Source organism: Paraburkholderia bryophila, from assembly GCF_003269035.1.
Taxonomy (GTDB): Bacteria; Pseudomonadota; Gammaproteobacteria; order Burkholderiales; family Burkholderiaceae; genus Paraburkholderia; species Paraburkholderia bryophila.
The window spans coordinates 57,672-172,350 of sequence record NZ_QLTK01000002.1 but is presented as its reverse complement, the minus strand read 5'-3'; the positions used below and the strand labels follow the sequence as shown (position 1 = coordinate 172,350).

Sequence of the window (114,679 nt, the reverse complement as noted above, 5' to 3'; positions counted from 1 at the left end):
TTCCTCGAGCTGGCTCTTCGACAGCACCGCGCCGGGGCGCGCGAGCAACGCTTCCAGCAGCGCGAATTCGCGCGCCGACAAGGCGACCGGCGAGCCGTCGAGCGTGACCTGATGCGAGGCGGGATCGAGCGTCAGATTGCCATGGCGAATCGTCGAATCGCTGCGGCCCGATTGACGGCGGATCAGCGCGCGCATGCGGGCGCCGAGTTCGTCGAGATCGAACGGTTTGACAAGGTAATCGTCGGCGCCGGCGTCGAGGCCTTTGACGCGATCGGCCACCGCGTCGCGCGCGGTGACGATCAGCACCGGCAGCGCATGACCGCGCGCGCGCAGTGTGCGTAACACGTCGAGACCGTCGCGTTTGGGCAGGCCGAGATCGAGCAGCAGCAGATCGTAAGGTTGCGAGCCCGCCGCGCTGAGCGCCGCTTCGCCGTCTTCCACCCAGTCGACCGCGAAGCCTTCGCCGCGCAGCGCCTTGCGCACGCCTTCGGCGATCATCCGGTCGTCTTCGACTAGCAAGATGCGCATGGTTATCCGTTCCGAAACGTTGATCGATGCCGCATTCTAGCGCCCGCCATCGCCGCGCACGCCCGTTGACGCTTTTTTCACCGCAGCCTCACGGCATGTCTCTACAATGGGCGCTTTGCGTCGCGCGGCGCCGGATGGCGCGCGCAACGCGCCGTGTATGCGGAACGCGTCGATCGTTCGCAAACGCGTGGGGCCTTTCGATGCTTTCGCCTCTTACAGAGTGGCAACACGATCGGAACGGACACGCTATGCGCTGCGTCGACGCATTCCCGGATTGCCGCGTCTCCACGCCCTGACCTCCTGCTTTTTCGCCCGTCCATGACGCACGCTTTTCTGTCTTCTCTCGCACGCCGCCTGCACCGGGTCGCGCCGCGTTCGCGCTTCTTGTCCTCCCCGGTTTTCGCTACTGCTTCCGCCTCTTCGATGCCGCGCCGCTTCGTGCAGCGGCCAGCGGCCGGCTGGTTGCTCGCCTGCGCCGTGCTCGGCAGCGGCGCCGCTGCCGCGCTGCCGCTCGCCGCGCAGGCGCGTGTCAAGGCGACGCATCCGAGCGTCAACGTCACCACCGTGCTGCCGCAGCCGGTCATGCTCGGCTTGCAGCGCGCGCACGTGCCTTTGTCGTCGATCAGCGTGGTCGTCGAAAAGGTCGGCGACCGCACGCCGATCGTCGCGCTAAATGCCGGCAAACCGATGATGCCCGCCTCGACGATGAAGCTCGTCACCACCTATTCCGGCCTGTCGATTCTCGGCCCCGACTATCGCTGGCGCACCAGTGCGTACGCGGACGGCAACGTCGACGCCAACGGCGTGCTGCACGGCAATCTTTACATTCAGGGCACGGGCGACCCGAAGCTTGTGCCGGAAGAATTGATCGACCTCGTGCAGAAGATCCACAAGGCCGGCATCAACGGAATCGACGGCGCGCTGGTGCTCGACAAGCGCTACTTCGATCCGTCCACGCGCGACCTGCCGCCGTTCGACGACGACGCCACCGCGCCGTACAACGTCGGCCCCGATCCGTTGCTGTATGCCTTCAAATCGCTGTCGTTCACGCTGACGCCGTCGCCCGACGGTAGCGTCGCGATCGACGTGCTGCCCGCCCTCGCGCAATTGCAGATCGACAATCAGATGCATGCGGTCAACGGCCCGTGCCGGGGCGATGCGTCGACGGTCTCGCCGAGCGTCGCGCCGCAGCCGAACGGCACGGTCGTCGCATCGTTCAGCGGCGACTATTCGGTGCGCTGCGGTCCGCGCACGATCAACGTCGCCGTGCTCGATCATTCGACATTTTTCGCGGGCGGCTTTCTCGCGCTGTGGCAACAGACCGGCGGCACCTTCAACGGTGCGACCCGCGAAGGCGCGGTGCCGGTCGGCGCCAAACTGGTCGCCACGCACGAAGGGCCGATGCTGGCCGACATCGTGCGCGACATCAACAAGTTCAGCAACAACACGATGGCGCGCAATCTGTTCCTGACCATCGGCGCCACCGAGGAAAAGCCCCCCGCGACGCCCGCCAAATCCGCGCGCGCGATCCAGGCGTTCCTGCGCCGCGACGCCGTCGACATGGAATACCTGACGCTCGACAACGGCTCGGGCCTGTCGCGCGACGAGCACGTCACCGCGCTCTCGCTTGCCGATCTGTTGCAGCGGGCCAATGCGAGTCCGGTCGCCCAGGTGTTCGTGGAGTCGCTGCCCATCGCGGGCGTGGACGGCACCATGCGCAACCGCCTCACCAACCAGGGCGCGGGCGGCAACGCGCACATCAAGACCGGCACCTTGCGCGACGTGCGGGCGATCGCGGGCTACGTGGCGTCGGCGGACGGCAACAGCTACGTGGTCGTCAGCCTGATCAACGATCCGCATTCGGAAGCCGCGCGCGCGGCTCACGACGCCTTGCTCGAATGGGTCTATCAGGGTCCGTCCCAGGGCTTCACGAAAGTGTCCGATCCGGTCGTGGAACCACGCGGCAGCCGCGCCAGCAAGCCCAGGAAAAACCCGCACCAGCGCGCGGCCCACTGAGGTTTTCTTCTAGCGAAGCCGCGCGCCGCAATGCTCCCAAGCGTGTACGCTGTCGGGCAGTGTTTGAGGTGCGCGTAAAACGCTCCGCGTGGCGCGCAAGCCATGCATCCGTAGCGGTCGCGTGGCCTAATCAAACGATAACGACACGACCCGCTGCGTGCAGCGCAGCGGCCAGGGACCACGGAGGAAGACACCATGCAATTCGATGCGGAATTGCTGCTGCTCGCCATGGCGCCCGTCTTTCTCGCATGCATCGGCTGGGAGGCGTGGCACCTGCGGCGTACACGCCCGGACGCGCAGCTTTATAGCTGGCGCGACACGCTCTGCAACGCCGCACTCGCGCTGATGCAGCAAGCCGCCGACAAGCTCGCGTGGCTCGCCATCATTCCCGTCTACGCGTTCTTCTACGATCACTATCGCGTCACCACCTGGCAGGCCAACTGGGTCTCGTTCGTGGTGCTGTTCATCGCGCAGGATCTGCTCTACTACGTGTTCCATCGCTGCAGCCATCGCGTGCGCTGGTTGTGGGCCGCGCATGTGGTGCATCACTCGTCGGAGCGGATGAATTTTTCGACCGCCTTCCGGCAAAGCCTGATGTATCCGGTCGCCGGCATGTGGCTGTTCTGGATACCGCTCGCCGTATTCGGCTTTCCGCCGAAGCAGATCGTCGCCATCGTGCTGATCAATCTCGGCTTCCAGTTTTTCGTGCACACGCAAGCGATCGGCAAGCTCGGCTGGCTCGAATACGTGTTCAACACACCGTCGATTCATCGCGTGCATCACGCGCGCAACGAGCGCTACATCGACCGCAACTATGCCGGCGTGCTGGTGATCTGGGATCGCCTGTTCGGCAGCTACGTGGAAGAAGATCCGCACGACGCGCCGGTGTACGGCATCGTCGAACCGCTGCACACCTACAACCCGCTGAAGGCGACGTTTCACGAATGGACGTCGATGGCCGCCGACTTTGCGAGCTTGCGCGGCTGGCGCAACAAGTGGCGCGCGCTGTTTGCGCCGCCCGCGTGGGCCGCGGATTATCATGCGCGTCGTGCCGCCGGTTCAAACGCGTCGAGCCGCATGGCGGACGTAGAGGAAAACCATACGACTGCGTTTGAAACGCCGCGCAGGCCGTAGAAGATTCTGTAAGCTGTCGTCACGCCGCCGACGCGGTGGGCGCTGCCTGCAACACATGGCGCAAGGGCCACACATACGAGGAGATGTAGTCAACATGAAACAAACAGCATCGAAAAAACAAGCCTGGTTGCGCGTCACGCAGATCGCCATGGCCAGCACGGCGTTTGCCATGCTCGTCGCTTGCGGCGGCGGCAGCGACAATAACAACAACGCCAGCGCAACCCCGGCGGGCGGCGTGAAACTGCAGGTCGTGTCGTTCGGCGACAGCCTGTCGGACGTCGGCACCTATGCACCGGTGATCCAGTCGAGCTTCGGCGGCGGCCGCTTTACGACCAACCCGGGCGAAGTGTGGACGCAGAAGGTCGCGGAATACTACGGCGGCACGTTGAGCGCCGCGTATCTGGGCGGCTTCGGCAAACCGCTGGTGGCAACCGGCGGCCTCGGCTACGCGCAAGGCGGCTCGGACGTCGTCAACCCGCAAGGCGAAGGCTGGGCGCCGAACAACATGGCGGCCACGACGGTGCCGGTCGTGACCCAGGTGGCCAACTACCTGAGCGCGAACGGAAGCTTCAACGCGAACCAGCTCGTGCTGATCAACGGCGGCGCGAACGACATCTTCCAATTCGCCGGCACCACGGCGAATCTGACGGCGCTCGCCACCGCGCTCGCTACGCAATATCCGCAACTCGTCGCGGCCGGCCAACTGCCGAACACGCCGGCAGGCCAGGTGACGTTCATCGCCGGCTACCTGCAACAGTTGCCGAACCCGCAGATCGCGCAGGCGGCCGCGCAACTCGCCGCGCAGATTCAAACTATCGTCGCCTCGGGCGCGACGCACGTGGTGGTCTCGACCGTGCCGGACATCGGCAATACGCCGCAGGGCGTGCAGGCCAATGCGGCCTCGCCGGGCGCTGCCGCGCTGCTGACGGGCATCACCGCCGCGTATAACGGCATCCTGCTGCAGAACCTGCAGGCGCGCGGTCTGGTGGGTAATGGCAAGGTCATCGTGGCGGACGCGTTCACGTGGCTGGATCAGCAATTGCCGAACTACCAGGCGCTGGGCTTCACGGTGTCCAACACGGGCACGGCATGTAACCTGACGTCGATGGTGGCGAATGCAACCGCGTACGCAACCGCGAACCCGAGCGCCACGAACGGCCTGACGCCGGCTCAATACGGCGCGCAGTTCGGCTCGTCGCTGTTCTGCTCGCCGCAGACTTATACGGTGGCCGGCGCCGACCAGACCTACATGTTCGCGGATCTGGTGCACCCGAGCACGCACCTGCATGCACTGTTCGCGCAGTACGTGACGCAACAGATCGCGGCGACGGGTCTGGGTAAGTAAGGTGGAGGTCGCCGTGTAGCGGCGATGCAGGCAAATGTGAAAACGCCCGGCTTGGTGATCGAGCCGGGCGTTTTTGTTGGTGCGGGTGCGGGCGCTGGGTGCTGGGCGTGGCGTTGGTGTCGCGGTTCGGCCGCCGTTAAGCGGACCACGTTAGGCGCGAAATCTGCAAAATCGCCACGCGCCGCACGCGATCGACACGCATGAACAAGCGGATCGCAACTCGCCGCCGGTTAACCCTGCGCTTCAAACGCCGCGGCGGCTCTTCCCAGCCTGTCATTGACCGCGATCCACTCGATCGTGTCGGGCAGCTTCTCGATCAGAATGCGCGTCACGTTCGCGCGATCCAGCGCTCTGAGCAAGCCATACAACTCACGCGCATAGAGATGCGGATCTTCAGGCGCGGCGATGAAATGCACACCGTCGGTGTCCGCCCAGTGACCGGCGCGCGATGCCCGCGCCACCAGCGCGACCCGCTCGCCCGCCTCGCGGGCAGCCAGCAGGGGTTCGAGCGCGCCGAACGGCAACAACGCCAACGGCGTGCGCGGCGCGTAATGCGCCTTCAACGTACCGGAAGCGCGCGGCGCGGTGGCGTCCGATCCATCCGGCAGACGGGGCGCTTCGCCGAGCACGTCGGCGATATCTTGCGGGGTGACGCGGCCCGGTCTCAACAGCGCCGGAAACCCGCGCGACAGATCGACGATCGTCGATTCGATTCCGACGTCCGACGCGCCGCCGTCCAGCACGTGAATCGCACCGCCGAACTCGTCGCGCACATGCTGCGCGGTGGTCGGGCTGACGTGCCCGAAGCGGTTCGCCGACGGTGCGGCCACGCCGCCATGTCCGCCACGCAATGCGCTGAACGCTTGCAGTAACGCCTGCGCGACCGGATGCGACGGGCAACGCAAGCCCACCGAATCCTGCCCCCCGCTGACCGCTGCGTCGATGTGCGCGGCACGCTTCAGAATCAGCGTGAGCGGGCCCGGCCAGAACGCGTCGATCAGACGTTGCGCGTCGGCGGGTAAATGCTCGACCCAGTAGTTCGGATCGCCATTCGGCGCGAGGTGCACGATCACCGGATGATTCGCCGGCCGGCCCTTCGCCGCGTAAATCCGGCCGACCGCGGCCGGACTCTCGGCGTCGCCGCCGAGGCCGTACACGGTCTCGGTGGGAAACGCGACCAGCCCACCCGCGTCGAGCAACGCGGCCGCGTGCTCGATCTGCGCGGCGCTCACGGGCAAGGCGCTCGCGACGCCTTCGGCTTGAGCGGGTTTCGGTTGATCCGGCATGGTGCGCGCGTCAGCTCGTGAGGATGTGCAGAAGTCGCGCGCAATCGCGCCCGGCGGTGCGGGCTTCTTCAAGCGTCGCCGCGGTGAAGTTCACATGGCCCATCTTGCGGCCGCAGCGCGCTTCTTCCTTGCCGTACAGATGCAGACGCGCCGCCGGCATGGCGGCCACGTCGTGCCACGGCGGCGTGACCGCCGCGCCCTTCGGGCCGTCCGGAAACCACACGTCGCCGAGAATATTCAGCATCACCGCCGGCGAGTGCTGGCGCGTGTCGCCGAGCGGCATGCCGGTCATGGTGCGCACCTGCTGTTCGAACTGGCTGGTCGCGCAGGCGTCCACCGTGTAATGGCCGGAATTGTGCGGGCGCGGCGCCATTTCGTTGGCTACCAGCGAGCCGTCTTCGAGAATGAAGAACTCGACGCACAGCACGCCCACATAGCCGAGCTTGTCGGCGATTTGCAGCGCGGCCTGCTGCGCCTGTTCGACGAGCGTCGGGCTCGCGTCCGGCGCGGGCACGATGGTGTGCGACAGCACGCCGTCGCGATGGGTGTTCTGGGCGAGCGGATAGACCACCGACGCGCCGCTCGCCGCCCGCGCGATCAGCGCGGAGACTTCGAACTTCAGCGGCAAACGCTTCTCGAGCACGCACGGCACGCCGGCGAGCGACGCATACGCCTCGCGCACTTCCTCCGCGTTGCGCACGCGAATCTGGCCCTTGCCGTCGTAGCCCATGCGGGCGGTTTTGAGGATGCCGGGCAGCACGGCTTCGAGCGCGGCGTCGTCGAGCGCGGCGAGCGCGTCCGACGACTCGATCACCACGTGCGGCGCCACCGTCACGCCCGACGACGCGATAAAGCGCTTCTCGGCAATGCGATCTTGCGCCACGGCGACGCAACGGCCGGCCGGGCTGACGAAGGTGGTCTTCGCGAGGAAATCGAGGCTTGCCGCCGGCACGTTCTCGAATTCGGTCGACACGGCCGCGCACAGTCGCGCGAGTTCGGTCAGCGACGCTTCGTCGTCGTAAGCCGCGCGCAGATGGCGGTCGGCGACGGCGCCCGCCGGACTGCTTTCGTCCGGATCGAGCACGGCGACGCGATAGCCCATGGCCTGAGCGGCAAAGCAGAACATGCGGCCGAGCTGGCCGCCACCGACCATGCCAAGCCATGCGCCGGGCAGAATCGGTGAAACCGGTGTGTTGTCTGGGTTCATCTTAGTGGTCGGTCGCGGCCGGGTGGGCTTGCCTTAGGACAGACAGGCAGACACCCGGCCGGGGGTCGGACAGCAACATCGTGTATGGACCAGCGTAAGCGCTACCGCTGGTCGGACAGGGGACGTCTTTTTGGATCAATCCCGGCGCTTACAGCGCCGGCAATACCATCGCATGAGCGGCTTCATTCTGGCGCACGCGGAACGCCGCCAGTTTCTCCGCATACTCGGCGCTCGTGCCGCTCAGAATCGACACCGCGAACAGCGCCGCATTCGCCGCGCCCGCCTCGCCGATCGCGAACGTGGCGACGGGCACGCCCTTGGGCATCTGCACGATCGAATGCAGCGAATCGACGCCTTTCAGGTACTTGCTCGCCACCGGCACGCCGAGCACCGGCACCGTGGTCTTGGCCGCCAGCATGCCCGGCAGATGCGCCGCGCCGCCCGCACCCGCGATGATCGCGCGGATCCCGCGCTCGCGCGCGCTTTCAGCATAGGCGAACATTTCGTCGGGCATGCGGTGCGCGGAGACCACCTTCGCTTCGTACGGTACGCCGAATTCCTGCAGAATCGCCACGGCGTTTTTCATCACTTCCCAGTCGGAACTGGAGCCCATCAGCACGCCGACAACCGGCGCGCCATGCGTATGGGCGGTTTGAACGTCACTCATGTTACGGCTTCCTTGTGTCTCGATCGGTGCAACCCGTAATCAGGCGAGCTTCCGGCCGGTCAGGCGTTCGAGCGCTTCCTGGTATTTTTCGCCCGTCTTCGTGACCACTTCGTCCGGCAGCTTCGGCGCCGGCGGTTCTTTCTTCCACGTTTGCGTTTCGAGCCAGTCGCGCACGAACTGCTTGTCGAACGACGGCGGGTTCGTGCCGACCTGATACTGATCCGCCGGCCAGAAGCGCGACGAGTCTGCGGTCAACGCTTCGTCCATTAGATACAGCTTGCCGTGGTTGTCCAGACCGAACTCGAACTTGGTGTCCGCGATGATGATGCCGCGGGTCGCCGCGTAGTCCGCCGCTTCCTTGTAGAGCTTGATCGAGATGTCGCGGATCGTGGCCGACAGTTCGGTGCCGATGCGGCGTTCCATCTCGTTGTACGTGATGTTTTCGTCGTGATGACCCATTTCGGCCTTGGCGGCCGGCGTGAAGATCGGCTCGGGCAGCTTCTGCGCGTTTTGCAGACCCGCCGGCAGTTCCACGCCGCACACCGAACCGGTGGCCTGGTAGTCTTTCCAGCCGCTGCCGGCCAGATAGCCGCGCACCACCGCTTCGACGAGGATCGGCTCGAGGCGCTTCACCACCACGGCGCGGCCCTTGACCTGCTCGACTTCGTCGGCCGCCACCACGGATTCGGGCGCCACGCCCGTCAGGTGATTCGGCACCACATGCTGGAGTTTGTCGAACCAGAAGTTCGCCATTTCGTTGAGCACGCGTCCCTTATTCGGAATCGGCTCGCCCATGATGACGTCGAACGCCGACAGACGGTCGGTCGTGACGATCAGCAACTGGTCGTTGCCCACCGCATAGTTGTCGCGGACTTTACCGCGGCCGAGCAACGGCAGCGAGCGGAGCGTGGATTCGTAGAGGGTAGACATCGTCGTGGTTCGCTAAAAGTGGGGCAAAAAGTGTGACCGGAACAAAAGGGAAACGCCGTTCCCCGGATGATGCGGGAACGGCGGTCTAACCACAACCTGGCCGGATAGCCAGGCATCAAGCCTGGGCGTCGGGCCAGATATCAGCTTAGCGGACTCAAGGGGCTTAGCGCACCAGTTGCGCGAGCTCGCCCGACTTGTACTTCTCCGCGATTTTATCAAGCGAAACCGGCTTGATCTTGCTCGCCTGGCCTTCGCAGCCGAATTGCGTGTAACGCTCGATACAGATCTTCATGGCGGCGTCGCGCGCCGGCTTCAGGTAATCGCGCGGATCGAACTTGCCCGGATTGGTCGCCATGTAGCGGCGGATCGCGCCGGTGATCGCCAGACGCAGGTCGGTGTCGATGTTGACCTTGCGCACGCCGTTCTTGATACCTTCCTGAATTTCCTCGACCGGCACGCCGTAGGTTTCCTTCATGTCGCCGCCGAATTCGCGGATTTCCGCGAGCAGTTCCTGCGGCACCGACGACGAACCGTGCATCACCAGATGGGTGTTCGGAATGCGCTGGTGGATTTCCTTGATGCGCTGGATCGACAGAATGTCGCCCGTGGGCTTCTTGCTGAACTTGTACGCGCCGTGCGACGTACCGATCGCGATCGCCAAAGCGTCGCATTGCGTCAGCTTGACGAAGTCGGCGGCCTGCTCAGGATCGGTCAGCAGTTGCTCGCGGGTCATCAGGCCTTCGGCGCCGTGACCGTCTTCCTTGTCGCCCTTCATGGTTTCCAGCGAACCGAGCACGCCCAGTTCCGCTTCCACCGTGATGCCGATCGAGTGCGCGGCATCCACCACGCGGCGCGACACTTCGACGTTGTACTCGTACGACGCGACGCTCTTGCCGTCGGCTTCGAGCGAGCCGTCCATCATCACGCTGGTGAAACCGCTGCGGATCGCGGCCATGCAAACCGCCGGCGACTGGCCGTGGTCCTGGTGCATCACGACCGGAATGTGCGGATACGACTCGACCGCGGCTTCGATCAGATGGCGCAGAAACGGCTCGCCCGCGTACTTACGCGCACCGGCGGAAGCCTGCATGATGACCGGCGCGTTGACCTTGTCGGCCGCCATCATGATCGCCTGCACCTGCTCCAGATTGTTCACGTTGAATGCCGGCAGGCCGTAGCCGTTTTCAGCGGCATGGTCCAGCAGTTGACGCATTGATACGAGAGGCATGCTTAACTCCTTAGATTGAAACGAATTCTTGTGCCGTCGGCATCTTTTGGGCGATTTTATCGCGAAGCAAACCGCATACCCGCTGTACACCTGATCACGCCTGCCCTAAAGCGCCGGGCGTTCCTTCACGCCGCCATGCGCGATTGGCGCCTGCGCGCCGCCTCTCGCGGGGCATGCAGTCGCTTCGCTTGAATCATCTCCGTGCCGATCGGGCAGTCTGTCTGCTGTCGACGAGAGTTAGCGCCCCTGGCGCCTGCTCCCGCCCCATGCCGGACAGTGCTGCCAAATCAATTCAATACGGCTCGCCGACTCGCACGATTTTCAGCGTATTCGTGCCGCCGGCCTGACCCATCGGCTCGCCGACGGTCAGCACGACCATATCGCCGTGCGACGCGTAACCCTTGCTCACCACGGTTTCCAGCGCCTGTTGCAACGCGGTGTCGCGGTCGGTGTTGGTGTCCAGGTGCAGCGAGGTCACGTTGCGGTACAGCGCCATGGCGCGTTCGCTGCCGACCCGCGGCGTGAGCGCGAAAATCGGCACGTGGGTCCAGTGACGCGACATCCACAGCGCGGTCGAACCGGATTCGGTCAGCGCCACGATCGCCTTCGCGCCCAGGTGATAGGCGGTGAAGAGCGCGCCCATCGCGATCGACTGGTCGATGCGGGTGAACGTGCGGTCGAGGAAATCCTTATCCAGCTCCGACTGCTCCGACTTCTCGGCTTCGACGCAGATCGCCGCCATCGTTTCGATGGTCTGGACCGGGTACTTGCCCGCCGCCGATTCGGCCGACAGCATGACCGCGTCGGTGCCGTCCAGCACCGCGTTGGCGACGTCCGAGACTTCCGCGCGGGTCGGCACCGGTGCGTAGATCATCGACTCCATCATCTGGGTCGCGGTGATCACGAACTTGTTCGATTCGCGCGCCATCCGGATCATGCGCTTTTGCAGCGCCGGGACTGCGGCATTGCCCACTTCCACGGCCAGATCGCCACGCGCGACCATGATGCCGTCCGACGCGTCGAGAATGCCCTGCAGCGCCGGAATCGCTTCCGCGCGCTCGATCTTGGCGATCATCTTCGGCTTGATGCCGAACGGCGCACCGGCGATGTTCGCCAGCTGGCGAGCCATTTCCATGTCGGTGGCGTTCTTCGGGAACGAGACCGCGACATAGTCGACGCCGAGCGACATGGCCGTGCGGATGTCTTCCATGTCTTTCGCGGTCAGCGCGGGCGCCGACAGGCCGCCGCCCTGGCGGTTGATACCCTTGTTGTTCGACAGCTCGCCGCCGATCTTGACGATCGTATGGATCTCGCTGCCGATCACGCGCGCGACGTCCAGCACGATCAGACCGTCGTTGAGCAACAGCACGTCGCCCGGTTTCAGGTCGCGCGGCAGGTCTTTGTAGTCGAGACCGGCGCGCTGCTCGTTGCCGAGTTCGCATTCGGCGTCGAGGATGAACGGCTCGCCGGCGACCAGCATGATCTTGCCGTTTTCAAACTTACCGACCCGAATCTTCGGGCCTTGCAGGTCGGCCATGATGGCGACTTCACGGCCGGCCTGGCGGGCCGCCTCGCGCACGAATTCGGCGCGCTGGCGGTGGTCGTCGGCGGTGCCGTGCGAGAAATTGAGCCGCACCACGTCCAGTCCTGCCTGAATCATTTTCAGCAGAATTTCGGGCGTGCTGGAAGCCGGTCCGATGGTGGCGACAATCTTGGTGGCGCGATGCATGAGTCTCCTCGTCTGGGTGAGATCGCTGGGAATAGCGCTGCGAGTCGGATGCGGAGGCTGCGCACCGAAAGATGCTGCCGGGGGCTGCGCGCCGGTTGAAACCAGCGTCGCTTTATGGGGTGAAGCGGTGTTCGACACCAGCACGGGGCGTGCTGGCGGTTCGGCGAGCGCGACCTCGTCGTCCGGGAGTTCTGCCTGCGATTGCGCGGCTTGTCCGATGGACAATTCCGCTGCTTCGCCGGTAGTGGTCAACTCCGCGTGCGCGAGGGGCGAGCCGGATTTTTCGGGTTGCGGCGTTTCCGTGGTGTTCACCGCGGTCGGGTCCGCCGCAGCCTGGGTGGCCGCGGAGCGCGTTGCGCGCTCCCCTGCCTGTGCTGCTTCGGTGTTGCGCGGCGACCTGGCGCCACGCGTTTTTGCAGACTTTGTCATGGGGGAGCGCGCCGTCACGTTAAGCCCGCGATTCCAGAATTTCGACAGCGGGCAGTTTCTTGCCCTCGAGGAACTCGAGGAAGGCGCCGCCACCGGTCGAGATATAGCTGATCTTGTCGTGGATGCCGTACTTGGCGATCGCCGCGAGCGTATCGCCGCCGCCTGCGATCGAGAACGCCGACGACTTGGCGATAGCGTCCGCTAGGGTCTTCGTGCCGTTGCCGAACTGGTCGAATTCGAACACGCCGACCGGGCCGTTCCACACGATCGTGCCGGCCTTTTCCAGTTGCAAGGCCAGCACCTTGGCGGTTTCCGGTCCGATGTCGAGGATCAGGTCGTCGTCTTGCACGTCGGCGACGGCTTTCACTTCGGCCCTGGCGGTCGGCGAAAACTCCTTGGCCGTGACCACGTCCATCGGGATCGGCACCGACGCGCCGCGGGCCTTGGCGGCTTCGATGATCACTTTGGCTTCGTCCACCAGATCGGCTTCGGCGAGCGACTTGCCGATCTTCAGGCCGGCGGCCAGCATGAACGTGTTGGCGATACCGCCGCCGACGATCAGTTGATCGACCTTGTCGGCGAGCGATTTCAGAATGGTCAGCTTGGTCGATACCTTCGAACCGGCGACGATCGCCACCAGCGGGCGTTTCGGCGCGCCAAGCGCCTTGCCGAGCGCCTCGAGTTCAGCCGCCAGCAGCGGGCCGGCGCACGCGATGGGCGCGTATCTGGCGATACCGTGGGTGGTCGCTTCGGCGCGGTGTGCGGTGCCGAACGCGTCGTTCACGTAGATGTCGCAGAGCTTCGCCATTTTCTGCGCGAGCTCGTCGGAATCTTTCTTTTCGCCCTTGTTGACGCGGCAGTTTTCCAGCAGCACGACCGAACCCGGCGCGACGTTCACGCCGTTTTCGACCCAGTTGGCGACCAGCGGCACGTCGCGGCCGAGCAGGTCGGCCAGACGCTTCGCGACCGGCGCGAGCGAGTCTTCCGGCTTGAAAGCGCCCTCGGTCGGGCGGCCCAGGTGCGACGTGACCATCACGGCGGCGCCGGCGTCGAGCGCGGCCTTGATAGCCGGCACGGAGGCGCGGATGCGGGTGTCTTCGGTGATGTTGCCTTGATCGTCCTGCGGCACGTTCAGATCGGCGCGGATGAACACGCGTTTGCCGGAAAGCTTGCCTTCGGCGATCAGATCAGAGAGACGCAATACCTTGTTCATGGGCGTTTGTGTGCGAGTTGAGAAGAAGGCGGTGGCGGATGGCGCGCTGTCATTTCCCAGCGCGGCGAACTCCAGCGCTAAGGCACGGCAGCGGCTCCACAGAATCGGGCGCCGGCGGCAAAACCGCGGCTCGCGCGCCTTGCACCAGCGCGGTTATCCCGGAAAAAAGCATTTTAACTGATCCACACTGCCTTCTGACCCGCAAGCGGGCGAATGTCCCGTATTTGGAGAATGCGCGCTGAATGCCGATTGAATGTGGCAATGCAGCATTTTCTTGGTCGCCTGCTACAGCACAAGGCGTAGCAACGTGAACACGAGCATGCCGACGACAATCGTGCCGAGCATGCTGCGCCGCCACAAAAACCAGCCGAGACCCGCCAGCGTCGCGTAGAACTCATGGTTGGAGGGCGCGAACGACAGGCCGGCGGGCATGGCCAGCACGTCGGGCAACACCACTGCCGCCAGCGCCGCGGCGGGCGCGTAGCGCAGCATCTTCTGCACGCGCGGCGGCAACACCGTACGCTCGCCGCCGATTAGAAACATGGCGCGTGTCACCGCGGTGACGAAGGTCATGCCGAAGATGGCGAGCCAGATCTGCGTGGAGGTCATCGGGAATCTCCAGCGCTGCTGCGAATGCGGCGCAAGTCGGCGCGCTCGACCATCAGGTCGGCGGCGCTGCCGGCCACGATCGCGGCGATCACGGCGAGCGGCAGTGCGAGCCGGTAAGGCAGGTCGAACGCGAGCAGCGACACCACGCCGGCAATGCTGACCGCCACCAGCGTGGAACGGCTCGCGATCGCCGACACCATGATCGGCAGCAAGGCGAGCGTGCCCGCCAGTGCGAGCCCCCAGTTGTCCGGAATCAGGCTCGCCAGCAGAATTCCCGCGATCGACGACACCTGCCACGACAGCCAGCTGCACAACGCCATGCCCCAGTAGTAGGCCTCCTTGCCGGGCAGAAAGCCGGCCGGGAAGCTCTTCTTCTGAAACAGCAGGTAGATCACGTCGCCGTTGAAGTAGCCGAGCACGATGCGGCGCCACATGGGCAGATAGGAAAAGTGCGGCGCGAGACCGACGCTGAAGATCACGAAACGCGTATTGACCATGGCCGCGGTGAGCAGCACGGTCCAGATCGGCAGTTTGGCGGCCAGCAGCGGCAGCACCGCCAGTTGCGACGAACCGGCGTAGCACAGTAGCGACATGGTGAGCGCCTGCGGCAGCGTGAGCACCGATTTGCTCATGGCGATACCGGTGACGAGACCCCACGAGAAAATCGCCATCAAGGTCGGCGAATAGTCGCGCGCGCCCTCACGGAAGGCACGGCGATCGGTGTCGGACAGACGAGCGAGCATGAGGCGATACGACGGCGCCAAACAACGCCGCTGTGATGGGAAGTCGGCGCCAGGTCGTCAAGCACCCGCTGGCGCATCCGGATATGAATTATGCGTGCGCTGGATTATAGCGTCCGACATCGGCCCGAATGCCCGTTTCGTGTGCAAAAGACGCTAAAATGACGCTCTTCGCCCCACCCCACGACAAACCGCCGGGCCAACCGCCGGTTGTCTTGCGCCTTCGTGGACCTGCCGCCCGGCGGCGGGTTTGGGGACTCACAACGCACCCGCTGGAGAATCGTATGTCAATGGCCGACCGCGACGGCAAGATCTGGATGGATGGCAAGCTCATCGATTGGCGCGACGCCAAGATCCACGTGCTCACCCACACGCTGCATTACGGCATGGGCGTTTTTGAAGGCGTCCGCGCCTACAAAACGGCGGACGGCGGCACGGCGATTTTCCGCCTGCAGGAACACACCAAGCGTTTGCTGAACTCGGCCAAGATCTTCCAGATGGACGTGCCGTTCGACCACGAAACGCTCGCCGCCGCGCAATGCGAGGTGGTCCGCGAAAACAAACTCGAATCCTGCTATCTGCGCCCGATCATCTGGGTCGGTTCGGAAAAGCTCGGCGTGTCGGCCAAGGGCAACACGATCCACGTGGCGATCGCGGCGTGGCCGTGGGGCGCTTACCTCGGCGAAGACGGCATTGCCAAGGGCATCCGCGTTAAAACCTCGTCGTTCACGCGCCATCACGTGAACGTGTCCATGGTGCGCGCCAAGGCGTCGGGCTGGTACGTCAACTCGATCCTCGCCAACCAGGAAGCGATCGCCGACGGTTACGACGAAGCACTGCTGCTCGACGTGGACGGCTACGTGTCGGAAGGCTCGGGCGAGAACTTCTTCCTCGTGAACAACGGCAAGCTGTACACGCCTGATCTGTCGTCGTGCCTCGACGGCATCACGCGCGACACCGTCATTACGCTGGCGCGCGACGCGGGCATCCAGGTGATCGAAAAGCGCATTACGCGCGACGAGGTCTACACTTGCGACGAAGCGTTCTTCACCGGTACCGCCGCCGAAGTCACGCCGATCCGCGAGCTCGACAACCGCACCATCGGCTCGGGCACGCGCGGCCCGATCACGGAAAAGCTGCAATCGGGCTTCTTCGACATCGTGAACGGCAAGAGCGACAAGTACGCGCACTGGCTCACCAAGATCTAACGCGCGCTGCGCCCGCCTGAGGCGCAACGCACGAACCCTGCATACAACGAGAACGTCCCATGAGCGAAATCAAGGAAATGCCGCTGGTCGAACTGTCGGCGAAAGACCTGCCGGCGTACTGTCCGAACCCGGCCATGCCGCGCTGGAGCGCGCATCCGCGCGTCTTTATCGACGTCACGCACGGCGAAGCGCGCTGCCCGTACTGCAGCACGCGTTACAAGCTGCGCGACGGCGAAGTGGTTCGGGGTCATTGATCCCGCTCTGCTAAGCACGCTCCGCTTGCGGCGCTGCCTGCCGGGTCTGATCGGGCTGCTAGTCGGACTGCGGGTCGGACTGCGGGTCGGACTGGTTAAGCGACAGTCGCAGCGGGTCGCGATTACGCGAACGTACCAGCAGGCACACCGCAACACGGCCGCCACCGCGGCGCGTCCGGCCACGCCGGCAGCGCGCCATGCGGCGAGCGGCCCTTCCCTTTTGACATATCCGAACGCCACGCGCACACCGCGCGCGGCGCTTCGTTTCGACACCGGACACCCACTCTGATGCGTCGCGCGTTGGTTATCGCACCGAACTGGATCGGTGACGCATTGATGGCGCAGCCGCTGTTTGCGCGCCTCGTGAAATTGCATCCGCGCATCGTGATCGATGCGGTCGCGCCCTCGTGGGTTGCGCCCGTACTCGAACGCATGCCGGAAATCCGCGACGTCTACGCCACGGATCTCGCGCACGGCAAGCTGCAAATGCTGCGCCGCTGGCAACTGGCGAGCGATTTGCGCGACGTCGGCTACGACGCGGCCTACGTGCTGCCGAATTCGCTCAAATCCGCGCTGATTCCCTGGCTGGCCGGCGTGCCGCTGCGCATCGGCTATACCGGCGAAAGCCGCTATGGCCTGCTCAACGTGCGTCACGCGAATCCGCGCAAGGACGAGCGTCCGCCGATGGTCGGCCAGTACGCCGCGCTCGCCTACGCGCCCGGCGCCAAGGTACCCGACGACCTGCCCATGCCGCGCCTCGACGCCGACCTGAACGAAGCGTCGCGGGTCTCGGCGCGCTTCAATCTGGATACGCGCGTGCCGCTGCTGGTGTTCTGCCCCGGCGCCGAGTACGGTCCCGCCAAACGCTGGCCGCCCGAGCATTTCGCCGCGCTCGCGCAAATGGTCGGCCAGTCGTTCCCGTACACGCAGATCGTCGCGCTCGGTTCGCCGAAAGACGCGCCGCTCGCCCAGGCCATTGCCGAACGCGCGCCGAACGTGCGCAACCTGTGCGGCCAGACCGCGCTGGGCGAGGCTTGCGCGCTGATCTCGCGGGCCAACGCGGTCGTCACCAACGATTCCGGCCTGATGCACGTGGCCGCCGCGCTGCGTCGGCCGCTGGTGGCCGTGTACGGTTCGACCGATCCGCGCCATACGCCGCCCTTGTCCGAGCTCGCGAAGGTACAATGGCTTCATCTCGAATGCAGCCCCTGTTTTGAGCGCGAGTGTCCGCTCGGTCATCTGAACTGCCTGAAGCAGTTGAGCGCCGAGCAGGTCTTCAGCGATTTGCGCGGCATGCTGCTCACGCAGCGCTGAGGCGATTGACACTTGCACGCAACACCGCACGCCCCTGAGCGCGTCGCGTCATGTTCGCGCCTTGCAGCGCGGGCAATCTGGCGCTCGGGTGAGACGGTCCGGTGCCCCGGACCGTCCCGCTGACCGCTGCCCCGCAACCGCGCGCCGCGCACAAGAGACTGACGAGCCATGCCACGTTTTGCCCATATCTTCGAAGCCGCCGCCGATACCCTCAACGCCTACTATCAGGCCATTTCCGAGGTCAATATCGACAGCTTGATGGGCCTGTGGATCGATGAGGAGTTCGTCAGTTGCATCTGTGCCGACGGCTCCCACCTGCACGGCCTCGACAGTATTCGCGCCGGCTTGCAGATCCAGCTCGAAACCACGCGCGTAACGATCGAACCGCTCGACATTCGCGTGTACGACAGCCTCGGCACCGTCGTCTACGCAATTGCCGAAGCGCACCGTCCCGCCGACCCGAAGGCGACGCCCGCCATGGTGTTCACGACCTACGTGATGGTTCACGAACGCGGGGAGTGGCGCATCGCGCACATTCATGCGAGCCCCATGCCGAACGAAGCCGCCAGCCAGTTCGCCACCAAGATGCGGCACGGCCACCAGGGGTCGCTGCACTGAGGTGCGGCTCGGCTTGACTCTCTTGTCTTCGCAGCCGGTATGAGCACGCTCCGCAAGCATTCTCCCGATCCCGAGCCGGCGGAAGCCCTGGTTAATTCAGCGCCCGCGTCCTCCGGTGCGGCGCGTGCCGTGGCGGCCGCCGTCGAATCGTTGTATCGCGCGCCGCTCTGGCTGCCGAACCGGCATGCGCAAACCATCGTGCCGTCGCTGTTCGCGCGCCGCCCCGCGGTGGCGTTGCGACGCGAGCGCTGGGATACGCCCGACGGCGATTTCATCGACCTCGATTGGGTGGCGCACGACTCGCCGACGGCGCTGTCGGCCGACACCCCGCTCCTCGTGCTATTCCACGGCCTCGAAGGCAGTTCCGCCTCGCACTACGCGATGTCGCTCATGGCGGCGGCGCGCGAGGCCGGCTGGCATGGCGTGGTGCCGCACTTCCGCAGTTGCGGAGGCGAATTGAACCGCTTGCCGCGCTTCTATCATCTCGCCGACAGCAACGAAGTCGATTGGGTGCTGCGCCGTCTGCGCGCCGCGCACGACGGGCCGATCGTGGTGGCGGGCGTGTCGCTCGGCGGCAATGTGCTGCTGCGCTGGCTCGGCGAGCGGCGCGAAGAGGCCGCCGCCATCATCAGCGCGGCCGCGGCGGTGTCGACACCGATCGACGTCCACGCCGGCGGCCGTGCGTTGTCGCAGGGCTTCGGCCTTGTCTACGCCCGCAGCTTTCTGAAAACGCTCAAGCAGAAGGCCACGCAGAAGCTGGTGCAGTATCCCGGCCTGTTCGATCGCGACACGATGCTCGCGAGCCGCAACATGTACGAGTTCGACAACGTCGTCACCGCGCCGCTGCACGGCTTTCGCAATACCGAAGACTACTGGAGCCAGGCGACCACCCGTCCGCTGCTGCCGCATATTCAGGTGCCGACGCTGGTGCTGAATGCGCGCAACGACCCGTTCCTGCCGGCGGAGGCGTTGCCGTCGCGGCACGACGTGTCGGCGGCGGTGGAACTTGAACAACCGAAGCACGGCGGCCACGCCGGCTTCATGACCGGACCGTTCCCAGGCCGCATCGACTGGCTGTCGCGGCGCGTGTTCGGCTACCTGGAGCGGCACGTCGACCATGGATGAGATCGTCAAACAGGCCTTGGCGAAATGGCCGAACGTGCCGAGTTGCACCGGCTGGCTGATGCTCGACCGGCGCGGCACCTGGCGCATGCGCGACGAGGCCGCCCAGGCGAGCGGCTCGCCCGGTACGCCGATCCGGCATGACGCGCTGCTTGGTTTCATCAACCGCAACTACGCCGCCGATGAGCACGGGCAGTGGTTTTTCCAGAACGGTCCGCAGCGGGTTTATGTGGAGCTGGGCTATACGCCGTGGGTGGTCAGATTCGCGGCCGATGCCTCTGCCGATGCCGACCACGACGCGCTCGCGCTCAGGGACCAGGCCGGAGAGAGCTTCGATCCCGCCGCGGTGTTGATCGACGAAGAAGGCGGCATTCTGTTTGCCGATCGCTCGACGCCGCCCAGAGTGGCGGTTCTGCACGATCACGATCTGGACGTGTTCTCCGATCACGCCGAACTCGCCGACGATGCAATGAGCGGTGAATTCCGCTGGAATGACGGTGTGGTGTTGCCGCTGCAAGCGGTGCGTCGTGCCGAAGTCGCCGCGCGGTTCGGGTTCGTGGCGAGTCCCGCGGCAACGGTTTAGGCGTCTGACTTCTTCGAGGCGCTTCTAGCTCTTCTCGTCCAGCCGCTCCTCTTTGTAGCGGCTTTCCATCTCGTGCAATCGAGCGTCGACGGTCGCCAGATCGTAGTAGCCGATCGTCTTCATGTCGCGCGCGTCTTTCAACTGCCGGATCGCCGAAGGCCATGCGCCTTCGAGCGCGAACTTCTCCGCCATCGCCCGATGCTGCGTCAACGCGTCGCCACTACCGGCGCTCGCCTGGGCGAGATACAGCCACCACGCCGGCTGGTCCGGATGCGCGACGGTTTCCCTCTGCGCCAGCGCCTGCGCTTCGGCAAAACGCCGCAATGTCAGCAAGGTGCGGATATGCATGTCGATCGCGGCGTTCGACTGCGGCCAACGCTGCTGCGCGAACCCGGCGAGACGGACGGCTTCGTCGTCGCGGCCGGCGCGCCGCGCGATGTCGGCGGCCAGCACGTCGAGACTCGGTGAACTCCGCGCCGGCTCACCCTCGGTCTGCTCGCCCGTGATAAACGCCGCGCGGCATTGCGCTAACGACGCCGCCGCGTCGTCGTAACGTTCCAGCAGCATTTGCCCATAGGCGATGCCGTACCAGTTCGCCGCCACGTTGACCGCAGTCCGGTCCTCGATTTCGGAACGCAGGCGCGAAATCTCGTCCGTGTACTCGCTGCTCGAATGCTCCTGCAACAAGCGCGAACGCGCGCGCACGAAGCCATATTCGGACGCCTGATGCGGTTGCCGGTACGGCGCGCGACGCGCCCGGTCTTCCATGTCGGCGATCCGTTCGCCGGTCAGCGGATGCGTGCGCGCGTAGGCCGGCACGCCCGCGTCGCTCATCGACGCCCGATCGAGGCGGCCGAAGAAGGTGGTCATCGCGTACGGATCGTAGCCCGCGCCGGCCAGCAGCAGAAAGCCGACCCGGTCCGCCTCGTGCTCGGCCGAACGCGAGAAGCGCAACTGGTTGTCGACCGCATAGGCCTCGCCGCCGATCGCGATCGCACTGCCGAGGTCGCCGCTGTGCGCCAGCACGCCCGCCAGCACGCCGAACAACACGGCGGCGAGCGCCGCATAGCCGCTACGCTCGCCGGTCGTGATCATCCGCGAAATGTGGCGTTGCAGGACGTGGCCCATTTCGTGACCGAGCACGGATGCGAGTTCCGACTCGGTTTGCGTCGTCACGATCAACCCGGTGTTCACGCCAATGAAGCCGCCCGGCAGCGAGAATGCGTTGATCTGCGCGTCACGCACCGCGAACAGATCGAAGTCGGGACGATAGCCGCCAAGGTAGAGCGCGTTGGCCGCCGCGGCGAGTTTCGCGGCAACCGAATTCAGGTAGTCGCGCACCAGCCAGTCGTCGAGATAGTCAGGGTCGCGGCGCAATTCGCGCATGACGCGCTCGCCGAGCTTGCGCTCGGCTTGCGGCGTCAGAGAACCGGCGCCGCCGTTGCCGAGATCGGGCAACTGCTGCGTGACGAGCGGCGCGCGCCAGCTGGTGTTCGCACCGGCCTGGCCGGAAAAGCGGCTCTGCGCGCCGCCGTACACGCCGAATACGCCCTGCGCGATGTCGGGTGGCACGATCGGGTCGACGTAGATGTCGGTTGGGCCGCTGACCAGGGGCGGTTCGGTGGTCTGCGTATTCAGCGACAACAGGCTCGAATCGCCAGGCGATTGCCGGGATTGCGCGAACGCGCCTGGCGGCGCAATCAGCGCAACGGATAACAAGGCAGCGAGAAACCGTTTCGGGCGCATCGCAAGGTCGGTAAGACGGGGTCGAAAGGCAACGCCCGCTGCGCGGAATAAGATAGCGGACAAGTACAGGGTAATTGTAATCATTGAACGCCCGGAACCGGGTGTATCAAGCGTTCGTGTTTCGAACGGTCGCCGCGCCGCTGCTATGATAGGCGCCCTCTGAAGGAGCCCAACCATGCCTGAACTCACTCATTTCGACGCTGCCGGCCAGGCGCATATGGTGGACGTCGGCGGCAAGCAGGAGACCAAGCGCATCGCGGTGGCGCGCGGCTCGATTCGCATGCTGCCGGACACGTTCGCGCTAATCCGCGACGGCAACGCGAAAAAAGGCGACGTGATCGGCATCGCGCGTATTGCCGCCATTCAAGGTGCGAAGCGCACCGCCGATCTGATCCCGCTGTGTCATCCGCTCGCGCTGACGCGCGTAAAGGTGGACCTCGAACTCGATGAAGCGCTGCCGGGCGTGCATTGCACGGTTCAGGTGGAAACGCTCGGGCGCACGGGGGTGGAGATGGAAGCGCTGACCGCCGTGCAGGTGGGACTGCTGACGGTGTACGACATGTGCAAGGCGGTGGATCGGGGGATGACCATCACCGATGTGCGCGTGCTGGAAAAGCACGGCGGGAAGTCAGGGGACTGGGTGGCGGAGTGACGACAGCGCTGCAGTGCGCACGTCGCCCCCCTCTAAAAAGTTAAGACCAACGAACGCGGCGACTCAATCGTCGTCGCTGTCGTCGTCCTGATTGATGTTGCTCGGCGGCACGCCATAGCGCTTCATCAGTTCCGCCTTGAAGCCCGTCAGCGTCTTCTGCTCATCGCACAGTTCGTACAGATAGCCCAACTGCGACGGCCAGTCGTTCAGTTCCAGCGCGAAAATCTTCAGGCGCTCAACCGTGTCGAACGCCGCGACCGTATCGCCGCTCAACGCCTGCAACACCGCATAACGGCGCAGCACCGTTTCACCCGGCAGCAACGCCAACGCCTGACGATGCATCGCCAGTTTGTGCTGCAGATCCATTGCGTTCATCGGCAGCAGCGTCGCGAGACCATATTCGCCCCACGCCTGAAACAGGAACGACGGGTCCGCACGATACTGCTCGGCCGGACGCGAGCCGTAATACAGCACCTCGGCGCGCGCATAGTCGCGATACACCGGATACAGCGCGGCCAGCCCGCCGAACACCACCACGGCAAACGCACCGAACGACAGGCGCGCGGGTACGAACCTCAGCGAGCGGGTTTCCAGCAAGCCGAAGACGAACATGGCCGGCAGCAGGAAGAACATGTACTGCTGCGGATACTCGACCAGCGCGTGCATCACCAGCACGCCGATCAGCGCGATGCCGAACACGCGCGCCGCGCTGTGCGGCGCGCGCACCACACGCACCAGCCAGGTGACCAGGCCGAACAGCACGATCGCGAAACCGATCAAACCGGTTTTCGCCAGCAGGTCGACGAAGATGTCGTGCGAGTTATTGGCGATTTCAACGCCGCCGAGATTCTTCGCCAGTGCGAACTGATAACTCGGGAATTCGCCCCAGCCGACACCCAGCAGCGGATGCGTCTTGAACATCGTCCAGCCGTACTTCCACAGCGCGAGGCGCGGCGCGATCTGGCCGGCGTCCTTGAACCGCTCCGCCGCGGACTGCCCCAGCTCCAGGTGATAGCGCACATTGGCCCAGCGGATCAGCGCATTGACCACGACGAACAACAGCGCCAGCACGATCGGCACGAGCCATTGACGGTTGCTGCGACGAAGCAGCGGTTCGCTGCGCGTCTGCGCGAACGCCATCCAGAAACCCGCGACCACGATCACGCCCATTTGCAGCCACGGCCCGCGCGATACGGTCAGCGCGAGGCCCACGGCGAAAATCGTCGAGACGAGAAACCAGATGCCGACGGCGATTCGCCGCGTCTGCACGAGAAACAGCGCGCCCGCCATCGCGAACGCAATGTACGTGGCGAGGTGGTTCGCCTGCGCCATATTGCCGAACGGCCGACGCTCGACGGTAATGTTGTATGCCACCACGAACGGCGACACGCGCGTCTCGAGGTGAAACAACTGGATCACCTGACAGAACACCGCGAACAGCCCACCGAGAATCAACGCGCCCGCCGCCCAGCGCAGCGCGGTTTCGTCGAGCTTGACGCGCGCGAAGCCGTAGCCGGCATGCACCGCCATGAAGGCCGCCAGCAGGAAGCCGCCGCCGAGCCAGTTCATCGACGGTTGCGTGACCGGCAGCAGCACCGATTGCGCCACGACGACCAGGCCGAACAGCAACGGCACCAGCGCCACGACCGGCGACGCGAACGTGACGCGCGGCCTGGCGCTCGCCACCATCAGCACGACACCCGCACCGGTCAGCAGGTGCAACGCCAGCGCCGTGAATTCGGCATAGAAAGTGGGAATCGGATACGTGTGGTTGACGACTGCATAAGGCAGCATCAACGCAAGGGACAACAATATGAGTGAAAGGTAGCGCGCGAATGGGGTGGGCATCGAGTAACCGGTGGGCGTCAGCAACCGGCGCACTATACAAAAAAATCCTTCTGCTGTGCGCCGGCCGGGCTGAAATATCCCAAAAGTCAGCCTTTTACGTGCGATCGGCGACTCGCCCGACTACTCGCGCCGTCGGTCATGAACGGCACTCGGGCGGTGCAAGATTCGCCGACAAGGTGGACGCTTCTGTCGGGGCCGGTCCCGCGCCCGGTGCGGGCAGCGACGAGGCCGTTTTGCCGCCGGCGAAACATTCCCACGTGAGCGCGCCCGCCTGCATCGAACCCTTGCTCAACCCGATGCGCGCGGTCGGTGCGTCGGCGTTGTCCGGAACCGACGGCACGAGCGTGAGCGTGTTCGATCCTGCCGGCGCCACGCGTGTGGTGAAGGCGACCGTGATCTGACCGGTGTCGCCGTCGACGCGAACCGACTCGACGTTGCGGGTAGCGGGCGGCGATGCATACCCGCCACTGAACGTCGTGCCGCTCGCCGCGTTTTCAGCGACGGCGAGACGCGCGGAAGTGGCCAACGACAAGCCTTCGCCGACGCGACTGCGCGCCAGATAGTCCTGATACGCGGGAATCGCATACGCGGCGATCACACCGACAATCGCCAGCACGATCATCAGTTCGATCAGCGTGAAGCCGAGCCCGAGGCGGCGGCAAGCACGCGCGAGACGCGCGGACCAGCGCGCCCGCTCGAGCGTAAAACGCGGCGGTAGCGAGGATTGGGAATAAGGGGAACACGGCAAGGTAAGGTTCATGGGCAGACTCCTGAAACGAAAAACGCCTGCCCCACGGATCGGGGACAGGCGTTTCCATCGTAGCGAGAGGCGCCCGCGGCTCACAGTCAGCCGAATGGCTAACGTTGCGTGCCGCGCGCTGACGTTATGCGCTATGCACTGGCGCGGTTGGCGTTCCGCCGCCTGAGCAGGTACCCCAGAATCACGACGAACAACGCGCCCGCGATGCTCATGCCGTATTCGGCCGCCGGCGTATCGAGAATCGGCCAACGGTCGCCGGCCGGGTCGTTGACGATCAACCCGCCCGCGATCCACCCGAGCAAAGCCGCGCCGAGCGTGATAACGATCGGAAAACGGTCGAGCAGCTTCAACACTAGCTGGCTGCCCCACACGATCAGCGGAATGCTTACGATCAGGCCGAAGATCACCAGCGCGAGCCGGTGTTCCGGATCGGCCGCTTCCGCCGCGCCGGCAATCGCGATCACGTTGTCGAGGCTCATCACCGCGTCCGCGACGATGATCGTTTTGATCGCCGACAACAGCTTGTCCGCCGGTTTGACGTTCTCGTGCGCGTCGTGCGCGGGCGCCATCAGACGCACGCCGATCCACAACAGCAGCAGCCCGCCCGCGAACTTCAGCAGCGGCACGTCGAGCAGCGCGACCGCGAACGCGATCAACGCAACGCGCAGCACGATCGCGCCGGCCGTGCCCCATAGCACGCCCCTCGTACGCTGGGACGCCGGTAGGTTACGGCAAGCCAATGCGATCACGACCGCGTTATCGCCACCTAGCAGGATGTCGATCACGATGATCTGGATGACGGCGCCCCAATGGAGCGTGGCGAAAAACTCGAGCATGGGCGAAAGGCCGGGAAGTCTGGCGCACGGGCAATAAAAAAGCGGAGGAGTTTGCACTCCCCCGCTTTTTTTGAAACCGTACGCTCACGAAAGGATCCCGTAAGCGTATCAAAAAACGCGCGCTCACAGCGCGCGAATTTTGGTATTACAGCATCGCCTTCAGAAGACGCGCCATTTCCGACGGGTTCTTCGTGACCTTGATACCGCAGGCTTCCATGATTTCCAGCTTCGCTTCGGCCGTATCCGCACCGCCCGAGATCAGCGCGCCGGCGTGGCCCATGCGCTTGCCCGGAGGCGCCGTGACGCCGGCGATGAAGCCAACCACCGGCTTCTTCATGTTGTCCTTGATCCACTCAGCGGCATTCGCTTCGTCCGGACCGCCGATCTCGCCGATCATGATGACGGCGTCCGTTTCCGGATCGTCGTTGAACATCTTCATCACGTCGATGTGCTTCAGACCGTTGATCGGGTCGCCGCCGATACCGACTGCCGACGACTGGCCGAGACCGATCGCCGTCAGTTGACCGACTGCTTCGTACGTCAGCGTGCCCGAACGCGACACGACGCCGATACGACCCTTGCGGTGGATGTGACCCGGCATGATGCCGATCTTCAGTTCGTCCGGCGTGATCGTGCCCGGGCAGTTCGGTCCGAGCAGCAGCGTCTTGCTGTTCTTCGCGCGCATACGTGCCTTGAGCTCGATCATGTCACGGACAGGAATGCCTTCCGTGATACAGATCGCCAGGTCCAGGTCGGCTTCGACCGCTTCCCAGATCGCAGCGGCAGCGCCTGCCGGCGGAACGTAAATCACCGACACGGTCGCGCCCGTTTCAGCCTTGGCTTCAGCGACGCTGGCGTAAATAGGAATGCCTTCGAAATCTTCGCCGGCCTTCTTCGGGTTCACGCCTGCAACGTACGCTTCGCGGCCGTTTGCATATTCACGGCAAGCACGCGTATGGAACTGACCGGTCTTGCCGGTAATGCCCTGCGTGATGACCTTGGTGTCTTTGTTAATCAGAATCGACATGTATTGACCTCTGTTCGTTTGGCGTCGCGCTGTTGCGCCGCGCGGCGGGATGTTCTCCGCCCGCGTCACTCACGCGCCGCCATTCGTAATGCCTGGTTTATCTTGGCAAAAGCCCGTGGCAAAAGCCGCCTTGGGACGAGGCTTACGCCTTGCCCGAGGCAGCCGCGACGACCTTCTGAGCCGCTTCTTCCATGCTGTCCGCCGCAATGATCGGCAGACCGGATTCAGCGAGCATCTTCTTGCCCAGATCTTCGTTCGTGCCCTTCATGCGGACCACGAGCGGCACCTTCAGCGACACGGCCTTCGACGCAGCGATCACGCCTTCGGCGATCACGTCGCAGCGCATGATGCCGCCGAAAATGTTGACCAGGATCGCGGTCAGGTTCGGGTTCTTCAGCATGATCTTGAACGCTTCCGTGACCTTCTCGGTCGTGGCGCCGCCGCCCACGTCCAGGAAGTTCGCCGGTTCGCCGCCGAACAGCTTGATGGTGTCCATCGTTGCCATGGCGAGGCCTGCGCCGTTCACGAGGCAGCCGATGTTGCCGTCGAGCGAGATGTACGCGAGGTCGAACTTCGACGCTTCGACTTCAGCCGGATCTTCTTCGTCCAGATCGCGATACGCGACGATTTCCGGGTGACGGAACAGTGCGTTCGAATCGAAGTTGAACTTGGCGTCCAGCGCGATGACCTTGCCGTCGCCGGTCAGGATCAGCGGGTTGATTTCGGCCAGCGACGCGTCGGTTTCCCAGAATGCCTTGTACAGGCCTTGCAGGATCGAACGGGCTTGCGGCAGCGAAGCGGCGGGCACGCCGATCTTCGTGGCCAGCTCGTCGGCTTCCGCGTCTTTCAGACCGGTTGCCGGATCGACAGCGATCTTGTGGATCAGCTCGGGCGTCTTTTCCGCGACTTCTTCGACGTCCATGCCGCCTTCGCTCGATGCCATCACGACGATCTTCTGCGTAACGCGATCGATCACCAGGCCGACATACAGTTCCTTCTTGATGTCAGCGCCTTCTTCGATCAGCAGGCGATTCACCTTCTGGCCTTCCGGACCGGTCTGGTGCGTGACGAGCTGCATGCCGAGGATCTGTTCCGAATACTCGCGAACCTGTTCCAGCGACTTGGCAACTTTCACGCCACCGCCCTTGCCACGGCCACCCGCGTGGATCTGAGCCTTCACGACCCATACCGGGCCGCCGAGCTCTTCCGCGGCCTTGACCGCATCATCCACCGAGAAGACCGGCTTGCCGCGCGGTACCGCGACGCCGAATTTCCGCAGGATTTCCTTACCCTGGTACTCGTGAATCTTCATGCGTGATTCCCTTCAGTCTGAGAGTTGGATTGAACTTCGTTTCCGCTGCCGTCGTTCATGCCGGACGCGTTGCCGCCCTTACCTGTCTGGCGGTCTGCCCTGTCGCCTGACGATGCCACGCGTTCCGCCGAACGCGGTGCGTGGCCATACCAGCGCGGATAAAACTGCTGCACCGCCTCGCCGTCGAAACGCAGCGCGTGGCAGCGTCCCAACTGGAATGGCGGTTTGTCGTTGGAATGCTCGTGTGAGCCGTCAGGCGCTTCGTTTCCTGAACTGGCTTTCGCGCTGTCACCGGTGCTCCACACCTCGCCGGCGAATGCCTGAATCGCGGCGGTCGGCAGGACTGCGCACAACTCGGTGAGATGGGTGCAACCCTCCGTGCCGCCGAGCAAACGGGCAGCTTCACGGCGGAAGTTCTGGCGTAGATTGAGCCCGATGAGGGCACGATAGGCGGGATTACTGACCTGGCACAACCCTGGATAGGGCACCCAGTCGGACGACGCCTCGGCGTCGACGACATTGAGCTTGCGATCGATGGTGATGCGAAGCCAGAGTTCATGGATCGGCTGACCATTGGGCCGGACGCCCGACGCAAGGACCACGTCGCGCGGTTTTTCGTCGGTCAAGCACGCTTCCACATCCCACAGGCCATCGGCTCGCTCGTAGGCTTCCGCTCGGATTGCGCGACGATGGCGCAACTGACGGGACACTGGCGGGGAGAGCGGCATGCGGGAAGGAAAGGCCGGATTGGAAAACCCCCCAATTTTAGCATACTGGGTATTTGGTACAGGCCGGAATGCGCAGGCCCGCCCGGCGCGCGGCTGAGCGGGTTGGGCGCTATCTCGAAGAGGGTTCTTGCGGCGTGATTTGGCGTGATCCGGCACGATTCGGCGAGCGGATGGCGGCCGATATTGGCGGGTTGCCGCCCTACTCCTCGTCGACGCCCCTGAGGATTTTGCCGATGGTTGCACCCGAAAAACCGCGCGACGCCAGAAAGCGCTGCTGCTTGGCCCGCTCGGCGGGCGTTTCAGGGAGTTCGCCGAATTTTTTCTGCCAAACGGCCTGAGCGCGCGCGAACTCGGTCTCGCGCAATTGCGCCTTGGCGTCTTCGACCAGCGTGGGATCGACCGCGTGCTGCTTCAGTTCACCGAGAATCCGGCTGGCGCCCAGACGCGACGAACGACGGTGAATCAGGCTTTCGGCGAAACGCGAATTGGACAGCCAGTTTTCGGCTTCCAACTGATCGAGCAGCGTGTCGAGCGAATCGGTTTCTTCAACAAACGGTTTGAGCTTGCGCGCGAGTTCCGTGCGGCTGTATTCGCGGCGAGAGAGATAGCCGAGCGCGCGTCCTTTTAGCGAACGGGCTGGGCGTTTCGAGTTTTTGGCTTCGTCCTGCTCCGGCTTCGCCTCGCCTGGTTGGCGACGCGAGCGACTGTAAGTCGCCTCGGTGAATTCGGCGACCTCAGCGGTTTCGGAAGGCTCCGAACCGGCTGACCGGGACGACTGAAGCGGTGTGCGCCGCGAGCCGCGGCCCTCGGCGCGATCATGCGCGTCGAACGGATCGAACCGTTCCGACGAATCGTTCTCTTCATCACGCGGGCCGTCCGCATTGCGTCCAGCATGGGACAACGGCCGGCCCTTGCGTATCACGTGACGGTTACTCTTCTTCGTCCGCGACTTCAGCACCCGCACCTGCGCCAGCCACTGAGTCGGCCATGGCATTTACGCCCAGCGATTCGCGGATACGGTTTTCGATCTCACGAGCGATCTCCGGATTTTCGCGCAGGAATTCGCGCGCGTTGTCCTTGCCCTGACCGATACGTTCGCCGTTGTAGCTATACCAGGCGCCTGCCTTGTCGACGATCTTGGCTGCGACGCCCAGATCGATAACCTCGCCCTGACGCGAAATACCCTCGCCGTACAGAATGTCGAAAATGGCTTCGCGGAACGGTGGCGACACCTTGTTCTTGACGACCTTCACGCGCGTTTCGTTGCCGATCACTTCGTCGTTCTTCTTGATCGAACCGATACGGCGGATGTCCAGACGCACCGACGCGTAGAACTTCAGCGCGTTACCGCCCGTGGTGGTTTCCGGATTGCCGAACATCACGCCGATCTTCATGCGAATCTGGTTGATGAAGATCACGAGGCAGTTCGTGCGCTTGATCGTGCCGGTGAGCTTGCGCAGCGCTTGCGACATCAGACGCGCTTGCAGGCCCGGCAACGAGTCGCCCATCTCGCCTTCGATTTCAGCCTTCGGCACCAGCGCCGCAACCGAGTCGATCACGATCATGTCGATCGAGCCCGAGCGCACCAGCGCGTCGGCGATTTCAAGCGCCTGCTCGCCGGTGTCCGGCTGCGAAACCAGCAGCTCGTTCACGTTCACGCCGAGCTTGCTCGCGTACTGGATGTCCAGCGCGTGCTCCGCGTCGATAAACGCCGCCGTGCCGCCGATCTTCTGCATTTCGGCGATGACTTGCAGCGTCAGCGTGGTTTTACCGGACGATTCCGGGCCATAAATTTCGACCACACGGCCACGCGGCAAACCGCCGACGCCCAAGGCGATGTCGAGACCGAGCGATCCGGTCGAGACCACCTGGATATCTTCGATTACCTCACCTGCGCCGAGCCGCATGACCGACCCTTTGCCGAACTGCTTTTCGATCTGCGCGAGTGCGGCAGCGAGTGCCTTGCTCTTTTCAGCAGTCAGTCCAGCCGAGCCTTTCTTGCTTTCTTCCATGAATCGTCCTTTGCTATGATGAACGGCGTCTGAGGCAGGTGTGCAGTCCACTTTTTGATGGCGACACACGAAACTCAGACACTGTATAAAAAAACAGTAGTTTTGGCAAGCGCGATTCTCATGCGAACACGCATTTTTACCGTCGCGCTGCCCAACTACCCACAATAATTTTCGGAGACCGCTGCGCGCCGGGGCACACCTCACGGTGCCGGCAAGGTGGCTGGCGCATCATGCGAATTCTGATTGCCGAAGACGACAGCATACTCGCGGACGGTCTGGTTCGATCACTCCGCCAATCGGCCTATGCCGTTGATCTGGTGAAGAACGGCGTCGACGCCGATACCGCGCTTTCGGTACAAACTTTCGGCCTGCTGATTCTCGATCTCGGCCTGCCGCGCATGTCCGGACTCGAGGTGCTGCGCCGCCTGCGCGCGCGTAATTCCAACCTGCCGGTGTTGATCCTGACCGCCGCGGACAGCGTGGACGAACGCGTCAAGGGTCTCGATCTGGGCGCCGACGACTACATGGCCAAACCCTTCGTGCTGACCGAACTCGAAGCGCGCGTGCGGGCGCTGACCCGGCGTGGCGCGGGCGGCGGTCCGACCGTGGTGAAGCATGGTTCGCTGTCGTTCGATCAGGTGGGCCGGATCGCTCATGTCAACGACCAGGTGCTCGACCTGTCGGCGCGCGAACTCGGCTTGCTCGAAGTGCTGCTGCAACGGATCGGCCGGCTGGTCTCGAAGGAACAGCTGGTCGATCACCTGTGCGAATGGGGCGAGGAAGTCAGCAATAACGCGATCGAGGTCTACGTACACCGGCTGCGCAAGAAAATCGAGCCGAGCGGCGTGCGCATCATTACCGTGCGTGGACTGGGCTATTGCCTGGAGAAAGCCGCTTCGCCCGTCGACGCAACTCCGCCTGCCGCGCAAGCGCCGGCACGCGCGCAAGCCCCCGCCGCCGCCGAGCCGCCCGCTGCGCCGCCGTCCGGCGCGATGCCGGCGAGTCACCACTTCAAATAGGGCGCGCCCATGTCGGCCCGCGAAGATCGCGCCACGGCGCGCGCGGCGGACCTCGACGAGGCGCGCGACGCCCGTTACGCCAACCCGTTCGCACCGCCCGACGAAACCGAAGCCGCCGCCGAGGCGCGCCCACGCTCGTTATTCGGCGAGATTCTCGACTGGATGCTCGCGCCGCTGCTGCTGCTCTGGCCGATGAGCCTCGCCGTCACCTATCTGGTCGCCAAGTCGATCGCCAACGGCCCGTTCGACCGTGCGCTCGAAACCGACGCCTACGTGCTGGCCCGCCAGATTCATCCGGTGAACGGGGTGGCGGAGCTGACGCTGCCCGACGCCATGCGCGATTTTCTCCGTACCGACAACGTGGACCGCGTGTTCTATCAGGTACTCGGCACACGCGGCGAACTGGTGGGCGGCGAGCGCGACATGCCGCTGCCGCATGAGGAGGACCGGCCGCAGCCGGGCCTCGTCGAGTTCCGCGACGACATGCTGCGCGGCAACGACATCCGCGTCGCTTATACGACCGTCGAATTTCCGCAGACGGCCGGCGCGCAGCCGGTGCTCGTGCAGGTCGCCGAAACGCTCGACAAACGCAGCCAGCTCGCCAACGACATCATCAAGGGCGTGATCCTGCCGCAGTTCGTGATCCTGCCGCTGGCGATCCTGCTGGTGTGGTTCGGCCTGTCGCGCGGCCTCGCGCCGCTGCACGCGCTGCAGGCGCACATCCGCGCGCGCCGGCCGGACGATCTGTCGCCGCTCGAGGCGCGCCGCGCGCCGCCGGAAATCGAGCCGCTGGTGACCTCGTTCAACGATCTGCTGACGCGTCTGCAACAGAACATGGAGCTGCAGAAACGCTTTATCGCCGACGCCGCGCATCAGATGAAAACGCCGCTCGCCGGCCTGCGCACTCAGGCCGAATTGGCGTTGCGCCAGGATGCATCAGCGGAGGTGCATCGTTCGCTCGAGCAGATCGCGACCAGTTCGGAGCAGGCGGCGCGGCTCGTCACGCAGTTGCTGGCGCTGGCGCGCGCGGAAAACCGCCTGTCGGGGCAGATTTTCACGCCGGTCGAAGTGACCGAAGTGGCTCGCAGCGCGGTGCGCGACTGGGTGCAGGCCGCACTCGCCAGGCAGATGGACCTCGGCTACGAAGCGCCCGACGAACCCATCGACGTGGACGGCAATCCGGTCATGCTGCGCGAAATGCTGTCGAACCTGATCGACAACGCGATCCGCTACACCCCGCCGGGCGGCCGCATCACGGTGCGGGTGCGACACGACGCGGCCGCGCGCCGCGTACATCTGGAAGTGGAAGACACCGGACTCGGCATTCCGGTCGCCGAGCGAGCGCGGGTGGTCGAGCGTTTCTACCGGATTCTGGGCCGAGAAGGTGACGGCAGCGGGCTCGGACTGGCGATCGTCCGCGAGATCGCGACCATGCATGGCGGCGAGCTGACGATCGACGACAACGTCTATCAGACCTCGCCCCGACTGGCCGGCACCCTCGTTCGCGTCAGTTTGGCGGTGCTTGAACGGGGGCGGGACTTACCCTAACCGAGCTTAGGCAAGCAAAAATCCCAATGCAATATTGAGATTCAATTGAACGACGTTGGCGATATTTTCAATGATCGTTGGACGATTTTGGCGAAAATTTCACGCCACTTCAAGAATCGCATTCACCCCCTTCCACGTCAGTACGCCGTAAGTTTCCACTCCAATAATCCCAGCACGGGCGCCCTGAGGTCGACGCGCCACGTACATATCAATATTGGAAATTGGAGACGACATATGGCTACCGTTGGCGGGCAAATCTCGCACGTGCCGATGACGCGCGATGAGAAGCGGGTGATCTTCGCATCGTCGCTGGGCACGGTGTTCGAGTGGTACGACTTCTTCCTGGCCGGCTCGCTCGCGGCCTTTATCAGCAAGAGCTTCTTCTCCGGCGTCAATCCGACCGCCGCCTTCGTGTTCACGCTGCTCGGTTTCGCCGCGGGTTTCGCGGTGCGGCCGTTCGGCGCGATCGTGTTCGGCCGTCTGGGCGACATGGTCGGACGCAAGTACACGTTCCTGATCACGATCCTGATCATGGGCTTCTCGACCTTCCTGGTGGGTTTCCTGCCGGGCTATGCGTCGATCGGTTTCGCTTCGCCGGTGATCTTCATCGCGATGCGGATGCTGCAAGGGCTCGCGCTGGGCGGCGAGTACGGCGGCGCGGCCACCTATGTGGCCGAACACGCGCCGCCGGGGCGCCGCGGCTTCTACACCGCGTGGATCCAGGCGACCGCCACGCTCGGCCTGTTCCTGTCCCTGCTGGTGATTCTGGGCGTGCGCACGGCGATCGGCGAAGACGCGTTCGCCGCGTGGGGCTGGCGCGTGCCGTTCGTCGCGTCGATCATCCTGCTGGCCGTGTCGGTGTGGATTCGTCTGCAACTGCACGAATCGCCGGTGTTCGAGCGCATCAAGGCCGAAGGCAAGACCTCCAAGGCGCCGCTGACGGAATCGTTCGCCCAGTGGAAGAACCTGAAGATCGTGATTCTCGCGCTGGTCGGCCTGACCGCCGGCCAGGCTGTGGTCTGGTACACGGGGCAGTTCTACTCGCTGTTCTTCCTGACGCAAACGGTCAAGGTGGACGGCAGCAGCGCCAACATCATGATCGCGATCGCGCTGCTGATCGGCACGCCGTTCTTTCTGTTCTTCGGCTCGCTGTCGGACCGTATCGGCCGCAAGCCGATCATCATGACCGGCCTGCTGATCGCGGCGCTGACCTACTTCCCGCTGTTCAAGGCGTTGACGCACTTCACCAACCCCGCGCTCGAAGCCGCGAACGCGCGCGCGCCGATCGTCGTGGTCGCGAACCCGGACGAGTGCTCGTTCCAGTTCAATCCGGTGGGGACGTCGAAGTTCACGAGCTCGTGCGACATCGCCAAGAGCGCGCTTTCGAAGGCAGGCCTGAACTACGAGAACGTGGCGGCACCGGCGGGCACGCTGGCCGAGATCAAGGTCGGCGATACGGTGGTCAACACGTATGACGGGAAGGCCGCCGACGCCAAGGAGCAAGGCAAGGCGTTCGACAAAACCCTTGCCGGCACGTTGAAGACAGCCGGCTACCCGCCGAAGGCCGATCCATCGCAGATCAACTGGCCGATGAGCGTGGTGATCCTGACGATCCTGATGATCTACGTGACGATGGTCTACGGCCCGATCGCGGCGATGCTGGTGGAGATGTTCCCGACGCGGATCCGCTACACATCGATGTCGCTGCCGTATCACATCGGCAATGGCTGGTTCGGCGGCTTCCTGCCGGCGACCGCGTTCGCGATCGTGGCGGCGAAGGGCAACATTTACTCGGGGCTGTGGTATCCAATCGTGATCGCGCTGATCACCTTCGTGATCGGCATGCTGTTCGTGAAGGAGACCAAGGACTCGGACATCTACGCGCAGGACTGACGCGCAAGATGGACCGCCGACTTGAAAAAGTTGTGCGCCGGGGGTTGACAGCCTCCGGCGTGGTCCGCATAATCTCGCTTCTTTCGGCGAATTAGCTCAGTTGGTTAGAGCGACGGAATCATAATCCGCAGGTCCGGGGTTCGAGTCCCTGATTCGCCACCAGTTGCAAGAAAAAGCCGCTGATCCGCAAGGTTCAGCGGCTTTTTTGTTTTCGCCGTTGAAGCGCACGAGGTCCTGGCGATGAAGCTAAACATCGTTCTCGCCAAACCACGTACTCAAAAAAAGCGCCATCTCTGGCGCCTTCCGATCACAGATCGAGGATCATTTTCACCGCATATTTCGCGGCTTCCATTTCTTCGGCTGTAGCCCGCTCGCCGTTGAACCTGAAGTCTCTAGCCTTGAAAGAAAGCGTGGTGATCTGGTCGACAAGCGCCACGCCCGGCCGCGCGAGACTGGAGAGCGGGATCTCCGTTTCCCACCCTCTCACCGAAGAGGTGATGGGCAGCCCCGTAACGCGTCCGGTCAGCTCATTGAAATCCAGCGGACTAAGCACCAGAACCGCTCGATACCCGTCCTGCTCGTTGCCCTTACTTGGCCCAATGTAGAGCCTGATGATGTCGCCAGCTTCCGGTATGTCGTTCTGCATGCGCTCCTACCATTTGTCGAATCGCGCCGGGTCGTCGGGTCCACCGAGTTCCGAGCCTTGCGGTTCGCCAAAGTCGATCGTTTCGTGCGATACAAGCTTGCTCTCGCGGAGTTGCTGCAGATAACGCTCGCGCGAAAAACGCCTGATTGCCGTGTGGGGACGAATCATCACATTCCCGTCCTGCACTTCGACGTCTACTTCCTGACCTTCCGTGAAGGCCACCTCGCCGGCGACACTCGCGGGGATCCGAACAGCAAGGCTATTTCCCCAACGCTTTAAGGTTTGAATAGCCATAAGGTCCGCACTCCATCATTCAGAAGCCCCGAAGCCCCGGTCAACGCGGCCGGTAACTTCTGACTCTCCGGTTAAAGGGGTCATACGTTGATACTGCGTTGATACAAAAACCATCTTATGCCCCGATCCCCAGTGTGTCAACATTGTTGATACGGCATACGCATGATCCATTCAGGCCGGTTACCTTGTATATCCATACAGTATATCGCCTGTCACGGGTGAACTTCTTCGAATTGCTTGCGGTCTTGAAAGACAGCCTCGCCATACCTGTGGCGTGATCGGCCAATGGCCGTCCAACAGCCCAAAATCGCAACTTCCAGGAGGTTTCTTGATGAAGTCCCGCACCGCCAAGCTCGCCGCAGCCGTCGTGCTCGTCGCCGCAGCATCAGCGCTAGCTGCTCAAGCTCAAGCCCAAACCCCACCCGACTCCCAGTGGCGCGCCACCCCCACCACGCTCTCCACACTCCTGCAAAACGGCTACAAGATCGTCGCCGTCGTCAACAGCGCGCGCGGCAGCGCCGGGGTAGCCGATACGATTTTTGTCCAGCGCGACCAGAGCGCGTTCAAATGCATCGACCCGCAGCAACCGGACGCGAAGACGAGAACGCCCGTCACACCGCCCGCCTGCTTCGAGTTAGTGCCACCGGCCGGCGCGGCTCCCACGTCCGAGTCGAAGTAGGATCCGCGCGCCGCCATCGCCGCCGAGCGCGGTGTACCGGCTGCCATAAACACGCGGCAGCGGCACGCAGTGGCCGCATGGCAAACGAAACCAGTTAGCTAGCACGCCCGGCGCCGCCGACTCACCGCGGACAGGTCAATGCCCTCACACCCACCCCACACCCATCTCACCCGCGCCCCACCTCCAGCCTAAAAAACGCAACCGCCTCATTGAGCTGCCGCCCCTGCCCCTCCAGCGACTGCGAAGCCGCCGCGGCCTCCTCAACCAGTGCGGCGTTCTGCTGCGTGACGGTGTCCATCTGCGTGATCGCCAGGTTCACCTGCTCGATGCCGCGGCTCTGCTCGCCGGTGGCCGCCGCGATCTCGCCCATGATGTCGGTCACGCGCGCCACCGCGTGCGTGACTTCGGCCATGGTGCTGCCCGCTTCCTGCGCGTACGACGAACCGTCGCGAATCTTCTCCACCGAGGCGTTGATCAGATCCTTGATCTCCTTCGCCGCCACCGACGAACGTTGCGCCAGACTGCGCACTTCACTCGCCACCACGGCGAAGCCGCGTCCCTGCTCACCCGCACGCGCCGCCTCGACGGCCGCATTCAGCGCGAGGATATTGGTCTGAAACGCGATGCCTTCGATGATCCCGGTGATATCCGCGATCTTCGCCGAGCTCGCGCTGATGTCGCCCATCGTGCCCACCACGCGGCTCACCACCTCGTTTCCCTTCTGCGCGATCTCCGACGCGTTGGTCGACAGCACGCTCGCCTGCTGCGCGCTATCGGCGTTGTGACGCACGGTCGCCGTCAGCTCTTCCATGCTCGACGCAGTCTGCTGCAACGACGACGCCTGCTGCTCCGTCCGCGACGACAGATCCACATTGCCCGCGGCGATCTGACTCGAGCCGGTCGCGATGCTATCCGCGGCAAAGCGCACCTGACCGATCAGCGTGACGAGGCTCTGCTGCATCGCGCCCATCGACGCCAGCACACTGCCCTCGGGCGCCTGCCGCGCCCCCACCACCGGACTCAGATCGCCCTTGGCGACCCGCTGCGTGACGTCGCTCAAGGCCGCCGGCTCGGCGCCCAACGCCCGCGTCAGACCACGCGTGATCAGCACACCGGCAAGCGCCGCCGCGCCGGTCGCGAACAGGCAGATCGCAATCAGCAGATTGCGCTGCCAGATATTGCGCGCGTCGGCATCCTGCACGCTCTGTTCGGCCTGGCTGCGCGAGTAGTCGACGTAGTCGTTGGTGGCTTTGACAAGCGCGGCCAGCAACGGACGGCATTCGTCGTTGATCTTGGCCACCGCTTCGTCGCGCTTGCCCGCCGTTGCGAGCGCAACGATGCCTTGCGCGACCGGCGTATAAGCCGCCTCGACGCGGCTCATCTCGGCGACCAGCTCGCGCGATTTGCCGGACGCGTCGGCGGCGTCGTCGACCATCTGCCTGAGTTTGGCGAGGCGCGTTTGCACGTCCTGCTGGGCTTGCGCCTCGGCGGTCTTCTCGATCTCGAAGTCTTGCGGCTTCGTCACCAGCGCCATGTTGCGGGCCGCAATCGCGCGGCGATCGACCGCGGTGCGCACGCTTGACGCCAGTTCGGCGCGCGCGCTGATGCCCGAGACGTAGTCCGCGAACCGCCGGTCCGCATCGTTGAGCGATTTGACGGCCAGGCCCGACACGACCAGGACGCTTGCCGCGAGTACCCCGAAGGCCGTCGCAAGCCGGGCTTTGACGGTGAGCTGTTTGTTGTTCATTGGTTTGGTCTTGGATGGACGGTTTGGTATGCGAAAAGAGAGGCCGTCCACTCGCTCCTTCCGTCTAAGGGTAACCACGGGTAGCGCACTGCGCGCCAAGCGTGGCTTGAACATGCAGGCGGCATTATCCACGTGAATATCGCGCACGGAAAAAGTGTTGGAAATCAGATACAAAGCGACGAATCGCGCCGCCGGGTCATATGCAAGTCAGCATCCGCTGGAATAAAAAAAGGGAGTCAGCCCTCGCTGACTCCCTGAAGCGCCACGTTTCGCGCTGCTGCTGTTACTGCCTTTGCTGCTGTTACTGCCGCTGCTGCTCCAGTCCGTTCGCCTAGCTCGTCGCCACGCCCATCGCCGGGTCGCTGATGCTGTCCTTGCCGGTTTCGACGCGGCCGGCGAAGCGCCGCGAGAAGCCGCCCGCCATCGTCAGCGTGAAGTCGTACCAGCCGCCGGCGGCGCCGACCGACCAGTACGGCTCGACCTGCATCCCCGCCGGCACTGCGTAGGTCCATGGACCATCGCTGCGATACGCGTTCGACGTGACCGTCACGTTGGCCACCGCATTGCCGACGTTCATGATCGTCAGATAGACCGCGTTGTTGTTCACGTCGTAGCAAACCCGCACTTCCGGATTCGGCCCAGTCGCAACGCTCGCCACGTTGCCCTGGAACGCGCGATGGAAACCGTTCGGCCCGAGCACCCACAAGCTGTAATTGCCAAGATCGTCGGCGAGCGCGTTCCACGAATCAGACAGTTCCTTGCCGGCTTCGACGGTGTAGCGACGCGGCACACGGTCGAGATGCAACTGGTCGTACACATGAAACACCGCGCCGGCCGTGCCGGTGTTGCTGAAGATCAGCCAGATCAGGCCGTCCTGTGTATCGGCGTTCGCGCTCACGTGCAGCAGATACGGCAAGGCGCGCGACGGCCGCGACATCAGCGCCTGGGTCGGCATCTGCTGGCTCGCCGCCGCCGGCACCGGCACTGCGCCGAGCGCGCTCTGCTGCGCGTTCTGCGCGTCGGCCTGGGCCTTGGTCGGCGCGGGCAGCGCCGCCACCGGCGCGTCGTTCGGATTGCGGAAATTGAACGCCGAGGTCAGGTCGCCGCACACCGCGCGCCGCCACGGGCTGATGTTGGTTTCGGTCACGCCGAAGCGCTGTTCGAGAAAGCGCAGCACGGAGGTATGGTCGAACACCTGCGAATTGACCCAGCCGCCGGTGCTCCACGGCGACACGACGAACATCGGCACGCGCGGCCCCGGCCCGAAGGTCTGGCCATCCGGCACGAGCGGCGACGAATCGCCGGGCGGGTTGGCTTTCGTGAAGTACTCGTACTGCGCGTTCACCGTCGTTTTACCGGCGAAGGTGCCGTCGGCATTTCTGGTCGGCGCGTCCGGCGGCGGCATGTGGTCGAAGAAGCAGTCGTTCTCGTCGTAATTGACGAACAGCACGGTCTTGCTCCACACATCGGGGTTAGCGGTCAGCGTATCGAGCAGCAACTGCAGGTAGTAGCCGCCCTGTCCCGGCGTCGACGCACCCGGATGTTCGCAGTACGCCTGCGGCGACACGATCCAGCTCACCTGCGGCATCTGTCCTGCCGCGATGTCGTCTTTCAGCGACTGCAGGAAGCCGCCATCGGGCATGGTGTTGCCGATGCCCTTGTACAGCGGCGCCACCGCTTCGAGCGACTGCGTGTACGGCAGCAGCGGCGAACCCGGCAGCGTCTCGTTGACCTTGCGAAAGGTCGCGAAGCCGGCGAGCGAGTTGTCGGTGTAGTTGTCCGGCATGTTCTGGTAGACCTTCCAGCTCACGCCCGCCGCCTGCAGACGTTCGGGATACGTCGTCCACGTAAGGCCGGTCGCGGAGGCGCCGAGGCCGTCCCAGCCGTCGTTGTTGACCACCGGGTTGGAGCCCGCGCTCGCGCCGTTGGTGCCGGTCCACAGGAAGATGCGGTTCGAGTTGGTGCCGCCATGCAGCGAGCAGTGATAGGCGTCGCAGATCGTGAACGCGTTCGCCAGCGCCACATGAAATGGCAGGTCGGACTGGTTCAGATAACCCATCGACACATCGCCCTTGGCCTTTGGCCATTGCGTCATGCGGCCGCTGTCCCATGCCGCGTGCGCGTCGGTCCACGAGTGCGGACCGCCCGCGAGCAGCGCGTTGCCCTTGGTGCTGTCCAGATAGAACGGCAGCACGGTGCGCGTGCCGTCGTTCTGCTGGAACACGGTCGTGCCGCCGGGCTGCGGAATCGTGAAGCGATCGCTAAAGCCGCGCACGCCTGGCAGCGTGCCGAAATAGTGGTCGAACGAGCGGTTCTCCTGCATGAAGATCACGACGTGCTGGACGTCGTTGATGGTGCCGGTCGCGTTGTTCGCGGGAATCGCGAGCGCGCGGCGTATCGCGGGCGGAAACAGGCTCAGCGCGGCAGCGCCTGCGGCGCTGCGCAGGAAGGTACGGCGGTCCAATGAGGTCATGTTGGGCGTGTTAGGCGTGTTCGGGTCGTCGTCGGAATGGGGGCGTGCAGGCGGGTCACGGTGCGCAGACGAGTTGCGTGTTCTGCAATGGCTGCACGGCGCTCGCGCCCAACGCGGCGCAGGCGCCGGAAGCGGGCGCGGCAACGATCGGCACCGCCGCGCTCGCACCGCCCGCGCCGGCCGCCGCGCTGTTTGCGGCAGTGGCACCGCCACTCCCGCCGCTCGAACTGCTGCTGCCGTTCGAACTGCCGTCACAACCGGCCAGCGCGACGCAGCACAGCGCGCACAAGGCCGCGGCCGTCAGCAGGCCGCGCTTGCGCGCCGGCCCACGAGGCGTGCCGGCGGCGGACCGCTCACAGACCGCCTGCGCGCCGTGCGTCTCGTGCTGCGGCAATGCGGTCGGGAAAGAACGTGTCGGGTTCATCGCGAGACTCCGGTTAGTGAGTGAGCGTGGACAGCGGCTGACCCGAACCGAACACCGACTGCAACTCGGTCTCGGTGACGACACGGGTCCACAGCGCGAGGTCGCTGAACGCCTGCACGTCCGGCGGCGTAGCCGCGCACTTGCCGACGGTGTACGGCGGCGTGTCGTTACAGGCGTTCATGTAGTAGTGGCCGGTGCCGTCCTCGTTCAGCCCGAACACACCCAGACCGGGCAGCTTGGCGATGTTCACGCTCAACGTCTGCGCCAGCACCTTCTGCTCGCCGAGCACCGGATCGAACACATAGGCGTTGATCTTCTTCGCCGCCGTGTCGATGGCGAGTGCGAGGTAGGTCCACCTGTTCGCACTGACGTTCAGGCTGTTGATGTCGTTACGCGTGCTGCCGTCGCCGAGATTGAAGCGGATATTGCAGCTCGCGCTCGACCCCGGGAACAGACCGATCGCAATGCCGGCATTGCCGCCCGAGTAGTAGTTCTTGTTCGAGAAGATCGGCGTGCCGTTGCCCGTCAGATTCGCGCACGACGTGTAGAACCAGAAGCCGATCGTGAACTGCGCGTGGGTCGTCACGTCGTTGGTCTGCGTCAGCTTGTAGCCGTCGAAGCCGTTGCTGTCGACCGTATGCGTGTCGATCTGCAGACCCTTGCCGCCGAACGGATCGGCGAACAGCGAGCCGCCGTCGGCGTCCGCGGCCCATGGGCCCATCGTGCTGGCGTTCAGCCGATCGACCGGCGGCAGCGCGCCGAACGGGTAGTAGCTGCTCAAACCGGTGGTCAGCGTCGTCGCGAGCGGCGGCGGGGGCGGCGGAGGCGGCGGCGGTTGCACGTAGACGACCTGCGTGATCGTCGCGAGCGGCGCGCTGCCGGCCACGACCGTGTAGTTGAACGGATAGACGCCCGTTGCGCTCAGGCCGAGCTGGTTGTCGGTGTAGGTCGCGGTGCCGGCGGGCAGGCTGGCAATCAGCGTGCCGTTGCGCAGTACGCTGATCGCGCCGGTGGCCGGCGCGCTCCACGTCAGCACGAGGCTGGCGTTGTCGCTGCCGGTCGTGCCGATCAGTTGCGACACGGGCGTCGCGCCGATCAGTTGACCGCCGTCGAGCGCATAGTTCGCGGCGGCCGGCAGCGCGCTTTGGTACGCGAGCAGTGTCGGCGTGACGTCGGCGATGCTGGCGCGCGTGTACAGCGCGGCCATCGTCGACGGCGCGGTCGTGTTGCCCAGCCGTGCGTTCGGCGCCTGATTCAGTCCGATGAAGCTGGTCGATTCGAGCGGCAGCGGCAAACCGTCGGTGCCGCCGGCCGCGTTCAGGCCGTGGCTGCTGGTCACCACGACCAGCCAGTTTTCGTTGCTGCGTTTGGCGGTTTCGGCGACCAGCGTGCCGAGCGCGCTGTCCAGTTGCGTCAGCGTGCTTGCATAGTTCGTCGACGACAGGCCGGCGTTGAGCGCCGCGTCCTGCGCTGAGTGATACTGCGCGACCACCAGCGAATAGCCGTTGTCGATCATGCTCACGCTGTTCTGCGTGACGCAGGCGTCGACGGAGGCGCAGTTCACCAGCGTGTTGAGATTGCCGGCGTTCTGATCCGGCGTCAGCAACGCCGCGAGGCCGCTCGAATCGACGGCCGCGCCCATCGTGCCGAAGCCGGCGGTCTTGAGGAGCTGAAATACGGTGCTGCTGTGCGAGGCCTGATTCGGCGCGTCGGAGTTGATCTGGTGACGATCGGCCCAGGTGCCGGTCAGGATGCTCGCCCAGCCGGGTGTGTCGAGATTCGGTTGCTGCGACAACGTGCCGTTGACGCCGCCGCTATACGCGGGCGCCACGGTCAGCCTGGCGAGATTCGGCAAGCTGCCGCCGGCCACGCCCGCGCTCAGCGCGTTGTAGGTCACGCCATCCAGTTCGACCAGCAGCATCTTCTTTGCCGCGGGACCGGTGGCCGCAGGCGTGCTGGCCGGCGTGCCGGGTTGCGTATTCGCCGCGCCGCTGCCCGAGGTGCCGCCGGACCCGCTGCCGCCCGCTTGCGACACGCCGCCGCCGCCGCAACCGCTCAAGCTCGCCGTAGCGCCGAGCGCGCCGAGCAGCGCTAGTGCGCATGCCAATTGCACGACGGTGTGCCGTCTCATGTTTGTCCCCTCTCCGATGCCGATGTACGCCGGACCATCCGGCGAATCGATGCAACGATAGGGACCGCGGGCGACGCAGGTATGTCGTTCTACGCAAGCTGGCCGATACCGGCATCAGCCATTTTGTGAGGACGGTTTTTTTGCGGGTGATGTCTGAAGCCGGCGGTTCTTTTTAGATTCGTTAAGCGCGTTCAGCCGGTGCGTCGACATTGGCCATGAACGACGTAATCAGCCGCGAGCCCGCACGCGCCTGCAGGTGGTACAGATATTCCTGCAGGATCGGCGCGTCGGATTCGAGCGGAAGCTGCCGCAGATCCGGATGTGCCGGCGCTTCGCCGACCGGCATCAGCGTACAACCCATGTTGTGACGGATCGCTTCGTAGATCGCTTCGCGGCTGCCGATTTCGATCAGCATTGCGGGCTCCAGACCGATGCGTTTGAGCGCGGTTTCGGTCGCCTCGCGGGTACGCGAACCGGGCTCGCGCAACAGCAACGTATGGGCGGCGACGTCGGCGAGCCGCACCACTTTCTGCGCCGCCAGCGGATGCCGGCAATGCGCGACCACGACGAGCGGATCGTCGGCGATCGTACGGCGTGCGAAACGCGGATCGTCGACACGTTGCGAGGACACGGCGAGATCGACGCGGAAGTCGAGCAGCGCGTCGAGAATCTGCTGCGAATTGCCGATCTCGATGTGAATCTTGACGGCCGGATACTGCCGATGAAACGCCGCGATCGCCGGCAGAATATAGTACGGCCCGGTCGCACCGACCCGCAGATTACCGGCCGCCAGTTCGCGTTCGTTGCGCAGCGTGAAATCGATATCGCTTTCGGTTTGCTGCATCCGGTCGATCAACGGCATCAGCGCCGCGCCCGCGTCGGTCAGATCGAAGCGGCTGCCGCGCCGGTGGAACAGTTCGACGCCGTACTGCTTTTCGAGTTGCTGGATGCGCGCGGTGATGGTCGGCTGGCTGACTTCGAGGCGCTTTGCCGCGGCCGTCACGCTGCCCTGCCGGACGGTTTCATAAAAGGCAACCAGAAGCGGAGCGAGCATGGAAGGCCAGAGGGAAAACTTCCAATTTATTACCGGGACGTGGCAATTACGTTACAAACCGCTTTTGTCGTTGTAAGAAAAAATCAGCGTCCCATTCGGCAAATCGCCGCCATGCCACGGCGCTGCATCGGTCAGACCGCCTCCGGCTCATGCAGATTATCGAGTGACAACGCGCGGTTTTGCGGGCAGTCCACTCGCCGTGGCGGCGGTGTGCCATGCAACAGATACTGCGTGACCGGTTCGTCCACGCATGGGTTACCGGATGGATAGCCGCTATGGGAATATTCGTTCTTCTGGTAGAGCAGGCTCGCATTCGGTAGCCCGTCGAACATGCGTACCGCGCCCTCTGCCGCCGTCATGCCGTCGAATTCCGCCTGGATCATCACGATCGACGGCGCGCGCGCCACTTCGTCGAGAGTCGGCTTGATCGCGGCGGCTTGCGGCGGGTTCCAGAACAGACAACTGAAGTTGAGCACGCTGCCACCCAGCACGCCGCTGCCCAGCGGGTAGCGCTGCGCATAGTCGATGTGTTTGTCGATCCAGAATTGCCGATCCGTGCTGAGCGCGGGGGTGTCGTTGCACATGACGGTGAGATCCACGGCCTCCTCGGTATTCACATGCAGCGTGCTTTCCTCACGCGGAGGCTGTTGCATCGCCTCGAAGTACTTCGGGATCAGCGTCTGCGTGGCGATCTCCAGCGCCATCTCGCTCGACGGTGAATGGCTCGAGAAAACGTGATGCCTCGCGAGCGCCAGGGCCCGCTCCTGCGTAGCGCCCGGGTTCTGTTCGAGTATCTGCCGAACCCCCTTCGCCGCCACGAACACCGACACCGCGTCGTCGATATAGCCCGACAACGCGAATCCCCGCGATTCGCCAAGCGCGGCGACGGTCGCGGCTTTCAGTGCCGGTGAGAACGAGCGAAAGAGCTGCCCCGTCGCTGCCGGATCGGTGCCCAGGTTAAAGGTCGTGTCATGGCGTGCCGCATAGGGACCGACGATCTCGTCGGCGATGCGTTGGGTGGCGGGCGGCTGCAGCAGAATGCCGCCTTCCGCCCAGGTGCGGGCGGAAAAGTCCGTGTTGCCGCTCAGCACCATTCGTCCCACCCGATCGGGAAACAGACCTGCGTACCAGGCGCCGAGCCACGAGCCGTACGAGTGGCCGATGTAATTGAGCTTGGCGTCGCCGGAAATCGCCCGGATCAGATCCATGTCCTGCGCCATTTGCGCTGTGTTGATATACGGCGCGAGCGGATTGTCCTGGCAGGCCCGCGATTTGAGTTCGACATTGCGCAACAGCGCATTCACCGTCGACGCGCGCGTGTCGCCGCTCCACAAGACCGCGCTGGGACGTTCGTCCGAGTTGCAGGTCAACTGCGTGCTCGAACCCATGCCGCGTGGCGAGAAACCGATCAGGTCGTACCGGCTGGCCATGTCTCGTTCGGCTGCGATCCCGCCACCGGCTACCTCCACGGAAAACTGCAGGTTGACCAGAAGGCCATCCGCGCCCGGACCGCCCGGATTGAACAGGAGCGAGCCGAGGCGCGTTGCGGGATCTTTCGCGGCGACCCGCGTTAGTGCGAGCGTAATCTCGCCTTTTTCCGGATCGCCCCAATCCATCGGGGCACGAATGTTCGCGCAACGAAAGCGCGGATTGTCGGCCAATGCCGCCCAGGCGACAGGCAACCGGTTCTTGTCGCATGGACGCCAGGCCACCTTCTGATCGAGATACGGTTTCGGTATCGACGCGCGTTTCTGCGCGGCCGAGTGTTGTTGCCCCGACGGCGGCGCATCCTCGCCGCCGCAACCGGCCAACGCCACTGTGGAGACGATCCAGGCAGTTCTCATTGCGACGATTTTCATCCTTCACTTCCCCACGGCGGTGCCGGTCGACTTGCAAGCCGCGTGCAGCGTGCATGACGGTTGGCGACGTTGAGCGTCCCGGGCTAGCGGCAAACGCGCCAGTCCGGCACGGGAACCACACAGCGTGAAAGATCGAGTGACGCCCGCCTGAACATATTGGCAGGTCGAGCGCGATTGCCGGCGTGGTTCAACGTCGCAATGATGGATGCGTGGCGATCGTCGGGAGAAATGGGGGCGGCGAAACGCGGGGGCCGATTCAGCGGTCCACCAGCCGGCTCAGATTGCCGCGCACCCTTTGCAGCAGCGCGATCAACTGCTTCGCTTCGTCGTCGCTGAAACCCTCCAACGCTTCGAGCGCGACCTCGTCGCCGACCTTGCGCGCTTTGCCGAGCGTGCGCTCGGCCTTCGGCGTCATGCCGACCTGGCGCTCGCGACGGTCCTGCGGGTTGGCGGTCCGCTCGATCCAGCCGCCCTCTTCCATCCGGTCGAGCAATCGGCCCGCCGAGATCGGCGCGACTTCGAGCAGGTCCGCGAGGCGCGCCTGATTGATGTCGCCGTAATGTGCGAGGTAAGCCAGCACACGGCACTGCGCGCGCGTCAGATCGACCGATGACTTCGCGAGATCGTCGAAACGCTTGCCGGTCAGGCGGCCGACGTCGGAAATCAGAAAGCCGAAGCGCTCATCGAGTTGGGTTTTCATGCGCGAATTATACGAAGCCGCCGCTGTTTCAGCGATTGAAGCCGCGTAATTCAGGCTCCGCATAACTCCCGATAGCGACGCATTGTCTAGTCGATATACTAAGCATGCTTACTATTTGGCCATGCCACTCACTCATGTCTTTCGACTCCCCGCCGGTCAGCGCCGCCGCGCCGCTCAACCGGCCCATGATCACGATCTCGATCATGCTGGCGACGCTGATTCAAACGCTCGACAGCACGATCGCCAACGTGGCGCTGCCGCATATGCAAGGCACGCTGTCCGCGTCGCAGGACGAGATCACGTGGGTGCTGACCTCGTACATCGTCGCCGCCGCGATCGCCACGCCGCTCACCGGCTGGCTGTCCGACCGGCTGAGCGTGAAGCGGCTGCTGATCGTCGCGATCGGCGGCTTCACGGTGTCGTCGGCGCTGTGCGGGTTGTCCGAAACGCTCACGCAGATCGTCGCGTCGCGTTTGCTGCAAGGGGTGTTCGGCGCGTCGCTGGTGCCGCTGTCTCAGTCCATCCTGCTCGACATCAATCCACGCGACAAGCAGGGCCAGGCGATGGCGGTCTGGGGCATGGGCGTGATGGTCGGACCGATTCTCGGCCCGACGCTCGGCGGCTGGCTCACCGACAGCTACAACTGGCGCTGGGTGTTTTTCATCAACGTGCCGATCGGCGCATTCGCGCTGTTCGGCGTCGCGACCTTCCTGCCCGCGCGTGCGCCGAAACCCGACGCCAGGTTCGACGCCTTCGGTTTCGCCACGCTCGGCCTCGCGATCGGCGGGTTGCAGGCCATGCTCGATCGCGGCGAGCAACTCGACTGGTTCGGCTCGCACGAAATCGTGATCGAGGCAGTGGTCGCGGCGATCGCGTTCGCGTTTTTTCTCGTGCATACCGCCACGGTCGGCAAAAAATCGTTCTTCAAATACGAGTTGCTGAAAGACCCGAACTTCGCCACCGGGACGTTTTTCATTTTCGTGATCGGTGCGGTGATGTACGCCACGCGCGCGTTGCTGCCGCCGATGCTGCAGAACCTGATGAACTATCCGGTCGCGACCACCGGCCTCGTCACCGCGCCGAGCGGCGCCGGCACGATGATCGCGATGCTGTTCGCGGGGCGGCTGCTGAAACGGATCGACGCGCGGCTGTTGCTGCTCGCCGGTTTCCTGATCTCCGCGTTCGCGCTGTGGCAGATGATGCATTACACGATCGTGCTGTCGGAGTCGGACATCGTCTGGCCGGGGGTGATTCAAGGCTTCGGGCTCGGACTCGTGTTCGTGCCGCTGAGCGCGCTGACTTTCTCGACGCTCACGCCCGAACTCCGCGCGGACGGCACCGCGACGTATAGCCTGATGCGCAATATCGGCAGCAGTATCGGAATTTCGATCGTCCAGACGCTGATGACGCGCAACACCCAGGTTTCGCACGCGGATCTCGCGGCCAACGTCACGCCGTTCAATCCCGCCATGCAGCCCATGCTCGCGAGCGGCTCGAACTACGACATCGCGGCGCTGAACGTGTCGATCACGCAGCAGGCGTCGATGATCGCGTATCTGAACGACTTCAAGCTGATGTTCATGGCGACGCTGCTGGTGATTCCGCTGCTGTTGCTGATTCGGCCTTCGCGTAAGGCGCCGGATGCGTCGGTCGCCCATGCGGCGATGGATTGAGCGCTGACGGCGAGCCGAGCCGACTGGCTTGAGTAGTCCAGATGGACGATGTGCGGCGCGGCGGCGACTTCAGAATGAGGCGGTCGCGAGCCACCCACACCATCGTCATCGTTCATGAGTGCTGCCCCGAATCCTCCGAGTCCCTTCAGCCCGCTTCGCATCGGGCCCGTCACGCTGCGCAACCGCCTGATCAAATCAGCCACCAATGAAGGCATGACGCCCGGCGGTGTCCCGTCGCGGATGCTCGTCCAACTGCACGAACGCATCGCGGCGGGCGGTGCCGCGATGACGACCGTCGCGTATTGCGCGGTCAGCGCCGATGGCCGCACGTTCGTCGATCAGGCGCAACTGACGCGCGCGACGGTCGCGCCGTTACGCGCATTGACCGACGCGGTGCATCGTCATGGCGCCGCGGCCTGCGCGCAGATCACGCACGGCGGCTGCTTCACGTTTTTGCCGGAGCTATCGACACGCCGGCCGCTCAGCGCATCGGGCGGCTTCAACAAAGTCGGCCTGATGAGCGGCCGCTTCTTCAAACAGGCAATGACCGAACGCGACATGGACGTCTACGCGCAGCAATTCGCGCAGGCGGCACGCCTTGCGCGCGAAGCGGGTTTCGACGCGGTCGAGATTCATATGGGCCACGGCTATCTGTTGAGCCAGTTCCTGTCGCCGCTTTATAACCATCGACGCGATGCGTACGGCGGCTCGCCCGAAGAGCGCGCCCGCTTTCCGCGCCAGGTGTTGCGCGCGGTGCTCGACGCGGTCGGCCGGCATATGGCGGTGTTGTGCAAGATCGGCGTGACCGAAGGCGTGAAAGGCGGCGGCACCGCCGACGACGCCGCCACGATCGCCCGCCTCCTGGAAGCCGACGGCGCGCACATGCTGGTGCTAAGTGGCGGGATGAACGTCGAATCGGTGTGGCAATTATTCGGCAGCCCGATGCCGGCCGAAGCGCGCGCAAACGTATCGAACCCGATCGTGCGATGCGCGATGTCGCTGCAGAAACTGACCGAGCCGACCTTCGACGGCTTCAGAGAGATGTATTTCCTCGAGCATTCGCGCAAGGTACGGGAAGCGGTGCGGATGCCGCTGGCCTATCTCGGCGGCGTGCGTTCGCTGGCGAACGTCGAACTGGCGATGCGGGAAGGTTTCGACGCGGTCGCGATGGCGCGTGCGCTGGTATTCGATCCGGGGTTTGTCGGGCAGTTGCGCTCGCAAGCGGAACGCGCGGCGGCTCGATCAGATCAAGCGGTACAGGTGGAGCAGGCGGCAACACAGTCGGGCTGCACGTCATGCAATCGCTGCGTGGTGATGATGTACACGCCGGGCGGCACGTCGTGCGCGCTGCAACCGCCCAACGACGCCGAGTTGAACCGCATCGCGGCGGCTTGAAAGCTTGAGCGCGAGCGGGTGGCGGACCCGCGACACCGCTGCCAGTCGCAGCACACCCAACACCCACTGCCCGCGCCAATCGCCGTAAAACTCGGCGCGGCAAACCAATCCCCTAGCCTTCGATCCGCCCTCTCGTCACACCCAGCAAACCTGCCATTGCCGCGCGCGCCGCCTCGGCATCGCGCTCGCGAATCGCTTCGAACACGGCGGTGTGCTCGCCGAGCGACGCGTTGAATACGTCCGCGCGTTTCGCATTCAGCCGCAGTTGCGCTTCCAGCGTTCGCTCGATCAACGTGCCTAACGGAATCAGCAATTCGTTGCTGCACGCGCTCAGCACGCTCAGATGAAACTGCAGGTCGGCACGCACCCATTCGTCGACGTTGCGCGCCGCCACCATCGCGCCATGCGCCGCGGCCAGCACGTAGAACGTGTCTTCCGTATGCGAAGCCGCCGCCAGACCCGCGGCATACGGTTCGATCATCTCGCGCATTTCCTGCAGCTTGAGCGCAAACGTCATCGGCTCGGCAACGCGCGAGTACCAGTCGAGCACGTCGACGTCGAGCAGATTCCACGCCTGTTTGGGCCGCACGCGTGTGCCCACCCGTGGCCGCGATTCGATCAGCCCTTTCGATGTCAGCGTGCGCAGCGCCTCGCGCAGCACCGTGCGGCTCACGCCGAATGTTTCCATCAACGCCGCTTCACGCGGCAGGATCGAATCGGGCGCGTAGTCGCCGCGCAGAATCGCGGTCGCCAGCAGATGGGCGACGCGCCCATGCAGATCGTGCTGAATAGCTTTCTCCCAGCGGCCTCGCGGCGCTATTGATATCGGCACTGAGGCAACCCAGGCCGGAACGAGCGCGATTATCGGGTATCTCAACCTCCAGACCAATGCTTCGGCAGCTTGCCTGCCATGACCGCCATCCGATCACTATATGGCGAATAGTACTATTAATAGTACTTAAACGCGCTTTTGTTGTAGCATGTGAATCCTCGAAATGTTCGCAGGCGCCCAAGCCGCAAGGAGACACGCACCATGAAAATCACCAAGCTCGAAACCTTCATCGTCCCGCCGCGCTGGTGTTTCCTGAAGATCGAGACCGACGAAGGCATCGTCGGCTGGGGCGAGCCGGTGGTCGAAGGGCGCGCACACACGGTCGCGGCGGCGGTGGAAGAACTCGCCGACTATCTGATCGGTAAAGACCCGCTGCTGATCGAAGACCATTGGCAGGTCATGTACCGGGCCGGCTTCTACCGTGGCGGGCCGATCACCATGAGCGCGATCGCCGGCGTCGACCAGGCGCTGTGGGACATCAAGGGCAAGCATCACGGCGTGCCGATTCATGCGCTGCTCGGCGGCCAGGTGCGCGACAAGATCAAGGTGTATTCGTGGATCGGCGGCGACCGTCCGAGCGACGTCGCGAACAATGCGCGCGCCGTGGTCGAACGCGGCTTCAAGGCGGTCAAGATGAACGGCTCGGAAGAGCTGCAGATCATCGACACCTTCGACAAAGTGCAAGGCGTGATCAATAACGTCGCGGCGGTGCGCGAGGCGGTCGGGCCGAACATCGGCATCGGCGTGGACTTCCACGGCCGCGTGCACAAGCCGATGGCGAAGGTGCTGGCGAAAGAACTCGACCCGTACAAGCTGCTCTTCATCGAAGAGCCGGTGCTGTCGGAGAACGCCGAGGCGCTGCGCGACATCGTCAACCAGACCAACACGCCGGTCGCACTCGGCGAGCGCCTGTATTCGCGCTGGGACTTCAAGCATATTCTGTCGGGCGGCTACGTCGACATCATTCAGCCGGACGCGTCGCACGCGGGCGGGATTACCGAGTGCCGCAAGATCGCGTCGATGGCCGAAGCGTACGACGTCGCGCTCGCGCTGCATTGCCCGCTCGGCCCGATCGCGCTGGCCACCTGCCTGCAGATCGACGCGGTGAGCTACAACGCGTTCATCCAGGAACAGAGCCTGGGGATTCACTACAACCAGGGCAACGATCTGCTCGACTACATCAAGAATCCGGAAGTCTTCAGGTACGAAGACGGCTTCGTCTCGATTCCACAGGGCCCGGGTCTGGGCATCGAGGTCAACGAAGAGAAGGTGCGCGAGATGGCGAAGGTCGGCCACCGCTGGCGCAATCCGGTGTGGCGCCATGAAGACGGCAGCGTCGCCGAGTGGTAAATGCGTAGATGAACGCCGCCCGAGGGCGGCGTTTTGCTTTGCGCTGTCGATGCACGATAACAACCAACCCGAGGACACCCTCAGTGGAGACAACCCACATCCAGTCGCGAGCGACCGGCAAACGCCACCGCCTCCTCGCGATGCTGTTCATCACCGTGGTCATCACGTATCTCGATCGCAGCAATCTGTCGATCGCCGCCACGGCGATCGCTCAGGATCTGCAACTCGATCCGGCGCAGATGGGGCTGGTGTTTTCCGCGTTCGGCTGGTCTTACGCGCTGCTGCAGATTCCGGGCGGCATGCTGGTGGACCGCACGCGGCCGCGCCTGCTACTGGCGCTGATCATCGGCCTGTGGTCGATCGCGACGATCCTGCAAGGTTTCGCCGGCGCGTTCGCGGTGCTGCTGTCGTTGCGCGTGCTGCTCGGCGCGCTGGAGGCGCCGGCCTATCCAACGCTCAACCGCGTCGTCACCACCTGGTTTCCCGACAGCGAACGGGCTCGGGCAATCGCCAGTTATACCTCGGGCCAGTACGTCGGCCTCGCGTTCCTGACGCCGGCGCTCGTGCTCACGCAGCAGCATTTCGGCTGGCAGGGCGTGTTCTTTCTGACCGGCGCGATCGGCGTGCTGTGGGCACTGGTGTGGTACGCGTCGTACCGTGAACCGTTGGAGGCGAGCGACATCAACGAAGCCGAACTCGAGACCATCCGTGCGGGTGGCGGCCTCGTGGATCTCGGCGAATCCGACGCATCGGGCGGCTCGGCGAAGCCACGGCGCGCCCGTTACGGCGCCGCCGACTGGCGCGCCGTACTCGGCAACCGCAAGCTGTGGGGCGTGTATATCGGGCAGATCGCGGTAACCTCGACGCTGTGGTTCTTCCTCACCTGGTTCCCCACCTACCTCGTCAAATACCGGCACATGGACTTCCTGAAGGCCGGCTTCATGGCGGCGGTGCCGTTCCTTGCCGCGTTCGTCGGCATTCTGGCCTCGGGCACGCTGTCGGACTGGATGATCCGGCGCGGCGTGTCGGTCACCGTGGCGCGCAAGGCGCCGATCGTGACGGGGCTGCTGCTCTCGACCGCGATCGTCGGTGCGAACTATGTCGAAACGCCCGCGATGGTGATCCTCTTCATGGCGATCGCGTTCTTCGGCAGCGGCTTTGCGTCGATCACGTGGGTGCTGGTGTCGTCGATGGCGAAGAAGGAGTTGCTCGGCCTCACCGGCGGCATGTTCAACCTGATGGGCAATCTGTCGTCGATCTGCGTGCCGGTGGTGATCGGCTTTATCGTCAGGAACAACGACTTCAAACCGGCGCTGGTGTTCATGAGCGCGGTCGGCGCGGTCGGTGCGCTGTCGTACCTGTTCCTCGTGGGGAAGATCGAGCGGATTCGTTGACGCTTCGTCAAGGCCGCTTGCTCGCGCGTTACGGTGACGTGACGCGCGAGCCGTCGCAGTAACGTAACACGCCGGACCAAACCGGCTCGAACAGGCGTTTACGGGCCTTCCCAAGGCCCGCGTGGTTTCCGCTCAAAGCCTTACCCAGTAAGGCTCACCAGCCGATTGTTCGGCATCAGACATACACATGGCCCGGTCCTTGCTCAAATGCATGCAAACACCACATGCATCGGGGACCATCATGGGCGAATTCCTTCCTGACTATCTGATCCGCGAACAGGCCGCCGTCGGCGCACTGGTCATGTTCGGCGTGCTGCGCATCGTCGGCGCGGCGCTCGCCTTCGAACGCGGCTGGCGCATCTCGGTCATCGAGAAATGCTTCATTGGCGCGGCGGTGATCTATTGCCTGCCGCAGCTGTTCGATCTGCTCACGCATCTCTACGGCTCGCGCACGGCGGGCGCCGAACTCGAAGGCAAGGCCGCCGGCTGCGCGATCGCCCTGTTCTGCGCGCCGATCCTCGGCCACCGGCTCGGCTTCGAGTAAGCAGATTTGTTCGACAGGAGCCCACCATGCGATTGACAAGGCGACGCGCGAAACCCGCTTATCGCGCGGGCGAGGTATTGAGGTTGAAGTCGGGCGGGCGTCCGATGACAGCCATCTGGAACGGGCCGGTGCTGTTCGCACCGGGCAACTGGCTGATCTGCCAGTGGTTCAGCGACGCGGGTGAGCTGCGGCAGGAGATGTTTCCGGAGGAGACCCTCGAGCGGGTAAGCCACGCGCTTGCCGCTTAACGAGCAGTAACGGATGTGCTGGCCACCGCCAGGCGACCGTGTGTATTGCGCCGCACGCTTTTTGCCGTGCGGCGCTTTTTTATGTGCTTGAGCTGTCTGCTTGAGCTGTCTGCTTGAGCTGTCATGTCTGCGGATCGGTGTTGCAGAAGTGGCGCATGACGGACGCGCTCGTTGCGCGACGCAGGGCGTGGGTAGTTGCGGGCGGTGCTTGCCGTGCTTGCCGTGCTTGCGGCGAATGCGATGCTTGCGGTACTTGCGGCGATCGCCATGCCTACCGTGCTTCCCCGATCAGCGGAGCTTGGGCCGCGCCAGCTCAGCCAGCGCGACTCAAGCACACCGCTCAACCCAGCGCCGCGAACGCCGGCACGCTGTGCGACAGCGCCGCCGCCGCGACGAACACGCCGATCATCGCCAGCGCTTCCAGATAGAGCACGTTGACGAAGGTATGCGCGTCCATCGTCGACGCCGTGCGGCGCAGGCGCGGCAATGCCGAGAGGCGATTGAGGCCGCCGAGCACGAGCGCCATGCCGACCAGCGCGAGCTTGAGCATCAGCACGTGGCCCCACGTGCTCAGCTCGATCGCTTCGAACGAACCGCCCGAACCGCGCACCGCGTTGAAGATACCCGACAGCAGCACCAGCCCGACCGCTACCACCGACACGTTCGACACCTGCGTCGCCGTGCGGATCAGCATGCCGCGCGCGGTCGACGTGCCGAGCGCGGGTAGCACAGAAAGCCCGGCCGCCATCGCAAGTCCACCCCACACGCTAGTCACCAGCACGTGCAACGTCTGCATGCCGATCGCCGCCGACGCTACGCCCGCATCGGCCGCGTGACCGAGCGAGGCCTTACCGGCCGCCACCGCGATCACCGCGAGCCACAGCAGCGCATTGCGCAACATCCCGGTATGAGTGGTCATGGCCGTGCCGAGCAACACCAGCGCGCCCGCGAAAGCCACGCTCCAGCCATAGCCGACATGCGTTTGCGTCAGCACCGTCGGCACCACGCCGATGGCCGCCGGCAATGCCACCCCGCTCATCGACGCGGCCTGGTACAGTAGCCAGCCGAGGTCGGCGAGCACCAGCACGACGGTGGCGGTCAGCATGGACCGTTGCGCGCGCAACCAGGCCGGGCGGGCCGGCGAGATCTTGGTCTGCGCGTCTTTGGCGAGCCACGCGCCGAGCAATGCCGAACCGACGGCAAACGCAAACGCGACGTTCATGAGCGCGGCCATGGCGACCTGCCCGATCCACAATCCGTCGAAGCTCATTGGACGACGAACGCGAAGTTGCCCTGGGTCCGATGGCCGTCCGTGGCCACCGCCGTCCAATGCACCGCGTAGCGGCCCGCGCTCAATGGCGGCAGCGGCAGATGCATGATCTTGGCGTCGTCCTTATCGACCACCGAGGCGGCCGAGGCCGCCGGCAACGCGCTCTTGCCGCTCGCGTCGGCCAGCTCGATCCGGCTGAAGGCGGGCTCGAGCGGCTCGGTGAAATGAATCGTCACTTCGGCAGGCGCGGCGACCGCGGCATTGGCCGCCGGCTCGCTCGACACGAGGTGCGCATGCGCGAACGCGCTCGACGCAGTCGACGCGGCCAGCAGCGTTGCAACGCCGAGCGCCAATGCACGCGACGTCGTACGGGAAAATTTGAATAGCTTCATGTAGGGCCGATAGCGGATGATCAGGAAAACGGTGGACGTCGAACCGGGGCACGTCCGGGCCGGACAGCGGCCGGCGAGCCCGGAAGTGTACGCTTCGATGGCTTGCGCGCGCGTCGGTTCAGCCGGGTTTGTTTTCGGCGACGCGACCAACGCGCTGCCGGCGCCTGGCCGCGAGCATCCGACATCGAATGGCAAACAGGCAGCACGAAACCGACGCCGCGTCAAACTGTCGCATCGCGGTGACACACGGAACCTTCTCTAAGGTGTCAAATAGTCAGCATCACCCCTTGATGATAGAATGCTGCGTCGCCGCAGCGCCGGCTGCCCTTCACACCGAGCCGCTCGAAGTTCGGTCAGGTCCCCGATATTGATGGAGTTACGCGTGTCTTCAAGACGCCTTTTCCGCCCGTTGCTCGCCCTTCTGCTGATCGGCTCCGCGGGTGTCTATAGCGCTGCGAAAGCGCAGACTCAACCGAAGGCCCCCGACACGATGGAAGCGCGCGTGCAAGGGTGTACGGCGTGCCATGGCACCCACGGCCAGGGTACGGACAACGACTACTTCCCGCGTCTCGCGGGCAAGCCGGCCGACTATCTCTACAACCAGCTGCAGAATTTCCGCGAAGGGCGTCGCAAGTACCCGCCCATGAACTACCTCGTCACGTATCTCTCCGACGACTACCTTCATCAGATCGCCACTTACTTCTCGCAACAGCGTCCGCCGTATCCGGCGCCGGCCAAGCCGACGGTGTCGCAAACCACGCTCGCGCGCGGCCAGCAGATCGTGCTGAATGGCGACACCACGAAACAGATTCCGGCTTGCGCGGCCTGCCACGGCAAGGGCTTGACCGGCATGGAACCGGCTATCCCGGGGCTGGTCGGCTTGCACGCCGATTACATCAGCGCGCAGCTCGGCGCCTGGCGCTCGGGTTCGCGTCATGCCATCGCGCCCGATTGCATGCACACCATCGCCACGCGCCTCACCGACGAAGATGTGAACGCCGTCGCTTCGTGGCTCGCCACGCAGAAGGCTCCACAAAACCCCGTGCCGGCTCCGGCCCGCTCGATGAAGACTCCGCTTGCCTGCGGCAGCGAACCGCAATAAGGCACCGGGAGAGACACTAAATGAAACGCAAGTCTTTGTTCGCCCTCTCGGCAGTCATCGTCGTAGCCGCTGCCGCGCTCGTCCCCGTCCTGTGGTCGGGCGGCGACAACCTGCACAACGGTTCCGCCATGGCCGCAACGCCCGCCGACCAGGCCGCGTTGATCAAGAAGGGCGAGTACCTTGCCCGGGCCGGCGACTGTATCGCCTGCCACACGGTGCGCGGCGGCAAGCAATTCGCCGGCGGCCTGCCCATGGCCACACCGTTCGGCACGATGTTCACGCCGAACATCACGCCCGACGACCAGTACGGCATCGGCAAGTGGACCCAGGACGACTTCTACCGCGCCATGCACACCGGCCGGTCGAAAGACGGCAGCCTGCTGTATCCGGGCTTCCCGTTCACCAGCTATACGAAGGTCACGCGCGCCGACTCGGACGCGATCTACGCGTATCTGCGTTCGGTCACGCCGGTCAACGTGGCGAGCCGTCCGCACGAACTGAAATTCCCGTTCAACCAGCGCAACATGCTGATCGGCTGGCGCACGCTGTTCTTCCGTGAAGGCGAGTACAAGGCGGATCCGACCAAGTCGGTCGAATGGAATCGCGGTGCTTACCTGATCGAAGGCCTCGGCCACTGCGGCATGTGCCACACGTCGATCAACGCCATGGGCGGCCCGGTCAGCTCGGCGGCCTTTGCCGGCGGCCTGATCCCGCTGCAGAACTGGTACGCGCCGTCGCTGACGTCGAACAAGGAAGCCGGCCTCGGCGACTGGGAAACCAAAGACATCGCCGACCTGCTGAAGAACGGCGTGTCGAACCGCGGCGCGGTGTTCGGTCCGATGGCCGAAGTGGTTCACAACAGCCTGCAGTACATGTCGGATGCGGACATCAACGCGATGGCCACGTATCTGAAGACGATTCCGCAGAAGAGCGAAGCACCGGAATCGCTGCAACTCGAAACGTCGGAAAAGTTCGGCGGCGAACTGTTGAAGCAAGGTCAGAAGATCTACGCTGACAATTGCGCGAAGTGTCACGCGGAAAACGGCCTCGGCATGCCGCCGTCGTTCCCGCCGCTGGCGAATAACCAGTCGATCCAGATGCCGTCGGCGGTCAACCCGATCCGTATGGTGCTGAACGGCGGTTATCCGCCGAGCACGGAAGGCAACCCGCATCCGTACGGCATGCCGCCGTTCGCGCAGGCCCTGTCGAACACGGAAGTGGCGGCTGTCGTGACGTACATCCGTATGTCGTGGGGCAACCACGGCACGGCCGTCTCGCCGCAGCAAGTGTCGGATCTGCGTTCGGCTCCGCTCGACTAAGCAGCGTTCGTCACACCCTGGGCGCGGCCTGCGGAAAACGCGGCCGCGCCCTTCGTTTTTTCAGGACCGGTATCATGTGGGCACTTTTAGTCCGATGAAACCGTGCAGGAGGAAAGAGCCGTGCATGTCGGTGAGCGTTTCAACAGCATTACCCACCTCGTCGGCGCCGTGCTGTCGGTGGCGGGGCTGGCGACGCTCGTCACGATGGGCGCGCTCGACGGCGACGCGTACAAGGTGGTCAGCTTCAGTGTGTACGGTGCGATGCTGATCGTGCTGTATGCTATCTCGACGCTTTACCACAGCGTGCGCAACCCGCGTGTCAAAGCGGTTCTGCAGAAATGCGACCATTCGGCGATCTACCTGCTGATCGCCGGCAGCTACACCCCGTTCACGCTGGTTACCTTGCGTGGGCCGTGGGGCTGGTCGCTATTCGGCGTAAGCTGGGGGCTTGCCGCTCTCGGCATCGTGCAGGAACTGACGCTCGGGCGACGCACCCGCAGCGTTTCGATGGTGCTGTATGTGTTGATGGGATGGCTCGCGCTCGTTGCCGTCCGCCCGCTGGTGCAAGCTTTACCAGCAGCGGGTACCGCCTGGCTCGTGGCCGGCGGGATCATCTACAGCGCCGGCATCTACTTCTTCATCAACGACGAGCGCATCCGGCACGGACATGGTATCTGGCACCTGTTCGTACTGGCGGGCAGTCTGTGTCAATTCGTCAGTGTTGCGCGCTACGTCGCGTGACACGCCACGGCGGCGAAATGCAACTTAAGGCCAGTCAACGTGTCTTGATAGCGCGTTGAAGCATTCGGCATGCGTGTCCCGCGTGCCGCCGATTTCTCTGCGACCGGAACTGGGCTCGGGGCCTCGACCACACCATGCGGGTGTGTCGATGCCGCGTTCATGCCTGTTTGGGCCCCCAGGCGCCGTTCGCGAAACTGCATTGCAAAGATCTTTTATGTCTTTTGATTCCCTCGGCTTGTCCGAACCGCTGGTCCGCGCTGTACACGAACTCGGCTACACCACCCCGACTCCGATCCAGACCCAGGCTATCCCGGCCGTGCTCAACGGCGGCGACCTGCTGGCCGGTGCGCAGACCGGTACCGGCAAGACCGCCGGTTTCACGCTGCCGATCCTGCAGCGTCTGAACACCATGCCGGCCGTCACGACGGGCTCCGGCAAGCGCGCCGTGCGCGCGCTGATCCTCACGCCGACGCGTGAACTGGCCGCGCAGGTCGAAGAAAGCGTGCGCGCGTACGGCAAGTATCTGAAGCTGAAGTCGACCGTGATGTTCGGCGGCGTCGGCATCAATCCGCAGATCGGCGCGCTGCGCAGCGGCGTGGACATCGTCGTGGCGACGCCGGGCCGTCTGCTCGATCACATGCAGCAGAAGACCATCGACCTGTCGCATCTCGAGATTCTCGTGCTCGACGAAGCCGACCGGATGCTCGACATGGGCTTCATCCACGACATCAAGCGCGTGCTCGCGAAGTTGCCGCCCAAGCGTCAAAACCTGCTGTTTTCGGCGACCTTCTCCGACGAGATCAAGACGCTTGCCGACAACCTGCTCGACTCGCCGGCACTGATCGAAGTGGCGCGCCGCAACACCACGGCGGAAACGGTCGCGCAAAAGATTCACCCGGTGGATCGCGACAAGAAGCGCGAGCTGCTCACGCATCTGATCAAGCAGCACAACTGGTTCCAGGTGCTGGTGTTCACGCGCACCAAGCACGGCGCGAATCGTCTGGCCGAGCAATTGACCAAGGACGATATCAGCGCCCTCGCGATTCACGGCAACAAGAGCCAGTCGGCGCGTACGCGCGCGCTGGCCGAGTTCAAGGACGGCACGCTGCAGGTGCTGGTGGCGACGGACATCGCCGCACGCGGTATCGATATCGATCAACTGCCGCACGTGGTCAACTTCGATCTGCCGAACGTGCCGGAAGACTACGTGCACCGCATCGGCCGTACGGGCCGTGCGGGCGCCACGGGCGAAGCGATTTCGCTGGTGTGCGTCGATGAACTGCAATTGCTGAAGGACATCGAGAAGCTGATCAAGCGTCCGGTGCCGCAAGAAGTGATTGCCGGTTTCGAGCCGGATCCGACCGCGAAGCCGGAGCCGATTCTGCGTCGCGGTCAGGGTGGTGGTGGCGGTGGTGGCGGCGGACGTTCGCCGCGTCAGGGTCAAGGCGCGCCGAAGCGCGATGGCGCGGGTGCCGCGAAGCCGGCGCAACGCTCGGGTCAACGTCCGGCCGGTGGCCAGCAACAACCGAAGCCGCAAGGCGCGAAGCCGGCCGGCAACGGCGGCCAGCCGCGCCGCGACGGTCAGCGTCAGGACGACCGTCCGCGCGCGGTCGCGCATGAAGGCAGCGGCGCGCAGCATGCGCCGCGCAAACCGCAGGGCGCCAAGCCGCAGGGCGGTAATCCGGGCGCGTTGCTGGGTGGCGCGAAGCCGCGCAACGACGCGCCGCGTGGCGGCCAGCCGTCGCGCAGCGGTCAGCGCGGGCGTTAGGCGTTAGGCGTTCGGCGCTAGCGCCGAGCTTCACGCAGCGTTAAACGCCAAGGCGGCCGGCCCCGGCCGCCGCTTGCTTCAGGTGCTCGATCTGCCGTTCCCATCGATCGAGCACCGTCTCCCTCTCCCCCACCAGTTCAAACGTAATGCCGCTCGTCAGACGCGCATAACGCACGCTCTGCGCCTCCGCTGTGTCGATCGAACCGATCAGATAGACCAGTCCGCTCGCGTCGCCCGCCACGCTCGCTAAGGGCTTGACGCGCAACTGCACCTGATAAAACGCCTCATCGCACACAAAACTCAGCGCCGCGCGCCCGCTTTGCGTGATCGCGCGCGTCGCCCGTGCCTGCGGCCACAGCGCGATGCACAGCGTGCGCGAATCGGGCGCATACAATTCGCCGACACCGAGCAAAGAGGTACGGATGTGGCCGTTCGCATCGACGCTCAACAGCGAGGCCGTGAAGCCCGCTTTACTCGCCAGCGATGAACCGTCGAACAACGCGCGTACGGCGTCGGGCCACTCGTCGAACACGCTCTGTTCGAGCGGACGTTCGGGTGTAGGGGAATCGCTCATGGTCGTGCCGTTCCGGTAACGAGAAATAGCCAAGTCCGCATCATGCCTCGAAAAGCAAATGGCCCGCGTCAGCGGGCCATTTGCATCGTCAAACGCTTACGTCGATCAGACGATCAGTCGATCAGCGGAAGAAAACATAATGCGTGATCTTCGCCAGCGGGTAATGCACGCCAGGCTGAATACGCGCCGGCAGATCCAGCGGCTTGAGCAGCATCTTCACGCACATATCCGCCGACAGATTGCGCCGCACCAACGAATTGATCCGCGCCGCGCGTTCACGGTTATACGCCGAGTCGTGCACGCGCTCCGGATACCGCACCGCAAACACATGGCGCAGCGCGATTTCCGAGTCTTCGTTCTTCATTTCCATCACACGGCGCATCAGCGCGCCGAGCACCGCGAGCCGACCGTTGCCTTCGATCTTGTTGTACTTTTTGAAGAACCGGAAAAAGTGCTTGTAGTGACGGACTTCGTCGATACGGATGTTGTCCGTGATCTCCTTGAGCACCGGCTCGTCCGAGCATTCGCCGATCGCGCGATAAAGCGTGGCCGTGCCGGTTTCCACGACGCAGCGCGCCACCATTTCGAGTGCGCGAGTCTTCTCGAAGTCCTCCACCGAACAGGTCAACGAATACTCTTCCATGAACTGGCTAAACGCCTTGTCCCAGTCGAACTCGGGCCACACATACGCAATGTAGGTTTTGAGCGCGCGGCCATGCTGCATCTCTTCCGGCTCCCACTCGTTGTTGAGCCAGGCCGACACTTCCGGATCGCCGTCAAAAAAAGTACTCAGATTGCTTGTATAAAGATCGGTGCCGCTTTCAATAAACGAAGCGGCGCACAGCAGCAGCAGCAGATCTTCATTGGCAACCGCCTTCTGCCGGTCGATGCGGGTGAGGTCGATATCCTCGATCCGCCAGGGCATGACGTGGTTCAGCTCTGTGTGCATCTTGTCTTGCTCCGAAAACTGTATCGACTCGTGGAGCATGTCCGCAACCGCCTGCTCTCGTCAGGCCGGCCTCGCCGTGTCAGATACAGCACTTTGAATTAGAGTTAACCCCTTGTATTTTGCATCTTAGCCGGTGTTTCGCAACTCTGCAGATAACCCAGCACAGACCATGCCGAGTCGTCACAGTTCCAATTCGCAGGTAGTCGAACTCTTCGGTCTGACAAAAAATCAGTGTGCATGAAGCAAAAAAAGCCAGCTCGAGGAGCTGGCTTTTGCTTTCGGAGAGGGTCTTCGGAGTGGCTTCGAATCGGCCCGCACCGGGTTGGATGCAAATCGTGGGTCGATGCGCTCAGGCAGGTTGAACGGCCTGCAGCGCGCGCACCCGGCGCATGCGAAACGCCACGACCACCAGCGACAACCCCGACAACATCGCGGCGATCAGCACGTAATAACTTGGCGCGAGTTTGTCGCCGGTCACGTGAATGAACGTCTCGACGATGGTCGGCGCAAAGCCGCCGAAGATCGTCACGCCGATGCTGTAACCAATGGAAAGACCCGTCGAGCGAACCTGCGTCGGAAAGATTTCGGACATCAGCGCGGGCATCGGTCCGGAGTACGCGGCCTTGAAAATGCCGGCCGTGCCTTGCAGCAACAACAACCAGCCGATGGTCGGATGCGACTGCAGCAACGCGAACATCGGATAGATCAGCGCGCCCATCAACACCGACGTGGTCAGCATGATGCGAATCCGGCCGATGCGATCCGACAGCGCGCCCATGACCGGCGACAGCAGGAACTGCAAGCCGCCGTTGAGCACCACCACGCCGAACGACGCCGCCGCCGGCATGTGCAACTGCTTGACTGCGTACATCGGCATGTAGAGTTGCAACACGTACACGCCCACCGTGGATTGCGCGACGATGCCCACCGCGAGCAGCAGATTGACCCACTGGTTGGCGAACGAAGCGCCCTTCGCTTCTTCATCGTTCGCGACGGGGCGAAGGCCGGCGGCCTCGCGGGCTTCACGCGCTTTGTGCAGCGCGAGGAACTCCGGAGTTTCGTCGAGGTGCGAGCGGATGTAGTAGCCCACCGGCCCGACCAGCAGGCCGAACATGAACGGAATACGCCACCCCCAGCTATTGAGTTGCTCGGGCGGCATCCACGCGGTCAGCAGCGAGCCGAAGGCCGCGGCCGTGATCGCCGCGAGCCCCTGGCTCGCGAACTGCCAGCTCGCGTAATAGCCGCGCCGCGACGCGCTGTGCTCGACCATGAAGGCCGTTGCACTGCCGAACTCGCCGCCCACCGCGAATCCTTGCACGAGCCGCGCGAGCAGGATCAGCACCGGCGCCGCCAGACCGATCGACGCATACGGCGGCATCACGGCCATCGTAAAGGTGCCGACCATCATCAGCGCGATGGCGAGCGTCAGCGCCGCCTTGCGGCCCTTGCGGTCGCCGTACAGGCCGAGCACGACCGCGCCCAGCGGCCGCATCAGGAACGAGATGCCGAAGGTGGCGATGGCGAGCAGCGTCGACAGCCACTCGTCCTGCATCGGGAAAAACTGTTTGGCGATGATCGTCGCGAAGTAGCCGTAGACCAGAAAGTCGAACCACTCGAGCGCATTGCCGACCGACGACGAAAACACGATCCGCCGCACCATGGCTTTGGAAAGCGGTGCGGACGCGGCATGAGGAGAAGCGGCCGCCGAAGGCGACGCGGGGGTATGCATGATGTCTCTACCTTGTCCGATACCGGTCAGAACCCAGCGGCCAAGCCATCGCGACGGCTATCGCTCGCCGCCACATAGCCGCGTTCCGGCTCATTGCGATCGAGCTTCCAGATGTACTGGCCGGAGCCGAAATCCATGTACGGATCGTCGACCGACTTGATCGTGTGGCCCAGCTTCTGCAGCGCCTCGGCGGTCTTCGTATCGAGCGTCGATTCGATGTCGATCGTGAAGTCGCGGTTGACCTTCCAGCGCGGTGCGTCGCAGGCGGCCTGCGGCTGCTGGCCATAGTCGAGCATCCGCACGATCGATTGCAGATGGCCTTGCGGCTGCATGTCGCCGCCCATCACGCCGAAGCTCATCACCGCTTCCTGCCGGCCGTCCACCTGCTGCGTGAGGAACGACGGAATAATCGTGTGGAACGGCCGCTTGCCGCCTTCCACGACGTTCGGCGACTTCGGATCCATCGAGAAGCCGCAGCCGCGGTTCTGCATCGCGATGCCGCTGTCCGGCACCACGATGCCCGAGCCGAAGCCCATGTAGTTCGACTGGATGAAGCTGACCATCATGCCGCGCTCGTCCGCCACCGACATGTAGATCGTGCCGCCCGCCTTCGGCATGCCGAAGTCGAACTGCGTGGCGCGCTTGTGATCGATCAGCTTCGCGCGCGACGTGAGGTACGCGTCGTCGAGCATCTGCTCGGGCGTGACGTCCATGGAACGCGGATCGGCGACGTAACGGTAGACGTCGGCGAACGCCAGCTTCATCGCTTCGATCTGCAAGTGCTGCGACTCGACGTTGTCGACCGCCAGCTCCTTCACGTCGAATTTTTCGAGGATGCCCAGCGCGATCAGCGCCGCAATGCCCTGGCCGTTCGGCGGAATCTCATGCACGGTGTGGCCGCGATATGCCTTGCCGATCGGCTCGACCCAATCCGCACGGTAGTTGCGCAGGTCGTCGAGGGTCAGCGCGGCGCCGCCTTCGCGGGCGAACGCGGCGATCTGTTCGGCGATCTCGCCTTCGTAGTACGCACGCGGGCCCTGCTCGGCGAGCTTGCGCAGTGTCTTCGCGTGACCGGGAAAGCGCACCAGTTCGCTGACTTCCGGCGCGCGTCCGCGCGGCATGAAGGTTTGCGCGAAGCCCGGCAGATCCTTCAGTTCCGGCACGGCGGCCGCCCATTTATAGGCGACGATGCTCGCCACCGCATGGCCGCGCTCGGCGATTTCGATTGCCGGTTCCATCAGGTCGGCGAACGGCAGCGTGCCGAACTTCTGATGCAGCGCTTCCCAGCCGGCAATCACGCCGGGCACCGTCACCGCGTCCCAGCCGCGCTTGGGTTGTATCGCCAGGCCGTTTTCCTCGCCGTACTTGCGCTTGAAGTAGTCGACGTTCCAGGCCGCCGGCGACACGCCCGACGCGTTCAGCCCATGCAGCTTCGTGCCGTCCCACACCAGCGCGAAGGCGTCGCCGCCAAGGCCGCACGACACCGGCTCGACCACCGTGATGGCGGCGGCCGCGGCGATCGCCGCGTCGACGGCATTGCCGCCTTTCCACAGCATGCGCAACCCCGCCTGCGCGGCGAGCGGATGCGAAGTCGAAACGATGTTGCGCGCGAACACGGGCAGACGCGGGGTCGGATAAGGGTTTTGCCAGTTGAAGCCAGTCATGTCGAACACTCTCGAAAGCGCGGTCCCGGCTCGTGAAAGCGGCCGGCAACCAGGGGGATTTGAATCAACGTCAGGTCAGATGCGGGTCAAATGCAGGTCAAATGCGGACCACATGCGGATGACATACAGGCAGCGCAGGACCTCGGATTGCATCGCGATCTGTCCCAAAAAACAAATTCATTTATCAAATGAATAAATGCGTAATCTGCCTGAATGATCAAGACTTGGTCGTCCAGTATCTTATGGATGTCGCACGACCTGGCAGACAACCCCGGCGATGGTCTTACAATAGCCCCATCCCTGTTCATGCTTCAGCCGCCTTTCCAGATTAGCTTGCAGCGTCGATGGCGGCCGGCGCCGACAAAAAACCCACGAACCGAGACACATGACCCGAGACCCCCGCCTGACTCTCAATGCCCGGCAACAGGAATTGCTGGAGTGGGTGCAACGCGACGGCTTCGTGACCGTGGACGACCTCGCGGCCCACTTCGACGTGACGCCGCAAACGATCCGCCGCGACGTCAACTGGCTCGCCGATATGAATCTGCTGCGCCGCTATCACGGCGGCGCGAGTCTGCCGACCAGCTCCGAAAACGTCTCCTACACCGCGCGTCAGCGCATGTTCCACGAAGAGAAACGGCGCATCGCGGCGTTGGTGGCCACTCACATTCCCGATCAGGCGTCGCTGTTCATCAACCTCGGCACCACGACCGAGGAAGTGGCTCGCGCGCTGAACCGGCACCGCGGCCTGCGCGTGATTACCAATAATCTGAACGTCGCCAGCATGATGAGCGGCTATCCGGATTGCGAGGTGCTGGTCACGGGCGGAATCGTGCGGCCGTGGGACAAAGGGATCGTGGGCGAACTGGCGATCGATTTCATCCGCCAGTTCAAGGTGGATTTCGCGATCATCGGCACGTCGGCGATCGAAACGGATGGCACGCTGCGCGATTTCGACACCCGCGAAGTGCGTGTGGCCGAGGCGATCATCGAGCATGCGCGCACCGTGTTTCTCGCCGCCGACAACTCCAAATTCGGCCGGCCGGCGCTGGTTCGTCAGGGGCACCTGGACCAGATCGACGCGCTCTTTACGGACGCGGCGCCGCCCGCGGAAATGGCCGAGACGCTGACGGCGGCAAACTGTCAGGTGTATATCGCCGAGTGAGCGGGCCAATTTTCCCCAGTTCCACCCACCCCGCCCAGGCGTTTTCCGCCATGCTGCACCGCACGCGAAACTTCGAGTGAAATCAAGCTTTTAGCCGAGGCTGCAAACCGCCTCGGCAGCACCGGATTGTCAAAGGGAAAATTTACTGGGGCCCCTTTGGTGTTTAACGTGCGGTTGACTACACTCCAGTTCCCCGGCGTCTGTTGCGCAATTCGCGTAGCGACGGCTGCGTGAATCTGTCGTGTGAACCGTACTTCCCGCCTGATCCTCTAGCGGACTTCACTGGCACCTGGCCAGTTGCCGACAAGGCCGTCCGCGCTTGCTTGACATGGAGAGAACGATGCTAAGTCCGCATGAATTCGCCACGTTGTTGCTCGTCAAGGACGCTCCCCACCAAGTCGACATGGAGCGAGAAGAACTCGACGCCCTGCTGGAACGCCAATTGGTACAACTCGAACGGCTCGCATCGGGCAACGAACAATGGCGCGTGACTGAGATCGGCGACAGCGCATTGCGGGCTATCAAACGTTTTTCGTAGCGTCGGTAGGACGGCGGGCTTGCCCTTATTACTTTGAATGAAAGCGGACGTCCATCCGAACGCCCGCTTTTGTTGTGTGTAACGCATTTACACAGTAAATTGACGCGACGGACTTCCACGCCTCGCGCATGCCCAAACCCCTTTCCGACGACGACATCCAGCTATTCCGCGAAGCGATGCGCCGCGTCGCCGAAAACGCGTTCGCCACGCGCGGTGCGCAAGGCGTGACGATGCGCGAGTTGGCGAAAGAGCTGGGCTGCAGCGCGATGACGCCGTACCGCTACTTCCGCGACAAGGACGACATCCTTGCAATGGTCCGCGCCGCCGCGTTCAATCGTTTCGCGGCGCAGCTCGAAGCCGCCGCGCAGAATGCGTCCGGGGACGATCGTCTGGCGGTGAGCGACGCCTACGTCGCGTTCGCCCTCGACGAGCCGCACGCGTACCGTCTGATGTTCGATGTGAATCAGCCGGAAGGCGGCTACCCCGATCTCGCCGCAGCGGCGCTGCGTGCGCAGCAAATGCTGAGCGCGCATTTCGAACGATTGGTCGACGCGGGGCTGCTGGAAGGCGATCCGCAGTTGATCGGCTATGCGTACTGGGCGAGTTTGCACGGGTTCACGATGCTCGCGCTCGCCAATCAGTTGCCGTTGCCCGAGGCGCAGCACCCGGCCGGCCATACGGCACCGACGCGGGAAGCCGTGCTCGCCCAGCTTCGCCGGATGTTATGGCGCGGCGCTCAGCCCCAGCAGTAGCCGTAGCCGCCGCATAGCCCGGTCTTAAGTACCAACCCACGCCAACGAGTAGAGCGACCGGCCAACACCCCAACCATCCCGCCTCAACCGTTGCGCAAAGTCGGATCGACCGCCGCGCGCCAGCTCAACGCCTTGGCCCGCTGGTCGGTAAAGAACGCCACCCACTGATTGCGCACCTGCAGATCCGTGCTCAAACCCTGGCTCGCAAAGCGCTGCGCGATGGAAGCCTGAAATCCGCAAAAATCCTCTTTCGACAGCTTGCCGTGGCGGTTCGCCACGTACGCATCGAACAACGCGGCATAAACGCCTTGCGCGTCGCGGCCGTAATCGACCGTCTGGGCGCTGCACATCTGCTGCAACGACACGAACGACGGTGCGCCCATCGTGCCGCTCAGGCTCGGCGAGCTGACGCATCCGGCGAGCAGGACGGCCGCGCCGATCATCAAAAGTCCACGCATGAATTCACCTCGAAATGGCTGCTGCCGAGAGTATCGTCCGTGGCCGCACGTTGCGCCACCACCTCGACCGCCGAGTTAGAGGTTCCCCTAAGACAAGCGAACTTTACTTTTTCGAATATGTTCATTAAAGTTCGCAAACGAACACTATCGGTTCGATAGTTTTTCCTAACGGCTTTCTGAATACAGACGCAGGGGACACAGCAGGTGACGCAAGGCTCGAGATACGATTTGCTCGTCGTGGGCGGCGGGATCAACGGCGCAGGCATCGCTCGCGACGCGGCGGGCCGCGGCCTGTCGGTGTTGCTCTGCGAACAGGACGATCTGGCGGCGCATACCTCGTCGGCCAGCACCAAGCTGATTCACGGCGGCCTGCGCTACCTCGAATACCGCGAGTTCGGTCTGGTGCGCAAAGCGCTGCAGGAGCGCGAAACGTTGTTGCGCGCGGCGCCGCATATCATGTGGCCGCTGCGTTTCGTGATGCCGCACATGCCCGACCTGCGCCCGGCGTGGATGATCCGCGCCGGCCTGTTCCTGTACGACCACCTCGCCAAACGCGAAATGCTGCCGGGTTCGCGCGGCATCGTGATGCGCAACCATCCGGCCGGCGCGCCGCTGGTCGATTCGATCAAGCGCGGTTTCGTGTATTCGGACGGCTGGGTCAACGACGCGCGCCTCGTCGTGCTGAACGCGTTGGACGCCGAAGAGCGCGGCGCGAAAATTCTCACCCGCACCAAGCTGATCAGCGCGGTGCGCGCCGGCGGCGAATGGCGCGCGCAACTGAAGCGCACGGACGGCACGATTCTCGACGTGCGCGCCGCCTCGATCGCGAACGCCGCGGGCCCGTGGGTCGGCGAACTGCTGCATGGCGCACTCGGCCGCGAAGCGTCGCACAGCGTGCGCCTCGTGAAAGGCAGCCACATCGTTACGCGCCGCCTGTTCGACCACGATCACGCGTACATCTTCCAGAATCCGGACAAGCGGATCATCTTCGCGATTCCGTACGAACACGACTACACGCTGATCGGCACGACCGATATCGAATACCGCGGCGACCCGTCGCAAGTGGCGATCACGCCGGACGAAACGCAGTACCTGTGCGATTCGATCAACCGCTACTTCAAGCAGAAGATCTCGCCGGCCGATGTGCGCTGGACCTACTCGGGCGTGCGTCCGCTGCTCGAGGAAGAAGGCGCGGACAATCCGTCGGCGGTCACGCGCGACTACTCGCTCGAACTCGATTCGCCTACGGGCGAGGCGCCGCTGCTGTCGGTGTTCGGCGGCAAGATCACCACCTTCCGCAAGCTCGCGGAAGAAGCCGTCGACAAACTCACGCACGCGCTGCACAAGAGCGCGGCGTCGTGGACGGCCGGCGCGCCGCTGCCCGGCGGCGACATCCCGAACGCGAATTTCGAGCGCTTCCTGACCGACTTCAAGCAGCAGCACGCCTGGCTGCCGGCCGACCTCGCGCACCGTTTGGCCCGCGCGTACGGCACGCGCGTCAAGCAGGTGATCGGCAACGCACACGCCATTGCAGACCTCGGCCGCGCCTTCGCGCCAGGCTTCTACGAGGCCGAACTGACTTATCTGCGCGACACCGAATGGGCGCGCAGCGCTCAGGACGTGCTGTGGCGCCGGTCGAAACTCGGCCTGCACGTCGAACCGGGCACGCTCGATCCGATCACGCAGGAAATCGACGCCTGGTTCGCCCGCGAACCGTTCCGACAGAGCGCGTAGTCAACCCCCCAGGCGAGCAGCGCCTTTGCTGCTCGCGGCAAACCGGATTCCTTTCACCCCTCGGCTGCAGCAAGCCGGGACGCACCACCACATCTGTTGCTGTTGCAGCCCGCTTAAAACAACAAGCCGTTCCCGTCGCCGTTCACCAGTCCGGCGATTCATAAAACGCATGGAGAAGAGACAATGCAGGATCAGTACATTCTCGCCCTTGACCAAGGCACCACGAGCTCGCGTGCCATGCTGTTCGACCGGCTCGGCAATGTCGTGTCGACGGCGCAAAAAGAATTCCAGCAAATCTATCCGCGTCCGGGTTGGGTCGAACACGATCCGCAGGAAATCTGGTCGACCCAGGCCGGCGTCGCCGCCGAGGCGGTGACGCGCGCCGGCATGAACGGCACGTCGATTGCGGCGATCGGCATCACCAATCAACGCGAAACCACCATTGTGTGGGACCGCGAAACCGGCCACCCGATCTACAACGCGATCGTCTGGCAAGACCGCCGCACCGCCGATTTCTGCGACCAGCTCAAGGAGCAAGGTCTCGAGGAAAAAGTCCGCGCGAAAACCGGCCTGCCGATCGATTCGTATTTCTCGGCGACCAAGATCCGCTGGATTCTCGACAACGTGGAAGGCGCGCGCGAAAAGGCCAAACAAGGCCGCCTCGCGTTCGGCACGGTGGATAGCTGGCTGGTGTGGAATTTCACCAAGGGCGGCCTGCACGTCACCGACGTGACCAACGCGTCGCGCACCATGCTGTTCAATATCCACACGCTGCAGTGGGACAACGAACTCCTCGAAGCGCTCGACATTCCGCGCAGCATGTTGCCGGAAGTGCGTCCTTCGTCGGAAGTGTATGGGCCGACCAAGACCACCGTGTTTGCTTCCAAGATTCCGCTCGCGGGCATTGCCGGCGATCAGCACGCCGCTCTCTTCGGCCAGATGTGCACCCAGTCGGGCATGGTGAAGAACACCTACGGCACGGGCTGCTTCCTCGTCATGAACACCGGCGAAAAGCCGATCGAATCGAAGAACAACCTCGTCACCACGATTGCCTGGCAGATCGGCGACAAGATCAACTACGCGCTGGAAGGCAGCATCTTTATTGGCGGCGCGGTGGTGCAATGGCTGCGCGACGGCCTCGGCATCATCAAGAACGCGGCGGAAATCGAAACGCTGGCGCGCGGCGTGCCGCACACCGACGGCGTGTATCTGGTGCCCGCGTTCGCCGGCCTCGGCGCGCCGCACTGGAACGCCCGTGCTCGCGGTACGCTGTTCGGCGTGACACGCGGCACGAGCTCGGCGCATATTGCCCGCGCCGCGCTCGATTCGATCGCCTACCAGTCGCTCGACGTGCTGAAGGCGATGGAAGCCGACTCCGGCATTCGCATCGGCGAATTGCGCGTGGACGGCGGCGCTTGCGCGAACAATCTGTTGATGCAGTTCCAGGCCGACATTCTCGGCGTCGACGCGGTGCGTCCGAAGGTGTCGGAAACGACCGCGCTCGGCGCGGCGTATCTGGCCGGTCTCGCGGTCGGCTACTGGAAAGACGTGGACGAGCTGCAAAGCCAGTGGGCGCTCGACCGCCGCTTCACGCCCGCCCTGCCGCACGCCGAGGTCAAGGCCAACCTCGACGGCTGGCAGCGCGCGATCCGCGCCGCCAAGGCGTGGGCCGACACGCCCTGAGCGTAACGTAGTCCCTTCACCAGACAAACTTTCGACATAACGAAGCCGCTGATCCAGCGGCTTCCCTAACAACTATATTTCGGATACCCAATCATGTCTCCTTACATTGCGGAATTCATCGGCACCGCGCTTCTGGTGCTGCTCGGCAACGGCGCGGTCGCCAACGTGCTGCTCGCGCGCACCAAGGGCAAGGGCGCGGACCTGATCGTGATCGTGATGGGCTGGGCGATGGCCGTGTTCATCGCGGTCTACGTCACCGCGTCGTTCAGCGGCGCTCACCTGAATCCGGTCGTGACCGTCAGCCTTGCGCTGGCCGGCAAATTCGCATGGGCCAAGGTGCCCGGCTACGTGGCCGCGCAAATGCTCGGCGGGATGGCGGGCGCGCTGCTCGTGTGGATCGCCTATCGTCAGCACTTCGAGAAAGAAGCCGATGCCGACGTGAAGCTCGGCGTGTTCTGCACCGCGCCGGCGATTCGCAGCGTGCCGCATAACCTGCTCACCGAAATGATCGCCACCTTCGTGCTGATTCTCGGCGTGCTGTATCTGGCGTCGCCGCAAGTCGGTCTGGGCGCGCTCGACGCGCTGCCGGTCGGCCTGCTGGTGCTCGGTATCGGCATTTCGCTCGGCGGCCCGACGGGTTACGCGATGAGCCCGGCGCGCGATCTGTCGCCGCGTCTGATGCACGCACTGCTGCCGATTCCGGGCAAGCGCGGCAGCGACTGGAGCTATGCATGGATTCCGGTCTGCGGTCCGCTGCTGGGCGGCGCGGCAGCCACGGCGCTGTACATGTTCCTGCATACCACGCATTAAGCTCGCGGCACAGCGGGTTCAAGCCGGGACGCAGTACCTCCGAGGGCCGTCCCGGCCACAGCGGCACGCAGCGAAACGTAGCGGAACCGCAGCGGCGTCGCGCACACGACGGCAAAGCACGTATCATGATGCTTTCAATCTGCGCGCAGGAGCTTGCAACTGTCTTGCCAAAGCGCGCTCCGCTTTCCGTTCCCAAGCATGATCGACCACCTCATCTGTGACTGCGACGGCGTACTCGTCGACAGCGAAATCATCGCCGACCGCGTGATGCTCGCCACGCTCAACGCCACCTTCCCCAGCCTCGACTTCGAACCCGTCGTCAAAACGGCGTTCGGCCAGCAGATGTCGCGCTTTCTCGAAGGCATCGAGAAGTCCTTCGACATTACGTTGCCCGCGAGTTTTCTGAACACCGTCGAACACAACGTCGAGCTCGAACTCGCGGCCTCGCTCAGTCCGATCAACGGCGTACGCGACGCGTTGCAGCGCGTCAGCCTGCCGGCGGCCGTCGTGTCGAACAGCCGCATGGCGCGCGTGCATGCGTCGGTGCGGCGCGCGGGTTTGCAGCAGATTTTCGGCGAGCGGATTTTTAGCGCCGAGCAAGTGGCGCGGCCCAAGCCCTATCCCGATGTGTACCTGTTCGCCGCGCAAACGCTCGGCGTGGAACCGTCACGTTGTATCGTGGTGGAGGACAGTGTCGCGGGCTTGAATGCGGCGCGCGCGGCCGGCATGAAGACCATCGCGTTCGTCGGCGCGAGCCATATTCCGGACGGCTATGCGGATGCGCTGCGCAAGATGGGCATGACGCGCATCATGAAACATATGGACGAGTTGCCCGCGCTGGTCGAGGCCGGCGTGCGCGGCGAGTTCGGCGACCAGCAGTCGTAGACCGATTGCCATTGCCTGGAAAAAAGGCCGGCTCTCGTTGAGAGCCGGCCTTTTGCATTTCTGCCGGCGACGCACGAAATCGCACGCCGCTCACGGCTTTATATCGTCACGCCTCGTCAGCCACGCACTCGCGTGCCTGCGCCAACGCCTGACGAAACTCCACCAGTTCGGCAATCGTCAGCATCGGCAGATTGTGTTGGGCGGCGAAGCGCTCCACTTCCGCGCCACGCGTCATGGTGCCGTCGGCGTTCATCAGTTCGCACAGCACGCCGGCCGGTTTCAGACCCGCGAGAACCGCCAGGTCCACCGTGCCTTCGGTGTGACCGCGACGCGCCAGCACGCCGCCGGGCATGGCGCGTAACGGGAACACGTGACCCGGACGCACGATGTCGGCAGGTTTCGCGTTGTCCGCGATGGCGGCGCGAATCGTCGTCACGCGATCGAGCGCGGAGACGCCGGTCGTCACACCGTCGCGCGCTTCGATAGACACCGTGAACGCGGTGCCGTGACGGCTTTCGTTGTTGACCGCCATGGGCGGCAATTCGAGCGCGCGGATCTTCTCGTCGGGCAGGCACAGGCAGACGATGCCGCTGCATTCGCGGATCAGCAAGGCCATGGTTTCGACGGAAAGACGCTCGGCCGAGACGATCAGATCGGCTTCGTTCTCACGATCGTGGTCGTCTTGCAGCACCACGGCGCGGCCATCGCGCATGGCTTGCAACGCGGCGGCGATACGCGGTGGAACGGGTTCGGTGGCGAGCAACGGGAGATCGAGGACAGCGTCGTCCGCAATCGTCGAGGGAACGGGAAAAGTAGCAAAGGTCATGATTGAAACGCTCATCGCAAAAGTTGGGCGAAAAACGTTTCAGGGCATTGCAAACAGACAAAGACGCGCCGTTGAACGCCGCGCAAAGCGACGCTCGCGCACCGCTCAAACCTGCGAGCGGCGTCACGGAAACGAACATGACTATCTGCACATCTTCTTCCATCCGGACTATGACCGTCGGCTCTGGCTTCTCACCAGATCTGCTGACCCCGCTGCGTTTCTTTCCGACTCGAAAAGACCGCGCGATGCGGGCGCTCGCGGGCTCACCGGCTCACGCTTTCGCGCTGCCGGCATACCGCCGGTGGGGAATTTCGCCCCGCCCTGAAGACGCACTGATTGCCGGAAACGACCGGCTGGCAAAGCATACAGCAGTCACGCCGGGTCTGCAGCGCAACCCCTACTGAACGGATGGAGAACGCTATTGGCGGTAAAGCACGTCCGTCCTGCACAGTCCGTCAAACAGGCGCGGCCTCGCGGACCGGTTCGTGCGCCTCATGTGACTCGTGTGCCTCGTGTGTCGTTTCGCGCGCGGCGGCATGCGTGGTTTCACGCACCGCCTCGTGCGACGCAGGCACGTCCCAACGCGGCGGCGTCTCCGCCTTCAACGTCACGCGAAACGCGCGCGCTTCGGTGTCGCCGGGATTGCGCAGGCTATGCGGCTGGTCGGCGTCGAACACGATCGCGTCGCCCGTGGCGAGCAATTGACGCTGGTCGTGCACGCTGACTTCGAGCGTGCCTTCGCTGACCACGAGATTCACCGTGGTGCCCGGCGCGCGGCGCGTGCCGGCTTCGGTATGCAAGGCCGCGATACGCAACTCGTGAAACTCGGCGACGGTCGGCTCGGCGTCGGGATAAAGCGGCCGGGCCGAATAGCGGCCGTTGGCGCTGACGATCCGCGACGAGCGCTCGGCCGGCAAATGTTCGAAGCCGTTGGTCGCATGACGCCGCAAAAACGCGGCGACCGATACTTTCAACGCGGCCGCGACCTTGCACAGCACCTTGATCGACGGCACGCTGCGCGCCGATTCGATCTGCGCGAGCATGGCGCGCGAGACGCCGGACGCGCGGGCCAATGCGTCGAGCGACAGTTGCCGCTCGGCGCGCAAACGGGCGAGATTCACGCCGACGAGATGTTCGAGTGCATCGAAAGGTTCGGCGGCACGCGGCGACGCTGCGGTGTCAGCCGCGGGATCGCGAACCAGCGCAAGCGGGGAATGCATGATTGCCTCCAGGAGCGCCGCCGGACGGCGGGCAAGCAGTTAGTGGAAGCAAGATAGCATCGCGATTGGCCACGCCCAACGAAGTTATCTTCACACTGTTATATGCGCTGCTCGCTTAGAAACTCTGGTGTTCTTGCGGATTCGGGCGGACCGGAAGTGCTGACGATGGAAGAAGTAAGAAAAAACGTTCCGCTCCGCAAACCAGTCAGCGCCTCGCCGTTCTGCTACCGACGCGTTCGTGCAATTTACCGCCTTCTCCGGCACATCCGTAGGACGCGATAATCCCCCCGCCGTCGCAAAGGAAGGGCCCGGCCCGTTGCCGCAAGGGCGCTACTACAGTCCGGTGATGAAAATAGCGCGATATATCGCCAACCTCGCCATCACCCTGTTACTCGGTGACTTACTGGCACGTCAACTGGCGGCGACGGTTTATGCGAAGCCGGGAACGATCGAGTCCATACGACGGCTTCTAATGAACAGTGGCGTATTGAAGCCAGACAGCCAATACGACATCAACGGCATGTTGCTTCTCGTGATTCTGGTGGCGTCGATTGCAGTCGTCGGCGTAGCCGTATGGCTTCTGAATATCGGCGTACGTCGCTATCGCCAAACGCGCAGTCAATAAGCCCCGAGTATCGGTGGATTTACCTGTGCTGGCGTCCTTCAAAGCGGCCGCGAAGGATAGGCCAGCAAAGTTTCCTCACCCACTAACAATCATCAAGCCCGCTGCGCCAGCACCGCCCCCGGCGCATCCCTGCGCGCGGCAAACCAGGTCAACAGCAACGCCACCACACTGACCGCAGCCGCGACCCACGGCAACGTATCCAGCGAATGTCCGTGGTTGATCACCAGTCCACCCAGCCACGCGCCGCCCGCATTGCCCACGTTGAACGCGCCGATATTCAACGTCGACGCCAGATTCGGCGCTGCGGCCGCCTTCTCGACCACGCGCATCTGCAGCGGCGGCACCGTCGCGAACGCCGCGATCCCCCACACGAAGATCGTGATCGCCGCCGCCACCTGCGAATGGCTGGTGCGCGCGAAAATCGCCATCACCACGGCAAGCGCGACCAGAATGCCCATCAGCGAAGGCATCAGTGCGCGGTCCGCGAGCTTGCCGCCCACCGTGTTGCCGATCGTGAGTCCGACGCCGAACAGCACCAGAATCAACGTCACACCGCGCGGCGAGAAGCCGCTCACCTGCTCGAGAATCGGCGCGATATACGTGAACACCACGAACACGCCGCCGAAGCCGAGCACCGTCATCGCGAGCGCGGTCCAGACCTGCGGGTCCTTCAGCACGCGCACTTCGTGACCCAGACCGACCGGCCCGGCGTCATGGCGATTCGGCACCAGCAGCGACACGCCCGCCAGCGACAGCACGCCGAACAGACTGACGATCCAGAACGCCGCGCGCCAGCCGAATTCCTGCCCGACGAAGGTACCGAACGGCACGCCGAGCACGTTCGCGAGCGTCAAGCCGGTGAACATCAGCGCGATCGCGCTGGCCCGCTTTTCAGCCGGCACCAGCGAGGCCGCCACCACCGCGCCGATCCCGAAGAACGAGCCATGCGCGAACGAGGTCACGACCCGCGCGACCATCAGCACGGAATAGCTGGACGCGATCGCGCACAGCGTATTGCCGACGATGAACACACCCATCAGCAGTTGCAGCGCGAGCTTGCGCGGCATCTTGCTGGTGACCACCGCCAGCAGCGGCGCGCCGACCGCGACACCGAGCGCGTAGCCGCTCACCAGCAAACCCGCCGAGGGAATCGACACGGCCAGATCGCGTGCGACGTCGGGCAGCAAGCCCATGATGACGAATTCGGTCGTACCGATCGCGAAGGCGCTAATGGCTAGCGCGAGTAATGGAATGGGCATTTCTTTACTCCAGGTTCTTGAATTGAGCGTGCTGCTGCGCCGTCACGAATTCGACGACGACGCCCGGCGCGAGCGCCACGAAGAGTTGCACTTCGGCGGGTTGCGGTCCCATCGGCGGCACCTGCGCGCGCTGGTAGTCCACGCCGGTGGCCTCCAGACGCCCGAGCAGCGCCTGCCACTCAACGGCGTTCTCCAGCCGGAACGCGATATGGTCGATGCGCGGCGCCGCCCGACCGGTCACGGCGGGCACCGTCGCGTCGATCAGATGGATCAGCGGCCGGCCGGCGTTCGCGTAAAGCCAGTAACCATCGACCGAAAAAGGCGGACGCGCCCCCTCGACCAGGCCCACGACGTCGACGAAAAAACGTCGGGCGGTGTCGAGGTCGGCGGTGACGATCGTTGCGTGATCGAGTTGCATGGTGTGGGGGCCTCAGCGCAGGGCACCAGGGTTTTCGAGGAGTGGATTGTCGGCGCTGAGCGACGATTTGATAATTGGCGTAGCATTTGAAGCATTATCAAATTATTTTTGAAAGCCGCGTGATGGATAACCTCGGTGACATTCGCCTCTTCGTCGAGGCGGCGCAGCAGGGCAGCCTGTCGGCGGCGGGCCGTAAGATGGGCTTGACGCCGGCGGCCGCGAGCGCGCGCCTCGCCAAACTGGAAGCCGGACTGAAAGCGCGACTATTCGAGCGCACCACCCGCCAGCTCCGCCTCACCGACGAAGGCCGCCTCTACCTGAACTGCTGCCGCCAGGCGCTGCAATCGCTCGACGACGCCGAAGCCGCGCTGCAAGCAGGCCAGGGCGTGGTACGCGGCAAGGTGCGCATTTCCGCGACCTCGGATTTCGGCCGGAATCTGCTGATGCACTGGCTCGACGAGTTCAACGCGCTGTACCCGGAGGTGACGTTCGCGCTGACGCTGTCGGACTCGCTGTCGAATCTGGTGCAGGAAGATATCGATCTGGCGATCCGCTTCGGCATGCCGCAGGACAGTTCGCTAGTGGCCCGCAAGCTGGCGCCGAACCGGCGCGTGCTGTGCGCGTCGCCGGATTACATCGCGCGCAAGGGCGAGCCGAAAGATCCGCTCGATCTGGCCAATTTCGACTGCATCGTGCTGGGCACCGCGACCGGCCTTGCAAACGAATGGCGTTTCACGCGCGGCGACGAGACGCAGCACTACACCGTGCCGTTCGAGACCGCCCGCGAGACCAACGACGGCGCGGTCGCCCGCGAATGGGCGCTGCGCGGCTACGGTATCGTGATCAAGTCGATGTGGGACGTGGAAGCGGATCTGCGCGCCGACGGCCTGAAAGTGCTGCTGCCCGACTGGCGCTATCCCGATGCGCCGCTGCACGCGCTGTACCACCGCAACCGTTTCATGGCGCCGCGCGTGCGCGCGCTGCTGGATTTCCTGAGCGAGCGCTTCGCGCAGGTCTCGGACGAACTGGAAAGCCTGCTGGGCTTGCCGCCGGAGCGGCCGCACGGCAAGGCGCGCGCGGAAAGCCCCGTCGATGAAGGGCTATAATATTGAGTTACGCAGCACTCTGCCTGCATGTTTTGCCCCCACTCCACCTTTTAAAAGACGCCCCCAGGTTAACCACTGCGACCGGCGAAATTCGATGACCAAGAAAGTTTATGTAAAGACGTACGGCTGCCAGATGAACGAGTACGACTCCGACAAGATGGTCGACGTACTCGGCGCGGCCGAAGGCCTCGTCAAGACCGACACGCCGGAAGACGCGGACGTGATTCTGTTCAACACCTGTTCGGTGCGCGAAAAAGCGCAGGAGAAAGTCTTCTCCGAACTCGGCCGCGTGCGCGAGCTGAAGGAAGCGAACCCGAATCTGATCATCGGCGTGGGCGGTTGCGTCGCGAGCCAGGAAGGCGCCTCGATCGTGGCGCGCGCACCGTACGTGGATCTGGTGTTCGGTCCTCAAACGCTGCACCGTCTGCCGCAAATGATCGACAAGCGCCGTGAAAGCGGTCGCGCGCAAGTCGACATCTCGTTCCCGGAAATCGAAAAGTTCGACCACCTGCCGCCGGCGCGCGTCGACGGTCCGAGCGCGTTCGTGTCGATCATGGAAGGCTGCAGCAAGTACTGCAGCTACTGCGTCGTGCCGTACACGCGCGGCGAAGAAGTGTCGCGTCCGCTCGACGACGTGCTGACCGAAATCGCCGGCCTCGCCGACCAGGGCGTGCGCGAAGTCACGCTGCTCGGCCAGAACGTCAACGCATACCGTGCCGGCATGACGCTCGGCTCCACCGAAATCGCCGACTTCGCGCAACTGATCGAATACGTCGCCGAGATTCCGGGCATCGAACGGATTCGCTACACCACGTCGCATCCGAAGGAATTCACGCAGCGCCTGATCGACACCTACGCCAAGGTGCCGAAGCTCGTCAGCCACCTGCATCTGCCGGTGCAACACGGCTCGGACCGCGTTCTGATGGCCATGAAGCGCGGCTACACCGTGCTCGAATACAAGTCGGTGATCCGCAAGCTGCGCGCGATCCGCCCCAACCTGTCGCTGTCCACCGACATGATCGTCGGCTTCCCCGGCGAGACCGAAGAAGACTTCGACAAAATGATGGCGCTCGTGCACGAGATGCAGTACGACACCAGCTTCTCGTTCATCTACAGCCCGCGTCCCGGCACGCCCGCCGCGAATCTGCACGACGACACGCCGCGCGAAGTGAAGCTCAAGCGTCTGCAACATCTGCAAGCTACGATCGAAGAAAACGTGCAGCGCATCAGTGATTCGATGGTCGGCAACATCGAGCGCATTCTGGTCGAGCGCCCGGCGCGCAAGGACCCGAACGAACTCGCGGGCCGTACCGAGAACAACCGGGTGGTGAATTTCCCGGCGCCGGTCGCGTCGCACGCGCGGCTGATCGGCCAGATGGTGGACGTGAAAATCGTCCATGCGTACCCACATTCGTTGCGTGGCGAACTGGTGCTGGTGCATGACGACGCACCCGCCACGACCCACTGAGCGACAGTACGACCGCACCAACGTAAGTAATCCGCTGCGCGAACCGCGCCGCCCAATCCGCGTATCGAAACCGACAGGATCGAACCACCGCCTTGAAGACCACTCAGCAGCATCTGGAATTCACCGCACCGCGCGACGACAACGCGCGGCTCGCCAACCTCTGCGGACCGCTCGACGAAAATCTGCGCCAGATCGAGCAGGCGCTCGACGTCACACTCCAGCGCCGCGGCCATCGCATCTCGATTCGCGGGCGCGGAGCGAAGCTCGCGCTTACCGCGCTCGAAAATTTCTACAACAATGCGCGCGCGCCGCTGTCGATCGACGACATCCAGCTCGCGCTCATCGAGGTGCGTCATCCGGCGCGGCATCGGCCGAACGGCAACGGTAGCGGCACGAACGGCGACGAAGCGGCCGATCCGCGTTTCCCCGGCAACCCCGACCATCCGTTCGACCAGCCCGCCGACTCCGCCGAAGACGACCTCGAAGCACTCGGCCCGAAGCTGTACACGCGCCGGGCGGATCTGCGCGGCCGCACGCCGGCGCAGCGCGAGTATCTGAAGCAGATCATCGCCCACGACGTCACCTTCGGCATCGGCCCGGCCGGTACCGGCAAGACCTACCTCGCGGTGGCCTGCGCGGTAGACGCGCTCGAACGCGATCAGGTCAAACGCATCGTGCTGACACGCCCGGCCGTGGAAGCGGGCGAACGTCTCGGCTTTCTGCCGGGCGATCTGGCGCAGAAGGTCGACCCGTATCTGCGGCCGCTGTACGACGCGCTGTACGACCTGCTCGGCTTCGACAAAACCGCCAAGATGTTCGAGCGGCAGATGATCGAAATCGCGCCGCTCGCGTACATGCGCGGCCGCACGCTGAACCACGCGTTCATCATCCTCGACGAGGCGCAGAACACCACGCCTGAACAGATGAAGATGTTCCTCACGCGGATCGGCTTCGGCTCGAAGGCCGTGGTAACCGGCGACACGACTCAGGTCGATTTGCCGCGCGGCCACAAGAGCGGGCTGATCGAAGCGCAGCAGGTGCTGTCGGACGTGCGCGGCATCGCGCTCACGCGCTTCACCAGCGCGGACGTGGTACGGCATCCGCTGGTCGCGCGGATTGTGGAGGCGTACGATGCGCATGCGCAGAAAACCGCCGGCCCGGCTGATTCGCGCTGATCCGCATGATTATTTACGCCTTGACAGACACCGCAATCCAATCAGCATGAGCCGCACCCCGAAACTGACATTGAATCTGCAATTCCCCGCCGCCAAGGCCTGGCCGGAACACAAGGCGCTGCTGCCCCGCGCCACGGTGGCCGGCTGGATCAAGGCGGCGCTGTTCGCGGACGGCGAGCTGACGGTGCGCTTCGTCGACGCCGAAGAAGGCCGCACGCTGAACCGCACCTATCGCGGCAAGGATTACTCGACCAATGTGCTCACCTTCGCCTACGCCGAAACGGAAGACGATCCGGTTACGGGCGACCTGATCCTGTGCTGCCCGGTGGTCGAAAAAGAAGCCGCCGAACAGGGCAAGCCGCTGCTCGCGCATTATGCGCATCTGCTGGTGCACGGCACGCTGCACGCGCAGGGATACGACCACGAAGTCGAAGAAGAAGCCGAGGAAATGGAAGCGATCGAAACCGAGATTCTCGGCAAGCTCGGCTTTCCCGATCCTTATCTGTAACCCTCCAGCTTAATCTCGCCGAAAGCACGCCGTGAGTACCTCCGCCCCTGAAGCCGCGACCCGCCCGCCCTGCCCGGACTACCCGCCGGCGCTCGGCGAATCGAGGCTGCTGACGGACGAGGAACTGCGCGCGTCGCTCGACTGCACACTGCGCGCTTGGGACCGGCAGAGCGATCTCTGGCTGTTCGGCTATGGCTCGCTGATCTGGAATCCCGGCCTGCCCACCGCCGAAGCCAGCCGCTCGAAAGTGCATGGCTATCACCGAGGCCTGTATTTGTGGTCGCGCGTGAATCGCGGTACACCCGAGCAACCTGGCCTCGTGCTCGCGCTCGATCGCGGCGGCTCGTGTACCGGCATCGCGTTTCGCGTCGCGGCCGACGGCGCCATGCCGCATCTGGAAGCCTTGTGGCGCCGCGAAATGGCCATGGGTTCGTATCGCCCGGCGTGGCTGCCGTGCGTACTCGCCGACGGCCGGCGCGTCGACGCACTGGCGTTCGTGATGCGGCGCGACGTGGCGAGCTACACCGGCAAACTGCGCGACGACGTCGTCAAAACCGTGTTCGGCTGCGCGTGCGGACGCTACGGCACCACGCTCGATTACGTCAGCCGCACCGTCGAGGCGCTGCGCGAATGCGGCATGCCGGATCGCGCGCTCGAAGCGCTGCTGGAACGCTGCCGTGAAAAAAGCCACGAAGCCGGCCTCGATGACGATGATCGTCAGGACGCTGCGGGCCGGCCGTAGCCCACGCCGGCGCTGCATCCCACATCACCTGCTCCTTCAGCAATGGCCGCCATGGCGTCGCACATACCGGCCATCGCACGTACTTTTTTGCTTCAGAACGCCTTTGTTCGCGCAATCAGTTAGGATTGACCCACTCGCGCCTTTGCGGCGCGGTGCGTTTGCCGCGCCTCACCCCTGCTTCACTCTTCGCCCGGCCCGGCGGGACACGGTCCTGCCATGCGCCTGGTGTATCCTTAATGCTCTGCAACAGCGCGCCCAGACTCGCCGGGCGCACTACCATGAACGACACGTATCCCAGTCGACGCCAACTCGACAAACCGCAAGAAAAGCGCTCACTCCTCGAGCGTTTGACCGACTTCATCTCGCCCGAGCCCGACTCGCGCGCAGAACTTCTGGAAATCCTGCAGGACGCGCACGAGCGCAACCTGATCGACGCCGACTCGCTGTCGATGATCGAAGGGGTCTTCCAGGTCTCCGAACTCAGCGCCCGCGACATCATGGTGCCGCGTGCCCAAATGGACGCGATCAATATCGCGGACAGTCCCGCCGAATTCATCCCGTACGTGCTGGAAAAAGCGCACTCGCGCTATCCGGTGTTCGAGGGCAATCGCGACAACATCATCGGCGTGCTGCTGGCCAAAGACCTGCTGCGCTACTACGCCGAAGAAGAATTCGACGTGCGCGGCATGCTGCGCCCCGCCGTGTTTATTCCCGAGTCGAAGCGCCTGAACGTGCTGCTGCACGACTTCCGCGTGAATCGCAATCACCTCGCGGTGGTGGTCGACGAGTACGGCGGCGTGGCCGGCCTGATCACGATCGAAGACGTGCTGGAACAGATCGTCGGCGATATCGAGGACGAATATGACTTCGACGAGGAAAGCGGCAACATCATCGCGTCGCCGGACGGCCGCTTCCGCGTGCGTGCGCTGACCGAGATCGAACAGTTCAACGAAGCCTTCGGCACCGATTATCCGGACGACGAAGTCGATACGATCGGCGGACTCGTCACGCATCATTTCGGCCGCGTGCCGCATCGTGGCGAAAAGGTGCGCCTCGACGACCTGATCTTCGAGATTCTGCGTGGCGACGCCCGCCAGATCCACATGCTGCTGGTGCGCCGCGATCCGCTGGCCGGCCAGCGCGAGCGCGAAGCGCAGCACGTGCAGACCTGAGCCGGGCCTTAGCCGGCTTGCTTTCCTCGCTTCCTCAACACCTCACGCCGACCGCGCAACAATGGCCGACCCGATAACTTCCCGTTCGCGCCGCGGCGTGAGCGCTTCTGCCGCTCAAGACGTCCGCGGCCGCGCGCTACCCCGCTGGCATTACCTCGTTGCCGCCGTCGCCGGCGCGGTCAATACGCTTTCATTCGCGCCGACACCGCACGGCGGCTGGCTCGAACTCGCGATCTTTGCGTTTTACTTCGCGTGGCTCACGCGCAGCACCGGCTGGAAAAGCGCGGCCCTCACGGGCGGCGCGTTCGGCTTCGGCAACTTCGTCAGCGGCGTGTGGTGGCTGTACGTCAGCATGCATTTCTACGGCGGCATGAGCGCGCCGCTCGCCGGCGCGGCGGTCGTGCTGTTTTCGTTGTATCTGGCGATTTATCCGGCATTCGCCGCTGCGTTGTGGTCGTTCTGCGCCGGTCATGCGCGCAACGGCGCGGCGGACGACCGCACGCCGTTCTCGCCGACCTGGCATGGCGCGCTGGCGTTCGCGAGCGCGTGGGCGATCGGCGAATGGCTGCGCGGCACGGTGTTCACCGGCTTCCCGTGGCTCGCAAGCGGTTATGCGCAGGTGGATGGGCCGTTCGCCGGCTTTGCGCCGGTGGCAGGCGTGTATGGCGTGGGCTGGATGCTGGCGCTGGTCGCCGCGCTGATCGTGCAGGCGCTCACGCAATTGACGGCTTTGCGCCGCGCGAGCGGAACTGCTGTCGGGGCTGTCGGTGCCGGCGGGAATCATCGCAACCCGGCTGACGGCGGCCAGCCGAACGGCAAACCTACCGGCGCCCGCGCCGCATTGCCCGGTGTCATCGCGCTGGCGCTGATCGCGGCCGGCCTGCTGCTGCCGCTCGCGCAATGGACCGTGCCCGCCAACGCCCCGCTGACCGTGCGTCTCCTGCAAGGCAACGTCAAACAGGAGATGAAGTTCGAAGAATCCGGCATGCGCGCCGCGATCGACATGTATCAGCAAATGATCACGTCAAAGCCCGCCGATCTGATCGTCACGCCGGAAACGGCGATTCCGGTGTTCGTCCAGCAGTTGCCGGCGCCGTTCGCGTCGGCGGTGCGCCGTTTTTCGGACTCGACCGGCAGCGCCATTCTGTTCGGCGCACTCGGCGGCACGGTCACGCCGGAAGGTCAGCTGATCGACTACACGAACAGCCTGTTCGGCGTCACGCCCGGCTCCAGCGACGTGTACCGCTACGACAAGCACCACCTCGTGCCGTTCGGCGAGTTCGTGCCGTGGGGCTTTCGCTGGTTCGTCAATCTGATGAACATTCCGCTCGGCGATTTTTTCCGTGGCGCGCCGGTGCAGAAGCCGTTCATGGTGCACAACCAGCCGGTCTCGGTCGACATCTGCTACGAAGACATTTTCGGCGAAGAGATTGCCCGCAGCATTCGCGAAAGCGCAACGCCGGCCGGCGTGCTGGTCAATTCGACCAACCTCGCCTGGTTCGGCGACACGATCGCGCTGGACCAGCATCTGCAGATCGCGCGCATGCGTTCGCTGGAAACCGGCCGGCCGATGCTGCGCGCCACCAACACCGGCATGACCGCCGCGATCGATGCGAACGGCCGCGTGCTCGGCCGCCTCAAGCCTTTCACGATCGGCTCGCTCGACGTGACGGTGCAGGGCACGTCCGGCAGCACACCCTATGTCACGAGCGGCAATAACACGGTGCTGGCGGTGTCGTTGCTGCTATTGGCGTTTGGATTTGCATTTGGACCGGGCATTAACCGACGCCGTAAAACGCCGTAACGGCAAGCGACACGAGAAATAACGCCAGAAACAAAAACGCGCGCTGCTGGCATACCAGCAGCGCGCGTTTCTCATTCATACCCCGTTACTGATTCGAAGCAATCCGCTGCTGAATATGCTGTGCACGTTCCGGCGACGACGGATGCGAGCTGAACATACTCGATTTACCGCCATCCAGTTGCGCAAGCTTGTTGAATGCCGTCACCAGTCCCGACGGATCCAGATTCTTCTTTTTCTGCAAATCGAACGAATAATCGTCGGCGGCGCTTTCCTGGGTTTGCGAGAATTGCGCGTTAATCAGCTTCTCGGAGAAATCGCCGAGTTGCGAGCCGGACAGCGTTCCCGCCAGACCACCCGCCGAGGTCGCCGCGCCGCGCACCGCCGAGGTCGCATACGCCACCTGCATCGCCTTCTTCGTGTGACCGAGCGCCACGTGGCCCATTTCATGACCGACCACGCCGCGCACTTCGTTGTCGTTCATCATGTCCATCAAGCCGCTGTAGACGCGCACGCAGCCGTTGGCCATGGCCCACGCATTGACGTCTTTGGTCATGTACACCTTGTAGTTGACCGGCGTGCCGTTGATGTTGTCGCCAAGTTGCGCGGCGATCTTGTTGAGGCGCTTCTGGTACTTGCTGTTCGCGGCGGCGATCTTGTTTTCGCCGTCGAGTTGCGCGCAGGACTTGTCGGTCAATGCACGCACGTCGGCGTCGCTCAGTGTGGCGGCCTGGGTGGCCATCTGGCCGGACTTGATCAGCGCGGAGGGATCGACGTTACCGACATTCGAGCAGGCGGCAAACATCGCAAATGCGGAGGCGGCAATGACAAAGCGATACGGTTTCATGGTGGAAGTCTCTCTGCGAGTTATTGATCTGAGCGGCGCGCTTTCTCCTGCGACGCCGATTCGCAATGGCCGCAATTCACCGGCCATTTCGCCGAATATGTTGATTGCATAAACCATTACGCCACGCGACAGACAAAAAAATGCGCCTGACGGGCAGGCGCATTTTTACCACAAACGTAAGCTTTAATTCATTACTCTGGAAGCCTGAGTGACAGCATTTTGCAATACTCAACCTTTCCAGCCTGCGTGATTCAATCCGCAACTCAATTCGCCGGCACCGTGTCGATAAACGACTGACGCAACGAGAGCTTCTGGAAATGCTTATCCAGATTCGGATACGACTCGCGCCAGTTCAATTCGGGCATGCGGAAATCCAGATAACCCAATGCGCATCCCACCGCGATATCCGCGAGCGTGTAGTGATTGCCCGCACACCACGTCTTGCTGCCCAGACCCTGCGACATCGCGATCAGCGCTTCGTCGATCTTGCGTTGCTGGCGCGCCACCCACGCGTCCACCCGCAACGCCGGCGCGCGCTGCGTGCTTTCCAGGCGAATCAGCACCGCCGCGTCCAGAATCCCGTCGGCGAGCGCTTCCCAGCAGCGCACTTCCACGCGTTCACGGCCGGACTGCGGAATCAGCTTGCCGACCGGCGAGAGCGTATCCACGTATTCGCAGATCACCCGCGAGTCGAACACCGCTTCGCCGTCTTCCATCACGAGACACGGCACTTTGCCGAGCGGATTGAAGGTGTGAATCGTGGTGTCGGGCGCCCAGACGTTCTCGGGCACCAGTTCGTAGTCGATCTTCTTGTCGGCCAGCACGATCCGCGCTTTACGCACGTACGGGCTGCCGAGCGAACCGATGAGTTTCATCATTACCATCTGCCTTTGTCTGAATCCGGCGAAAGTATAAGTGCTTGGCGGCCTTCGCGAGCGTACCGGCGTCTCTTCGCAAGCCGCATGCAGACTCGCTGTGGATGGATTGCAACAGCGGCGCGGCGACGCTGCGACCCGTATCCGCACAAAATAAGTCCGCGCATTGGGCGCTACAATCGCACGATGAACCAGCCGACCGAACCCACCCTCGCCATCGACGTCTACCGAACGCGCCGCGAGCGCGTACTCGCCGCGCTGCGCGCGACGGGCGGCGGCGTCGCCATCGTTCCCACCGCGCCGGAAGCGCTGCGCAACCGCGACGCCGACTATCCGTACCGGCACGACAGCTACTTCTACTACCTGACCGGCTTCACCGAACCGGAGGCGCTGCTGGTGCTCGACGCCAGCGCCGCGTCCGGCGAGCCGGCGTCGGTGCTGTTCTGCCGCGAGAAGAACGTCGAGCGCGAAACGTGGGAAGGCTTCCGCTTTGGCCCCGACGGCGCGCGCACGGCATTCGGTTTCGACGCCGCGTTCGCGATCGGCGACGTCGACGTGCAACTGCCGCGGCTGCTCGCCGACAAGCCGTCGTTGCACTACGCGCTCGGCAGCTCGGCGCAACTGGACGAACAGGTGCGCGGCTGGCTCGACACGGTGCGCGCGCAGGGCCGCAGCGGCGTCGCGACGCCCACCGCCGCCGGCGATCTGATCCCGCTGCTCGACGAGATGCGGCTCGTCAAAGACGACCACGAACTCGCCGTCATGCGCCGCGCCGGGCAGATTTCGGCGCAGGCGCATCGCCGCGCGATGGCCGCCTGCCATCCGGGCATCCGCGAATACGAACTCGAAGCCGAACTGCTCTACACGTTCCGCAAATTCGGCGCGCAGGCGCCGGCCTATACGTCGATCGTCGCGGCGGGCGCCAACGCCTGCGTGCTGCACTACCCGGCCGGCAACGCGGTCGCGCAGGACGGCGACCTGATCCTGATCGACGCAGCCTGCGAACTCGACGGCTACGCGTCCGACATCACCCGCACGTTTCCCGCCAGCGGCCGCTTCACGCCGGCGCAGCGCGAACTGTACGACATCGTGCTGGCCGCGCAGCAGGCCGCCGTCGACGCGACCCGCGCCGGCGCCACCTTCGACGATCCGCATCAGGCGGCCGTGCGCGTGCTGTCGCAAGGCTTGCTCGACACTGGCATCATCGACCGCGCAAAGTTCGCGCGCGTCGACGACGTGATCGCCGAGCGCGCCTACGCGCCGTTCTATATGCACCGCACCGGCCACTGGCTCGGCATGGACGTGCACGACGTCGGCGATTACCGCGAGCGCGGCGCGCCGCGCGACGAAGCCGGCGTGCTGCCGTGGCGCACCTTGCAGGCGTCGATGACGCTGACCATCGAGCCCGGCCTGTACATCCGCCCGACGGAAGGCGTGCCCGAGCGCTACTGGAACATCGGTATCCGTATCGAGGACGACGCGATCGTCACGCCGACCGGCTGCGAGCTGATCACGCGCGACGTGCCGGTTGCCGCCGACGAGATCGAGGCGCTGATGCAGGAAGCCCGCGCGGCCCACGAAACAAGGAAGTAATCCGCAATGAACGATGTTTCCCCGTCGACGGTGATTCTGAAGCCCGCCTCGGCCGCCCATCCATACGATTTCGACGTGACGATCGTCGGCGCCGGACCGGTCGGGCTGGCGCTGGCCGGCTGGCTGGCGCGCCGCAGCGCGACCCAGGCGCTGAAGATCGCACTGGTCGACGCGCGCGAGCCGGAAGATTCGATCGCCGATCCGCGCGCAATCGCCGTCTCGCAAGGCAGCCGGATGATTCTCGAACCGCTGCGCTGGCCCGCCGACGCCACCGCGATCCAGCGTATTCACGTGTCGCAGCGCGGGCATTTCGGCCGCACGCTGATCGATCACGCCGAGCACGGTTTGCCGGCGCTGGGCTATGTGCTGCGCTACGGGTCGATCGTGCATGGTCTCGCCGAAGCCGTGCATGCGAGTCCGGTGCACTGGTTTCGCTCGACCTCGGCCGCGGCGCCGACTCAGGAACATGACGGCGTGACGCTGCCGATCGAAACGGCGGGTGTTGCGCGTACCTTGCGCACGCGAATTCTGGTGAATGCCGAAGGCGGCTTGTTCGGCGATCACAAATCGGGCGAGCGGGCGGCACGCAACCGTGCTGCTAGCGCGGACGCGGCCGAAAACATCGCGGAAAACGCGCCCCAACCAAACGCCGCAAACCTCGACGCCGAGACCGCGAATCAATCCGCCAAATACGGCGCGAAAAGCGGCTCGCGCGACTACGGACAAACCGCGCTGGTCGGCACGGTAACCGTCTCGACGCCGCAACCGCACGTGGCCTGGGAGCGCTTCACCTCGCAAGGTCCGATCGCCTTGCTGCCAATGGGCGGCGTACGCGGCGCCGACTACGCGCTGGTCTGGTGCTGCGCGCCGGAAGAAGCCGCCCGCCGCGCGCAACTCTGCGACGCCGATTTCCTGAGCGAACTCGGCGCCGCGTTCGGCGACCGCATGGGCCGCTTCACGCAGATCAAAGGCCGCGCGTCGTTCCCGTTGGGCCTGAACGCGGTCGAGACGCTCGTCCAGGGCCGCGTCGTCGCCATCGGCAACGCCGCGCAGACCCTCCACCCGGTGGCCGGCCAAGGGCTGAACCTCGGCCTGCGCGACGCGCACTCGCTCGCCGACGCGCTGTCGGCGGAAGGCCCCACACCGCTCGCGCTCGCCACCTTCGCGCAGCGCCGCGCGCTCGACCGGCGCCTCACGATCGGCGCGACCGACACGCTCGCGCGCCTGTTCACCGTCGACTTCGCCCCCCTTGCGATCGTGCGCGGTCTCGCGCTCACCGCGCTCGAATTCGTGCCGCCGGTGAAAACCGCGCTGGCGCGTCAAATGATGTTCGGCCAGCGCCGCTAGGTGCGCCGCCCGCTCGCGCCGCGCGGCCTTTTTGCGCAGCGTGGCGTACATCGCATGTGAGATGCCGGTTCTATGAACCGGACCACTTTCATAGAAGATTTAATGGGTTACGACACACGCAGGTCGAGTGTCGGCTATCTGTTAACGCTAAAATGGTGGTTTTCTCTCGCATTTCGCGAACGCTCCGATTGACAGAAATTGCGCAATCGGCCGCGCCGCGCGCCCACGTTATGCCCACTCTCGGCTCCCACAATCTGCGCAATAACCTGTTCGTCGCCCCCATGGCGGGCGTGACCGACCGGCCGTTCCGGCAACTGTGCAAACGGCTGGGCGCGGGCTATGCGGTGTCGGAAATGGTCGCCTCGAACGCGCAGTTGTGGAAAAGCGAGAAGACCATGCGCCGCGCCAACCATACCGGCGAGGTCGAGCCGATCGCCGTGCAGATCGCCGGCGCCGATCCGCTCATGATGGCCGAAGCCGCGCGCCATAACGTCGCGAACGGCGCGCAGATCATCGACATCAACATGGGCTGTCCGGCCAAGAAGGTCTGCAATGTCGCGGCCGGCTCGGCACTGCTGCAGAACGAGCCGCTGGTGCAGCGCATCGTCGAGGCGGTGGTCGGCGCGGTGGGCGTCGGGCCCGACGCGGTACCTGTCACGCTGAAGATTCGTACCGGCTGGAATCGCGACAATAAAAATGCGCTGAGCGTCGCGCATCTGGCCGAAAACGCTGGCATCGCCATGCTGACCGTGCACGGCCGCACCCGCGCCGACCTCTATCACGGCGACGCCGAATACGAGACCATCGCCGCCGTCAAAGCCGCCGTGCGCATTCCGGTGGTCGCGAATGGCGACATTACGTCGCCGCACAAGGCGCGCGAGGTGCTCGCCGCCACCGGCGCCGACGCGATCATGATCGGCCGCGCCGCGCAGGGGCGCCCGTGGCTGTTTCGCGAGATCGAACATTTCCTGAAAACGGGCGAGTTGCTGCCGCCGCCGCGCATCGACGAAATCCAGCAGGTGATGAACGAGCATCTCGAAGATCACTACGCGTTCTATGGGGAATTTACCGGCGTGCGCACTGCGCGTAAGCACATCGGCTGGTACACTCGCGGCCTTTCTGGCGCCAACGTGTTCCGGCATCGCATGAATACGCTGGACACCACGCGCGAACAACTCCTCGCCGTCAACGAGTTCTTCGACGCACAAAAGGCGATCTCCGACCGCCTTGTCTATGTCGACGAAACGCTCAACGAGAACGGCGAGCCGGACCCAACCGACCGACTAGCAGCATGAGCAAGAACAATATCGAACAATCTGTCCGCGACAGCCTGGGGATGTATTTCCAGGATCTCGACGGCTCCAATCCGCACGACGTCTACGACATGGTTATTTCGTGCGTGGAAAAACCCTTGCTCGAAGTGGTGCTCGAGCAGGCCGGCGGCAATCAGTCGCTGGCCGCCGAGTATCTCGGCATTAACCGCAATACGCTGCGCAAGAAGCTGCAACAGCACGGTTTGTTGTAGTTCGTTGTAGTTTTTCGCGCCCTGCCACGTTTCCCTTCGGCTTTTCGTCTTCATCATGATCAAGCAAGCGCTCATCTCCGTTTCCGACAAGTCCGGCATCGTCGACTTCGCCAAGTCGCTGTCCGACCTCGGCGTCAAGCTCCTGTCGACCGGCGGCACCGCGAAACTGCTCGCGGACGCAGGTCTGCCCGTCACCGAAGTCGCCGATTACACGGGCTTCCCGGAAATGCTCGATGGGCGCGTGAAAACGCTGCATCCGAAGGTACACGGCGGCATTCTGGCGCGCCGCGACCTGCCGGAACATATGGCCGCGCTTGAAAAGCACGACATTCCGACCATCGACCTGCTGGTCGTGAACCTGTACCCGTTCGTGCAGACCGTGTCGAAAGAAGCGTGCTCGCTGGAAGACGCGATCGAGAACATCGACATTGGCGGCCCGACCATGCTGCGTTCGGCGGCGAAGAATCACCGCGACGTGACGGTGGTGGTCGATCCGACCGACTACGCGGTCGTGCTCGACGAAATGCGCGCGAACAGCAACGCGGTGTCGTACAAGACGAATTTCCGCCTCGCCACCAAGGTATTCGCGCACACCGCGCAGTACGACGGCGCGATCACGAACTACCTGACCAGCCTGACCGACGAATTGCAACACGCGTCGCGCAACACGTACCCGGCTACGTTCAATCTGGCGTTCGACAAGGTGCAGGACCTGCGCTACGGCGAAAACCCGCACCAGAGCGCGGCGTTCTACCGCGATCTGTCGGTACCCGCCGGCGCGTTGGCGAACTACAGCCAGTTGCAGGGCAAGGAACTGTCGTACAACAACATTGCGGATTCCGACGCGGCGTGGGAATGCGTAAAGACGTTCGACGTGCCGGCGTGCGTGATCGTCAAGCACGCGAACCCGTGCGGCGTGGCGATCGGCGCGGATGCGCACGAATCGTACGCGAAGGCGCTGCAGACCGATCCGACGTCGGCGTTCGGCGGCATCATCGCGTTCAACCGCGAAGTGGATGAAGCGGCGGCGCAAGCGGTGGCCAAGCAGTTCGTCGAAGTGCTGATCGCGCCGTCGTTCAGCGCGGCGGCGCGCCAGGTGTTTGCGGCGAAGCAGAACGTGCGCCTGCTGGAAATCGCCTTGGGCGACGGCCACAACGCGTTCGATCTGAAGCGCGTGGGCGGCGGCCTGCTGGTGCAATCGCTCGATTCGAAGAACGTCCAGCCGCACGAATTGCGTGTGGTCACGAAGCGTCACCCGACGCCGAAGGAAATGGACGACCTGCTGTTCGCATGGCGCGTGGCGAAGTACGTGAAGTCGAACGCAATCGTGTTCTGCGGCAACGGCATGACGCTGGGCGTCGGCGCCGGCCAGATGAGCCGCGTGGACTCGGCGCGAATCGCCAGCATCAAGGCGCAGAACGCCGGTTTGACGCTGACGGGTTCGGCAGTGGCTTCGGACGCGTTCTTCCCGTTCCGCGACGGTCTGGATGTGGTGGTGGCCGCGGGCGCGACCTGTGTGATCCAACCGGGCGGCTCGATGCGCGACGACGAAGTGGTCGGCGCGGCGGACGAGCACAACATCGCGATGGTGTTGACCGGTGTGCGTCACTTCCGGCATTGATGTTTGGGCTGGTCTGACGGTGGTGCCGGCGGCCTGGTAGGCTCGCGGTAAGGCAAGTCGCCTTTGATGACCAGCGCAAATTCAGTGAAACGGCCCGGCGGGTTTCCCGCCGGGCCGTTTTCTTTTGTCTCCACGAATGCGATCGCGGCCTTGCCGCTGAACCGCACAAGCAGCCGCATTTATTCCGCCGATCTCGCCGCCCGCCGGCCGTCACGCGGCGCGCGTGTTGTAGTATCGCAAGCACCTGGTTTTTACGGCATTTGCGGCACCTCATGAGAATTCTCGGCATCGACCCCGGCTTGCGCGTGACCGGCTTCGGCGTGATCGATCAAAGCGGCCACACGCTCAGTTACGTTGCAAGCGGCGTCATCAAAACCGCCGACGCCGATCTGCCCTCGCGTCTGGGCACCATTTTCGAAGGCATCTCGACGCTGATTCGCCAGCACTCGCCCGATCAGTCGGCGATCGAAAAAGTGTTCGTCAACGTCAACCCGCAGTCCACCCTGCTACTCGGCCAGGCGCGCGGCGCGGCGATTTGCGGACTGGTCGCAGGCGGTGTGCCGGTGGCCGAATACACCGCGCTGCAATTGAAGCAGGCCGTGGTGGGCTACGGCCGCGCCACCAAAGAGCAGATGCAGCAGATGGTGGTGCAGCTGCTGAACCTCTCGGGCGTGCCCGGCACCGACGCCGCCGACGCGCTCGGCATGGCGATCTGCCATGCGCACAGCGGCACGACGCTGAGTACGCTGGGCGGTATTGCACCGGCGCTCGCGAAGAAGGGCTTGCGCGTGAGACGTGGGCGGTTGGTGGGCTAGGGGCGCCGCCGCTCGCCAGCGGTTGCCAGTCGTCATTGGCGCCGCACGCTTGTGCTTACCGCATCGCGCGCGCCCCACGCGCTGCGCTACACTCGCCCTTTCTCTCGAAATCGAATCCGCCATGATCGGTCGCATTGCCGGCGTTCTGCTGGAAAAAAACCCGCCGCATCTGCTCGTCGACTGCAACGGCGTCGGCTATGAAGTCGATGTGCCGATGAGCACGTTCTACAACCTGCCCTCGACCGGCGAACGCGTCGTGCTCCTCACGCAGATGATCGTGCGTGAAGACGCGCATCTGCTGTACGGCTTCGGTACCGCCGAAGAACGCGCCACCTTCCGCGAACTGCTGAAGATCACTGGCATCGGCGCACGCATGGCGCTCGCGGTGCTGTCCGGCATGAGCGTGCACGAACTGGCGCAGACCGTGACAATGCAGGACGCCGCTCGCCTCACCCGCGTGCCGGGCATCGGCAAGAAGACGGCGGAGCGCCTGCTGCTCGAACTGAAGGGCAAGCTCGGCGCCGACCTTGGCGCGATGGCAGGTGCGGCGTCGGCCTCCGACCACGCCTCCGATATCCTGAACGCCCTGCTCGCCTTGGGTTACTCCGAAAAAGAAGCGTTGGCGGCCGTCAAGAACGTGCCGGCCGGCACCGGCGTTTCCGAAGGTATCAAGCTCGCGCTAAAAGCGTTGTCCAAAGGCTGACGCTGCGCTCTGGACGCAGGCCTTGCATGCGACCGGTACAGCTTCGCACAGACCATGGGCTTAGCGCACCCTGGCCGTTCGGCCGGGTTTCGCAACGAGGCCAGCGCGGTACAATGGCCAGATGATCGAAACCGACAAACTTGCCGCCGAGCGCATCATCGCGGCCACGCCCGTCTCGTCGAACGAAGAAGCGTTCGAGCGCGCGTTGCGTCCGCGCCAGCTCGACGAATACGTCGGCCAGGAAAAAGTGCGCGGCCAGTTGGAAATCTTCATCGAGGCCGCCAAGCGCCGTTCCGAATCGCTCGACCACGTTTTGATATTCGGACCGCCGGGCCTCGGCAAGACCACGCTCGCGCACATCATCGCGCGGGAAATGGGTGTCAATCTGCGGCAAACGTCCGGGCCGGTGCTCGAACGCGCCGGCGATCTGGCCGCGCTACTCACCAATCTCGAAGCCAACGACGTGTTATTCATCGACGAAATCCACCGGCTCTCGCCGGTCGTCGAAGAAATTCTGTACCCGGCGTTGGAGGATTATCAGATCGACATCATGATCGGCGAAGGGCCGGCCGCGCGCAGCGTGAAGCTGGACCTGCAGCCGTTCACGCTGGTTGGCGCGACCACGCGCGCCGGTATGCTGACCAACCCGCTGCGCGACCGTTTCGGGATCGTCGCGCGGCTCGAGTTCTATAACGCCGAGGAACTGGCTCGCATCGTCACGCGTTCGGCGTCATTGCTCAAGGCTCAGATTCACCCCGACGGCGCGTTCGAAATCGCCAGGCGCGCACGCGGCACGCCGCGGATCGCGAACCGCCTGCTGCGTCGCGTGCGTGACTTCGCCGAGGTGAAAGCCGACGGCAACATCACCGCGCAAGTGGCCGACGCCGCACTGAAAATGCTCGACGTCGACGCGGTCGGCTTCGACCTGATGGACCGCAAGCTGCTCGAAGCGATTCTGCACAAGTTCGACGGCGGCCCAGTCGGCATCGACAACCTGGCGGCGGCGATCGGCGAAGAGCGCGACACGATCGAAGACGTGCTCGAACCGTATCTGATTCAGCAAGGCTTTCTGCAGCGCACACCGCGCGGCCGCGTCGCCACGATGCTCACGTACCGGCATTTCGGGCTGGCCACGCCGGATTCGTCGAGCCCGTTGCCGGGTATCTGGAATTCGGCTGCAACCTGAGTTCGGGCCGGACCGTGCGAGTTCGGCGCCGAGTGTCCGGCCACGCTTGCCAGGCGCACTGTCGCAAGACTGCACAGCAAGCATGAGCGAGGCGCCCCCCCCTTGAGCAAGCATTGCCGCGCGCTGCTGCGATCTGACGCTTAACGCCCCGGCTCCGGGACCTTCTTGAACGTGTCGTCCGAACTCTGCCCGTCGAGATGCGACACGTCCGCCCACGACACGATCGTCGCGCGGCCGTTATCGAAATTCACCACATTCACGCTGGTATTGAGCAGCGCGTAATCACGCGGCGCGTCGAGCGGCAAATCGCAGGCGAAACGGCGCACGCAATCCAGCACGCCACCATGCGCGACACAGGCAATCCGTCCACCCGGATGCGCGGCGACCAGCGGTTCGATTGCATGCAACACGCGATGGTAAAGCGTGCGTTGCGATTCGCCCTCTGGCGGCGCGAAGCCGGCGTCACGCGTTTGCCAGTGTGCGTATTCATCGGGGAAACGCAGCGCGATCTCGTCGCTGTCATGGCCCTGGAACGCGCCGTATGAACGCTCGCGCAAAGCTTCGCGAAGCTGCAGCGGCAAGCCGAGGGCGTCGGCGATCGGCTGCGCGGTTTGCTGCGCGCGCTGCAGGTCGCTCGAATAGATCGCGTCGAGCCGCGCGCCCTGCTTCGCCTCGTCGGCCATGCGGCGCGCGAGACGTTGCGCCTGGGCCAGACCCGTTGTAGCCAGTGGAATGTCGATGTGACCTTGAATGCGCTTGATGCGGTTCCAATCGGTCTCGCCGTGCCGGATGAACAGAATCTGCGTGGTCATGGAATGAAAGTGGGCGCCATTCGCCGGTTATGCCGAACCGCTATTGTCGCAAAAAGCGGCTGGAGGGAGAGGCGAACGCAAGCGCGCCGCCGTGTTGCTACTGACGGAAACCGCTGGCAAATCAGGCGTTGGTCTGCAGCCAGAACGTGACCGGGCCGTCGTTGACGAGCGACACCTGCATATCGGCGCCGAATTCGCCGGTCTCGACGACCGGATGTTTACCGCGCGCAGCGGCAACGAAGTAATCGAACAGGCGCTTGCCCTCGTCGGGCGGCGCGGCCGGCGTGAAGCTGGGGCGCAGGCCGCTGTTGGTGTCCGCGGCCAGCGTGAACTGCGACACGAGTAGCAAGCCGCCGGCGCGTCCGGCGCCGTCCAGATTCTGCACGGAGAGATTCATCTTGCCGGCCGCGTCGCTAAACACGCGGTAGCCGAGCACCTTGGCGAGCAGCCGGTCAGCGGCGGCCTCGGTGTCGCCGCGTTCGGCGCACACGAGCGCGAGCAGGCCCGCTTCGATCGCGCCGGTCACACGGTCGGCCACGCGCACTTCCGCGCGCCGCACGCGTTGGATCAGCGCGATCATCGGCGCGGCTCCGACTTCGATTCTCGCTGCGGCAGCGTTCGTGTCATCGCTGAGTTATCCCTGATCGCTCGCGATCAGGCCGTCAGCGTGACGCGTGCAAAACGGCGCTTGCCGACCTGCACGATGTACTCGCCCGCTTCGACCTTCAGTCCCTTGTCGGACACGGTCGCGCCGTCGATCTTCACGCCGCCCTGCTCGATGTTGCGCAGCGCCTCGCTGGTCGACGGCACCAGATTCGCCTGCTTGAGCAACTGACCGATGGCGAGCGGCGCACCCGCGAGCGTCACCGCCGGGATATCGTCCGGCACGCCGCCCTTCGCGCGATGGTTAAAGTCCTCGAGCGCACGCTCGGCGTCCGCCTGCGAGTGGAAACGCGCGACGATCTCCTGACCGAGCATCACCTTGAAATCGCGCGGATTGCGGCCCGCTTCGATCTCTTTCTTAAAGCCGGCGATCTCGTCCATCGGGCGGAACGACAGCAGTTCGAAGTAACGCCACATCAACACGTCGGAAATACTCATCAGCTTGCCGAACATGTCCGTCGGCTTTTCGCTGATACCGATGTAGTTGTGCTTCGACTTCGACATCTTTTCAACGCCGTCGAGCCCTTCGAGCAGCGGCATGGTCAAGATGCACTGCTGTTCCTGACCGTACTGCTTCTGCAACTCACGGCCCACCAGCAGGTTGAACTTCTGGTCCGTGCCGCCGAGTTCGAGATCGGCGTTCAGCGCGACCGAGTCGTAGCCTTGCATCAGCGGGTACAGGAGTTCGTGGATCGAGATCGGCACGCCGCCCTGGAAGCGCTTGGTGAAATCTTCGCGCTCGAGAATACGCGCCACCGTGTAGCGCGACGCGAGCTTGATCATGCCGTCGGCGCCGAGCGGCATCGACCATTCGCTGTTGTAGCGGATCTCGGTCTTCTCGCGGTCGAGCACCAGCGCGGCCTGCTCGAAATACGTTTTCGCGTTCGATTCGATCTGTTCGCGCGTGAGCGGCGGGCGGGTGGCGTTACGGCCCGACGGATCGCCGATCAGCGAGGTGAAATCGCCGATCAGGAAGATCACCGTATGGCCGAGATCCTGCAACTGGCGCATCTTGTTCAGCACGACCGTATGGCCGATGTGGATGTCCGGCGCGGTCGGATCAAGCCCGAGCTTGATACGCAGCGGCTTGCCGGTCGCGGCGCTCTTCGCGAGTTTTTGCGCGAATTCGTCTTCGATCAGCAGTTCGTCGACGCCGCGCTTGGTGACGGCGAGCGCGTGACGGACTTCGTCGGTGAGCGGAAGGACGGCAGCGGGGGTAGGCTTGGTGGACTCGGTGCTCATGCTGGAAACTTGAAGTCGCGAAAAAAAAGAGATTGTCCCATAGATGCGCGCCGCCGCGCCCACTGACGCCGTCGCAAGCGGCCCGGCGCGGCGCGCTTTCTGCGCATTTTCTGCACGGCGGGGCCGACTGTCGGCCTCACGGCGCTTTATATTCAACCGCGCTTCGCTGGATAATCTGCTACAACCAATCGCAACGAACCTCGACAGGAGCAGCAACGTGGCGCAAGACACCGCAGACGGCGTCTACCTTGGACTGATGTCCGGCACCAGTATGGACGGCGTGGACGGTGTGGCCGTGAAATTTGCCGCAGGCAAGCAGCCGGTGGTGCTGGCCGAGGCGTTCGTGGGCTTCGCAGCCGGCCTGCGCGACGCGCTGTTCGCGCTGCAGCGGCCCGGCGACAACGAAATCGAACGCGAAGCGTTGGCGGCTAACGCGCTCGCCACCCGCTACACGGTGTGCTGCCACGAACTACTACGCGAAAGTCGCGTGTCCGCCGCGGAAGTGCGCGCGATCGGGGTACACGGGCAGACGGTGCGGCATCGGCCGGAAAAGGGTTATACGCGGCAGATCAACAACCCGGCGCTGCTCGCGGAGATGATGCATATCGACGTAATCGCCGACTTCCGCAGCCGCGACGTCGCCGCCGGCGGCCAGGGCGCGCCGCTGGTGCCGGCGTTTCACGCGACGGTGTTTGGCGCGAAAAATGAAACACGGGTGGTTTGCAATCTTGGTGGGATCAGCAACATCACGATTCTCAACGCGACGGGCGGCGTGCGCGGCTTCGACTGTGGGCCGGCGAACGCGCTGCTCGACGAGTGGGCGCAGCGCCATCTCGGCAAGCCCTTCGATGAAAACGGCCATTTTGCGGCCGCCGGCCAGGTGGATCGAACACTGCTGAACGCGTTGCTGGATGAGCCTTTCTTCTCGCAACAACCGCCTAAAAGCACCGGACGCGACCTGTTCAACCCCGAATGGCTCGACGCGAAGCTCCAGCCGTTCGGCTCGCTTGCCCCGGCCGACGTGCAGGCGACGCTCGTCGCACTGACCGCGGTGACCGTGGCGCGCGAAATCGAACGGCATGCATCGGATGCCAGAGCGGTCTATGTGTGCGGCGGCGGCGCGCGCAATCCGGAGATTATGAAGGCATTGCAGCAGGCCCTGGAGGACAGCGGTGTCAGCGGCGTCCCCGTGATGACCACCGAGGCGCTCGGCGTGCCGCCGAGCCAGGTTGAGCCGCTTGCCTTCGCGTGGCTGGCAATGCGTTGCGTGGCGCGGCTGCCGGGCAATCTGCCGGCGGTCACCGGCGCAGCCGCGGAACGCGTGCTGGGTGCGATCTACCCGCGCTGAGCCTGGCGTGAATCGGCACGACGTCGTGGCGTAGGCGTACGTGTAGGCAACAAAAAAACGAGGCCGAGGCCCCGTTTTTTTGTACAGCTCGTGCTCAGACAGCAGCCATCAAACCGAGAACGACGAGCCGCAACCACAGGTGGTCGAAGCGTTCGGGTTCTTGATGACGAACTGCGCGCCGTTGATGTCGTCCTTGTAGTCGATCTCAGCGCCAACCAGATACTGGTAGCTCATGGAATCGATCAGCAGCTGGACGCCGCTCTTGTTCATGACGGTGTCGTCTTCGTTGACGGCTTCGTCGAACGTAAAACCGTACTGAAAGCCCGAGCAGCCGCCGCCTTGCACGAACACGCGCAATTTCAGCTCCGCATTGCCTTCTTCTTCGATCAGTTGCTTGACCTTGTCAGCCGCTGCGTCGGTAAAAACGAAGGGGGCGGGCATTTCGGTCACGGGTGTTTCGGTGACTGCGTTCATTCGGACTCTCCAAAAAGCTTCTAGCCGCTATTGTAGGGCTGATCTCAATATCGTGCTTAACCCCACAGAATCAATGGGTTCTTCCCACGAAATCAGGCGGCAGCGCAACCGCCACAATAGAAAGGCGCAAAAAAAGCCGCCTTCGCGAAAGCGTTGGCGGCTTTTGCAGCGCACCGGTCCGAGAGCCGGCTCGCACTCGAAACGATTAACGCTTCGAGAATTGCTTCCGGCGACGTGCCTTGTGGAAACCGACCTTCTTACGTTCGACTTCACGAGCGTCACGCGTAACGAAGCCAGCCTTCGACAGTTCCGGCTTCAGCGTTGCGTCGTAGTCCATCAGCGCGCGGGTGATGCCGTGGCGAACCGCACCGGCTTGACCCGTCTCACCACCACCGTTCACGTTGACTTTGATGTCGAACGTGAGGCCGTGATTCGTGAGTTCCAGCGGTTGACGCACGATCATCAGCGACGTTTCGCGCGAGAAGTAATCGGCGATAGGCTTGCCGTTTACAATGATCTCGCCCTTACCAGCCTTGATGAAGACGCGTGCGACGGCGCTCTTGCGGCGGCCCGTGCCGTAATTCCAGTTACCGATCATGTGGGCTCCCCTTAGATCTCGAGCGCTTTCGGCTGTTGCGCCGAATGCGGATGCGTTGCTTCGGCGTAGACCTTCAGCTTCTTGATCATCGCGTAGCCGAGCGGGCCCTTCGGCAGCATGCCCTTGACCGCTTTCTCGAGCGCACGGCCCGGGAAGCGTTCTTGCATCTTGCCGAACGTCGTTTCATAGATACCGCCCGGGTAACCCGAGTGGCGATAGTACTTCTTGTCAGTAGCCTTGTTGCCCGTGACCTTCAGCTTGCCGGCGTTGATAACGATGATGAAATCACCGGTGTCGACGTGCGGAGTGAATTCAGGCTTGTGCTTGCCGCGAAGACGGTGTGCCACTTCGCTGGCGACACGCCCGAGAACCTTATCCGTCGCGTCAATCACGTACCATTCACGCGTAACCTCATGGGCTTTTGCGGAAAACGTCTTCATGATCGATCCAAAAAAATTGCTGCGCCCAATATGTTTTTCCTGCTTGTAGTGTGCGCATCGAGGCGCGTGCAGGCTCTCCCTGGTTCTTTCTCCGCGGGCGCGGATGCGGAAAAGCCTTGAATTATAATGGAATTTGCTACGGCAAGTCAAAACGAACGGGGGTTGGTGGAAATATCCGTCGATTTCAGGGCTGGGCCGAGGTGATTGGATGCGCTTTGGCGTCTTATCGGGTGCAAACCGGAACCATGAACGCGCAGAACGGCGGGCGAAAAAAAACCCGAACGAGCGGTTCGGGTTTAATCCACCAAAGGAGGAGGTGGAGGAGACAGCGGAGGTTGCGCAACTTCTGCAACCGATGGACCGATTATATGAGGCACCCTTGTGCGACGCAAGAACATTTGCATTATGAAATGTGATTTCACAGTGTGACAATTGCGTCACAGCAATGAAATTCTAAAAAATCCCTTATAAATCAACGACGAAAGTGAGTCTGCGCGTTGCTTCAAACAGACATCGTCTAGAGTAAAACCCCTAAAACACCCCGGGCATTCCCGAATCGGCTGAACATGCGGCAGCGCAACACGCAAGCCGTCATTGCGCATAAGTTCCGGCCAAAGTCGCTCCGGGCGAATCCGCAAACACCGGGCTACAATGCCGTCTCGATATTGCGCAGCGCGGTGGAGCACAGCATGGAATGCAAAGTAAGCTGGATGGGGCAAGACGGCATGGCGTTCGCGGCCGAAACGGGCAGCGGCCATCTGGTAGCCATGGACGGCGCGCCGGAAGGCGGCGGCCGCAATCTGGCGCCGCGTCCGATGGAAATGGTGCTGCTCGGCACGGGCGGCTGCACGGCATACGATGTCGTGATGATCCTGAAGAAAAGCCGCCAGGAAATCGCCGGCTGTTCGGTCACGCTGAAGGCTGAGCGCGCCAGCGAAGATCCGAAGGTTTTCACCAGGATTCATTTTCACTTCACCGTGACCGGCAAGAACCTGAACCCAGCCACCGTGGAACGCGCGATCAATCTGTCGCACGATAAATACTGCTCGGCGTCGATCATGATCGCGAAGACCGCAGAGTTGACGCACTCGTTCGACATCGTCGCGGGTTGAGCGCGCACTCGGCGCGGCGGTGCAGCGGGAACAAGCACCGTGGGCACTGACCGCCGACTCGGCTAGCGGGTAAAAACCGCACCGCAAAAGAAAATGCCGACGTCCTGACGGACGCCGGCATTTTTTGTTTGAGTGGCAAAGCAGGCCGATAAGCCGGATTCTGTGCACGCGCTACGTCCGAAAACGCCGCGCGCGTAGCAGTCATTCCTCTAGGCGCGCCATTACTGACGCGCTCAAGCTTCCTACCCGCAGACGTGACGGGGGCACCGCCCTGCATCTCGAAGATGCTAGCCTGCCTACTTGGAATTGCTCCGGGTGGAGGTTACCGTGCCGGTCTGCCTTGCAGCAGCCGCGGTGCGCTCTTACCGCACCGTTTCACCCTTACCTGATCCCGGCTTGCGCCGGGCCATCGGCGGTTTGCTTTCTGTTGCCCTGTTCCGCGTGTCGCCACGGATGGCCGTTAGCCATCACCCTGCCCTGTGGAGTCCGGACTTTCCTCGCCCTCCTTGGCCGAAGCCGCAGAGGCCGCGACTGCCTAGCCTGCTTTGCTGGGCCGGATTTTAACACCTGTGGGGAGGATGCCCCGCATCGGCGGTTGAAATAGCCAGGTGGACAAGGTCACAAAGGCGCGGTTTCGCCGTGTCGCCGGCCGCAAGCTCGACATCAGTCAGCTATCGCCCCGCATCGCGCCATACATTGGGGATTAACGGCTTCGTCGTCCGGAACGAAATACCGACGTGTCGTCATAGAAGCCGGGGGCTTCGTTGTCAGGCCACCAGCCCGGAATGCCAAGCACAGGAAGCGGCGCGAACATGCGACTCGTCAACGCTTCGGTGTTCATCAAAGTCGTGGCGACCGATGCGTCCAGCCATGCATTCCGCGCAACGTCGGTCCAGCCGAAATACTCGGGCGGCACGTCGACGATCCACGCGTGCCCCGTGCAGGCCTTGAACGGCGCGATCAGTTTTTCCAGCAACGCATGACCGAAGCATCGCACTTCGCAACTCGCGCCCCACGCGTCGCGCCGGGTGACCAGCAGCGTTTGCCAGTCGAAGCCTCGCAGCGCGTCGCTCAACAGTGGATCGGCGCATGCAAACAGCAACGCGTTCTCGTCGAACAAAGTCAGCGTATCGCGCACGCCGCCGCGCGTCGGCCCAACGCCCAACACGTCGATGGCCGCCGACTGCCGCGCGTTCAGCGCCGCCTTGATCCGCGGAAACGCAAACCACATGGACGCATTGAAGAAGTCGTGCAGATTGTGGCGCGTCGGCACGCAGCCGGTCGCCGAAATGTGCGCCTCGTACGCCGCGCCGGGCGGCAGGTCGTCTTGCGCAATGAACGCGAGGCGCTCGCCGCGCCCCGTGGTTTGCCCCATCAACGCGGCGTCGGCGTTCATTTCGGCGAGCAAGGCTGCGTAGCTCGTTAGCGCAGCCTGCTGCCAACGCTCGCCGCGCCCGGCAAACTGCGCAAACCACGGCATCGACCAGTCGATCCCGGCGAAGCCCGGGTGCTGAACCTCGCTCACCGGCAGCGAACTCAACGCCGGCAACTTCAGACCAGGCGCCAACCGATCGACTCGCCGCCACGCAGCGGCACCACCGGCGTATCGCCAACCGGCAACTCCGCCGGCAGCGTCCACGCCTCGCGACGCAGCGTGACCTGCTCCGCGCTGCGCGGCAGGCCGTAGAAATCCGCACCGAAGAAGCTCGCAAAGCCTTCGAGCTTATCCAGCGCGCCGGCGTTGTCGAATGCTTCCGTGTAAAGCTCGAGCGCGTGCAACGCCGTGTAGCAACCCGCGCAGCCGCACGCGTGTTCCTTCAAGCCCTTCGGATGCGGCGCGCTATCGGTGCCGAGGAAGAATCGCGCATTGCCCGAGGTCGCCGCCTCGACCAGCGCCACGCGATGCGTTTCGCGCTTCAGCACCGGCAAGCAGTAGTAATGCGGACGAATGCCGCCCAGGAAGATCGCGTTGCGGTTGTACAGCAAATGGTGCGCAGTGATCGTCGCGCCCAGCAGCCCCGGCGCCACACCGGCTTCGCGGATATAGTCGACCGCGTCTTTCGTGGTGATGTGCTCGAACACCACCTTCAGCGCCGGAAACGCGGCGCGCAGCGGCGTCATCACACGGTCGATGAACACCTTCTCGCGATCGAACAGATCGATCGACGCGTCCGTCACTTCGCCATGCACCAGCAGCGGCATGCCGACTTCCTGCATGACTTCGAGCGTCCTGGCGCACTTCATGATGTCGGTGACGCCCGCGTCCGAGTTGGTCGTCGCGCCCGCCGGATACAGCTTCACGCCATGCACGAAACCGCTTTCGCGCGCGCGGCGGATTTCGTCGGGCGGAGTGTTGTCGGTGAGATACAACGTCATCAACGGTTCGAAGTTCGCGCCTTCCGGAATCGCGGCGACGATCCGCTCGCGATACGCCGCAGCCATCGCGGTGGTCGTCACCGGCGGCTTCAGATTCGGCATGATGATCGCGCGGCCGAACTGGCGCGCGGTGTCCGGCAGAACGGCGGCCATCATGGCGCCGTCGCGAACGTGCAGGTGCCAGTCGTCCGGGCGGGCGAGCGTGATGGAGTCGATGGAAGCGTTGGATGCGGTCATGGCGAGTGGGCTCGAGGCTCAGCGAAAAAAGCTAATTGATGCGGTCAAACCGTCATTTACGGCACAAACCCACGTCAATTTTGCTATTTGGCGCTTCTGGCTCGGTGATATGCTTGGAAAATCATCATTGTAACGGCTCGCCCCGTTCACAGGCTTACCCGCAACATGTGCCAACTTCTCGGAATGAACTGCGCCGCGCCGACGGACGTCACGTTCTCGTTCACCGGCTTCGCGGCCCGCGGCGGCGTCACCGATCATCATGCCGACGGCTGGGGCATCGCCTTCTTCGAAGACAAAGCGTGCCGATTGTTCATCGACCATCAATCGTCGGCCACCTCGCCGATCGCCGAAATGGTCAAGCGCTATCCGATCAAATCGAAGAACACCATTGCGCATATTCGCAAGGCGACGCAAGGGCACATCCTGCTGGAAAACTGCCATCCGTTCATGCGCGAATTGTGGGGCCGTCACTGGATCTTCGCGCATAACGGCGACTTGAAAGACTATTCGCCGGTGTTGTCGGGCGTGTATCAACCGGTCGGCACGACCGACAGCGAACTCGCTTTCTGCGCGCTGCTCGAAGGCTTGCGCAAGGCTTTTCCCGGCGCGCAACAGCCGCCGCTCGACGAACTGTTCGCCGCGCTCGAAACCCTCACGCGCGAAATCACGCAGTTCGGCGTATTCAATTTCCTGATGTCGAACGGCCAGGCACTGTTCGCGCATTGCTCGACGCATCTGCACTACATCGTGCGGCGCTGGCCGTTTTCCACCGCGCATCTGGTCGATGCGGACGTGTCGATCGACTTCGCCAAATACACCACGCCGGAAGACCGCGTCGCGGTGATCGCGACCAAGCCGCTGACCGATAACGAAGTCTGGACTGCGTTCAAGCCGGGCGATCTGATGATGTTCCAGCACGGCGAAGTGATCGGCCGCATCAACGTGCCGGTGCCGGCTTCGGTGCTTGAAAAGCTGCGCAATCCGGCGCTGGATGCATCGGCGTCGGCCACGACGATCGCCGCGACCGACGAGACGAAAGAACCGGCCCTCGCCGAAATCGAACTCGATCTCGAAGCCGCAGACGACACGGCGGCGTTCGAGTCCTGATCGCGCCTTGGGCCCCGTTAAACCCTCGCGCTGAATAAAGTAGGAACAGAAACAGAAAAGCCGCTCCGAGGAGCGGCTTTTCTGTTTCCAGCCGAAGAAGCCGCGCGCGATCCCACCCGCGCGGCCCAACAGCAACTCAGTGCAGGATCTTCGCGAGAAAATCCTTCGCACGATCCGACTTCGGATTCGCGAAAAAGTCTTCCTTGCGGTCGTCTTCGACGATCAAACCTTTGTCCATGAAAATCACGCGGTGCGCGACCTTCTTCGCGAAGCCCATTTCATGCGTCACGCACATCATGGTCATGCCTTCCTGCGCGAGTTCGACCATCACGTCGAGCACTTCGTTGATCATTTCCGGGTCGAGCGCCGAGGTTGGCTCGTCGAACAGCATGGCAATCGGATCCATCGACAACGCACGCGCAATCGCCACCCGCTGCTGCTGACCGCCCGACAACTGCCCCGGAAACTTGTCCGCATGCGCGCGCAAGCCCACGCGATCGAGCAGCTTCAGGCCCTTCGCCGTGGCTTCGTCTTTCGAGCGGCCGAGCACCTTCACCTGCGCAAGCGTCAGGTTCTGCACGATCGACAGATGCGGAAACAGCTCGAAATGCTGGAACACCATGCCGACCTTCGAACGCAGCTTCGACAGATTGGTTTTCTTATCCGTCAGCGATTGGCCGTTGATGATGATCTCGCCCTTCTGGAACGGCTCGAGGCCGTTGACGGTCTTGATCAGCGTGGACTTGCCCGAACCCGACGGTCCGCACACCACCACCACTTCACCTTTTTTGACTTCCGTCGTGCAGTCGGTCAGCACCTGAAATTGACCGTACCACTTCGAAACATTCTTGATTGAGATCATCTTGCGACCTTTTTCTGAAGACCTTTGACGAGGCTCGACGCGATCACACAGACCACGAAGTAACATGCGCCCGCGAACAGTACCATTTCGATATTCGTACCGTCACGGTCGCCAATATTGGTAGCGGTGCGGAAGAAGTCGGCGAGGCTGATCACGTAGACGAGCGACGTATCCTGAAACAGCACGATACCTTGCGTGAGCAGCAACGGCACCATGGCGCGGAATGCCTGCGGCAGCACCACGAGACGCATGGCCTGCCAATAGTTCATGCCGAGCGCGAACGACGCGTTGACCTGCCCGCGCGGCACCGCCTGAATGCCGGCGCGGATGATCTCCGAGTAATAGGCCGCCTCGAACAGCGAGAACGCGACCATGGCCGACGCGAGACGAATGTCGATATCCGGCGACAAACCGAGCACGTTCTGCAGCACCTGCGGCACGATCAGGAAGAACCACAGCAGCACCATCACCAGCGGAATGGAGCGGAAGATCGTCACATAAGCCTTCGCGAACCACACGAAAGGCTTGAACGACGACAACCGCAACATCGCGAGAAGGGTGCCCCAGATGATACCGAACACGATCGCGATCAGCGTGATCTTGAACGTGACGACCGCGCCGGTCCACAGCGTAGGCAGTGCGCCCGGAATACCGCTCCAGTCGAAATGGTGCATTACTTGCCTCCGATATAGCCAGGCAACCGGGTTCTGGCTTCGACCCAGCGCATCAGTTGCATCACGACCAGATTGATCAGCACATAGGCCAGCGTGACCGCGATAAACGACTCATACGTTTGCGACGTGTAGTCGACCAACTGACGCGCCTGCGCGGACAGATCCAGCAGACCGATCGTCGAGGCGACCGCCGAGTTCTTGAAGATGTTCAGAAACTCGGACGTCAGCGGCGGCACGATGATCCGGTACGCGACCGGCAGCAGCACGTAGCGATACGTCTGCCATTGCGTGAAGCCCATGGCCAGACCCGCGGCGCGCTGCCCCTTGGGCAACGCGTTGATGCCCGAGCGCACCTGCTCGCAAACACGCGCGGCGGTGAACAGACCCAGACACAGAATCGACGACGAGAAGAACTGAGCGCCCGGCGGCAGTTGCTTGAACCAGTTGCCGATAGATACGGGCAGCAATTCCGGTATCACCAGGTACCAGATAAAGAACTGCACGATCAGCGGGATGTTGCGAAAAATCGCGACGTACACCGTGCCGGCGCCCGACGCCCATTTGTTCGGGACCGTACGCAGCACGCCGAAAATCGAACCGACGATCAGCGCGATCACCCATGCCGACAGCGACACGGTAATCGTCACCCAGAAGCCCGACAGCAGCCAGCCGAGGTAGGTGGTCGGCTCGCCGGTGGAGACCGGACTCAGCAGAATGCCCCAGTTCCAGTGATATGACATGACCAAGACTCCAGCAAAAAGAAACGGAAGAAGCGCGTGGCCCCTTCCGTTCCGTTCAGCGTTTCAAAAAAACAGCTAAGGTTTAGTCGATTGCCTTGTCATTCGGGCTCTTGAAGAGCGCCTTCATGTCATCGCTTTCCGGGAAGTTCAGGTTCAGGCCCTTCGGCGGAATCGGCGATTCGAACCACTTCTTGTAGATCGCGTCGGCTTCGCCCGAGGTTTCGACCTTCGCGATCGCGTCGTCCACGACCTTCTTGAATTCCGGATCGTTCTTGCGAATCATGCAGCCGTACGCTTCATGCGATTGCGGCGTGCCGACGATCACGAAGTCGGCCGGGGTGTTCGACTTGGCTCGCTCGCCCGCGAGCAGCGCGTCGTCCATCATGAACGCAGCGGCGCGGCCGGTGGAGAGCGTCAGGAACGACTCGCCATGGTCTTTCGCGCTGATGATGTTCATGCCCATGCTCTTGTCCTGGTTCATCTTGCGAAGCAGGCGCTCGGAGGTGGTGCCGGCTGTCGTCACGACCGTCTTGCCCTTCAGGTCAGCCCAGTCCTTGATGCCGGAGTCTTTCTTGGTCATCAGGCGCGTGCCGATCACGAAGATCGTGTTCGAGAACGCAGCCTGTTGCTGACGCTCGGCATTGTTGGTGGTCGAGCCGCATTCCATGTCGACGGTGCCGTTCTGCACCAGCGGAATACGGTTTTGCGACGTGACCGGCGTGAGCTTCACCTTCAGGTTCGGCATGTTCAGCTTCTGCTTGACGGCTTCCACCACCTTCAGCGCGAACTCCTGCGAGTAGCCGATGACGTTCTGCTTGTCGTCGTAATACGAGAACGGGATCGACGATTCGCGGTGCCCCAGCGAAATGACGCCCGTGTCCTTGATCTTTTTCAGCGTACCCGCGTCTTGCGCATGCGCGCCAACGGTAAACAGTCCGAGTGTCGCGAGCAGCAGCGCAGCTTTTTTAACCTTCATGTGGTGATCTCCTTGGCAAGAACCGGCGCCAGTTTAGCAAAGTAATTATTTTGAAAGTATGGCGATAAACCATGGTGTTGTGCCTACGCCGCTACGGTTTCGCGGCGCTAACGGCAGCGACGTAACGCCGCTGCCGGACATGCAAAGGCGGGCGGCATCGATACGATGCCGCCCGCCGGGTCAAACACGCCGTCTTGTGGACCGCGCTGAAGCTAACGATGTGACGCTGAAACTGAAGCTGAAACGCCCGGCGGACCCGCGAGAACGCAAGGCCGCCGTTTCACGCAGAACGATCAGGGATACAGGCCGCGCAGTTCGCGCGCTTCCAGAATCCGCTTACACGCCACGATAAACGCCGCGGTCCGCACCGACACCTTCTGCTCGCTCGACACTTGCCACACGGCGGCAAAGGCTTCGCGCATCACGCGTTCCAGACGCTGGTTGATCTCGTCTTCGGTCCAGAAGAAGCTCGAGAAGTCCTGCACCCATTCGAAGTACGACACGGTCACGCCGCCGGCATTGGCCACCACGTCCGGAATCACGAGAATGCCGCGATCGTGCAGGATGTCGTCCGCTGCCGTGGTGGTCGGGCCGTTGGCGCCTTCCACGACGATCTTCGTCTTGATCTTGCCGGCGTTCTTTTCGGTGATCTGGTTTTCCAGTGCGGCCGGAATCAGAATGTCCGATTCGACGTTCCAGAATTCTTCGTTCGTGACGGCGTCCGCTTCCGCGAAACCGCCCACGCCGCCCGTCTTCGCGACGTGCTCCAGCAGCGCCACCGCGTCGATGCCGGTCGACTTGTACAGCGAGCCGGTGTGATCCTGCACCGCCACCAGCTTCGAGCCCGCTTCCTGGAACAGACGCGCGGCAATCCCGCCGACGTTGCCGAAGCCCTGCACCGCAATGCGTGCGCCTTCGATATCGACACCGATACGGCGTGCCGCTTCGCTCGCCACCACGAACACGCCGCGGCCCGTCGCTTCACGACGGCCCAGCGAACCGCCGAGCGTGATCGGCTTGCCGGTCACGACGCCCGTGGCCGTTTGGCCCTGGTTCATGGAGTACGTGTCCATCATCCACGCCATGATCTGCTCGTTCGTGTTCACGTCCGGCGCGGGAATGTCGGTATTCGGTCCGATGATGATGCCGATTTCGCTGGTGTAGCGGCGCGTGACGCGCTCGAGCTCACCACGCGACAAGGTGCGCGGATCGACGCGGATACCGCCCTTCGCGCCGCCGTACGGCACGTTCACGGCAGCGTTCTTCACCGACATCCATGCCGACAAGGCCATCACTTCCGACAGCGTCACGTCCTGGTGATAGCGCACGCCGCCCTTGCCCGGACCGCGCGACACGTTGTGCTGCACGCGATAGCCTTCGAAATGCGCGACCGTGCCGTTATCGAGTTCGATAGGCACGTCGACGATCAGAATGCGCTTGGGGCGCTTCAGGGTTTCGAGCCAGCGGGACAAGGAGCCGAGGTACGGCGCGACGCGGTCGACCTGGCGCAGGTAGTTGCCCCACGGGCCGAGGTCGTCTTTATTCAGGTAGGAGGGAACCGACTGCAACGTTGATGCGGATTGTGCGACTTGCTGCTGGGAAGACATGAACGCTCCGGCGTTGATCGAATAGCAGCATTGTGGAAAAACGCCGATTTGAAATCCAATGCCGTTTCCTTATCCGATTATGTTTTTTTTGCATAACCCTCGAGAAGCCGCAATTTCGCGTCGCGTGCAGGCAGGACTGCGGGGCTCAGGCGCTGCGTTGCGCCAACTCTTCGGAGACGACGTCCCACAGTTGGCGGACGAGGATCTGCCGCGCATCGTCGCTCTTCGCGGCGAGTTTGTCGCGATACAGGCGAATCTCCATGCTCAGCGTGAGCTGCCCCTCGGGCGTGCCGCGCGTCGCCCGATCGAGGCGGATCAGCTTGCCCTCGGCGACCGCGTCTTCCACCGCGCTGTGCGGCAGGAACGCAATGCCGTGACCGGCCAGCGCCATCGCCTTGAGTCCTTCGGCCATGTCGGTTTCATACAGCCGGTCCAGATGCAGCCGCTCCGGCGCATTGGCGAGAATCACCTCGGTCATGCGGCCCAGGTACGCGTTCGGCGTATAGGAAAGATACGGCGCGGGCGTCTCGGGCGTGCCCGGCAATGTGTAGCGCGGCCGGCCGGCGCGGCCCGGCGCGGAGAACGGGCTGATCGGCTCGGTGCCGAGCGTCAGCATGTCGTAGCGGCCCGGATCGAGCGCGACCGGATGGCTGGGATGGTGATAACCCATCATCAGATCGCAGCCGCCTTCGACCAGCGCCAACGCCGCGTCGTGAACGTTCAGCGCCCGCAGCCGCGTGTGGATCGGGCCCATCTGCGCTTCGATGCGCTGCAGCCAGCGCGGAAAGTACGTCAGCGATAGCGTGTGCGGCACCGCGAATTCGATGGTCGCCTGCGGCGTCGCCGTGTGGCCGCGCAGCAGCGCGCGGGCTTCGTGGAACTGCGAGAGCATCGCCAGCGCCTGCTCGTTGAAAACCTGACCAGCCGCCGTCAGCCGCGTCGGATAAACCGAACGGTCGATCAATTCGGTGCCGAGCCACGCTTCGAGCGCCTGAATCCGTCGCGAGAACGCCGGCTGCGTAACGTGGCGCAATTCGGCCGAGCGGCTGAAACTACGCGTTTCCGCGAGCGAAACAAAGTCTTCGAGCCATTTCAGTTCCATGCGGGGCCTGCTGCCGGCAAGTGAGAATAAGGCAGCATTCTAGTGGGTGCGACGCGTCGGGCGGCGCCACAACCCCGGGCAACCCGGGCCTGGCGGCGTCCGGTGGTAAAATTCGCGGTTCCCGCAGTTTCTTCCGCGTCTTCACCCTTGCGTCACGCCCCCATCATGTCCGACACCCGCCCCGACACCCTCTTCGCGCTGAACGCGCTCTCCCCGCTCGACGGCCGTTACGCGTCGAAAACCGAAGCCCTGCGCGAGTGGCTCTCGGAAGCTGCCTTCATGCGCAATCGCGTCACGGTTGAAATCCACTGGCTGATCGCGTTGTCGCGCGCCGGTTTCGCCGAAGTGCCGCGCTTTTCGGAAGCGTCCGAACAGTTTCTGCTGCAACTGGCCGAGCGCTTTACCGCGCACGACGCCGCGCGCATCAAAGACATCGAGCGCGTGACGAATCACGACGTGAAGGCCGTCGAATACTGGCTGAAGGAGTCGGTCAAGGGCCAGGAAGAACTGGAGCGCGCGAGCGAGTTCATCCACTTCGCCTGTACGTCGGAAGACATCAACAACACGTCGCACGGCCTGATGCTGGCCGGCGCCCGCGAACACGTGATCCTGCCGGCGCTGCGCTCGGTGCATCAGCGCCTCGTCGCGCTGGCGCACGCGCACGCCGCACAGCCCATGCTGTCGCGCACGCATGGCCAGCCGGCCAGCCCGACCACGCTCGGCAAGGAAATGGCGAACGTCGCCGCGCGTCTGGAGCGCGCTATCGACCGGATCGCGAAGGTCGAGCTGCTGGGCAAGATGAACGGCGCGGTCGGCAACTTCAACGCGCATCTGTCCGCCTATCCGGAGTTCGACTGGGAAGGCTTCTCGCGCGAAGTGGTCGAGCAGCGTCTGAAGCTCACGTTCAATCCGTACACGATCCAGATCGAACCGCACGACTACATGGCCGAACTGTTCGAC

106 protein-coding genes, 1 tRNA gene, 1 other RNA gene, 1 pseudogene and 1 riboswitch (2 of these 110 only partly in view) are annotated in these 114,679 nt (G+C 63.8%); of the genes and pseudogenes, 52 read left to right on the top strand and 57 right to left on the bottom strand.

All coding sequences use genetic code 11. The features are described from left to right. A protein-coding gene (locus BX591_RS04315) for a response regulator (protein WP_111929494.1) crosses the window boundary here: on the bottom strand, positions 1-528 show its 5' portion. 135 nt of this gene lie to the left of the window's left edge; the window shows 528 of its 663 coding nt (coding positions 1-528); the start codon lies at positions 526-528; the stop codon falls past the left edge of the window. A 318-nt stretch (positions 529-846) separates the two neighbouring features. Between BX591_RS04315 and dacB the strand changes: the two genes are divergently transcribed. The 3 genes from dacB (at position 847) to BX591_RS04300 (ending at position 5,023) form a co-directional block, all read left to right on the top strand. After that, on the top strand, positions 847-2,544 hold the full coding sequence (dacB, locus tag BX591_RS04310) for a D-alanyl-D-alanine carboxypeptidase/D-alanyl-D-alanine endopeptidase (protein WP_111929493.1): 1,698 nt from the start codon (positions 847-849) through the stop codon (positions 2,542-2,544). A gap of 195 nt (positions 2,545-2,739) precedes the next feature. Next, complete coding sequence (locus BX591_RS04305; protein ID WP_111929492.1) at positions 2,740-3,678, top strand: sterol desaturase family protein; 939 nt, start codon at positions 2,740-2,742, stop codon at positions 3,676-3,678. Between the two features lie 94 nt (positions 3,679-3,772). Continuing rightward, positions 3,773-5,023 carry an SGNH/GDSL hydrolase family protein gene (locus BX591_RS04300; protein ID WP_111929491.1) on the top strand — a complete coding sequence of 417 codons (1,251 nt, stop codon included), beginning with the start codon at positions 3,773-3,775 and terminating at the stop codon, positions 5,021-5,023. 230 nt (positions 5,024-5,253) lie between these two features. On the opposite strand, the gene BX591_RS04295 is transcribed toward BX591_RS04300, so the two are convergent. The 9 genes from BX591_RS04295 to BX591_RS04255 form a co-directional block, all read right to left on the bottom strand. Beyond that, the gene (locus tag BX591_RS04295) at positions 5,254-6,309 is read right to left on the bottom strand and encodes an L-threonylcarbamoyladenylate synthase (protein WP_111929490.1); all 1,056 of its coding nucleotides are present in this window, start codon (positions 6,307-6,309) and stop codon (positions 5,254-5,256) included. A 10-nt stretch (positions 6,310-6,319) separates the two neighbouring features. Beyond that, complete coding sequence (locus BX591_RS04290; protein WP_111929489.1) at positions 6,320-7,516, bottom strand: 5-(carboxyamino)imidazole ribonucleotide synthase; 1,197 nt, start codon at positions 7,514-7,516, stop codon at positions 6,320-6,322. Between the two features lie 148 nt (positions 7,517-7,664). Next, positions 7,665-8,183 carry a 5-(carboxyamino)imidazole ribonucleotide mutase gene (purE, locus tag BX591_RS04285; RefSeq protein WP_035548372.1) on the bottom strand — a complete coding sequence of 173 codons (519 nt, stop codon included), beginning with the start codon at positions 8,181-8,183 and terminating at the stop codon, positions 7,665-7,667. Positions 8,184-8,222: 39 nt separating this feature from the next. Continuing rightward, positions 8,223-9,113 (bottom strand): phosphoribosylaminoimidazolesuccinocarboxamide synthase, encoded by an 891-nt coding sequence (locus tag BX591_RS04280; protein ID WP_111929488.1) that lies wholly within the window; start codon positions 9,111-9,113, stop codon positions 8,223-8,225. A 163-nt stretch (positions 9,114-9,276) separates the two neighbouring features. Beyond that, the gene (gene fba, locus BX591_RS04275) at positions 9,277-10,341 is read right to left on the bottom strand and encodes a class II fructose-bisphosphate aldolase (RefSeq protein WP_111929487.1); all 1,065 of its coding nucleotides are present in this window, start codon (positions 10,339-10,341) and stop codon (positions 9,277-9,279) included. A gap of 292 nt (positions 10,342-10,633) precedes the next feature. After that, positions 10,634-12,070 carry a pyruvate kinase gene (gene pyk / locus BX591_RS04270; protein ID WP_105509545.1) on the bottom strand — a complete coding sequence of 479 codons (1,437 nt, stop codon included), beginning with the start codon at positions 12,068-12,070 and terminating at the stop codon, positions 10,634-10,636. A gap of 448 nt (positions 12,071-12,518) precedes the next feature. Next, complete coding sequence (locus BX591_RS04265; protein WP_111929486.1) at positions 12,519-13,712, bottom strand: phosphoglycerate kinase; 1,194 nt, start codon at positions 13,710-13,712, stop codon at positions 12,519-12,521. Between the two features lie 285 nt (positions 13,713-13,997). Beyond that, the gene (locus tag BX591_RS04260) at positions 13,998-14,321 is read right to left on the bottom strand and encodes an AzlD domain-containing protein (protein WP_111929485.1); all 324 of its coding nucleotides are present in this window, start codon (positions 14,319-14,321) and stop codon (positions 13,998-14,000) included. Beyond that, positions 14,318-15,064, bottom strand: coding sequence for an AzlC family ABC transporter permease (locus BX591_RS04255; RefSeq protein WP_111929895.1), 747 nt, complete (start codon positions 15,062-15,064; stop codon positions 14,318-14,320). The genes BX591_RS04260 and BX591_RS04255 overlap by 4 nt, the downstream gene beginning before the upstream one ends. Before the next feature lie 281 nt (positions 15,065-15,345). Here BX591_RS04255 and BX591_RS04250 point away from each other — a divergent pair, with 281 nt between their 5' ends. From BX591_RS04250 to BX591_RS04220, 6 genes are all read left to right on the top strand, one after another. Beyond that, a complete protein-coding gene (locus BX591_RS04250; RefSeq protein ID WP_111929484.1) occupies positions 15,346-16,269 on the top strand; it encodes a branched-chain amino acid transaminase in 924 nt (307 codons plus the stop codon). 59 nt (positions 16,270-16,328) lie between these two features. Next, positions 16,329-16,523 (top strand): zinc-finger domain-containing protein, encoded by a 195-nt coding sequence (locus BX591_RS04245; RefSeq protein ID WP_035548391.1) that lies wholly within the window; start codon positions 16,329-16,331, stop codon positions 16,521-16,523. A 288-nt stretch (positions 16,524-16,811) separates the two neighbouring features. Further along, positions 16,812-17,837, top strand: a complete 1,026-nt coding sequence (gene waaF, locus BX591_RS04235; protein ID WP_105509336.1) for a lipopolysaccharide heptosyltransferase II — start codon at positions 16,812-16,814, stop codon at positions 17,835-17,837. Positions 17,838-18,005: 168 nt separating this feature from the next. Then, positions 18,006-18,455, top strand: coding sequence for a nuclear transport factor 2 family protein (locus BX591_RS04230; protein WP_111929482.1), 450 nt, complete (start codon positions 18,006-18,008; stop codon positions 18,453-18,455). A gap of 39 nt (positions 18,456-18,494) precedes the next feature. Then, positions 18,495-19,580 (top strand): hydrolase, encoded by a 1,086-nt coding sequence (locus BX591_RS04225; protein WP_111929481.1) that lies wholly within the window; start codon positions 18,495-18,497, stop codon positions 19,578-19,580. Then, positions 19,573-20,160, top strand: coding sequence for a DUF2946 family protein (locus BX591_RS04220; RefSeq protein ID WP_111929480.1), 588 nt, complete (start codon positions 19,573-19,575; stop codon positions 20,158-20,160). The genes BX591_RS04225 and BX591_RS04220 overlap by 8 nt, the downstream gene beginning before the upstream one ends. Before the next feature lie 24 nt (positions 20,161-20,184). Here the strand turns inward: BX591_RS04220 and BX591_RS04215 are convergent, their stop codons facing one another. Continuing rightward, positions 20,185-21,906 carry a M48 family metalloprotease gene (locus BX591_RS04215; protein ID WP_111929479.1) on the bottom strand — a complete coding sequence of 574 codons (1,722 nt, stop codon included), beginning with the start codon at positions 21,904-21,906 and terminating at the stop codon, positions 20,185-20,187. 175 nt (positions 21,907-22,081) lie between these two features. Here BX591_RS04215 and moaC point away from each other — a divergent pair, with 175 nt between their 5' ends. Further along, a complete protein-coding gene (gene moaC / locus BX591_RS04210) occupies positions 22,082-22,558 on the top strand; it encodes a cyclic pyranopterin monophosphate synthase MoaC (protein WP_111929478.1) in 477 nt (158 codons plus the stop codon). 63 nt (positions 22,559-22,621) lie between these two features. Here the strand turns inward: moaC and BX591_RS04205 are convergent, their stop codons facing one another. From BX591_RS04205 to recA, 8 genes are all read right to left on the bottom strand, one after another. Next, on the bottom strand, positions 22,622-24,406 hold the full coding sequence (locus tag BX591_RS04205; RefSeq protein ID WP_111929894.1) for a PglL family O-oligosaccharyltransferase: 1,785 nt from the start codon (positions 24,404-24,406) through the stop codon (positions 22,622-22,624). Positions 24,407-24,542: 136 nt separating this feature from the next. Then, positions 24,543-25,166, bottom strand: a complete 624-nt coding sequence (locus BX591_RS04200; RefSeq protein ID WP_111929477.1) for a pilin — start codon at positions 25,164-25,166, stop codon at positions 24,543-24,545. A 131-nt stretch (positions 25,167-25,297) separates the two neighbouring features. Continuing rightward, positions 25,298-26,002, bottom strand: coding sequence for a TerC family protein (locus BX591_RS04195; protein ID WP_111929476.1), 705 nt, complete (start codon positions 26,000-26,002; stop codon positions 25,298-25,300). 145 nt (positions 26,003-26,147) lie between these two features. Further along, on the bottom strand, positions 26,148-27,029 hold the full coding sequence (sucD, locus tag BX591_RS04190; RefSeq protein ID WP_111929475.1) for a succinate--CoA ligase subunit alpha: 882 nt from the start codon (positions 27,027-27,029) through the stop codon (positions 26,148-26,150). 142 nt (positions 27,030-27,171) lie between these two features. Continuing rightward, on the bottom strand, positions 27,172-28,341 hold the full coding sequence (gene sucC / locus BX591_RS04185; RefSeq protein ID WP_111929474.1) for an ADP-forming succinate--CoA ligase subunit beta: 1,170 nt from the start codon (positions 28,339-28,341) through the stop codon (positions 27,172-27,174). Next, positions 28,338-29,069 carry a DUF2889 domain-containing protein gene (locus BX591_RS04180; RefSeq protein WP_111929473.1) on the bottom strand — a complete coding sequence of 244 codons (732 nt, stop codon included), beginning with the start codon at positions 29,067-29,069 and terminating at the stop codon, positions 28,338-28,340. Before BX591_RS04180 ends, sucC begins: the two co-directional genes overlap by 4 nt. Positions 29,070-29,268: 199 nt before the next feature. Next, the gene (gene recX / locus BX591_RS04175) at positions 29,269-29,991 is read right to left on the bottom strand and encodes a recombination regulator RecX (protein WP_111929893.1); all 723 of its coding nucleotides are present in this window, start codon (positions 29,989-29,991) and stop codon (positions 29,269-29,271) included. Positions 29,992-29,998: 7 nt separating this feature from the next. Next, positions 29,999-31,081 carry a recombinase RecA gene (gene recA / locus BX591_RS04170; protein ID WP_105509345.1) on the bottom strand — a complete coding sequence of 361 codons (1,083 nt, stop codon included), beginning with the start codon at positions 31,079-31,081 and terminating at the stop codon, positions 29,999-30,001. 230 nt (positions 31,082-31,311) lie between these two features. Here recA and BX591_RS04165 point away from each other — a divergent pair, with 230 nt between their 5' ends. The 4 genes from BX591_RS04165 (at position 31,312) to BX591_RS04150 (ending at position 35,703) form a co-directional block, all read left to right on the top strand. Beyond that, positions 31,312-32,100, top strand: coding sequence for a response regulator (locus BX591_RS04165; RefSeq protein WP_111929472.1), 789 nt, complete (start codon positions 31,312-31,314; stop codon positions 32,098-32,100). A 9-nt stretch (positions 32,101-32,109) separates the two neighbouring features. Then, on the top strand, positions 32,110-33,648 hold the full coding sequence (locus BX591_RS04160; protein ID WP_111929471.1) for a sensor histidine kinase: 1,539 nt from the start codon (positions 32,110-32,112) through the stop codon (positions 33,646-33,648). Between the two features lie 234 nt (positions 33,649-33,882). Then, the gene (locus BX591_RS04155) at positions 33,883-35,541 is read left to right on the top strand and encodes an MFS transporter (protein WP_111929470.1); all 1,659 of its coding nucleotides are present in this window, start codon (positions 33,883-33,885) and stop codon (positions 35,539-35,541) included. An 85-nt stretch (positions 35,542-35,626) separates the two neighbouring features. Then, a tRNA-Met gene (locus BX591_RS04150) sits at positions 35,627-35,703 on the top strand. A 145-nt stretch (positions 35,704-35,848) separates the two neighbouring features. On the opposite strand, the gene BX591_RS04145 is transcribed toward BX591_RS04150, so the two are convergent. Continuing rightward, positions 35,849-36,187 carry a type II toxin-antitoxin system PemK/MazF family toxin gene (locus BX591_RS04145; protein ID WP_111929469.1) on the bottom strand — a complete coding sequence of 113 codons (339 nt, stop codon included), beginning with the start codon at positions 36,185-36,187 and terminating at the stop codon, positions 35,849-35,851. Between the two features lie 6 nt (positions 36,188-36,193). Continuing rightward, positions 36,194-36,481, bottom strand: a complete 288-nt coding sequence (locus tag BX591_RS04140; RefSeq protein WP_111929468.1) for an AbrB/MazE/SpoVT family DNA-binding domain-containing protein — start codon at positions 36,479-36,481, stop codon at positions 36,194-36,196. 331 nt (positions 36,482-36,812) lie between these two features. Between BX591_RS04140 and BX591_RS04135 the strand changes: the two genes are divergently transcribed. After that, positions 36,813-37,160: a hypothetical protein gene (locus BX591_RS04135; protein ID WP_111929467.1), complete on the top strand. Its 348-nt coding sequence runs from the start codon at positions 36,813-36,815 to the stop codon at positions 37,158-37,160. Positions 37,161-37,326: 166 nt separating this feature from the next. Here BX591_RS04135 and BX591_RS04130 read toward each other — a convergent pair whose 3' ends face one another. The 7 genes from BX591_RS04130 to BX591_RS04100 form a co-directional block, all read right to left on the bottom strand. Then, complete coding sequence (locus BX591_RS04130; protein WP_111929466.1) at positions 37,327-38,907, bottom strand: methyl-accepting chemotaxis protein; 1,581 nt, start codon at positions 38,905-38,907, stop codon at positions 37,327-37,329. Positions 38,908-39,238: 331 nt separating this feature from the next. Next, a complete protein-coding gene (locus tag BX591_RS04125; RefSeq protein ID WP_111929465.1) occupies positions 39,239-41,380 on the bottom strand; it encodes a phosphocholine-specific phospholipase C in 2,142 nt (713 codons plus the stop codon). A 55-nt stretch (positions 41,381-41,435) separates the two neighbouring features. Continuing rightward, positions 41,436-41,804: a hypothetical protein gene (locus tag BX591_RS04120; RefSeq protein WP_244146849.1), complete on the bottom strand. Its 369-nt coding sequence runs from the start codon at positions 41,802-41,804 to the stop codon at positions 41,436-41,438. Positions 41,805-41,817: 13 nt separating this feature from the next. Next, positions 41,818-43,935, bottom strand: coding sequence for an alkaline phosphatase family protein (locus BX591_RS04115; protein ID WP_111929464.1), 2,118 nt, complete (start codon positions 43,933-43,935; stop codon positions 41,818-41,820). Between the two features lie 181 nt (positions 43,936-44,116). Beyond that, the gene (locus BX591_RS04110; protein ID WP_111929463.1) at positions 44,117-44,989 is read right to left on the bottom strand and encodes a LysR substrate-binding domain-containing protein; all 873 of its coding nucleotides are present in this window, start codon (positions 44,987-44,989) and stop codon (positions 44,117-44,119) included. Positions 44,990-45,120: 131 nt separating this feature from the next. Beyond that, on the bottom strand, positions 45,121-46,833 hold the full coding sequence (locus BX591_RS04105; protein WP_167444495.1) for an alpha/beta fold hydrolase: 1,713 nt from the start codon (positions 46,831-46,833) through the stop codon (positions 45,121-45,123). Between the two features lie 271 nt (positions 46,834-47,104). Then, the gene (locus BX591_RS04100) at positions 47,105-47,548 is read right to left on the bottom strand and encodes a MarR family winged helix-turn-helix transcriptional regulator (protein ID WP_111929892.1); all 444 of its coding nucleotides are present in this window, start codon (positions 47,546-47,548) and stop codon (positions 47,105-47,107) included. Between the two features lie 134 nt (positions 47,549-47,682). Between BX591_RS04100 and BX591_RS04095 the strand changes: the two genes are divergently transcribed. Continuing rightward, entirely contained in the window at positions 47,683-49,221 is a 1,539-nt protein-coding gene (locus BX591_RS04095) for an MDR family MFS transporter (RefSeq protein WP_111929461.1), read from the top strand. Between the two features lie 114 nt (positions 49,222-49,335). Next, positions 49,336-50,616, top strand: a complete 1,281-nt coding sequence (locus tag BX591_RS04090; RefSeq protein WP_111929460.1) for an NADH:flavin oxidoreductase — start codon at positions 49,336-49,338, stop codon at positions 50,614-50,616. Between the two features lie 112 nt (positions 50,617-50,728). Here BX591_RS04090 and BX591_RS04085 read toward each other — a convergent pair whose 3' ends face one another. After that, the gene (locus BX591_RS04085; protein ID WP_111929891.1) at positions 50,729-51,442 is read right to left on the bottom strand and encodes a FadR/GntR family transcriptional regulator; all 714 of its coding nucleotides are present in this window, start codon (positions 51,440-51,442) and stop codon (positions 50,729-50,731) included. 207 nt (positions 51,443-51,649) lie between these two features. Here BX591_RS04085 and dgoD point away from each other — a divergent pair, with 207 nt between their 5' ends. The 4 genes from dgoD (at position 51,650) to BX591_RS04065 (ending at position 54,984) form a co-directional block, all read left to right on the top strand. Continuing rightward, positions 51,650-52,798, top strand: a complete 1,149-nt coding sequence (gene dgoD, locus BX591_RS04080) for a galactonate dehydratase (RefSeq protein ID WP_111929459.1) — start codon at positions 51,650-51,652, stop codon at positions 52,796-52,798. Between the two features lie 140 nt (positions 52,799-52,938). Further along, a complete protein-coding gene (locus tag BX591_RS04075; protein WP_244146858.1) occupies positions 52,939-54,192 on the top strand; it encodes an MFS transporter in 1,254 nt (417 codons plus the stop codon). A gap of 241 nt (positions 54,193-54,433) precedes the next feature. Next, a complete protein-coding gene (locus BX591_RS04070; protein WP_105509383.1) occupies positions 54,434-54,736 on the top strand; it encodes a hypothetical protein in 303 nt (100 codons plus the stop codon). Positions 54,737-54,762: 26 nt separating this feature from the next. Next, positions 54,763-54,984, top strand: coding sequence for a YodC family protein (locus BX591_RS04065; protein WP_111929457.1), 222 nt, complete (start codon positions 54,763-54,765; stop codon positions 54,982-54,984). 340 nt (positions 54,985-55,324) lie between these two features. Here BX591_RS04065 and BX591_RS04060 read toward each other — a convergent pair whose 3' ends face one another. Together BX591_RS04060 and copC are read right to left on the bottom strand one after the other, a co-directional pair. Beyond that, positions 55,325-56,254 (bottom strand): CopD family protein, encoded by a 930-nt coding sequence (locus BX591_RS04060; RefSeq protein ID WP_111929456.1) that lies wholly within the window; start codon positions 56,252-56,254, stop codon positions 55,325-55,327. Next, the gene (copC, locus tag BX591_RS04055) at positions 56,251-56,646 is read right to left on the bottom strand and encodes a copper homeostasis periplasmic binding protein CopC (protein ID WP_111929890.1); all 396 of its coding nucleotides are present in this window, start codon (positions 56,644-56,646) and stop codon (positions 56,251-56,253) included. Before copC ends, BX591_RS04060 begins: the two co-directional genes overlap by 4 nt. 370 nt (positions 56,647-57,016) lie before the next feature. Here copC and BX591_RS04050 point away from each other — a divergent pair, with 370 nt between their 5' ends. The 4 genes from BX591_RS04050 (at position 57,017) to BX591_RS04035 (ending at position 61,576) form a co-directional block, all read left to right on the top strand. Beyond that, a complete protein-coding gene (locus BX591_RS04050; protein ID WP_105509388.1) occupies positions 57,017-57,748 on the top strand; it encodes a c-type cytochrome in 732 nt (243 codons plus the stop codon). A gap of 20 nt (positions 57,749-57,768) precedes the next feature. Beyond that, positions 57,769-59,067, top strand: coding sequence for a c-type cytochrome (locus BX591_RS04045; RefSeq protein WP_111929455.1), 1,299 nt, complete (start codon positions 57,769-57,771; stop codon positions 59,065-59,067). A 120-nt stretch (positions 59,068-59,187) separates the two neighbouring features. Next, positions 59,188-59,808, top strand: a complete 621-nt coding sequence (gene trhA / locus BX591_RS04040; protein WP_035548452.1) for a PAQR family membrane homeostasis protein TrhA — start codon at positions 59,188-59,190, stop codon at positions 59,806-59,808. 214 nt (positions 59,809-60,022) lie between these two features. Then, positions 60,023-61,576, top strand: a complete 1,554-nt coding sequence (locus BX591_RS04035; protein WP_111929454.1) for a DEAD/DEAH box helicase — start codon at positions 60,023-60,025, stop codon at positions 61,574-61,576. 40 nt (positions 61,577-61,616) lie between these two features. Here BX591_RS04035 and BX591_RS04030 read toward each other — a convergent pair whose 3' ends face one another. From BX591_RS04030 to BX591_RS04015, 4 genes are all read right to left on the bottom strand, one after another. Further along, entirely contained in the window at positions 61,617-62,150 is a 534-nt protein-coding gene (locus BX591_RS04030) for a hypothetical protein (RefSeq protein WP_111929453.1), read from the bottom strand. Positions 62,151-62,271: 121 nt separating this feature from the next. Continuing rightward, a complete protein-coding gene (locus BX591_RS04025; RefSeq protein WP_105509552.1) occupies positions 62,272-63,099 on the bottom strand; it encodes a ferritin-like domain-containing protein in 828 nt (275 codons plus the stop codon). Positions 63,100-63,448: 349 nt separating this feature from the next. Beyond that, the gene (locus tag BX591_RS04020; RefSeq protein ID WP_111929452.1) at positions 63,449-64,828 is read right to left on the bottom strand and encodes an MFS transporter; all 1,380 of its coding nucleotides are present in this window, start codon (positions 64,826-64,828) and stop codon (positions 63,449-63,451) included. Between the two features lie 26 nt (positions 64,829-64,854). Next, complete coding sequence (locus BX591_RS04015; RefSeq protein ID WP_111929451.1) at positions 64,855-66,492, bottom strand: gamma-glutamyltransferase family protein; 1,638 nt, start codon at positions 66,490-66,492, stop codon at positions 64,855-64,857. Between the two features lie 385 nt (positions 66,493-66,877). On the opposite strand from BX591_RS04015, the gene BX591_RS04010 reads away from it, so the two are divergent. From BX591_RS04010 to BX591_RS04000, 3 genes are all read left to right on the top strand, one after another. Beyond that, positions 66,878-67,657 (top strand): DeoR/GlpR family DNA-binding transcription regulator, encoded by a 780-nt coding sequence (locus tag BX591_RS04010; RefSeq protein ID WP_105509393.1) that lies wholly within the window; start codon positions 66,878-66,880, stop codon positions 67,655-67,657. Positions 67,658-67,997: 340 nt separating this feature from the next. Beyond that, positions 67,998-68,195 (top strand): hypothetical protein, encoded by a 198-nt coding sequence (locus BX591_RS04005; RefSeq protein ID WP_035548469.1) that lies wholly within the window; start codon positions 67,998-68,000, stop codon positions 68,193-68,195. 128 nt (positions 68,196-68,323) lie between these two features. Continuing rightward, positions 68,324-68,947: a TetR/AcrR family transcriptional regulator gene (locus BX591_RS04000; RefSeq protein WP_111929450.1), complete on the top strand. Its 624-nt coding sequence runs from the start codon at positions 68,324-68,326 to the stop codon at positions 68,945-68,947. Between the two features lie 83 nt (positions 68,948-69,030). Here BX591_RS04000 and BX591_RS03995 read toward each other — a convergent pair whose 3' ends face one another. After that, complete coding sequence (locus BX591_RS03995) at positions 69,031-69,405, bottom strand: hypothetical protein (RefSeq protein WP_111929449.1); 375 nt, start codon at positions 69,403-69,405, stop codon at positions 69,031-69,033. A gap of 204 nt (positions 69,406-69,609) precedes the next feature. On the opposite strand from BX591_RS03995, the gene glpD reads away from it, so the two are divergent. The 4 genes from glpD to BX591_RS03975 all read left to right on the top strand — a co-directional run bounded on the left by glpD (position 69,610) and on the right by BX591_RS03975 (position 74,517). Continuing rightward, positions 69,610-71,139 carry a glycerol-3-phosphate dehydrogenase gene (gene glpD, locus BX591_RS03990; protein WP_111929448.1) on the top strand — a complete coding sequence of 510 codons (1,530 nt, stop codon included), beginning with the start codon at positions 69,610-69,612 and terminating at the stop codon, positions 71,137-71,139. 183 nt (positions 71,140-71,322) lie between these two features. Then, positions 71,323-72,822, top strand: a complete 1,500-nt coding sequence (gene glpK / locus BX591_RS03985; protein ID WP_111929447.1) for a glycerol kinase GlpK — start codon at positions 71,323-71,325, stop codon at positions 72,820-72,822. Between the two features lie 93 nt (positions 72,823-72,915). Then, the gene (locus BX591_RS03980; RefSeq protein WP_105509399.1) at positions 72,916-73,632 is read left to right on the top strand and encodes an MIP/aquaporin family protein; all 717 of its coding nucleotides are present in this window, start codon (positions 72,916-72,918) and stop codon (positions 73,630-73,632) included. A gap of 198 nt (positions 73,633-73,830) precedes the next feature. Continuing rightward, a complete protein-coding gene (locus tag BX591_RS03975) occupies positions 73,831-74,517 on the top strand; it encodes an HAD family hydrolase (RefSeq protein ID WP_111929446.1) in 687 nt (228 codons plus the stop codon). A 106-nt stretch (positions 74,518-74,623) separates the two neighbouring features. On the opposite strand, the gene ribB is transcribed toward BX591_RS03975, so the two are convergent. Then, entirely contained in the window at positions 74,624-75,343 is a 720-nt protein-coding gene (gene ribB / locus BX591_RS03970) for a 3,4-dihydroxy-2-butanone-4-phosphate synthase (RefSeq protein WP_111929445.1), read from the bottom strand. A 147-nt stretch (positions 75,344-75,490) separates the two neighbouring features. After that, positions 75,491-75,676, bottom strand: a riboswitch (FMN riboswitch). A gap of 212 nt (positions 75,677-75,888) precedes the next feature. Further along, positions 75,889-76,563, bottom strand: a pseudogene (locus BX591_RS03965) (helix-turn-helix domain-containing protein); the annotation flags it as partial. Between the two features lie 238 nt (positions 76,564-76,801). Here BX591_RS03965 and BX591_RS36745 point away from each other — a divergent pair. Beyond that, positions 76,802-77,188, top strand: coding sequence for a hypothetical protein (locus BX591_RS36745; protein ID WP_111929444.1), 387 nt, complete (start codon positions 76,802-76,804; stop codon positions 77,186-77,188). A gap of 92 nt (positions 77,189-77,280) precedes the next feature. Here BX591_RS36745 and BX591_RS03955 read toward each other — a convergent pair whose 3' ends face one another. Next, on the bottom strand, positions 77,281-78,447 hold the full coding sequence (locus BX591_RS03955; RefSeq protein ID WP_111929443.1) for an MFS transporter: 1,167 nt from the start codon (positions 78,445-78,447) through the stop codon (positions 77,281-77,283). 4 nt (positions 78,448-78,451) lie between these two features. Beyond that, positions 78,452-78,865 carry a VOC family protein gene (locus BX591_RS03950; RefSeq protein ID WP_111929442.1) on the bottom strand — a complete coding sequence of 138 codons (414 nt, stop codon included), beginning with the start codon at positions 78,863-78,865 and terminating at the stop codon, positions 78,452-78,454. Between the two features lie 122 nt (positions 78,866-78,987). Between BX591_RS03950 and BX591_RS03945 the strand changes: the two genes are divergently transcribed. The 7 genes from BX591_RS03945 (at position 78,988) to lnt (ending at position 86,840) form a co-directional block, all read left to right on the top strand. Then, a complete protein-coding gene (locus BX591_RS03945) occupies positions 78,988-79,971 on the top strand; it encodes a LysR family transcriptional regulator (RefSeq protein ID WP_111929889.1) in 984 nt (327 codons plus the stop codon). 94 nt (positions 79,972-80,065) lie between these two features. Continuing rightward, complete coding sequence (gene miaB, locus BX591_RS03940; RefSeq protein WP_111929441.1) at positions 80,066-81,439, top strand: tRNA (N6-isopentenyl adenosine(37)-C2)-methylthiotransferase MiaB; 1,374 nt, start codon at positions 80,066-80,068, stop codon at positions 81,437-81,439. Positions 81,440-81,531: 92 nt separating this feature from the next. Continuing rightward, positions 81,532-82,614, top strand: coding sequence for a PhoH family protein (locus tag BX591_RS03935; protein WP_111929440.1), 1,083 nt, complete (start codon positions 81,532-81,534; stop codon positions 82,612-82,614). A 46-nt stretch (positions 82,615-82,660) separates the two neighbouring features. Next, complete coding sequence (gene ybeY, locus BX591_RS03930) at positions 82,661-83,122, top strand: rRNA maturation RNase YbeY (RefSeq protein ID WP_111929439.1); 462 nt, start codon at positions 82,661-82,663, stop codon at positions 83,120-83,122. Positions 83,123-83,153: 31 nt separating this feature from the next. Continuing rightward, a complete protein-coding gene (locus tag BX591_RS03925) occupies positions 83,154-83,864 on the top strand; it encodes a gamma-glutamylcyclotransferase (RefSeq protein WP_111929438.1) in 711 nt (236 codons plus the stop codon). A 278-nt stretch (positions 83,865-84,142) separates the two neighbouring features. Further along, positions 84,143-85,036 (top strand): HlyC/CorC family transporter, encoded by an 894-nt coding sequence (locus BX591_RS03920; RefSeq protein ID WP_105509408.1) that lies wholly within the window; start codon positions 84,143-84,145, stop codon positions 85,034-85,036. Positions 85,037-85,097: 61 nt separating this feature from the next. Further along, the gene (lnt, locus tag BX591_RS03915) at positions 85,098-86,840 is read left to right on the top strand and encodes an apolipoprotein N-acyltransferase (protein WP_111929437.1); all 1,743 of its coding nucleotides are present in this window, start codon (positions 85,098-85,100) and stop codon (positions 86,838-86,840) included. A gap of 85 nt (positions 86,841-86,925) precedes the next feature. Here the strand turns inward: lnt and loiP are convergent, their stop codons facing one another. Continuing rightward, on the bottom strand, positions 86,926-87,684 hold the full coding sequence (loiP, locus tag BX591_RS03910; protein WP_111929436.1) for a metalloprotease LoiP: 759 nt from the start codon (positions 87,682-87,684) through the stop codon (positions 86,926-86,928). A gap of 263 nt (positions 87,685-87,947) precedes the next feature. Further along, positions 87,948-88,562, bottom strand: coding sequence for a glutathione S-transferase C-terminal domain-containing protein (locus BX591_RS03905; RefSeq protein ID WP_176343020.1), 615 nt, complete (start codon positions 88,560-88,562; stop codon positions 87,948-87,950). Positions 88,563-88,745: 183 nt separating this feature from the next. Here BX591_RS03905 and BX591_RS03900 point away from each other — a divergent pair, with 183 nt between their 5' ends. The 8 genes from BX591_RS03900 to ruvB all read left to right on the top strand — a co-directional run bounded on the left by BX591_RS03900 (position 88,746) and on the right by ruvB (position 97,349). Beyond that, positions 88,746-90,152 (top strand): aminopeptidase P N-terminal domain-containing protein, encoded by a 1,407-nt coding sequence (locus BX591_RS03900; protein WP_111929434.1) that lies wholly within the window; start codon positions 88,746-88,748, stop codon positions 90,150-90,152. Between the two features lie 6 nt (positions 90,153-90,158). After that, on the top strand, positions 90,159-91,499 hold the full coding sequence (locus BX591_RS03895) for a UbiH/UbiF/VisC/COQ6 family ubiquinone biosynthesis hydroxylase (RefSeq protein WP_111929433.1): 1,341 nt from the start codon (positions 90,159-90,161) through the stop codon (positions 91,497-91,499). 230 nt (positions 91,500-91,729) lie between these two features. Further along, positions 91,730-92,794: a tRNA dihydrouridine synthase DusB gene (dusB, locus tag BX591_RS03890; protein ID WP_111929432.1), complete on the top strand. Its 1,065-nt coding sequence runs from the start codon at positions 91,730-91,732 to the stop codon at positions 92,792-92,794. Continuing rightward, positions 92,791-93,024 (top strand): Fis family transcriptional regulator, encoded by a 234-nt coding sequence (locus BX591_RS03885; RefSeq protein ID WP_007180440.1) that lies wholly within the window; start codon positions 92,791-92,793, stop codon positions 93,022-93,024. Before dusB ends, BX591_RS03885 begins: the two co-directional genes overlap by 4 nt. Before the next feature lie 55 nt (positions 93,025-93,079). Then, on the top strand, positions 93,080-94,645 hold the full coding sequence (purH, locus tag BX591_RS03880) for a bifunctional phosphoribosylaminoimidazolecarboxamide formyltransferase/IMP cyclohydrolase (protein WP_111929431.1): 1,566 nt from the start codon (positions 93,080-93,082) through the stop codon (positions 94,643-94,645). 272 nt (positions 94,646-94,917) lie between these two features. Next, complete coding sequence (gene ruvC, locus BX591_RS03875; RefSeq protein ID WP_111929430.1) at positions 94,918-95,460, top strand: crossover junction endodeoxyribonuclease RuvC; 543 nt, start codon at positions 94,918-94,920, stop codon at positions 95,458-95,460. A gap of 121 nt (positions 95,461-95,581) precedes the next feature. Next, on the top strand, positions 95,582-96,163 hold the full coding sequence (gene ruvA / locus BX591_RS03870) for a Holliday junction branch migration protein RuvA (RefSeq protein ID WP_111929429.1): 582 nt from the start codon (positions 95,582-95,584) through the stop codon (positions 96,161-96,163). Positions 96,164-96,284: 121 nt separating this feature from the next. Further along, entirely contained in the window at positions 96,285-97,349 is a 1,065-nt protein-coding gene (gene ruvB, locus BX591_RS03865; RefSeq protein WP_111929428.1) for a Holliday junction branch migration DNA helicase RuvB, read from the top strand. A 140-nt stretch (positions 97,350-97,489) separates the two neighbouring features. Here ruvB and BX591_RS03860 read toward each other — a convergent pair whose 3' ends face one another. The 3 genes from BX591_RS03860 to tyrS all read right to left on the bottom strand — a co-directional run bounded on the left by BX591_RS03860 (position 97,490) and on the right by tyrS (position 100,066). Beyond that, on the bottom strand, positions 97,490-98,161 hold the full coding sequence (locus BX591_RS03860; RefSeq protein ID WP_111929427.1) for a histidine phosphatase family protein: 672 nt from the start codon (positions 98,159-98,161) through the stop codon (positions 97,490-97,492). Positions 98,162-98,282: 121 nt separating this feature from the next. Further along, positions 98,283-98,741, bottom strand: coding sequence for a D-aminoacyl-tRNA deacylase (gene dtd / locus BX591_RS03855; RefSeq protein WP_111929426.1), 459 nt, complete (start codon positions 98,739-98,741; stop codon positions 98,283-98,285). Positions 98,742-98,815: 74 nt separating this feature from the next. After that, on the bottom strand, positions 98,816-100,066 hold the full coding sequence (tyrS, locus tag BX591_RS03850) for a tyrosine--tRNA ligase (protein WP_111929425.1): 1,251 nt from the start codon (positions 100,064-100,066) through the stop codon (positions 98,816-98,818). Between the two features lie 217 nt (positions 100,067-100,283). Between tyrS and BX591_RS03845 the strand changes: the two genes are divergently transcribed. Continuing rightward, on the top strand, positions 100,284-101,414 hold the full coding sequence (locus BX591_RS03845; RefSeq protein ID WP_111929424.1) for an anhydro-N-acetylmuramic acid kinase: 1,131 nt from the start codon (positions 100,284-100,286) through the stop codon (positions 101,412-101,414). A gap of 108 nt (positions 101,415-101,522) precedes the next feature. Here BX591_RS03845 and erpA read toward each other — a convergent pair whose 3' ends face one another. The 3 genes from erpA to rplM all read right to left on the bottom strand — a co-directional run bounded on the left by erpA (position 101,523) and on the right by rplM (position 102,926). Continuing rightward, positions 101,523-101,888 carry an iron-sulfur cluster insertion protein ErpA gene (erpA, locus tag BX591_RS03840; protein ID WP_035548542.1) on the bottom strand — a complete coding sequence of 122 codons (366 nt, stop codon included), beginning with the start codon at positions 101,886-101,888 and terminating at the stop codon, positions 101,523-101,525. A gap of 205 nt (positions 101,889-102,093) precedes the next feature. Then, a complete protein-coding gene (gene rpsI / locus BX591_RS03835) occupies positions 102,094-102,486 on the bottom strand; it encodes a 30S ribosomal protein S9 (RefSeq protein ID WP_111929423.1) in 393 nt (130 codons plus the stop codon). 11 nt (positions 102,487-102,497) lie between these two features. Then, positions 102,498-102,926, bottom strand: coding sequence for a 50S ribosomal protein L13 (gene rplM, locus BX591_RS03830; protein ID WP_020069304.1), 429 nt, complete (start codon positions 102,924-102,926; stop codon positions 102,498-102,500). Between the two features lie 689 nt (positions 102,927-103,615). Here rplM and BX591_RS03825 point away from each other — a divergent pair. Further along, positions 103,616-104,038, top strand: coding sequence for an OsmC family protein (locus tag BX591_RS03825; RefSeq protein ID WP_035549512.1), 423 nt, complete (start codon positions 103,616-103,618; stop codon positions 104,036-104,038). Positions 104,039-104,171: 133 nt separating this feature from the next. On the opposite strand, the gene rnpB is transcribed toward BX591_RS03825, so the two are convergent. The 3 genes from rnpB to pyrC form a co-directional block, all read right to left on the bottom strand. After that, an RNA gene (gene rnpB / locus BX591_RS03820) (RNase P RNA component class A) lies at positions 104,172-104,585 on the bottom strand. 156 nt (positions 104,586-104,741) lie between these two features. After that, positions 104,742-105,518: a DUF3025 domain-containing protein gene (locus BX591_RS03815; protein ID WP_111929888.1), complete on the bottom strand. Its 777-nt coding sequence runs from the start codon at positions 105,516-105,518 to the stop codon at positions 104,742-104,744. Between the two features lie 71 nt (positions 105,519-105,589). Continuing rightward, entirely contained in the window at positions 105,590-106,651 is a 1,062-nt protein-coding gene (gene pyrC / locus BX591_RS03810) for a dihydroorotase (protein WP_111929422.1), read from the bottom strand. Between the two features lie 165 nt (positions 106,652-106,816). Between pyrC and BX591_RS03805 the strand changes: the two genes are divergently transcribed. After that, the gene (locus tag BX591_RS03805) at positions 106,817-107,758 is read left to right on the top strand and encodes a class II glutamine amidotransferase (RefSeq protein ID WP_111929421.1); all 942 of its coding nucleotides are present in this window, start codon (positions 106,817-106,819) and stop codon (positions 107,756-107,758) included. A gap of 136 nt (positions 107,759-107,894) precedes the next feature. Here the strand turns inward: BX591_RS03805 and BX591_RS03800 are convergent, their stop codons facing one another. The 6 genes from BX591_RS03800 to BX591_RS03775 form a co-directional block, all read right to left on the bottom strand. Beyond that, complete coding sequence (locus BX591_RS03800; protein WP_007180417.1) at positions 107,895-108,620, bottom strand: amino acid ABC transporter ATP-binding protein; 726 nt, start codon at positions 108,618-108,620, stop codon at positions 107,895-107,897. Next, positions 108,617-109,294 (bottom strand): glutamate/aspartate ABC transporter permease GltK, encoded by a 678-nt coding sequence (gene gltK, locus BX591_RS03795; protein WP_111929420.1) that lies wholly within the window; start codon positions 109,292-109,294, stop codon positions 108,617-108,619. Before gltK ends, BX591_RS03800 begins: the two co-directional genes overlap by 4 nt. Then, positions 109,294-110,034, bottom strand: a complete 741-nt coding sequence (locus tag BX591_RS03790; protein ID WP_111929419.1) for an amino acid ABC transporter permease — start codon at positions 110,032-110,034, stop codon at positions 109,294-109,296. Before BX591_RS03790 ends, gltK begins: the two co-directional genes overlap by 1 nt. An 82-nt stretch (positions 110,035-110,116) precedes the next feature. Next, positions 110,117-111,010: a glutamate/aspartate ABC transporter substrate-binding protein gene (locus BX591_RS03785; RefSeq protein WP_111929418.1), complete on the bottom strand. Its 894-nt coding sequence runs from the start codon at positions 111,008-111,010 to the stop codon at positions 110,117-110,119. A gap of 293 nt (positions 111,011-111,303) precedes the next feature. Further along, positions 111,304-112,617 carry a Glu/Leu/Phe/Val family dehydrogenase gene (locus BX591_RS03780; RefSeq protein ID WP_111929417.1) on the bottom strand — a complete coding sequence of 438 codons (1,314 nt, stop codon included), beginning with the start codon at positions 112,615-112,617 and terminating at the stop codon, positions 111,304-111,306. A 145-nt stretch (positions 112,618-112,762) separates the two neighbouring features. Further along, entirely contained in the window at positions 112,763-113,719 is a 957-nt protein-coding gene (locus BX591_RS03775; RefSeq protein WP_111929416.1) for a LysR family transcriptional regulator, read from the bottom strand. A gap of 165 nt (positions 113,720-113,884) precedes the next feature. On the opposite strand from BX591_RS03775, the gene purB reads away from it, so the two are divergent. Further along, on the top strand, positions 113,885-114,679 hold the 5' portion of the coding sequence (gene purB, locus BX591_RS03770; protein WP_111929415.1) for an adenylosuccinate lyase. It continues 594 nt past the right edge of the window; the window shows 795 of its 1,389 coding nt (coding positions 1-795); the start codon lies at positions 113,885-113,887; its stop codon lies beyond the right edge, outside the window.

Coding starts and splice junctions, on each gene's coding strand:
- dacB (WP_111929493.1), top strand. CDS start 847: ATGACGCACGCTTTTCTGTCTTCTCTCGCACGCCGCCTGCACCGGGTC.
- BX591_RS04305 (WP_111929492.1), top strand. CDS start 2,740: ATGCAATTCGATGCGGAATTGCTGCTGCTCGCCATGGCGCCCGTCTTT.
- BX591_RS04300 (WP_111929491.1), top strand. CDS start 3,773: ATGAAACAAACAGCATCGAAAAAACAAGCCTGGTTGCGCGTCACGCAG.
- BX591_RS04295 (WP_111929490.1), bottom strand. CDS start 6,309: ATGCCGGATCAACCGAAACCCGCTCAAGCCGAAGGCGTCGCGAGCGCC.
- BX591_RS04290 (WP_111929489.1), bottom strand. CDS start 7,516: ATGAACCCAGACAACACACCGGTTTCACCGATTCTGCCCGGCGCATGG.
- purE (WP_035548372.1), bottom strand. CDS start 8,183: ATGAGTGACGTTCAAACCGCCCATACGCATGGCGCGCCGGTTGTCGGC.
- BX591_RS04280 (WP_111929488.1), bottom strand. CDS start 9,113: ATGTCTACCCTCTACGAATCCACGCTCCGCTCGCTGCCGTTGCTCGGC.
- fba (WP_111929487.1), bottom strand. CDS start 10,341: ATGCCTCTCGTATCAATGCGTCAACTGCTGGACCATGCCGCTGAAAAC.
- pyk (WP_105509545.1), bottom strand. CDS start 12,070: ATGCATCGCGCCACCAAGATTGTCGCCACCATCGGACCGGCTTCCAGC.
- BX591_RS04265 (WP_111929486.1), bottom strand. CDS start 13,712: ATGAACAAGGTATTGCGTCTCTCTGATCTGATCGCCGAAGGCAAGCTT.
- BX591_RS04260 (WP_111929485.1), bottom strand. CDS start 14,321: ATGACCTCCACGCAGATCTGGCTCGCCATCTTCGGCATGACCTTCGTC.
- BX591_RS04255 (WP_111929895.1), bottom strand. CDS start 15,064: ATGCTCGCTCGTCTGTCCGACACCGATCGCCGTGCCTTCCGTGAGGGC.
- BX591_RS04250 (WP_111929484.1), top strand. CDS start 15,346: ATGTCAATGGCCGACCGCGACGGCAAGATCTGGATGGATGGCAAGCTC.
- BX591_RS04245 (WP_035548391.1), top strand. CDS start 16,329: ATGAGCGAAATCAAGGAAATGCCGCTGGTCGAACTGTCGGCGAAAGAC.
- waaF (WP_105509336.1), top strand. CDS start 16,812: ATGCGTCGCGCGTTGGTTATCGCACCGAACTGGATCGGTGACGCATTG.
- BX591_RS04230 (WP_111929482.1), top strand. CDS start 18,006: ATGCCACGTTTTGCCCATATCTTCGAAGCCGCCGCCGATACCCTCAAC.
- BX591_RS04225 (WP_111929481.1), top strand. CDS start 18,495: ATGAGCACGCTCCGCAAGCATTCTCCCGATCCCGAGCCGGCGGAAGCC.
- BX591_RS04220 (WP_111929480.1), top strand. CDS start 19,573: ATGGATGAGATCGTCAAACAGGCCTTGGCGAAATGGCCGAACGTGCCG.
- BX591_RS04215 (WP_111929479.1), bottom strand. CDS start 21,906: ATGCGCCCGAAACGGTTTCTCGCTGCCTTGTTATCCGTTGCGCTGATT.
- moaC (WP_111929478.1), top strand. CDS start 22,082: ATGCCTGAACTCACTCATTTCGACGCTGCCGGCCAGGCGCATATGGTG.
- BX591_RS04205 (WP_111929894.1), bottom strand. CDS start 24,406: ATGCCCACCCCATTCGCGCGCTACCTTTCACTCATATTGTTGTCCCTT.
- BX591_RS04200 (WP_111929477.1), bottom strand. CDS start 25,166: ATGAACCTTACCTTGCCGTGTTCCCCTTATTCCCAATCCTCGCTACCG.
- BX591_RS04195 (WP_111929476.1), bottom strand. CDS start 26,002: ATGCTCGAGTTTTTCGCCACGCTCCATTGGGGCGCCGTCATCCAGATC.
- sucD (WP_111929475.1), bottom strand. CDS start 27,029: ATGTCGATTCTGATTAACAAAGACACCAAGGTCATCACGCAGGGCATT.
- sucC (WP_111929474.1), bottom strand. CDS start 28,341: ATGAAGATTCACGAGTACCAGGGTAAGGAAATCCTGCGGAAATTCGGC.
- BX591_RS04180 (WP_111929473.1), bottom strand. CDS start 29,069: ATGCCGCTCTCCCCGCCAGTGTCCCGTCAGTTGCGCCATCGTCGCGCA.
- recA (WP_105509345.1), bottom strand. CDS start 31,081: ATGGAAGAAAGCAAGAAAGGCTCGGCTGGACTGACTGCTGAAAAGAGC.
- BX591_RS04165 (WP_111929472.1), top strand. CDS start 31,312: ATGCGAATTCTGATTGCCGAAGACGACAGCATACTCGCGGACGGTCTG.
- BX591_RS04160 (WP_111929471.1), top strand. CDS start 32,110: ATGTCGGCCCGCGAAGATCGCGCCACGGCGCGCGCGGCGGACCTCGAC.
- BX591_RS04155 (WP_111929470.1), top strand. CDS start 33,883: ATGGCTACCGTTGGCGGGCAAATCTCGCACGTGCCGATGACGCGCGAT.
- BX591_RS04145 (WP_111929469.1), bottom strand. CDS start 36,187: ATGCAGAACGACATACCGGAAGCTGGCGACATCATCAGGCTCTACATT.
- BX591_RS04140 (WP_111929468.1), bottom strand. CDS start 36,481: ATGGCTATTCAAACCTTAAAGCGTTGGGGAAATAGCCTTGCTGTTCGG.
- BX591_RS04135 (WP_111929467.1), top strand. CDS start 36,813: ATGAAGTCCCGCACCGCCAAGCTCGCCGCAGCCGTCGTGCTCGTCGCC.
- BX591_RS04130 (WP_111929466.1), bottom strand. CDS start 38,907: ATGAACAACAAACAGCTCACCGTCAAAGCCCGGCTTGCGACGGCCTTC.
- BX591_RS04125 (WP_111929465.1), bottom strand. CDS start 41,380: ATGACCTCATTGGACCGCCGTACCTTCCTGCGCAGCGCCGCAGGCGCT.
- BX591_RS04120 (WP_244146849.1), bottom strand. CDS start 41,804: ATGAACCCGACACGTTCTTTCCCGACCGCATTGCCGCAGCACGAGACG.
- BX591_RS04115 (WP_111929464.1), bottom strand. CDS start 43,935: ATGAGACGGCACACCGTCGTGCAATTGGCATGCGCACTAGCGCTGCTC.
- BX591_RS04110 (WP_111929463.1), bottom strand. CDS start 44,989: ATGCTCGCTCCGCTTCTGGTTGCCTTTTATGAAACCGTCCGGCAGGGC.
- BX591_RS04105 (WP_167444495.1), bottom strand. CDS start 46,833: ATGAGAACTGCCTGGATCGTCTCCACAGTGGCGTTGGCCGGTTGCGGC.
- BX591_RS04100 (WP_111929892.1), bottom strand. CDS start 47,548: ATGAAAACCCAACTCGATGAGCGCTTCGGCTTTCTGATTTCCGACGTC.
- BX591_RS04095 (WP_111929461.1), top strand. CDS start 47,683: ATGTCTTTCGACTCCCCGCCGGTCAGCGCCGCCGCGCCGCTCAACCGG.
- BX591_RS04090 (WP_111929460.1), top strand. CDS start 49,336: ATGAGTGCTGCCCCGAATCCTCCGAGTCCCTTCAGCCCGCTTCGCATC.
- dgoD (WP_111929459.1), top strand. CDS start 51,650: ATGAAAATCACCAAGCTCGAAACCTTCATCGTCCCGCCGCGCTGGTGT.
- BX591_RS04075 (WP_244146858.1), top strand. CDS start 52,939: ATGCTGTTCATCACCGTGGTCATCACGTATCTCGATCGCAGCAATCTG.
- BX591_RS04070 (WP_105509383.1), top strand. CDS start 54,434: ATGGGCGAATTCCTTCCTGACTATCTGATCCGCGAACAGGCCGCCGTC.
- BX591_RS04065 (WP_111929457.1), top strand. CDS start 54,763: ATGCGATTGACAAGGCGACGCGCGAAACCCGCTTATCGCGCGGGCGAG.
- BX591_RS04060 (WP_111929456.1), bottom strand. CDS start 56,254: ATGAGCTTCGACGGATTGTGGATCGGGCAGGTCGCCATGGCCGCGCTC.
- copC (WP_111929890.1), bottom strand. CDS start 56,646: ATGAAGCTATTCAAATTTTCCCGTACGACGTCGCGTGCATTGGCGCTC.
- BX591_RS04050 (WP_105509388.1), top strand. CDS start 57,017: ATGGAGTTACGCGTGTCTTCAAGACGCCTTTTCCGCCCGTTGCTCGCC.
- BX591_RS04045 (WP_111929455.1), top strand. CDS start 57,769: ATGAAACGCAAGTCTTTGTTCGCCCTCTCGGCAGTCATCGTCGTAGCC.
- BX591_RS04035 (WP_111929454.1), top strand. CDS start 60,023: ATGTCTTTTGATTCCCTCGGCTTGTCCGAACCGCTGGTCCGCGCTGTA.
- BX591_RS04030 (WP_111929453.1), bottom strand. CDS start 62,150: ATGAGCGATTCCCCTACACCCGAACGTCCGCTCGAACAGAGCGTGTTC.
- BX591_RS04025 (WP_105509552.1), bottom strand. CDS start 63,099: ATGCACACAGAGCTGAACCACGTCATGCCCTGGCGGATCGAGGATATC.
- BX591_RS04020 (WP_111929452.1), bottom strand. CDS start 64,828: ATGCATACCCCCGCGTCGCCTTCGGCGGCCGCTTCTCCTCATGCCGCG.
- BX591_RS04015 (WP_111929451.1), bottom strand. CDS start 66,492: ATGACTGGCTTCAACTGGCAAAACCCTTATCCGACCCCGCGTCTGCCC.
- BX591_RS04010 (WP_105509393.1), top strand. CDS start 66,878: ATGACCCGAGACCCCCGCCTGACTCTCAATGCCCGGCAACAGGAATTG.
- BX591_RS04005 (WP_035548469.1), top strand. CDS start 67,998: ATGCTAAGTCCGCATGAATTCGCCACGTTGTTGCTCGTCAAGGACGCT.
- BX591_RS04000 (WP_111929450.1), top strand. CDS start 68,324: ATGCCCAAACCCCTTTCCGACGACGACATCCAGCTATTCCGCGAAGCG.
- BX591_RS03995 (WP_111929449.1), bottom strand. CDS start 69,405: ATGCGTGGACTTTTGATGATCGGCGCGGCCGTCCTGCTCGCCGGATGC.
- glpK (WP_111929447.1), top strand. CDS start 71,323: ATGCAGGATCAGTACATTCTCGCCCTTGACCAAGGCACCACGAGCTCG.
- BX591_RS03980 (WP_105509399.1), top strand. CDS start 72,916: ATGTCTCCTTACATTGCGGAATTCATCGGCACCGCGCTTCTGGTGCTG.
- BX591_RS03975 (WP_111929446.1), top strand. CDS start 73,831: ATGATCGACCACCTCATCTGTGACTGCGACGGCGTACTCGTCGACAGC.
- ribB (WP_111929445.1), bottom strand. CDS start 75,343: ATGACCTTTGCTACTTTTCCCGTTCCCTCGACGATTGCGGACGACGCT.
- BX591_RS03955 (WP_111929443.1), bottom strand. CDS start 78,447: ATGCCCATTCCATTACTCGCGCTAGCCATTAGCGCCTTCGCGATCGGT.
- BX591_RS03950 (WP_111929442.1), bottom strand. CDS start 78,865: ATGCAACTCGATCACGCAACGATCGTCACCGCCGACCTCGACACCGCC.
- BX591_RS03945 (WP_111929889.1), top strand. CDS start 78,988: ATGGATAACCTCGGTGACATTCGCCTCTTCGTCGAGGCGGCGCAGCAG.
- miaB (WP_111929441.1), top strand. CDS start 80,066: ATGACCAAGAAAGTTTATGTAAAGACGTACGGCTGCCAGATGAACGAG.
- ybeY (WP_111929439.1), top strand. CDS start 82,661: ATGAGCCGCACCCCGAAACTGACATTGAATCTGCAATTCCCCGCCGCC.
- BX591_RS03920 (WP_105509408.1), top strand. CDS start 84,143: ATGAACGACACGTATCCCAGTCGACGCCAACTCGACAAACCGCAAGAA.
- lnt (WP_111929437.1), top strand. CDS start 85,098: ATGGCCGACCCGATAACTTCCCGTTCGCGCCGCGGCGTGAGCGCTTCT.
- loiP (WP_111929436.1), bottom strand. CDS start 87,684: ATGAAACCGTATCGCTTTGTCATTGCCGCCTCCGCATTTGCGATGTTT.
- BX591_RS03905 (WP_176343020.1), bottom strand. CDS start 88,562: ATGATGAAACTCATCGGTTCGCTCGGCAGCCCGTACGTGCGTAAAGCG.
- BX591_RS03900 (WP_111929434.1), top strand. CDS start 88,746: ATGAACCAGCCGACCGAACCCACCCTCGCCATCGACGTCTACCGAACG.
- BX591_RS03895 (WP_111929433.1), top strand. CDS start 90,159: ATGAACGATGTTTCCCCGTCGACGGTGATTCTGAAGCCCGCCTCGGCC.
- dusB (WP_111929432.1), top strand. CDS start 91,730: ATGCCCACTCTCGGCTCCCACAATCTGCGCAATAACCTGTTCGTCGCC.
- BX591_RS03885 (WP_007180440.1), top strand. CDS start 92,791: ATGAGCAAGAACAATATCGAACAATCTGTCCGCGACAGCCTGGGGATG.
- purH (WP_111929431.1), top strand. CDS start 93,080: ATGATCAAGCAAGCGCTCATCTCCGTTTCCGACAAGTCCGGCATCGTC.
- ruvC (WP_111929430.1), top strand. CDS start 94,918: ATGAGAATTCTCGGCATCGACCCCGGCTTGCGCGTGACCGGCTTCGGC.
- ruvA (WP_111929429.1), top strand. CDS start 95,582: ATGATCGGTCGCATTGCCGGCGTTCTGCTGGAAAAAAACCCGCCGCAT.
- ruvB (WP_111929428.1), top strand. CDS start 96,285: ATGATCGAAACCGACAAACTTGCCGCCGAGCGCATCATCGCGGCCACG.
- BX591_RS03860 (WP_111929427.1), bottom strand. CDS start 98,161: ATGACCACGCAGATTCTGTTCATCCGGCACGGCGAGACCGATTGGAAC.
- dtd (WP_111929426.1), bottom strand. CDS start 98,741: ATGATCGCGCTGATCCAACGCGTGCGGCGCGCGGAAGTGCGCGTGGCC.
- tyrS (WP_111929425.1), bottom strand. CDS start 100,066: ATGAGCACCGAGTCCACCAAGCCTACCCCCGCTGCCGTCCTTCCGCTC.
- erpA (WP_035548542.1), bottom strand. CDS start 101,888: ATGAACGCAGTCACCGAAACACCCGTGACCGAAATGCCCGCCCCCTTC.
- rpsI (WP_111929423.1), bottom strand. CDS start 102,486: ATGATCGGTAACTGGAATTACGGCACGGGCCGCCGCAAGAGCGCCGTC.
- rplM (WP_020069304.1), bottom strand. CDS start 102,926: ATGAAGACGTTTTCCGCAAAAGCCCATGAGGTTACGCGTGAATGGTAC.
- BX591_RS03825 (WP_035549512.1), top strand. CDS start 103,616: ATGGAATGCAAAGTAAGCTGGATGGGGCAAGACGGCATGGCGTTCGCG.
- BX591_RS03815 (WP_111929888.1), bottom strand. CDS start 105,518: ATGCCGTGGTTTGCGCAGTTTGCCGGGCGCGGCGAGCGTTGGCAGCAG.
- pyrC (WP_111929422.1), bottom strand. CDS start 106,651: ATGACCGCATCCAACGCTTCCATCGACTCCATCACGCTCGCCCGCCCG.
- BX591_RS03805 (WP_111929421.1), top strand. CDS start 106,817: ATGTGCCAACTTCTCGGAATGAACTGCGCCGCGCCGACGGACGTCACG.
- BX591_RS03800 (WP_007180417.1), bottom strand. CDS start 108,620: ATGATCTCAATCAAGAATGTTTCGAAGTGGTACGGTCAATTTCAGGTG.
- gltK (WP_111929420.1), bottom strand. CDS start 109,294: ATGCACCATTTCGACTGGAGCGGTATTCCGGGCGCACTGCCTACGCTG.
- BX591_RS03790 (WP_111929419.1), bottom strand. CDS start 110,034: ATGTCATATCACTGGAACTGGGGCATTCTGCTGAGTCCGGTCTCCACC.
- BX591_RS03785 (WP_111929418.1), bottom strand. CDS start 111,010: ATGAAGGTTAAAAAAGCTGCGCTGCTGCTCGCGACACTCGGACTGTTT.
- BX591_RS03780 (WP_111929417.1), bottom strand. CDS start 112,617: ATGTCTTCCCAGCAGCAAGTCGCACAATCCGCATCAACGTTGCAGTCG.
- BX591_RS03775 (WP_111929416.1), bottom strand. CDS start 113,719: ATGGAACTGAAATGGCTCGAAGACTTTGTTTCGCTCGCGGAAACGCGT.